The organism is Amycolatopsis nalaikhensis (assembly GCF_030264295.1).
GTDB lineage: Bacteria > Actinomycetota > Actinomycetes > Mycobacteriales > Pseudonocardiaceae > Amycolatopsis > Amycolatopsis nalaikhensis.
In genome coordinates this window covers 1,940,012-2,054,138 of the sequence record NZ_CP127173.1, presented here as the reverse complement: position 1 = coordinate 2,054,138, position 114,127 = coordinate 1,940,012, and the positions used below count along the sequence as shown (strand labels likewise).

General features: G+C 70.3%; 107 protein-coding genes, 4 tRNA genes and 5 pseudogenes (2 of these 116 cut by a window edge). 78 read left to right on the top strand and 38 right to left on the bottom strand.

From position 1 onward, the window contains the following. The 4 genes in view from QP939_RS09905 to QP939_RS09890 are tightly spaced (at most 13 nt apart) and all read left to right on the top strand, a layout consistent with a single transcriptional unit that may run on beyond the window. On the top strand, positions 1-232 hold the 3' end of the coding sequence (locus QP939_RS09905) for an Lrp/AsnC family transcriptional regulator (protein WP_199191200.1). It extends 242 nt beyond the left edge of the window; only the last 232 of its 474 coding nucleotides appear in the window; the start codon falls outside the window, past its left edge; it ends in the stop codon at positions 230-232. A gap of 11 nt (positions 233-243) precedes the next feature. Further along, on the top strand, positions 244-531 hold the full coding sequence (locus QP939_RS09900) for a DUF4229 domain-containing protein (RefSeq protein ID WP_285456331.1): 288 nt from the start codon (positions 244-246) through the stop codon (positions 529-531). Beyond that, positions 528-1,604 carry an L-cysteine desulfhydrase Cds1 gene (gene cds1 / locus QP939_RS09895; protein ID WP_285456330.1) on the top strand — a complete coding sequence of 359 codons (1,077 nt, stop codon included), beginning with the start codon at positions 528-530 and terminating at the stop codon, positions 1,602-1,604. Before QP939_RS09900 ends, cds1 begins: the two co-directional genes overlap by 4 nt. A gap of 13 nt (positions 1,605-1,617) precedes the next feature. After that, the gene (locus QP939_RS09890) at positions 1,618-1,899 is read left to right on the top strand and encodes a hypothetical protein (protein ID WP_285456328.1); all 282 of its coding nucleotides are present in this window, start codon (positions 1,618-1,620) and stop codon (positions 1,897-1,899) included. Between the two features lie 157 nt (positions 1,900-2,056). Here QP939_RS09890 and QP939_RS09885 read toward each other — a convergent pair whose 3' ends face one another. The 4 genes and pseudogenes from QP939_RS09885 to QP939_RS09870 form a co-directional block, all read right to left on the bottom strand. After that, entirely contained in the window at positions 2,057-2,926 is an 870-nt protein-coding gene (locus QP939_RS09885; protein ID WP_285456327.1) for a 1,4-dihydroxy-2-naphthoate polyprenyltransferase, read from the bottom strand. A 49-nt stretch (positions 2,927-2,975) separates the two neighbouring features. Next, a complete protein-coding gene (locus tag QP939_RS09880) occupies positions 2,976-3,110 on the bottom strand; it encodes a hypothetical protein (RefSeq protein ID WP_285460053.1) in 135 nt (44 codons plus the stop codon). Positions 3,111-3,170: 60 nt separating this feature from the next. Further along, positions 3,171-4,295, bottom strand: a complete 1,125-nt coding sequence (gene menE, locus QP939_RS09875) for an o-succinylbenzoate--CoA ligase (protein WP_285459705.1) — start codon at positions 4,293-4,295, stop codon at positions 3,171-3,173. Between the two features lies 1 nt (position 4,296). Next, a pseudogene (locus tag QP939_RS09870) lies at positions 4,297-5,221 on the bottom strand (1,4-dihydroxy-2-naphthoyl-CoA synthase). 57 nt (positions 5,222-5,278) lie between these two features. On the opposite strand from QP939_RS09870, the gene menD reads away from it, so the two are divergent. The 3 genes and pseudogenes from menD to QP939_RS09855 all read left to right on the top strand — a co-directional run bounded on the left by menD (position 5,279) and on the right by QP939_RS09855 (position 9,045). Then, the gene (gene menD, locus QP939_RS09865) at positions 5,279-6,955 is read left to right on the top strand and encodes a 2-succinyl-5-enolpyruvyl-6-hydroxy-3-cyclohexene-1-carboxylic-acid synthase (protein ID WP_285456326.1); all 1,677 of its coding nucleotides are present in this window, start codon (positions 5,279-5,281) and stop codon (positions 6,953-6,955) included. 117 nt (positions 6,956-7,072) lie between these two features. Next, positions 7,073-8,585: pseudogene (locus QP939_RS09860) on the top strand (M1 family metallopeptidase). 22 nt (positions 8,586-8,607) lie between these two features. After that, positions 8,608-9,045, top strand: coding sequence for a DUF3592 domain-containing protein (locus QP939_RS09855; RefSeq protein ID WP_285456325.1), 438 nt, complete (start codon positions 8,608-8,610; stop codon positions 9,043-9,045). Between the two features lie 74 nt (positions 9,046-9,119). Here QP939_RS09855 and QP939_RS09850 read toward each other — a convergent pair whose 3' ends face one another. After that, positions 9,120-9,956 carry an inositol monophosphatase family protein gene (locus QP939_RS09850; protein ID WP_285456324.1) on the bottom strand — a complete coding sequence of 279 codons (837 nt, stop codon included), beginning with the start codon at positions 9,954-9,956 and terminating at the stop codon, positions 9,120-9,122. A gap of 177 nt (positions 9,957-10,133) precedes the next feature. Here QP939_RS09850 and QP939_RS09845 point away from each other — a divergent pair, with 177 nt between their 5' ends. Both QP939_RS09845 and QP939_RS09840 read left to right on the top strand, forming a co-directional pair. Further along, positions 10,134-11,204: a glycosyltransferase family 4 protein gene (locus tag QP939_RS09845; RefSeq protein ID WP_285456323.1), complete on the top strand. Its 1,071-nt coding sequence runs from the start codon at positions 10,134-10,136 to the stop codon at positions 11,202-11,204. 2 nt (positions 11,205-11,206) lie between these two features. Further along, positions 11,207-12,310, top strand: coding sequence for a glycosyltransferase family 4 protein (locus QP939_RS09840; protein WP_285456322.1), 1,104 nt, complete (start codon positions 11,207-11,209; stop codon positions 12,308-12,310). Positions 12,311-12,352: 42 nt separating this feature from the next. Here the strand turns inward: QP939_RS09840 and QP939_RS09835 are convergent, their stop codons facing one another. Further along, positions 12,353-12,814, bottom strand: coding sequence for a MarR family winged helix-turn-helix transcriptional regulator (locus tag QP939_RS09835; protein ID WP_285456321.1), 462 nt, complete (start codon positions 12,812-12,814; stop codon positions 12,353-12,355). 53 nt (positions 12,815-12,867) lie between these two features. Between QP939_RS09835 and QP939_RS09830 the strand changes: the two genes are divergently transcribed. From QP939_RS09830 to nuoN, 17 genes are all read left to right on the top strand, one after another. Continuing rightward, on the top strand, positions 12,868-13,467 hold the full coding sequence (locus tag QP939_RS09830; RefSeq protein ID WP_285456320.1) for a DUF4386 domain-containing protein: 600 nt from the start codon (positions 12,868-12,870) through the stop codon (positions 13,465-13,467). Between the two features lie 9 nt (positions 13,468-13,476). Next, on the top strand, positions 13,477-14,166 hold the full coding sequence (locus QP939_RS09825; RefSeq protein WP_285456318.1) for a class I SAM-dependent methyltransferase: 690 nt from the start codon (positions 13,477-13,479) through the stop codon (positions 14,164-14,166). 10 nt (positions 14,167-14,176) lie between these two features. Further along, a complete protein-coding gene (locus tag QP939_RS09820; protein ID WP_285456316.1) occupies positions 14,177-15,463 on the top strand; it encodes a geranylgeranyl reductase family protein in 1,287 nt (428 codons plus the stop codon). Between the two features lie 411 nt (positions 15,464-15,874). Next, positions 15,875-16,294, top strand: coding sequence for an NADH-quinone oxidoreductase subunit A (locus QP939_RS09815; RefSeq protein ID WP_285456315.1), 420 nt, complete (start codon positions 15,875-15,877; stop codon positions 16,292-16,294). Between the two features lie 4 nt (positions 16,295-16,298). Then, positions 16,299-16,847 carry a NuoB/complex I 20 kDa subunit family protein gene (locus QP939_RS09810; RefSeq protein WP_086863694.1) on the top strand — a complete coding sequence of 183 codons (549 nt, stop codon included), beginning with the start codon at positions 16,299-16,301 and terminating at the stop codon, positions 16,845-16,847. A gap of 3 nt (positions 16,848-16,850) precedes the next feature. Beyond that, a complete protein-coding gene (locus QP939_RS09805; RefSeq protein ID WP_285456314.1) occupies positions 16,851-17,600 on the top strand; it encodes an NADH-quinone oxidoreductase subunit C in 750 nt (249 codons plus the stop codon). Further along, positions 17,597-18,967 (top strand): NADH-quinone oxidoreductase subunit D, encoded by a 1,371-nt coding sequence (locus QP939_RS09800; RefSeq protein WP_285456313.1) that lies wholly within the window; start codon positions 17,597-17,599, stop codon positions 18,965-18,967. The genes QP939_RS09805 and QP939_RS09800 overlap by 4 nt, the downstream gene beginning before the upstream one ends. Next, positions 18,964-19,821 (top strand): NADH-quinone oxidoreductase subunit NuoE, encoded by an 858-nt coding sequence (gene nuoE, locus QP939_RS09795; RefSeq protein WP_285456312.1) that lies wholly within the window; start codon positions 18,964-18,966, stop codon positions 19,819-19,821. Before QP939_RS09800 ends, nuoE begins: the two co-directional genes overlap by 4 nt. After that, a complete protein-coding gene (gene nuoF / locus QP939_RS09790) occupies positions 19,821-21,101 on the top strand; it encodes an NADH-quinone oxidoreductase subunit NuoF (RefSeq protein WP_285456311.1) in 1,281 nt (426 codons plus the stop codon). The genes nuoE and nuoF overlap by 1 nt, the downstream gene beginning before the upstream one ends. Further along, the gene (locus tag QP939_RS09785; RefSeq protein WP_285456310.1) at positions 21,098-23,572 is read left to right on the top strand and encodes an NADH-quinone oxidoreductase subunit G; all 2,475 of its coding nucleotides are present in this window, start codon (positions 21,098-21,100) and stop codon (positions 23,570-23,572) included. Before nuoF ends, QP939_RS09785 begins: the two co-directional genes overlap by 4 nt. Then, entirely contained in the window at positions 23,569-24,927 is a 1,359-nt protein-coding gene (gene nuoH / locus QP939_RS09780; protein WP_285456309.1) for an NADH-quinone oxidoreductase subunit NuoH, read from the top strand. Before QP939_RS09785 ends, nuoH begins: the two co-directional genes overlap by 4 nt. Continuing rightward, entirely contained in the window at positions 24,914-25,438 is a 525-nt protein-coding gene (nuoI, locus tag QP939_RS09775) for an NADH-quinone oxidoreductase subunit NuoI (RefSeq protein ID WP_285456308.1), read from the top strand. The genes nuoH and nuoI overlap by 14 nt, the downstream gene beginning before the upstream one ends. After that, the gene (locus QP939_RS09770) at positions 25,435-26,295 is read left to right on the top strand and encodes an NADH-quinone oxidoreductase subunit J (RefSeq protein WP_285456307.1); all 861 of its coding nucleotides are present in this window, start codon (positions 25,435-25,437) and stop codon (positions 26,293-26,295) included. The genes nuoI and QP939_RS09770 overlap by 4 nt, the downstream gene beginning before the upstream one ends. Continuing rightward, on the top strand, positions 26,292-26,591 hold the full coding sequence (nuoK, locus tag QP939_RS09765; protein ID WP_091303926.1) for an NADH-quinone oxidoreductase subunit NuoK: 300 nt from the start codon (positions 26,292-26,294) through the stop codon (positions 26,589-26,591). The genes QP939_RS09770 and nuoK overlap by 4 nt, the downstream gene beginning before the upstream one ends. A gap of 11 nt (positions 26,592-26,602) precedes the next feature. Then, the gene (gene nuoL / locus QP939_RS09760; protein WP_285456306.1) at positions 26,603-28,504 is read left to right on the top strand and encodes an NADH-quinone oxidoreductase subunit L; all 1,902 of its coding nucleotides are present in this window, start codon (positions 26,603-26,605) and stop codon (positions 28,502-28,504) included. Next, a complete protein-coding gene (locus QP939_RS09755) occupies positions 28,504-30,054 on the top strand; it encodes an NADH-quinone oxidoreductase subunit M (protein ID WP_285456305.1) in 1,551 nt (516 codons plus the stop codon). The genes nuoL and QP939_RS09755 overlap by 1 nt, the downstream gene beginning before the upstream one ends. A 2-nt stretch (positions 30,055-30,056) precedes the next feature. Next, positions 30,057-31,625 (top strand): NADH-quinone oxidoreductase subunit NuoN, encoded by a 1,569-nt coding sequence (gene nuoN, locus QP939_RS09750; RefSeq protein ID WP_285456304.1) that lies wholly within the window; start codon positions 30,057-30,059, stop codon positions 31,623-31,625. 47 nt (positions 31,626-31,672) lie between these two features. Here the strand turns inward: nuoN and QP939_RS09745 are convergent, their stop codons facing one another. From QP939_RS09745 to QP939_RS09725, 5 genes are all read right to left on the bottom strand, one after another. Further along, positions 31,673-32,353, bottom strand: a complete 681-nt coding sequence (locus QP939_RS09745; protein ID WP_285456303.1) for an ESX secretion-associated protein EspG — start codon at positions 32,351-32,353, stop codon at positions 31,673-31,675. Further along, positions 32,350-33,660, bottom strand: coding sequence for a PPE domain-containing protein (locus QP939_RS09740; RefSeq protein ID WP_285456302.1), 1,311 nt, complete (start codon positions 33,658-33,660; stop codon positions 32,350-32,352). Before QP939_RS09740 ends, QP939_RS09745 begins: the two co-directional genes overlap by 4 nt. Next, positions 33,660-34,286: a DUF3558 domain-containing protein gene (locus tag QP939_RS09735; protein ID WP_285456301.1), complete on the bottom strand. Its 627-nt coding sequence runs from the start codon at positions 34,284-34,286 to the stop codon at positions 33,660-33,662. Before QP939_RS09735 ends, QP939_RS09740 begins: the two co-directional genes overlap by 1 nt. Further along, positions 34,286-34,561, bottom strand: a complete 276-nt coding sequence (locus QP939_RS09730) for a hypothetical protein (protein ID WP_285456300.1) — start codon at positions 34,559-34,561, stop codon at positions 34,286-34,288. The genes QP939_RS09735 and QP939_RS09730 overlap by 1 nt, the downstream gene beginning before the upstream one ends. Positions 34,562-34,876: 315 nt before the next feature. Further along, complete coding sequence (locus tag QP939_RS09725) at positions 34,877-35,533, bottom strand: hypothetical protein (RefSeq protein ID WP_285456299.1); 657 nt, start codon at positions 35,531-35,533, stop codon at positions 34,877-34,879. Positions 35,534-35,594: 61 nt separating this feature from the next. Here QP939_RS09725 and QP939_RS09720 point away from each other — a divergent pair, with 61 nt between their 5' ends. The 3 genes from QP939_RS09720 to QP939_RS09710 are packed head-to-tail and all read left to right on the top strand — an operon-like array spanning position 35,595 to position 38,334. Beyond that, entirely contained in the window at positions 35,595-35,933 is a 339-nt protein-coding gene (locus QP939_RS09720; protein ID WP_285456298.1) for a hypothetical protein, read from the top strand. 59 nt (positions 35,934-35,992) lie between these two features. Continuing rightward, positions 35,993-37,045: a polyprenyl synthetase family protein gene (locus QP939_RS09715; protein ID WP_285459704.1), complete on the top strand. Its 1,053-nt coding sequence runs from the start codon at positions 35,993-35,995 to the stop codon at positions 37,043-37,045. 17 nt (positions 37,046-37,062) lie between these two features. Continuing rightward, the gene (locus QP939_RS09710) at positions 37,063-38,334 is read left to right on the top strand and encodes a sunset domain-containing protein (protein WP_285456297.1); all 1,272 of its coding nucleotides are present in this window, start codon (positions 37,063-37,065) and stop codon (positions 38,332-38,334) included. A 105-nt stretch (positions 38,335-38,439) separates the two neighbouring features. On the opposite strand, the gene QP939_RS09705 is transcribed toward QP939_RS09710, so the two are convergent. From QP939_RS09705 to QP939_RS09695, 3 genes are all read right to left on the bottom strand, one after another. Further along, positions 38,440-39,504, bottom strand: coding sequence for a 2-oxoacid:ferredoxin oxidoreductase subunit beta (locus tag QP939_RS09705; protein ID WP_285456296.1), 1,065 nt, complete (start codon positions 39,502-39,504; stop codon positions 38,440-38,442). After that, a complete protein-coding gene (locus QP939_RS09700) occupies positions 39,501-41,432 on the bottom strand; it encodes a 2-oxoacid:acceptor oxidoreductase subunit alpha (RefSeq protein WP_285456295.1) in 1,932 nt (643 codons plus the stop codon). The genes QP939_RS09705 and QP939_RS09700 overlap by 4 nt, the downstream gene beginning before the upstream one ends. Before the next feature lie 445 nt (positions 41,433-41,877). After that, positions 41,878-42,633: an enoyl-CoA hydratase gene (locus QP939_RS09695; RefSeq protein ID WP_285456294.1), complete on the bottom strand. Its 756-nt coding sequence runs from the start codon at positions 42,631-42,633 to the stop codon at positions 41,878-41,880. Between the two features lie 22 nt (positions 42,634-42,655). Here QP939_RS09695 and QP939_RS09690 point away from each other — a divergent pair, with 22 nt between their 5' ends. Beyond that, the gene (locus QP939_RS09690) at positions 42,656-43,024 is read left to right on the top strand and encodes a hypothetical protein (RefSeq protein ID WP_285456293.1); all 369 of its coding nucleotides are present in this window, start codon (positions 42,656-42,658) and stop codon (positions 43,022-43,024) included. A 42-nt stretch (positions 43,025-43,066) separates the two neighbouring features. On the opposite strand, the gene QP939_RS09685 is transcribed toward QP939_RS09690, so the two are convergent. After that, positions 43,067-43,513: an Lrp/AsnC family transcriptional regulator gene (locus tag QP939_RS09685; RefSeq protein WP_026468878.1), complete on the bottom strand. Its 447-nt coding sequence runs from the start codon at positions 43,511-43,513 to the stop codon at positions 43,067-43,069. A 74-nt stretch (positions 43,514-43,587) separates the two neighbouring features. Here QP939_RS09685 and ddaH point away from each other — a divergent pair, with 74 nt between their 5' ends. The 19 genes from ddaH (at position 43,588) to QP939_RS09590 (ending at position 68,495) form a co-directional block, all read left to right on the top strand. Further along, positions 43,588-44,424 carry a dimethylargininase gene (gene ddaH, locus QP939_RS09680; RefSeq protein ID WP_285456292.1) on the top strand — a complete coding sequence of 279 codons (837 nt, stop codon included), beginning with the start codon at positions 43,588-43,590 and terminating at the stop codon, positions 44,422-44,424. Positions 44,425-44,505: 81 nt separating this feature from the next. After that, the gene (locus QP939_RS09675) at positions 44,506-45,165 is read left to right on the top strand and encodes a polysaccharide deacetylase family protein (protein ID WP_285456291.1); all 660 of its coding nucleotides are present in this window, start codon (positions 44,506-44,508) and stop codon (positions 45,163-45,165) included. A gap of 158 nt (positions 45,166-45,323) precedes the next feature. Next, positions 45,324-46,016 (top strand): glycoside hydrolase family 75 protein, encoded by a 693-nt coding sequence (locus QP939_RS09670; protein ID WP_285456290.1) that lies wholly within the window; start codon positions 45,324-45,326, stop codon positions 46,014-46,016. A gap of 64 nt (positions 46,017-46,080) precedes the next feature. After that, positions 46,081-46,344 (top strand): helix-hairpin-helix domain-containing protein, encoded by a 264-nt coding sequence (locus QP939_RS09665; protein ID WP_285456289.1) that lies wholly within the window; start codon positions 46,081-46,083, stop codon positions 46,342-46,344. Positions 46,345-46,508: 164 nt separating this feature from the next. Continuing rightward, positions 46,509-47,825 (top strand): nucleotide sugar dehydrogenase, encoded by a 1,317-nt coding sequence (locus tag QP939_RS09660; RefSeq protein ID WP_285456287.1) that lies wholly within the window; start codon positions 46,509-46,511, stop codon positions 47,823-47,825. Next, positions 47,815-48,996 (top strand): glycosyltransferase family 4 protein, encoded by a 1,182-nt coding sequence (locus QP939_RS09655; protein WP_285456286.1) that lies wholly within the window; start codon positions 47,815-47,817, stop codon positions 48,994-48,996. Before QP939_RS09660 ends, QP939_RS09655 begins: the two co-directional genes overlap by 11 nt. Before the next feature lie 123 nt (positions 48,997-49,119). Next, positions 49,120-50,454 (top strand): GumC domain-containing protein, encoded by a 1,335-nt coding sequence (locus QP939_RS09650; RefSeq protein WP_285456285.1) that lies wholly within the window; start codon positions 49,120-49,122, stop codon positions 50,452-50,454. Then, entirely contained in the window at positions 50,451-52,268 is a 1,818-nt protein-coding gene (locus QP939_RS09645; RefSeq protein WP_285456284.1) for a Wzz/FepE/Etk N-terminal domain-containing protein, read from the top strand. Before QP939_RS09650 ends, QP939_RS09645 begins: the two co-directional genes overlap by 4 nt. 36 nt (positions 52,269-52,304) lie before the next feature. After that, positions 52,305-54,209, top strand: coding sequence for an asparagine synthase (glutamine-hydrolyzing) (gene asnB / locus QP939_RS09640; RefSeq protein ID WP_285456283.1), 1,905 nt, complete (start codon positions 52,305-52,307; stop codon positions 54,207-54,209). Next, complete coding sequence (locus QP939_RS09635) at positions 54,206-56,383, top strand: bi-domain-containing oxidoreductase (RefSeq protein WP_285456281.1); 2,178 nt, start codon at positions 54,206-54,208, stop codon at positions 56,381-56,383. The genes asnB and QP939_RS09635 overlap by 4 nt, the downstream gene beginning before the upstream one ends. Further along, entirely contained in the window at positions 56,380-58,329 is a 1,950-nt protein-coding gene (locus QP939_RS09630) for a heparinase II/III family protein (protein WP_285456280.1), read from the top strand. The genes QP939_RS09635 and QP939_RS09630 overlap by 4 nt, the downstream gene beginning before the upstream one ends. Then, positions 58,326-59,834, top strand: coding sequence for a right-handed parallel beta-helix repeat-containing protein (locus tag QP939_RS09625; RefSeq protein ID WP_285456279.1), 1,509 nt, complete (start codon positions 58,326-58,328; stop codon positions 59,832-59,834). Before QP939_RS09630 ends, QP939_RS09625 begins: the two co-directional genes overlap by 4 nt. Next, positions 59,831-61,069, top strand: coding sequence for an O-antigen ligase domain-containing protein (locus tag QP939_RS09620; RefSeq protein WP_285456277.1), 1,239 nt, complete (start codon positions 59,831-59,833; stop codon positions 61,067-61,069). The genes QP939_RS09625 and QP939_RS09620 overlap by 4 nt, the downstream gene beginning before the upstream one ends. A 100-nt stretch (positions 61,070-61,169) precedes the next feature. Further along, on the top strand, positions 61,170-62,369 hold the full coding sequence (locus QP939_RS09615; RefSeq protein WP_285456276.1) for an HAD-IIIA family hydrolase: 1,200 nt from the start codon (positions 61,170-61,172) through the stop codon (positions 62,367-62,369). A gap of 4 nt (positions 62,370-62,373) precedes the next feature. Continuing rightward, positions 62,374-63,519, top strand: coding sequence for a glycosyltransferase family 4 protein (locus QP939_RS09610; protein WP_285456275.1), 1,146 nt, complete (start codon positions 62,374-62,376; stop codon positions 63,517-63,519). Then, complete coding sequence (locus tag QP939_RS09605) at positions 63,516-65,324, top strand: sugar phosphate nucleotidyltransferase (RefSeq protein ID WP_285456274.1); 1,809 nt, start codon at positions 63,516-63,518, stop codon at positions 65,322-65,324. Before QP939_RS09610 ends, QP939_RS09605 begins: the two co-directional genes overlap by 4 nt. Continuing rightward, positions 65,321-66,310: a GHMP family kinase ATP-binding protein gene (locus tag QP939_RS09600; RefSeq protein ID WP_285456273.1), complete on the top strand. Its 990-nt coding sequence runs from the start codon at positions 65,321-65,323 to the stop codon at positions 66,308-66,310. Before QP939_RS09605 ends, QP939_RS09600 begins: the two co-directional genes overlap by 4 nt. A 30-nt stretch (positions 66,311-66,340) precedes the next feature. Further along, the gene (locus QP939_RS09595; protein ID WP_285456272.1) at positions 66,341-67,021 is read left to right on the top strand and encodes a phosphatase PAP2 family protein; all 681 of its coding nucleotides are present in this window, start codon (positions 66,341-66,343) and stop codon (positions 67,019-67,021) included. Positions 67,022-67,031: 10 nt separating this feature from the next. Further along, the gene (locus QP939_RS09590) at positions 67,032-68,495 is read left to right on the top strand and encodes a right-handed parallel beta-helix repeat-containing protein (protein WP_285456271.1); all 1,464 of its coding nucleotides are present in this window, start codon (positions 67,032-67,034) and stop codon (positions 68,493-68,495) included. Positions 68,496-68,782: 287 nt separating this feature from the next. On the opposite strand, the gene QP939_RS09585 is transcribed toward QP939_RS09590, so the two are convergent. From QP939_RS09585 to QP939_RS09540, 10 genes are read right to left on the bottom strand one after another with little or no spacing between them, the layout of a single operon-like run. Then, positions 68,783-70,099 carry a glutamate-1-semialdehyde 2,1-aminomutase gene (locus tag QP939_RS09585; protein ID WP_285456270.1) on the bottom strand — a complete coding sequence of 439 codons (1,317 nt, stop codon included), beginning with the start codon at positions 70,097-70,099 and terminating at the stop codon, positions 68,783-68,785. Positions 70,100-70,107: 8 nt separating this feature from the next. Then, positions 70,108-70,656, bottom strand: coding sequence for a dTDP-4-dehydrorhamnose 3,5-epimerase family protein (locus QP939_RS09580; RefSeq protein WP_285456269.1), 549 nt, complete (start codon positions 70,654-70,656; stop codon positions 70,108-70,110). Next, on the bottom strand, positions 70,653-71,843 hold the full coding sequence (locus QP939_RS09575; RefSeq protein ID WP_285456268.1) for a polysaccharide pyruvyl transferase family protein: 1,191 nt from the start codon (positions 71,841-71,843) through the stop codon (positions 70,653-70,655). The genes QP939_RS09580 and QP939_RS09575 overlap by 4 nt, the downstream gene beginning before the upstream one ends. Further along, complete coding sequence (locus tag QP939_RS09570; RefSeq protein WP_285456267.1) at positions 71,840-72,697, bottom strand: glycosyltransferase family 2 protein; 858 nt, start codon at positions 72,695-72,697, stop codon at positions 71,840-71,842. The genes QP939_RS09575 and QP939_RS09570 overlap by 4 nt, the downstream gene beginning before the upstream one ends. Then, positions 72,694-73,983, bottom strand: a complete 1,290-nt coding sequence (locus QP939_RS09565) for an MATE family efflux transporter (protein WP_285456266.1) — start codon at positions 73,981-73,983, stop codon at positions 72,694-72,696. Before QP939_RS09565 ends, QP939_RS09570 begins: the two co-directional genes overlap by 4 nt. Before the next feature lie 4 nt (positions 73,984-73,987). Continuing rightward, positions 73,988-75,268 (bottom strand): DUF4910 domain-containing protein, encoded by a 1,281-nt coding sequence (locus QP939_RS09560; protein ID WP_285456265.1) that lies wholly within the window; start codon positions 75,266-75,268, stop codon positions 73,988-73,990. Next, positions 75,268-76,287 (bottom strand): NAD-dependent epimerase/dehydratase family protein, encoded by a 1,020-nt coding sequence (locus QP939_RS09555; protein WP_285456264.1) that lies wholly within the window; start codon positions 76,285-76,287, stop codon positions 75,268-75,270. The genes QP939_RS09560 and QP939_RS09555 overlap by 1 nt, the downstream gene beginning before the upstream one ends. 4 nt (positions 76,288-76,291) lie before the next feature. Then, complete coding sequence (locus tag QP939_RS09550; protein ID WP_285456263.1) at positions 76,292-76,939, bottom strand: PIG-L deacetylase family protein; 648 nt, start codon at positions 76,937-76,939, stop codon at positions 76,292-76,294. Beyond that, entirely contained in the window at positions 76,936-77,727 is a 792-nt protein-coding gene (locus tag QP939_RS09545; RefSeq protein WP_285456262.1) for a sugar phosphate nucleotidyltransferase, read from the bottom strand. Before QP939_RS09545 ends, QP939_RS09550 begins: the two co-directional genes overlap by 4 nt. Continuing rightward, positions 77,724-78,959, bottom strand: coding sequence for a class I SAM-dependent methyltransferase (locus tag QP939_RS09540; protein ID WP_285456260.1), 1,236 nt, complete (start codon positions 78,957-78,959; stop codon positions 77,724-77,726). Before QP939_RS09540 ends, QP939_RS09545 begins: the two co-directional genes overlap by 4 nt. A gap of 199 nt (positions 78,960-79,158) precedes the next feature. Here QP939_RS09540 and QP939_RS09535 point away from each other — a divergent pair, with 199 nt between their 5' ends. After that, positions 79,159-79,515 (top strand): YrdB family protein, encoded by a 357-nt coding sequence (locus QP939_RS09535; protein ID WP_285456259.1) that lies wholly within the window; start codon positions 79,159-79,161, stop codon positions 79,513-79,515. A 38-nt stretch (positions 79,516-79,553) separates the two neighbouring features. Here QP939_RS09535 and QP939_RS09530 read toward each other — a convergent pair whose 3' ends face one another. Both QP939_RS09530 and QP939_RS09525 read right to left on the bottom strand, forming a co-directional pair. Next, positions 79,554-80,426, bottom strand: coding sequence for an LLM class F420-dependent oxidoreductase (locus tag QP939_RS09530; RefSeq protein WP_285456258.1), 873 nt, complete (start codon positions 80,424-80,426; stop codon positions 79,554-79,556). A 40-nt stretch (positions 80,427-80,466) separates the two neighbouring features. After that, on the bottom strand, positions 80,467-81,435 hold the full coding sequence (locus tag QP939_RS09525; RefSeq protein ID WP_285456257.1) for a YncE family protein: 969 nt from the start codon (positions 81,433-81,435) through the stop codon (positions 80,467-80,469). A 134-nt stretch (positions 81,436-81,569) separates the two neighbouring features. Between QP939_RS09525 and htpX the strand changes: the two genes are divergently transcribed. From htpX to QP939_RS09510, 3 genes are all read left to right on the top strand, one after another. After that, positions 81,570-82,418, top strand: a complete 849-nt coding sequence (gene htpX / locus QP939_RS09520; protein ID WP_285456256.1) for a zinc metalloprotease HtpX — start codon at positions 81,570-81,572, stop codon at positions 82,416-82,418. 589 nt (positions 82,419-83,007) lie between these two features. After that, the gene (locus tag QP939_RS09515) at positions 83,008-84,033 is read left to right on the top strand and encodes an LLM class flavin-dependent oxidoreductase (RefSeq protein ID WP_285456255.1); all 1,026 of its coding nucleotides are present in this window, start codon (positions 83,008-83,010) and stop codon (positions 84,031-84,033) included. A gap of 1 nt (position 84,034) precedes the next feature. Next, positions 84,035-85,345, top strand: a complete 1,311-nt coding sequence (locus QP939_RS09510) for an NtaA/DmoA family FMN-dependent monooxygenase (RefSeq protein ID WP_285456253.1) — start codon at positions 84,035-84,037, stop codon at positions 85,343-85,345. Here QP939_RS09510 and rfbA read toward each other — a convergent pair. Both rfbA and QP939_RS09500 read right to left on the bottom strand, forming a co-directional pair. Further along, positions 85,342-86,223, bottom strand: a complete 882-nt coding sequence (rfbA, locus tag QP939_RS09505; RefSeq protein ID WP_285456252.1) for a glucose-1-phosphate thymidylyltransferase RfbA — start codon at positions 86,221-86,223, stop codon at positions 85,342-85,344. The genes QP939_RS09510 and rfbA overlap by 4 nt on opposite strands. Positions 86,224-86,297: 74 nt before the next feature. Then, complete coding sequence (locus QP939_RS09500; RefSeq protein WP_285456251.1) at positions 86,298-87,434, bottom strand: sialidase family protein; 1,137 nt, start codon at positions 87,432-87,434, stop codon at positions 86,298-86,300. Positions 87,435-87,631: 197 nt separating this feature from the next. On the opposite strand from QP939_RS09500, the gene QP939_RS09495 reads away from it, so the two are divergent. After that, complete coding sequence (locus QP939_RS09495; RefSeq protein ID WP_285456250.1) at positions 87,632-88,294, top strand: hypothetical protein; 663 nt, start codon at positions 87,632-87,634, stop codon at positions 88,292-88,294. A 66-nt stretch (positions 88,295-88,360) separates the two neighbouring features. Here QP939_RS09495 and QP939_RS09490 read toward each other — a convergent pair whose 3' ends face one another. Next, the gene (locus QP939_RS09490) at positions 88,361-88,852 is read right to left on the bottom strand and encodes a YajQ family cyclic di-GMP-binding protein (RefSeq protein WP_285456249.1); all 492 of its coding nucleotides are present in this window, start codon (positions 88,850-88,852) and stop codon (positions 88,361-88,363) included. A gap of 128 nt (positions 88,853-88,980) precedes the next feature. Here QP939_RS09490 and QP939_RS09485 point away from each other — a divergent pair. Both QP939_RS09485 and QP939_RS09480 read left to right on the top strand, forming a co-directional pair. After that, a tRNA-Tyr gene (locus tag QP939_RS09485) sits at positions 88,981-89,063 on the top strand. Between the two features lie 165 nt (positions 89,064-89,228). Further along, the gene (locus QP939_RS09480) at positions 89,229-89,786 is read left to right on the top strand and encodes a class I SAM-dependent methyltransferase (RefSeq protein ID WP_285456247.1); all 558 of its coding nucleotides are present in this window, start codon (positions 89,229-89,231) and stop codon (positions 89,784-89,786) included. 82 nt (positions 89,787-89,868) lie between these two features. Here the strand turns inward: QP939_RS09480 and lon are convergent, their stop codons facing one another. From lon to QP939_RS09465, 3 genes are all read right to left on the bottom strand, one after another. Next, complete coding sequence (gene lon / locus QP939_RS09475; RefSeq protein ID WP_285456246.1) at positions 89,869-92,271, bottom strand: endopeptidase La; 2,403 nt, start codon at positions 92,269-92,271, stop codon at positions 89,869-89,871. A gap of 100 nt (positions 92,272-92,371) precedes the next feature. Next, a complete protein-coding gene (locus tag QP939_RS09470) occupies positions 92,372-93,226 on the bottom strand; it encodes an SAM-dependent methyltransferase (RefSeq protein WP_285456245.1) in 855 nt (284 codons plus the stop codon). Between the two features lie 70 nt (positions 93,227-93,296). Continuing rightward, positions 93,297-94,235, bottom strand: coding sequence for a GNAT family N-acetyltransferase (locus QP939_RS09465; protein ID WP_285456244.1), 939 nt, complete (start codon positions 94,233-94,235; stop codon positions 93,297-93,299). Between the two features lie 237 nt (positions 94,236-94,472). On the opposite strand from QP939_RS09465, the gene QP939_RS09460 reads away from it, so the two are divergent. The 6 genes and pseudogenes from QP939_RS09460 to QP939_RS09435 all read left to right on the top strand — a co-directional run bounded on the left by QP939_RS09460 (position 94,473) and on the right by QP939_RS09435 (position 98,542). After that, complete coding sequence (locus QP939_RS09460; RefSeq protein WP_285456242.1) at positions 94,473-97,127, top strand: putative bifunctional diguanylate cyclase/phosphodiesterase; 2,655 nt, start codon at positions 94,473-94,475, stop codon at positions 97,125-97,127. Positions 97,128-97,207: 80 nt separating this feature from the next. Then, positions 97,208-97,280, top strand: a tRNA-Thr gene (locus QP939_RS09455). A 50-nt stretch (positions 97,281-97,330) separates the two neighbouring features. After that, positions 97,331-97,403 (top strand) — tRNA-Met (locus QP939_RS09450). 50 nt (positions 97,404-97,453) lie between these two features. Then, positions 97,454-97,618 (top strand): 50S ribosomal protein L33, encoded by a 165-nt coding sequence (gene rpmG, locus QP939_RS09445; protein WP_005152047.1) that lies wholly within the window; start codon positions 97,454-97,456, stop codon positions 97,616-97,618. A gap of 78 nt (positions 97,619-97,696) precedes the next feature. After that, positions 97,697-98,147 (top strand): annotated as a pseudogene (locus QP939_RS09440) (MaoC family dehydratase N-terminal domain-containing protein). Next, complete coding sequence (locus tag QP939_RS09435; RefSeq protein ID WP_285456241.1) at positions 98,144-98,542, top strand: MaoC family dehydratase; 399 nt, start codon at positions 98,144-98,146, stop codon at positions 98,540-98,542. The pseudogene QP939_RS09440 and the gene QP939_RS09435 overlap by 4 nt, the downstream one beginning before the upstream one ends. Here QP939_RS09435 and QP939_RS09430 read toward each other — a convergent pair. From QP939_RS09430 to QP939_RS09420, 3 genes are read right to left on the bottom strand one after another with little or no spacing between them, the layout of a single operon-like run. Further along, on the bottom strand, positions 98,539-99,444 hold the full coding sequence (locus QP939_RS09430) for an SGNH/GDSL hydrolase family protein (protein ID WP_285456240.1): 906 nt from the start codon (positions 99,442-99,444) through the stop codon (positions 98,539-98,541). The genes QP939_RS09435 and QP939_RS09430 overlap by 4 nt on opposite strands. A 36-nt stretch (positions 99,445-99,480) precedes the next feature. Then, on the bottom strand, positions 99,481-100,437 hold the full coding sequence (locus tag QP939_RS09425) for a hypothetical protein (RefSeq protein ID WP_285456239.1): 957 nt from the start codon (positions 100,435-100,437) through the stop codon (positions 99,481-99,483). Next, positions 100,434-100,784 (bottom strand): GntR family transcriptional regulator, encoded by a 351-nt coding sequence (locus QP939_RS09420; protein ID WP_285456238.1) that lies wholly within the window; start codon positions 100,782-100,784, stop codon positions 100,434-100,436. Before QP939_RS09420 ends, QP939_RS09425 begins: the two co-directional genes overlap by 4 nt. A gap of 132 nt (positions 100,785-100,916) precedes the next feature. On the opposite strand from QP939_RS09420, the gene QP939_RS09415 reads away from it, so the two are divergent. Beyond that, positions 100,917-101,132, top strand: a complete 216-nt coding sequence (locus QP939_RS09415; protein ID WP_285456237.1) for a hypothetical protein — start codon at positions 100,917-100,919, stop codon at positions 101,130-101,132. 35 nt (positions 101,133-101,167) lie between these two features. On the opposite strand, the gene QP939_RS09410 is transcribed toward QP939_RS09415, so the two are convergent. After that, entirely contained in the window at positions 101,168-102,097 is a 930-nt protein-coding gene (locus tag QP939_RS09410; protein WP_285456236.1) for a TIGR03619 family F420-dependent LLM class oxidoreductase, read from the bottom strand. Between the two features lie 206 nt (positions 102,098-102,303). Here QP939_RS09410 and QP939_RS09405 point away from each other — a divergent pair. The 6 genes from QP939_RS09405 (at position 102,304) to QP939_RS09380 (ending at position 105,889) form a co-directional block, all read left to right on the top strand. Then, positions 102,304-102,376, top strand: a tRNA-Trp gene (locus tag QP939_RS09405). 26 nt (positions 102,377-102,402) lie between these two features. After that, positions 102,403-102,843: a preprotein translocase subunit SecE gene (gene secE, locus QP939_RS09400; protein WP_176173332.1), complete on the top strand. Its 441-nt coding sequence runs from the start codon at positions 102,403-102,405 to the stop codon at positions 102,841-102,843. 76 nt (positions 102,844-102,919) lie between these two features. Then, the gene (nusG, locus tag QP939_RS09395) at positions 102,920-103,738 is read left to right on the top strand and encodes a transcription termination/antitermination protein NusG (protein WP_285456235.1); all 819 of its coding nucleotides are present in this window, start codon (positions 102,920-102,922) and stop codon (positions 103,736-103,738) included. Between the two features lie 75 nt (positions 103,739-103,813). Beyond that, positions 103,814-104,248, top strand: a complete 435-nt coding sequence (gene rplK / locus QP939_RS09390; RefSeq protein WP_013222525.1) for a 50S ribosomal protein L11 — start codon at positions 103,814-103,816, stop codon at positions 104,246-104,248. A 77-nt stretch (positions 104,249-104,325) separates the two neighbouring features. Beyond that, positions 104,326-105,045 carry a 50S ribosomal protein L1 gene (gene rplA / locus QP939_RS09385; protein WP_285456234.1) on the top strand — a complete coding sequence of 240 codons (720 nt, stop codon included), beginning with the start codon at positions 104,326-104,328 and terminating at the stop codon, positions 105,043-105,045. 70 nt (positions 105,046-105,115) lie between these two features. Beyond that, entirely contained in the window at positions 105,116-105,889 is a 774-nt protein-coding gene (locus QP939_RS09380; RefSeq protein WP_285456233.1) for an alpha/beta fold hydrolase, read from the top strand. Positions 105,890-105,893: 4 nt separating this feature from the next. Here QP939_RS09380 and QP939_RS09375 read toward each other — a convergent pair whose 3' ends face one another. Continuing rightward, positions 105,894-106,757, bottom strand: a complete 864-nt coding sequence (locus tag QP939_RS09375) for a hypothetical protein (RefSeq protein ID WP_285456232.1) — start codon at positions 106,755-106,757, stop codon at positions 105,894-105,896. Positions 106,758-107,069: 312 nt separating this feature from the next. Here QP939_RS09375 and rplJ point away from each other — a divergent pair, with 312 nt between their 5' ends. From rplJ to QP939_RS09330, 9 genes and pseudogenes are all read left to right on the top strand, one after another. Further along, entirely contained in the window at positions 107,070-107,624 is a 555-nt protein-coding gene (gene rplJ, locus QP939_RS09370; protein ID WP_125310035.1) for a 50S ribosomal protein L10, read from the top strand. A gap of 49 nt (positions 107,625-107,673) precedes the next feature. Continuing rightward, entirely contained in the window at positions 107,674-108,063 is a 390-nt protein-coding gene (gene rplL, locus QP939_RS09365; RefSeq protein ID WP_285456231.1) for a 50S ribosomal protein L7/L12, read from the top strand. Positions 108,064-108,196: 133 nt separating this feature from the next. Further along, the gene (locus tag QP939_RS09360; RefSeq protein WP_285456230.1) at positions 108,197-108,331 is read left to right on the top strand and encodes a hypothetical protein; all 135 of its coding nucleotides are present in this window, start codon (positions 108,197-108,199) and stop codon (positions 108,329-108,331) included. Between the two features lie 289 nt (positions 108,332-108,620). Next, positions 108,621-109,796, top strand: a pseudogene (locus QP939_RS09355) (ABC transporter ATP-binding protein); the annotation flags it as partial. Positions 109,797-109,840: 44 nt separating this feature from the next. Next, complete coding sequence (locus QP939_RS09350; protein ID WP_285456228.1) at positions 109,841-110,593, top strand: MlaE family ABC transporter permease; 753 nt, start codon at positions 109,841-109,843, stop codon at positions 110,591-110,593. A gap of 4 nt (positions 110,594-110,597) precedes the next feature. After that, positions 110,598-111,434 (top strand): MlaE family ABC transporter permease, encoded by an 837-nt coding sequence (locus QP939_RS09345; protein WP_003060266.1) that lies wholly within the window; start codon positions 110,598-110,600, stop codon positions 111,432-111,434. Further along, a complete protein-coding gene (locus tag QP939_RS09340; protein WP_285456227.1) occupies positions 111,431-112,759 on the top strand; it encodes an MCE family protein in 1,329 nt (442 codons plus the stop codon). Before QP939_RS09345 ends, QP939_RS09340 begins: the two co-directional genes overlap by 4 nt. Next, positions 112,756-113,785: pseudogene (locus QP939_RS09335) on the top strand (MCE family protein). The gene QP939_RS09340 and the pseudogene QP939_RS09335 overlap by 4 nt, the downstream one beginning before the upstream one ends. Beyond that, positions 113,782-114,127 carry the 5' portion of an MCE family protein gene (locus QP939_RS09330; RefSeq protein ID WP_285456226.1) on the top strand. The gene runs 641 nt beyond the window's last position, so the window shows 346 of its 987 coding nt (coding positions 1-346); its start codon is at positions 113,782-113,784; its stop codon lies beyond the right edge, outside the window. The pseudogene QP939_RS09335 and the gene QP939_RS09330 overlap by 4 nt, the downstream one beginning before the upstream one ends.

The following is a 114,127-nucleotide window of genomic DNA, read 5'->3' as shown; positions in this document are numbered from 1 at the left end:
CGACGCGCTCGCCGAGCTCGACGAGGTCGAGAGCTGCTACGCGGTGGCGGGCGACGAGGCGTTCGTCGTCAAGGTGCGCGTGTCGACCGTCGACGAGCTGGAACGCACCCTCGGCAGGCTCCGGCGCATCCCCGGCGTCGGGCGGACGAACACCACCGTCGTGCTCTCGACCCGCTTCGAGGGCCGTCCGAACAACGCGGGCCTGCAGAAGGACCGCGCGGGCGGGGCGTAGCCTGCGTTGGTGTGAGCGACGAGAAGCCCCCGCAGCTGGCCCGTGACCTGACGCTGTACCTGCTGGCGCGGTTCCTGCTGGTCGCGGTGATCGCGTGGGTGCTGTCCCTGGTCGGCGTGCCGCTGCTGGTCGCCCTGCTCATCGGCCTGGTCGTCGGCCTGCCGCTGGGTCTGCTGCTGTTCCGCTCCCTCAACGCCCGCGTCACGGCCGGCCTGGCCAAGCGCAACGAAAAGCGCGCCCGTGCCCGTGCCCAGCTGCGCGCGCAGCTGCGCGGGGACACCCCGGGCACCCCCGAATGAGCACGCACGCCCGCAGCTGGGTCCGCGAGGCCGTCCGGATCATCGAGGCCGACGCCAACCGCAGCGCCGACACCCACCTGCACGTCTTCCCCCTGCCCCCGGAGTGGGGCATCGACCTGTACCTCAAGGACGAGTCCGTCCACCCGACCGGCTCCCTCAAGCACCGGCTGGCCCGGTCGCTGTTCCTGTACGGGCTGGTCAACGGCCAGATCGGGCCGGACACGGTGCTCGTCGAGGCCTCCAGCGGGTCGACGGCGGTGTCCGAGGCCTACTTCGCGCGCATGCTCGGGCTGCGGTTCATCACCGTCGTGCCGCGGAAGACGTCGAAGGAGAAGATCGCGCTCATCGAGTTCTACGGCGGTGAGTGCCACTACGTCGACGAAGCCCCGGCGATGTACCCGGAGGCGGAGCGGCTCGCGGCCGAGTGCGGCGGCCACTACCTCGACCAGTTCACCTACGCCGAGCGCGCGACGGACTGGCGCGGCAACAACAACATCGCCGAGTCGGTGTTCGCGCAGATGCGTTCGGAGCGCCACCCGGTGCCGACGTGGATCGTCGTCGGCGCGGGCACGGGCGGGACGAGCGCGACGTTCGGCCGGTACGTCCGCTACAAGCGGCACACGACGAAGATCTGCGTGGTCGACCCGGAGAACTCGTCGTTCTACGGCGCCTGGGAGACGGGCGCGCTCGACTACGCGACGGGCATGCCGTCGCGGATCGAAGGCATCGGGCGCCCGCGGTGCGAGCCGTCGTTCGTGCCGGGGGTCATCGACGAGATGTTCCGGATCCCCGACGCGGGCTCCCTGGCGGCGATCCGGCTGCTGCGCGAGCGCACGGGGCACTGGGCGGGCGGCTCGACGGGCACGAACCTCTACGGCGCGTTCCGGCTGATTTCCCGCATGGTCGAGGACGGCCAGGCGGGCAGCGTGGTGACGCTCCTGTGCGACGGCGGCGAGCGCTACGCGCACACCTACTACGACGACGAGTGGGTCGCCCAGCAGGGCCTGGACCTGGCGCCGCACACGGCGTTGTTCGAGGAGTTCCTGACGACCGGGAAGTTCCCCGAGGCCTGACTAAGCTCACCCGGTGACCGATTCGGGGTTCGTCGAAGTGCGGGGCGTCGGCCGCGAGCGCAACGTCGGCTGGCGCGTGCTCAGCGGGCTGCTCGTCGCGGTCGGCCCGGTGGTGGCGGCGCTGGCGGACGGGACGTCGCAGCTCGTGCTCGGCGGCGTGCTGGCGATCGTCCTGGTGCCGACCGGCGTCGGGCTGTGGCGCGGGACGACCCGCGCGAAACGGCGGCTGCTGCGGCTCGACGAGGTCGGCTTGCCCGCGACGGCCGCGATCCTCACGGCCGCTAACTGCGTCTAGGCCCGAGCGCCCCAAGGCGGCCTTGGTTGCTCCTCCCATGCCCCCACCACCGCCCTCAACGGAGGCGCTTCGCGCCGCAGTGCCTATTCAGCGCACCGAAGGCCGCCTGGGTGCGTCAGACGCACCGAAGGCCACATTGGGGCGCTTGGGACCCGGCCTAGACGCTCAGTGCGACCGCCGACAGGACCGCCCAGGCCAGCATCGCCAGCCCGGTGTCCCGCAGCGCCGGGATCAGCGCCCGGCCCTGCGCGCCGCCGCCGACCGCGCGGACCGACTTCAGCAGCAACGGTGCCGTCACCAGCGTGATCAGCACCCACGGCTGGAAGATCCCCAGCACCACGCTCAGCACGTACGGCACCGTCACCAGCGCCAGGTAAAGCCGCCGAGTTCCGCCGTCACCTAGGCGGGTCGCCAGGGTTCGCTTGCCCGACTCGATGTCCGTCGGGATGTCGCGCAGGTTGTTGGCCGTCAGCACCGCCGTCGAAAACGAGCCGACCGCCACCGCGCACGCCAGCCCGGCCCAGCTCACCCGGCCCGCCTGGACGTACACCGTGCCGAGCACGCCCGCCAGGCCGAAGAACACGAACACCGCGATCTCGCCGAACCCGTAGTAGCCGTACGGCCGCGTCCCGCCCGTGTAGAACCACGCGCCGAGGATGCACAGCGCGCCCATCACCAGCAGCCACCAGTGCCCGCTGGCCGCCACCAGGACCAGCCCCAGGACCCCGGCCAAGCCCAGCGCGACCAGCGCCGCCGCCAGCACGGCCTTCGGCGCCGCGACGCCCGAGCCGACCAGCCGCAGCGGGCCGACGCGGTTTTCGTCCGTGCCGCGGATTCCGTCGGAGTAGTCGTTCGCGTAGTTGACCCCGACGATCAGCGAGAGGGACACCAGCAACGCCAGCAGGGACCGCCACCACGAGAACGCGTCCAGCGCGATCGTCGCGCCGACGCCCGCCACCACCGGCGCCACCGCGTTCGGCAGCGTCCGCGGCCGGGCCCCCTCGATCCACTCGCTCAAGCTCGCCATGGCGCCATTCAACGCCATGGTGATCACCCGCGAACGCGAACCCGGGAAGTCAGTCCGACGTCGGCAGCTGCCAGGTCAGCGTGCCGCTGTTGGGCTCGCCGGCGGGCGGGTCGGCCAGCGCGGCGCCCGCGGGGAAGAGGAGCCCCAGGGTGACGGCGGTGCCGACCAGGGCGGTTCTGATCAAGCGCGTCATGGTGAGTAGCCAAGCGGGCGCACCCCGTAAATGTCAACGGCGAGCCGCCATTCAGCCGCGCGGACCCGCCGCCAACCGGGCCTTCACCGCCGCCCTGTCGATCTTGCCCGGCCCGCGAAGCGGCAGCTCAGCGCCGTATTCGATGCGCTTCGGGGTGGCCGCCGGGCCCAGCTCCGCGCGGACCGCCGCCCGCAGGTCACCGTGCTCACCCACCGGGACGACCAGTGCCACCACGGCCTCGCCCCACTCCGGGTCCGGCAGCCCGACGACGCACGCGTCGCGCACGCCCGGCTGCGCGCACAGCACGCGCTCGACCGCGTTCGCGGACACCTTCACGCCGCCGGTGTTGATCATGTCGTCGGCCCGGCCGAGCACCTCGATCCGGCCGTCGGGGTGGCGGACGCCACGGTCGGACGTGGTGAACCAGCCGCCGTCGAACGACTCCGCCGTCAGGTCCGGCCGCCGCCGGTAGCCGTGGGCGAGGACGTCTCCGGCGATGCGGATCCGGTCGCCGGAGACGTCGACGCGGACGCCGTCCAGCGGGAAGCCGTCGTAGACGCAGCCGCTCGCCGTCTCGCTCATCCCGTACGCGGGCACGATCCGCACTCCCGCGTCGGCGGCGCGCTCCCGCAACGCCGGTGACGTCGCCGCCGCGCCGACCACGATCGCGTCGAACGTCTTCGCCGCGGCCAGCCCGGCGCCGCCGTCGTCGAGCAGGCGGACCAGCTGGGTCGGCACCAGCGCGGTGTACCGCGGCCCGCCGCTCAGCCGCGCGGCCGCGGCGGCGAAGTCGTCCGGCCGGAAGCCGGTGCCGGTCAGGAACACCGGCTCGGTGCCCGCGAGCAGCGACCGGACCAGCACCTGCAGCCCGCCGATGTAGTGCGCCGGGGTGGCCAGGAGCCAGTGCCCGGGCCCGCCGAGACGGGTGTGCGTGGCCTCGGCGGACGCGGTCAGCGCGCGGGCCGACAGCAGGACGCCCTTGGGCGCGCCGGTCGAACCGGACGTGGCGATGACCACGGCCGTGCCCGGCTCGGCGGGCTCGTCCGGGGCCATCGCATCGCGCAGCGCGGGGTCGGTGAACGGCAGGACGGCCGGGCCGCCGCCCAGCGCGTCCGCGACGGCGCGCCGCAAGACCTCGAGGGCCTCAGGCGAGCCGTCGAGGGGGACCGGGAGCAGCTCAGTAGTAATAGGGGACGTCCTTGAAGTCGGGGTCGCGCTTCTGGAGGAACGCGTCGCGGCCTTCGACGGCCTCGTCCTGCATGTAGGCCAACCGGGTGGTTTCGCCGGCGAACAGCTGCTGGCCGACCAGGCCGTCGTCGGTGAGGTTGAACGCGTACTTGAGCATCCGCTGCGCCGTCGGCGACTTGCGGGTGATCTCCCACGCCCAGGTCAGCGCCTCTTTCTCGAGGTCGGCGTGTGGCACGACCGCGTTGACCGCGCCCATCTGGTGCATCTGCTCGGCGGAGTACTCCCGGCCGAGGAAGAAGATCTCGCGGGCGAACTTCTGGCCGACCATCTTCGCCAGGTAGGCCGAGCCGTAGCCGCCGTCGAACGAGCCGACGTCGGCGTCGGTCTGCTTGAACTTCGCGTGCTCGGCCGAGGCCAGCGTGAGATCGCACACCACGTGCAGGGAGTGCCCGCCGCCCGCGGCCCAGCCCGGCACGACCGCGATCACGGGTTTCGGCATGAACCGGATGAGCCGTTGGACCTCGAGGATGTGCAGCCGGCCGGCCCGCGCGGGGTCCACCGTGTCGGAGGTCTCGCCGCTCGCGTACTGATAGCCGGAGCGTCCGCGAATACGCTGGTCACCACCGGAGCAGAACGCCCACCCGCCGTCCTTGGGCGAGGGGCCGTTGCCGGTGAGCAGGACGCAGCCGACGTCCGAGCTCATCCGGGCGTGGTCCAGCGCCCGGTAGAGGCTCGTCGACGGTGTGCGGCCGGAAGGCGTTGCGGACCTCCGGACGGTCGAACGCGATGCGCACGACGCGTTTGCCGCCCCGGCTCTCGGCGGAGCGGTGGTAGGTGATGTCGGTGAAGGCGAAACCTTCGACCTCGGTCCACGCGGCGGGGTCGAACAGCTCGGAAACTCGGGCGTCATCCACGTTTGGGAGAATAGGACCTGTGGACACATCTGATCTCGATGGATGCGAGGCCTGCCGGTGAACCCTTCCACCGCGCAGGCCAGGGTCATCGTCGACGAACTCGTCCGCAACACCGTTTCGCACGTCGTCCTCTGCCCGGGCTCCCGCAACGCGCCGCTGTCGATCGCGCTGTATGACGCGGCGGCCGCGGGCAAGCTCCAGCTGCACGTCCGCATCGACGAGCGCGGCGCCGCCTTCCTCGCGCTCGGCATCGCCGCGCGCACCGGCCGCCCGGTGGCCGTGCTCTGCACGTCCGGCACCGCGGCCGCGAACTTCCACCCGGCGGTCCTCGAAGCCGACCGCGCCGGGGTCCCGCTGATCGTCATGACCGCCGACCGGCCGCCCGAGCTGCGCGCGGCCGGGGCGTCGCAGGTCATCGACCAGCACCAGCTCTACGGCGACGCCGTCCGCTACTTCGACGAGCTCGCCGTCGCCGAGCGGCGGGCCGGCCAGAACTCGTACTGGCGCAGCCAGATCTGCCGCGCCTGGAACGCCGCGTACGGCGAGTGGCGCTGCGGGCCGGTGCACCTGAACATCCCGTTCCGCGAGCCGCTCGTCCCGGACCTCGACGACGACGGCGAGTGGTACGAATCGCTCGACGGCCGTCCCGACGGCTCCCGCTGGACCGAGCTGCCGGACTTCGGCGCGCTGCCGTCGTTCGTGGTGCCTTCGGCGCGCCACGGCCTGGTCATCGCGTGCGACACCGGCGTCCAGGCGGCCAGCGAGTGGGCCGAGCAGCACGGCTGGCCGGTCGTGTCGGAGACCGGCGGCCTCGGGCTGTCGGGCGGCACGGCGATCTCGTCCGGCGCGTGGCTGCTGGGCGTCGAGGAGTTCATCTCGCGGCACAAGCCGGAGCAGGTGCTCTGCCTCGGCCGCCCGACGGTGTTCCGGCAGATCCAGAAGGTGCTTTCGGACGCCTCGGTCGAGGTCCTGCTGGTCCGGCCGGACTCGGACTGGCCCGCGCCCGCGCACAACGTCCGGCAGGTCGGGCAGTGGTTCGACGAGCCGACCAAGCCCGCCGACCCGGAGTGGCTGGCCAGCTGGCGGCGTGCCGACGAAGCGGCGTCCGGGGCGGTGTCCTCGGTGCTGGCCGACGAGCCGTGGCCGTCGGGACTGCGGCTGGCGTCGGAGCTGGTGGACGCGCTGCCGCCGGACTCGCTGCTGGTCGTGGGCTCGTCCAATCCGACTCGCGACGTCGCGCTCGCGGGCCGCCTGCGCCCGGACGTCCTCGTGCACCGCAACCGCGGCGTCGCGGGTATCGACGGCACGGTCTCGACGGCGATCGGCGCCGCGTACGTCCACCGCGGGCCGTCGTACGCGCTCCTGGGCGACCTGACGTTCCTGCACGACGCGTCCGGCCTGCTCACCGGGCCCGCCGAGCAGCGCCCCGACCTGACGATCGTGGTGCTCAACGACGACGGCGGCGGCATCTTCTCGCTGCTGGAGCAGGGCGCGCCCGAGCACGCGGCGAGCTTCGAGCGCGTCTTCGGCACCCCGCACGGCGCCGACCTGGGCGCGCTGTGCGCGGGTTACCGGGTGCCGCACGTCGTGGCCGAGACGCTGACGGAGTTCCGGGCGGCGTTGCGGCCCGCGCCGGGGCTGCGCGTCGTCGAGGTGCGCGTCGACCGGTCGCGGCACCGTGACCTGCACGCGCGGCTGCGGGCCGCCGTGTCCGCGGCGGTTTCCCCGGCCTGAGTCAACCGGTTTCCGGACCTGGTCCCAGTAGGCAAGAACCTTCCTTCGCCGGTACCTGGCACCTCCTTGGCTGGCTACGTTCGAGCGCGCTGATCCTCACCCGTTGGAGGGATTCGAATGCGTGCAAGAACTCGCACCGGCCTCGGTGTGCTCGCGGCCGGGGTCGCCTCGGTGCTGCTCGCCGGTACCGCCAGTGCGGCCCCCACGCCCGGTGCGCCCGGCGTCGGTGATTCGTACTACCCGAACGCCGGCAACGGCGGCACGGACGTGCTGCACTACGACATCCGCCTGACCTACCAGCCCGCGACGGACGTGCTCGCCGGGACGACGACGCTCCTGCTCACCGCGACGCAGGACCTCTCGCGGTTCGACCTCGACTTCGCGCTCAAGGCGTCGAGCGTGCGCGTGAACAACCGCCCGGCGGCGTTCACGAACCAGACCGGCAACGGCGAGCTCGTCGTCACCCCGGCGCAGCCGCTGCTCAAGGGCCAGACCGCGACCGTCGTCGTCGCGTACTCGGACACGCCTTCGACCGAGACGGTGGACGGCATCAACGCGTGGAAGAAGGGCTCCTTCGGCGCGCTCGGCATCGACGAGCCGCAGAAGCTCGGCGTGGTGGTTCCCGGCCAACGACCACCCGACCGACAAGGCGACCTACGACGTCTCCATCGAGGCGCCGGACGACAACGCGGCCATCTCCAACGGGACCTTGGTGCGCAAGACGAAGAGCCGCGCGGGCTGGACGCGCTGGCAGTGGCGGAGCACGCACCCGCAGGCGACGTACCTGACGTCGTTCATCGTCGGCAAGTACGAGGTCGTGGAGTCGACGACGCCCGACGGCAAGCCGTTCATCACGGCGTACGGCGCCGACCTCGGCGACTCGCTGTACGCGGCGAAGGCGAGCGTCGAGCGGACGCCGGAGATCGACGAGTTCCTGGCGTCCCAGTTCGGGCCGTACCCGTTCGAAGCCGAGGGCGGCGTCGTGACGAGCGGAATCGGCTTCTCCCTGGAGAACCAGACCCGCCCGACGTACGGGGCGCGCAACTTCCGCGCGGGCTCGAACACGACCCTGATCGCGCACGAGAACGCCCACCAGTGGTTCGGCGACGACGTGTCGCTCGGCCGCTGGAGCGACATCTGGCTGAACGAGGGCTTCGCGTCGTACGCGGAGTGGCTGTGGTCGGAGCACGAGGGCGAGGGCACGGTCGCCGAGCTGGCGCAGTACACGTACGACTCGAACCCGGCCGACGGCGACCTGTGGAAGGTCGTCCCGGCCGACCCGGGCGCGGAGAACCAGTTCGACAACGCGGTCTACGACCGGGGCGCGCTGACGCTCCAGGCGTTGCGGACCGCCGTCGGCGACGACGCGTTCTTCACCATCCTGAAGACGTGGCAGGCCCAGAAGGGCGGGTCGCACGGACGGATCCTCGAGTTCATCGCGCTGGCGGAGAAGATCTCGGGCAAGCCGCTGCACGACCTGTTCCAGACGTGGCTGTACACGGCGGGCAAGCCGTCCGTGGGCCCGAACGGGGTGGCCTCGTTCGTGGCTCGCGCGGCTTCGGTGAAGCCGCGGTCGTACGACCAGATCCAGGAGAACCACCGGATTCTCGCCGCCGGACACGCGGGCTGACCGGGACCGCTACGCTCGCGGCGTGAGCACGAGAGGTGAGCGGGCGAGGCGCGTCGGGTGGTGGACCACCCTCGGCGTCGCCTCGCTCCTCACCGTGATGTGCGTGTGCCTGCTGTTCGCGGCGATCCGCAACGACGGCGCGATCTCGGCCCAAATGGGCACGGCGACGGCGACGGTGGATTCGGTGGCGTTCGACCGCACGATCATCCACTTCGAGACCCCGGACGGAATCGTCCACAGCCCGGCGAACGGAGTCCTGTACCCGGACGGCCTGGCGGCGGGCCAGCTGGTCCGCATCGAGTACGACGCGACGGACCCGGAGCTGGCGCGGGTGGCGGGCCGCTCGGCGACGTTGACGCTGCTGCCGCTGGGGAGCTTCATCGTGTTCACGTGGCTGGTGGCCGGGCCTTTGCTGTGGTGGATCCGGCGGCAGAACAAGCGCACGAAGGTCCCGGCCTGAGCTGAAGGGGACGTTCATCGCATCTGATGCGATGAAAGCGCCCTTCAGCTCATGAGATGCCAGGAAAGTCCCCTTCAGCCCGCGTGGGCCGTCTCCTGCCACCAGCCCAGGACCTCGTCCGCCACGCCCGGGGCCGCCACCAGCAGCCCGTCCGTCGGCAACGCCGTGTCCTCCCCATGCCGGTCCAGCACCACCGCGCCCGCCTCGATGGCCATCGCCACCGACCCCGCCACGTCCCACTCGTGGTAGCTGTGCAGCACCGCCGCGGCCGCGTGGCCCAGCGCCACCTGCGCGATCGACAACGCCGCCGACCCCAGCACCCGGACCCCTGTGTGCGCCGCCGCCGCGCGCTCGATGAAGCCGCCCATTCCCGGCCACGGGCCGCGCCTCGCGAACTCCGTGCAGACCAGCGCTCCCGCCGTCACGCAGCGGTCCGCCAGCTTGACCGGCTTGCCGTTGGCCCGCGCCCCCCGGCCGCGCGCCGCCGCGTAGATCTGGGCTCGGTACGGGTCGGCGACCACCCCCACCACCGGTCCCGCGACGTCCACCAACGCCAGGCTGTACGCGCACCACGGCACCCCGGCCACGTAGTTCGCCGTGCCGTCGACCGAATCCACCACCCAGCGGTACTCCGCGACGTCCGCGCCGTGGTCCGCGCCGAACTCGTGGCCCACCACCGGGATGCCGGGGAACTCAGCGGTCAGCACGCGGCGCGTGTGCCGCTCGAGGATGCGGTCGGTGTCGGTGACCCAGTCGAACGGCGAGTCCAGCGTCGACGGGTGGGCGCCGCGGCCGGCGGTCGCGGTGATCACGTCGGTGGCGTCGTTGGCCAGCCGCCCGGCCACTTCGAGCGCCCTCGACAGCAGGCCGGGCTCGACGGGCCGCGGCGGCCGGGAGGACAAGAGGGTCATGCCTGCTTAGTCTGGGCCCCGCTGGTTTACGGGACACGACCTTGAGATGACATGTCGTAGCCGATCTGTTCCGGAAGCGTTGGCCGCCGCGTCACACGAGCGCCAGTATCGGGTGCGATCGTCCAAGACGTGCGAGTCGCCATAGTCACCGAAAGTTTCCTGCCCCAGGTGAACGGCGTGACCAACTCCGTCCTCCGGGTCGTCGAGCACCTGCGCGAACGCGCCCACGACGTGCTGATCATCGCCCCCGGTCCCGGCCCGGACTCCTACCGCGGCGCCCCCGTGGTCCGGATCCCCGCGCTCGACGTCCCCGGGGTCAGCTCCCTCCCGATCGGCCTGCCCACGCGCACGGTGCTGACCGCGCTCACCGCGTTCGGCCCGGACGTCGTGCACCTCGCGTCGCCGTTCGTCGTCGGCGCGCGCGGGCTCGCCGCCGCGCGGAGACTGCGCGTCCCGTCGATCGCCGTCTACCAGACCGACATCGCCGGGTTCGCCGCCGCGTACGGCTTCGGCATCGGCGCGCGGGCCGCGTGGCGCTGGGTGCGGCGGCTGCACTCGCGCGCCGACCGGACCCTCGCCCCCTCCAGCGACTCCGTCGAGCAGCTGGAGCTGCACGGCGTCCCGCGCGTGCACCGGTGGGCCCGCGGCGTCGACATCGACCGGTTCTCCCCGGAGCACGCCGACGCACGCCTGCGCGCCGAGCTCGCGCCGAACGGCGAGCTGCTCGTCGGGTTCGTCGGGCGGCTCGCCCCGGAGAAGGAGGTCGACCGGCTGGCCGCGCTCGCCGGACGGCCGGGCATCCGCGTGGTCGTCGTCGGCGACGGCCCCGAACTGCCCGCGCTTCGCGAGCAGCTGCCGGACGCGGCTTTCCTCGGCGCGAAGTACGGCGACGAGCTGTCGGCGGCGTACGCGAGCTTCGACCTCTTCGTCCACACGGGCCCGCACGAGACGTTTTGCCAGGCGGTGCAGGAGGCGATGGCGTCCGGCCTGCCGGTGCTCGCGCCGGACGCGGGCGGCCCGAAGGACCTCGTCCTGCCCGGCCGCACCGGCTACCTGCTGCCCGCCGACCGCGACGGCTACGCAGCGGCGCTCGTGGAGAAGGTCGACGCGCTGCGCGATCCCGCACTGCGGGCGCGACTGGGCGAGAAGGCGCGGAAGGTCGTGCTGGGCCGCACCTGGCCCGCCGTCTGCCGGGAACTGATGGGGCACTACGAAGCCGTGCGGGGCCGGGCCGCCCGCGCGGCCTGACCATGCACATCGTCCAGCTCGCCAACTTCTACGGGCCGCGCTCGGGCGGGCTGCGCACGGCACTGCACCACCTCGGCGCGGGCTACGTCGCGAGCGGGCACGAGGTGACGCTCGTCGTGCCCGGCACGCGCTACGCCGAAGAAGTCCTGTCGACCGGCGTGCGCCGATTTTCCTTACCGGCACCCAAAATCCCGGGAACCGGCGGCTACCGGGCCGTCGACCCGCACCGCGTCCGCGCGGTGCTGCGCAGACTCGAACCCGACCGGCTGGAGGTGTCGGACCGGCTGACGCTGCGCGGGATGGGCGGCTGGGCGCGGCGCCACGGCGTCCCCAGCACGGTCATCTCCCACGAGCGCCTCGACCGCCTGCTCGAGCAGTTCCTGCTGCCGGAACCGGTCGCGCGCCGCGTCGCCGACGCCGCGAACCGCCGGATGGCGGCGAACTACGACACGGTCGTCTGCACGACGGCGTTCGCCCGCGCGGAGTTCGACCGGATCGCGGCGCCGAACGTCCGCCGCGTGCCACTCGGCGTCGACCTCGCGACGTTCCGGCCCGCCATGCGCGACGACGGCTGGCGCACCGACCTCGCCGGGGGAGCCGACGCCCTGCTCGTCCACTGTGGACGTCTGTCGCCCGAGAAACACGTTGAGCGCAGTGTGGACACGGTCGCCTCGCTGACCGAGGCGGGCGCGAAGGTGCGGCTGGTCGTGGCGGGCGACGGGCCGCGACGGCGCGCTCTCGAGCGCCGGGCGCGCGGCCTGCCGGTGACGTTCCTGGGGTTCCTGTCGGGCCGCGGCGACGTCGCGCGGCTGCTGGCGAGCGCGGACGTGTCGCTCGCGCCGGGGCCGCACGAGACGTTCGGGCTCGCCGCTCTCGAAGCCCTCGCCTCGGGTACTCCCGTGGTGGTGTCGGCGTCGTCGGCGCTGCGGGAGATCGTGCGGCCGGGGTGCGGGGCGGCCGTGGACGACCACGCGCCCGCGTTCGCCTCCGCAGTGACGAACCTCCTGGAGAGTCCCGAGGACCTGCGCCGCGCGGCGGCCCGGGCGCGGGCGGAGGAGTTCACCTGGCCGCGCGCGGTCGCCGGGATGCTGGCCACCTTCCGCTGACCCGTCGTGAGTGTTTAGGGCTGTTAGAACCGCCCTAAACACTCACGACAGGCGACCACCTGCGTAGCCGGGGTGCACGCCGGGCTGGAGGCCTTGCTCGTCGGCGATCTTGGTCAGCAGTTCGCGCAGGACGCCGCGTTCGTCGTTCGACAGCGCCGCCGTCAGCGCGCGCTCGTGGGCCACCGCCTCGATGGCGATGCGGCTCATCAGCTCGCGGCCGTCGTCGGTCAGCTGCAACGCGTAAAGGCGGCGGTCCTCGGGGTTGCGGTGGCGCTCGAGCACGCCGCGCTTCTCCAGGCCGTCCACCAGCGCGACCAGGCGGGTCGGCTGGGTGCCGAGCTGGGCCGCGATCGCCTGCTGGCTCTGGCCCGGCCGCGTCGCCACCAGCCGCAGGAGGCCGACCTGCGCCGGGGTGAGGTCCAGCTCGCCGATCCGCTCGGCGAACCGCTGGGCCGCGTGGGCGCCGACCTGGGCGAGGAGGAACGCGGAGCCGAAACCGTTCATGGTCAGAACCATAGCCGTTGACAATCGATTACGCGAGTGTAATCGTTTATGGCATGAAACGAATCGCGATCACCGCCTACGGACTGCTGACCATCGCCGGGGGAGTCCTCGGCGCCACCGGGACGCGGCCGGACTCGTCCGCCGCCGAAGTCACCGCCTACTACGCCACCCACCAGGGGCTCGTCCAGCTGCTGGCGCTCGTCGTCTTCGGCGCCGGGCTGTCGCTGGCGGCGTGGACCGCCGTCGCGAGACCGCCGTCGCTCGGCTACGCGGGCGGTCTGCTCGCCTCGGGCAGCCTGCTGCTGAGCGGTCTCGCCACCTGGACGGCCGTGCAGAACACCGACCTCGCCCGTCCGTTGACCTCGCTGGCGTTCGCGGCAGGGGCCTTCGGGTTCACCGTGCCGCTCGCGTTGCTGATCGCGGCGGCAGCCCCGACGACACCCAAGTGGCTGGAGATCACCGGCTACGTGATTGCCGCGCTGGCCGGGCTTTCGGCCTTCAGCATGCTGACCGACGTGCTGTACCCGCTGATCCCGGTCGGGCGCTTCGGCGGGCTGATCTGGTTGGTCCTGGCGACCTTCGTCAAACCACGGGACTACCCGGACCCCGCCCCGCCGCCACCCTCAATGGACGGGCTTCGCCCGGCTGTTTAGATTCGAGCCATGTCACGCGCAAGCCTGGACAAGGACCCGCACGAAGTCGCCGCGATGTTCGACGGCGTCGCGTCCGGGTACGACCGGGCGAACTCGTTCATGACCTTCGGTTTCGACCGGCGCTGGCGGACCACCACCGCCCGCGTGCTCGACGCCCGCCGCGGCGAGAAGGTCCTGGACCTCGCCGCCGGCACCGGGGTGTCCACCGTCGAGTACGCCCGCGGTGGCGCCTGGTGCCTGGCCGCGGACTTCTCGTTCGGCATGCTCCGCGCCGGGCTGCACCGCAACGTCCCGATGGTCGCGGCGGACGCGCTGAACCTGCCGTTCGCCGACGAGAGCTTCGACGCCGTGACGATCTCGCTGGCGCTGCGGAACTTCGTCGACACCAAGGCCGCGCTCACCGAGATCGCCCGCGTGGTCAAGCCGGGCGGGCGGCTGGTGATCTGCGAGGTCTCGACACCGCCGTTCGCGCCCATCCGGTTCATCCACCGCCGGTTCATGCTCAAGCTGCTGACCTGGGTCGGCAGCCGCACGTCGTCGAACCCCGAGGCCTACCAGTACCTGGCCGAATCCATGCTCACCTGGCCGGACCAGCGGACGCTCGGCGAGATCATCGCGAGCGCGGGCTGGACCGACGTCGAGTGGTTGAACCTCACATTCGGCGTCGTGGCGATCCACCGAGCCCGCAAGCCTGAATAAACTCGCGCCTATGACGCGACGCACCGCAGATCAAGACGCCGAGGTCATTGTCGTCGGCGCCGGACCAGCTGGGTCCACCGTGGCCACGTACTTGGCGCGCGCGGGCGTCGACGTCCTGCTGCTGGAGAAGACCGAATTCCCCCGCGAGAAGGTCTGCGGCGACGGCCTCACGCCACGCGGCGTCAAGCAGCTGATCGACCTGGGCATCGACACCAGCGAGGACGCGGGCTGGGTGCACAGCCGCGGCCTGCGGATCCTCACCGGCGACCTGACGCTCGAGCTGGACTGGCCGGACCTCACGAGCTACCCGCCCTACGGCGTTTCCCGCACCCGCCACGACTTCGACGACCTCCTCGCGAAGCTCGCCGTGAAGGCGGGTGCGCGGCTGTACGAGCGCACCACGGTCACCGGCGCGACCACCAGCCCGGCCGGGCGCGTGGTCGGCGTCGAGGCGAAGGTCGGCCCGGAGAAGACGCCGGTGCACTACCGCGCGCCGCTCGTCCTGGCCTGCGACGGCGTCTCCGCGCGGCTCGCGCTGAGCGTCGGCATCCAGAAGAACGAGAAGCGTCCGATGGGCGTCGCCGTGCGCCAGTACTACAAGAGCCCGCGCCATGACGACCCGTTCATCGAGGGCCACCTCGAGCTGTGGGACCGCTCCGACCCGCGCGACCCGAAGCTGCTGCCGGGCTACGGCTGGGCGTTCCCGCTCGGCGACGGCACGGTGAACGTCGGCCTCGGCATGCTCTCGACGTCGGCGTCGTTCCGGAACACCGACTACCGCGCGCTGCTGCGCCAGTGGCTCGACGGGACGCCGGAGGAGTGGGGCTACCGCGAGGAGAACGCGATCGGCAAGGTCGGCGGCGCCGGTCTCCCGATGGGCTTCAACCGCACTCCGCACTACCGCGACGGCCTCCTGCTGCTCGGCGACGCGGGCGGCATGGTCAGCCCGTTCAACGGCGAGGGCATCTCGGCCGCGATGGAGTCCGCGCAGATCGCCGCGGAGGTCGTCGTGCAGGCGCTGGCGCGGCGTGAAGGGCCTTCGCGCGAGCGTGCCTTGGAGGCCTACCCGCGCGCGGTCGGCGAGCTGATGGGCGGCTACTACGCGCTCGGCAACGTCTTCGCGAAGATCATCGGCAAGCCGAAGATCATGCACGCGTGCACCAAGTACGGCCTGCGCATCAACAAGCTGTTGCCGCTGGTCTACAAGGGCCTGTCGGGCTGCTACGACGCCAAGGGTGGCGACGGCGTCGACCGCCTGATCTCGGCCCTCGCCAAGGCGACGCCGAGCCCGCGCTGACGCGCGCGCGGACACACGAGTGGCCTAGCAAGTTGGCCGTGCGGTCAGTGGGATAGCTCACACGCCGACGTCCCAAATGTCCGGCCGTCAAGCGATCTTGAACGGTCTTCGCGCAGGTCGCGCGCGGGCCGTCATCGACCTGTGACAACGATGGCGGGAAAAGTTAGGCGACCCTTATAACACGGGGCCCTAGGGACAAGAGTGTGAGTCGCGTCCTAGACTCCCCCCATGCTTTGTGAATCCCTTCACATCCACGACGAGTGGCTTGTGAACTATTTCACAAGCAGCCACGGGCCGTAAGGAGACCCTGACCCTCGGCGGTGTGACCCAGGTCCCTTAGGGTGCCGACGAGGCCAAGCGGTTCCCACCACAAGCACAACCGCATCGGCGCGGAAAGGATGGCGAAGACCCGTGCTGACGTTGCTGACCCGAACCGACACGGTGCAGCTGGCGCAAGAAGCCCCCAGCCTGAAGCCCTACCTGCCCATCGTGATCTTGTTCGTCCTGGCGCTCGCTTTCGCCACGCTGTCGGTCCTGCTGGGCCCGCTCGTCGGCCCGAGCCGGTACAACAAGGCCAAGCTCGCCGCCTACGAGTGCGGCATCGAACCGTCCCCGCAGCCGCTCGTCGGCGCCGGGCGGATGCCGGTGGCCTACTACATCACCGCGATGCTGTTCATCCTGTTCGACATCGAGATGGTCTTCCTCTACCCGTTCGCCGTGCAGGCGAACGCGCTGGGCACGTTCGGCCTGGTGGAGATCCTGCTGTTCATCGCGACGGTCGGCTTCGCGTACGCCTACGTGTGGCGGCGCGGCGGCCTGGATTGGAACTAGACCCATGGGCCTCGAAGAGAAACTCCCCAACGGCATCCTGCTGGCCAGCCTCGAAGGTCTCGTCAACTGGGCGCGGAAGAACTCGATGTGGCCGGCCACCTTCGGGCTCGCCTGCTGCGCGATCGAGATGATGACCGTCGGCGGTTCCCGCTACGACATCGCCCGCTTCGGCATGGAGCGCTTCAGCGCGACGCCGCGGCAGGCCGACCTGATGATCGTCGCCGGGCGCGTCACGCAGAAGATGGCCCCGGTCCTGCGCCAGATCTACGACCAGATGGCCGAGCCCAAGTGGGTGCTCGCCATGGGCGTCTGCGCCTCCTCCGGCGGCATGTTCAACAACTACGCCGTGGTCCAGGGCGTCGACCACATCGTGCCGGTCGACATGTACCTGCCCGGCTGCCCGCCGCGGCCGGAGATGCTGCTGGACGCGATCCTCAAGCTGCACGCCAAGATCCAGGACGAGCCGATCAACGCCCGCCGCGCCGCCATCCGCGCCGCCAGCGGGGCCCGCACCGAGCTCGTCGCGTCGTCGATCAAGTACGCGAAGAAGTAAACGATGACTGAAACTCCTGAGACCGGCGGCGAGCAGTCCAGCGCCGACCGTCCCGAAGGCGGCCTCGAGCCCCAGGGCACCCGCCCCGCCGAACCGGTCGTCACGGGCCGCGAACGCCAGGGCATGTTCGGCGTCCACGGCACCGGCGACACCTCCGGCTACGGCGGCGTCCGGCTCCCGGCCTACAGCCCCGCGCCCGCCGAGCGCCCGTACGGTGGCTGGTTCGACCAGTTCGCCGACGAGTTCTACGCGGCGCTGGCGGAGAACAAGATCCCCGCCGAGTCGATCCTGCAGACGACGGTCGACCGCGGCGAGATCACCTTCTACGTCGCCCGCGAGCAGCTGCCCGCGATCGCGAAGGTGCTGCGCGACGACGGCGGGCTCCGCTTCGAGCTGCTGTCCTCGGTGTCCGGTGTGGACTACGGCGTCGACGTCCCGCAGCGGCTGCACGCGGTCTACCACTTCACGTCGCTGACCTACCGGCGCCGGATCCGCCTCGAGGTCACCCTCGACGTCGAGGACGCGCACGTGCCCTCGCTGGTCGGGATCTACCCGACCGCGGACTGGCAGGAGCGCGAGGCCTGGGACATGTTCGGCATCGTCTTCGACGGCCACCCGGCTCTGACCCGCATCCTCATGCCGGACGACTGGGACGGCCACCCCCAGCGCAAGGACTACCCGCTCGGCGGGATCCCGGTCGAATACAAGGGCGCGGAGATCCCGCCGCCGGACCAGCGGAGGTCGTACTCGTGAGCACCGAGAACCTTTCCGACGTCACCACCGGGACGGACACGAGCGCCGAAGGCTCCGACAGCGTCGAATACGCCGATTCCCGCGACACCACCGAAGGCCGCGTCTACACGGTCTCCGGCGGCGACTGGGACGACGTCATCGCCGACGCCCAGCACGACGAGCGCATGGTCATCAACATGGGCCCGCAGCACCCGTCGACGCACGGCGTGCTCCGGCTCGTGCTGGAGATGGAGGGCGAGACCGTCACGCAGCTGCGGTCGGTCATCGGCTACCTGCACACCGGCATCGAGAAGAACTGCGAGTACCGGACCTGGACCCAGGGCGTCACGTTCGTGACGCGCATGGACTACCTGGCCCCGCTCTCGACGGAGATGGCGTACTGCCTCGGCGTCGAGAAGCTGCTGCAGATCGAGGCCCCACGCCGCGCTCAGCTGCTGCGCGTGATGCTGCTGGAGATCAACCGCATCGGCTCGCACCTGGTCTACATCGCCACCGGCGGCATGGAGCTCGGCGCCACCACGGCGATGACGCTCGGCTTCCGCGAGCGCGAAGAGGTGCTGCACCTGCTGGAGCACCTGACCGGCCTGCGGATGAACCACGCGTTCATCCGCCCCGGCGGCCTCGCGCAGGACATGCCGGCGGACTACCACGAGAAGGTCACCGAATTCATCAAGACGATGAAGAAGCGCCTTCCGTTGTACGACAAGCTCTTCACCGGTCAGCCGATCTGGCGCAACCGGCTCAAGGGCGTGGGCTACCTGCCGGTCGACGCGTGCCTCGCGCTCGGCGTCACCGGCCCGGTGCTGCGGTCCGCCGGCCTGCCGTGGGACCTGCGCAAGACCGAGCCGTACTCCTGCTACGACGAGTTCGACTTCGACGTGCCCGTGGACAACGGCGCCGACTGCTGGTCGCGCTACCTGATCCGGGTGCACGAGATGCACGAGAGCCTCAAGATCATCGAGCAGTGCCTCGAGAAGCTCGAGCCGGGCCCGGTCATGGTCGAGGACAAGAAGATCGCCTGGCCGGCGCAGCTGTCCATCGGCAGCGACGGCATGGGCAACTCCCTCGAGCACGTCAAGAAGATCATGGGCCAGTCGATGGAGTCCCTGATCCACCACTTCAAGCTGGTCACCGAGGGCTTCAAGGTGCCGGCCGGGCAGGTCTACACCTCGGTCGAGTCGCCGCGCGGCGAGCTGGGCGCGCACCTGGTCTCCGACGGCGGCACCCGGCCGTTGCGGGTCCACGTGCGCGAACCGAGCTTCGTGAACCTGCAGTCGATGCCCGCAATGGCCGAAGGCGGCCTGGTCGCGGACGTGATCGCCGCGATCGCCTCGATCGACCCCGTCATGGGGGGAGTGGACCGATGACCACAGCAGTTCCCGAGCCGGGACCCCACGACGCCGCGACGACGTACGCCGCGGCCGGGCCCGACACCGACGTCGTCGCCATCGCGCCGGACCCCGAGGTCGCAGCCGGCATCATCACGGAGACGCCCCTCGAGGACATCTTCGACGCCGACATCCACGCCAAGGCGCAGGAGCTGATCGCGCGCTACCCGATGTCGCGTTCGGCGCTGCTGCCGATGCTGCACCTCGTGCAGTCCGTGCAGGGCTACGTCAGCCAGGAAGGCATCGCGTTCTGCGCGAAGCAGCTCGACCTGTCCGACGCCGAGGTCAGCGCGGTCGCGACGTTCTACACCATGTACAAGCGCAAGCCGTGCGGCGAGCACCTCGTGAGCGTCTGCACCAACACGCTGTGCGCGGCCATGGGCGGCGACGCGATCTACAAGCGGCTCCAGACGCACCTCGGCTCCGAAGCGGAACCGCTGGGGCACAACGAAACCGCGGGCACGCCGAACGAGCCGGGCTCGATCACCCTCGAGCACGCCGAGTGCCTCGCGGCCTGCGACCTCGCGCCGGTCATCCAGGTCAACTACGAGTACTTCGACAACCAGACCGAGGACAAGGCCGTCGCGCTGGTCGACGCGTTGCAGGCGGGCAAGAAGCCGGCCCCGACGCGCGGTGCCCCGCTGACGAACTTCAAGGGCGCCGAGCTGCAGCTCGCCGGGTTCTTCCCGGAGGACGAAGCGGCCTACCGCCGGGACGTCGACGGCCCGTCGCAGGCCGTCGAGACGCTGCGGGGCGCGCAGCTCGCGCAGGAGCGCGGCTGGGTCGCCCCGGTCGCCCAGGATGTCCCGCTTCCTGAAGTGGAGAAGAAGTAATGGCCGATCCCATTACCCCGGTCCTCACGAAGCGCTGGCTGTCGCCGAACTCCTGGACGATCGGCCAGTACGAGGCCCTCGAGGGCTACACCGCGATCCGCAAGGCACTCGCCGGGACGCCGGAGCAGCTCGTCCAGCTGATCAAGGACTCCGGACTGCGCGGCCGCGGCGGCGCGGGCTTCCCGGCGGGCATCAAGTGGTCGTTCATGCCGCCGAACTTCGACAAGCCGCACTACCTGGTCATCAACGCCGACGAGGGCGAGCCGGGGACCTGCAAGGACATCCCGCTGATGATGGCGGACCCGCACTCGCTCATCGAGGGCTGCATCATCGCCTCGTACGCGATGCGGTCCAACCACTGCTTCATCTACGTCCGCGGCGAGGCGCTGCACTGCATCCGCCGCCTCAACGCGGCCGTGCGCGAAGCCGAAGCGGCGGGCTACCTGGGCGAGAACATCCTCGGCTCCGGCTTCGACCTCAAGATCACCGTCCACGCGGGCGCGGGCGCGTACATCTGCGGCGAGGAGACGGCGTTGCTCGACTCCCTCGAGGGACGTCGTGGCCAGCCGAGGCTCAAGCCGCCGTTCCCGGCCGCCGCGGGTCTTTACGCCGCGCCGACCACGGTCAACAACGTCGAGACCATCGCGAGCGCGCCGTTCATCGTCAACGGCGGGTCGAGCTGGTTCCGCGAGATGGGCCGCGAGAAGTCGCCCGGCCCGAAGATCTACTCGATCTCCGGCCACGTCGAGAAGCCCGGTCAGTACGAGTGCCCGCTCGGCACCACGCTGCGCGAGCTGCTGGACATGGCGGGCGGCATGAAGGACGGCATCCCGCTCAAGTTCTGGACCCCGGGCGGCTCGTCCACCCCGATGTTCACCGCCGAGCACCTCGACGTTCCCCTGGACTTCGAAGGCGCGGCGGAAGCCGGGTCGATGCTGGGCACCACCGCCGTCCAGGTCTTCAACGAGACCGTGTCGGTGCCGTGGGCCGTGATGAAGTGGACCCAGTTCTACGAGCACGAGTCCTGCGGCAAGTGCACGCCGTGCCGCGAAGGCACGTACTGGCTGGCGCAGATCCTCGAGCGCATGGTCGAGGGACACGGCACCGAGGAGGACATCGACACCCTCCTCGACGTCTGCGACAACATCCTCGGCCGGTCGTTCTGCGCCCTCGGCGACGGCGCGGTGTCGCCGATCCAGAGCGGTATCAAGTACTTCCGCGAGGAATTCCTCGCTCTCTGTGAGAGCAACAAGCGCGAACTGGTGGGAGCGCAGGCATGACGATCGCCCCCGACAAGCCCGAGACCACCGAGACGCCGGTCCCCGAGGGCCACGTCAAGCTGGTCATCGACGGCGAAGAGGTCATCGCCCCCAAGGGCGAGCTCCTCATCCGCACGGCCGAACGCCTCGGCACGGTCATCCCGCGGTTCTGCGACCACCCGCTCCTCGACCCGGCCGGCGCCTGCCGCCAGTGCCTCGTCGAGGTCGAGATGGGCGGCCGGCCGATGCCGAAGCCGCAGGCGTCCTGCACGATGACCGTCGCCGACGGCATGGTCGTCAAGACGCAGCTGACGTCGCCGGTCGCGGACAAGGCCCAGCAGGGTGTGATGGAGCTGCTGCTCATCAACCACCCCCTGGACTGCCCGATCTGCGACAAGGGCGGCGAGTGCCCGCTGCAGAACCAGGCGATGGCGCACGGGCGTCCGGAGTCGCGGTTCGTCGACACCAAGCGGACGTTCCCGAAGCCGCTGCCGATCTCGACGCAGGTGCTGCTGGACCGCGAACGCTGCGTGCTCTGCCAGCGCTGCACCCGGTTCTCCCGCGAGATCGCCGGCGACCCGTTCATCGAGCTCCTCGAACGCGGCGCCCACCAGCAGATCGGCACCGCGGAGACGGCGGACGTCCTGGACCTGGCGTCCCGGACGACGTCCGGCCAGCCGTTCCAGTCCTACTTCTCCGGCAACGTGATCCAGATCTGCCCGGTCGGGGCCCTGACGAGCGCGGCCTACCGTTTCCGGTCGCGGCCGTTCGACCTGGTGTCCTCGCCGAGCGTCTGCGAGCACTGCTCGTCCGGCTGCGCCGAGCGCACCGACTTCCGGCGCGGCAAGGTCCAGCGCAAGCTGGCCGGCGACGACCCGGAAGTCAACGAGGAGTGGCTCTGCGACAAGGGCCGGTTCGCCTTCCGCTACACGACGGCCGAGGACCGCATCCGCCGTCCGCTGGTCCGGAACAAGACGACCGGTGAGCTGGAAGAGGCCTCCTGGACCGACGCGTTGCGCGTCGCCGCGGCCGGGCTGGCCGAGGCCCGCTCGAACGGCGGCGTCGGGGTTCTGCCGGGTGGCCGGCTGACCGTCGAGGACGCCTACGCGTACTCGAAGTTCGCCCGCGTCGCTTTGCAGACCAACGACGTCGACTTCCGCGCCCGGCCGCACTCGGCCGAGGAGCTGGCGTTCCTGACCTCGCACGTCGTGGGCGTGACGCCGGAGTCGGGCGTGACCTTCCGCGAGATCGAGAAGGCCCGCACGGTCCTGTGCGTCGCCTTCGAGCCCGAGGACGAAGCCCCGATCGTGTTCCTGCGGCTGCGCAAGGCGGCCCGCAAGAACCGCACCCGGGTCGTCCACTTGGGACAGTGGACGACGTCGTCGGTGCGCAAGACGTTCGGCGAGCTGCTCGCCTGCGTCCCCGGCCAGGAGGCCGCGGCCGTCGAAGGCATCGCCAAGCACGCGCCGGACCTCGACGAGGCCCTGAGCGGCGAAGGCGCCGTCGTCCTGGTCGGCGAGCGCGCCGCCCAGGTGCCCGGCCTCTTCTCGGCGCTGCACGACCTGGTCGAGCGCACCGGCGTCCGGCTCGCGTGGATCCCGCGCCGCGCCGGTGACCGGGGCGCGCTGGAGACCGGCTGCGTGCCGACGCTCCTGCCGGGTGGCCGCCGCGTGGGCGACGACGCCGCGCGCGTCGCCGTCGAAAACGCCTGGGGCGTCCCGGTTCCGGCCACGCCCGGCCGCGACGTGACGGAGATCCTGCAGGCCGCGTCCAGCCAGGAGCTGGGCGGTCTGGTCGTCGGCGGCGTCGACCCGTTCGACCTGCCGGACCCGGACCTCGCGCTGCGCGCGCTGGACAACGCCGGGTTCGTCGTCAGCCTCGAACTCCGCCACAGCGCGGTGACCGAGCGCGCGGACGTCGTGCTCCCGGTGGCCGCGTCCGACGAGAAGGCGGGCAGCTACCTCAACTGGGAGGGCCGCACCCGCCCGTTCGACGTCACCCTCGAAGGCACCGGCGCCCTGCCGGACTGCCGGGTGCTCGACACCCTCGCCGTCGAGATGGACGCCGACCTGTTCACGCAGACGCCCGCGGCTTCGCGCGGCGACTTCGAGAAGCTCGGCCCGGCCTCGGCGCTGCGCTGGGGTCCCGTCGAAGCGGCGACCGGCGGCGCCACCAAGGCCCCGGGTGACGGCCAGGCGGTCCTCTCGACCTGGCGCCAGCTCATCGACAACGGGTCCCTGCAGGACGGCGAGCCGCACCTGAAGGGCACTCAGCGCACGCCGGTCGCGCGGCTGTCCGCGAAGACCGCGGAAGGGCTGGGCGTCACCGTCAAGGTGAGCACCGAACGCGGCGCGATCACGCTGCCGGTGGAGATCGCGGACCTGCCCGACGGCGTCGTGTGGCTGCCGGGCAACTCCGACGGCTCCGCCGTGTTCAAGACGCTCGGCGCCGGGCACGGCGCCGTCGTGAACCTCGCTGGGGGTGAGCAATGATCCCGCTGCTGACGCAGGTGACCGACGTTCCGGTGGGCAGTGTGCCGGACGCGGCGACGCGGGCGGCGCTGCTGGCGGACGACCCGTTGTGGCTGATCCTGATCAAGTGCGTGGTCATCCTGCTGATCGGGCCCATCCTGACGATCTTCCTGATCGTCTGGGAGCGCAAGGCGGTCGGCCGGATGCAGAACCGGCCCGGCCCCAACCGGGTCGGCCCGGGCGGCTACCTGCAGTCCCTGGCGGACGCGCTCAAGCTGCCGTTCAAGGAACAGATCATCCCGGACACCGCCGACCGCAAGGTGTACTTCCTCGCGCCGGTGCTGTCCGCGGTCCCCGCGCTGATCGCGCTGTCGGCCATCCCGTTCGGCCCGGTGGTCTCGATCTTCGGCGAGCGGACCGTGCTGCAGCTGCTCGACCTGCCGGTCAGCGCGCTGGTGATCCTGGCCTGCTCCTCGATCGGCGTGTACGGCATCGTGCTCGCCGGCTGGTCGTCGGGCTCGCCGTACCCGCTGCTCGGCGGCATGCGCAGCGCGGCGCAGGTGATCTCCTACGAGATCGCGATGGGCCTGTCGATCGTCGCGGTGATCCTGCAGGCCGGGTCGCTGAACCTGGCCGACATCGTCGGCGCGCAGCACAAGGTGTGGTTCCTCTACCTGGTGCCGAGCTTCGTGATCTACCTGATCTCGATGGTCGGCGAGACCAACCGCGCCCCGTTCGACCTCCCGGAGGCCGAGTCGGAGCTGGTCGGCGGCTTCCACACCGAGTACAGCTCGATGAAGTTCGCGATGTTCTTCCTCGCCGAGTACGTCAACATGGTGATCGTCTCGGCGTTCGCGACCACGCTGTTCCTCGGCGGCTGGATGGCGCCGTGGCCGCTGTCGCTCATCGGGAACAACGTCCTCAACACCGGCTGGTGGCCGCTGCTGTGGTTCTTCGCGAAGATGTTCATCCTGCTCTTCGGGTTCATCTGGCTGCGCGGCACGCTGCCCCGCCTGCGCTACGACCAGTTCATGCGCCTGGGCTGGAAGGTCCTGGTCCCGCTGAACCTGGTGTGGATCGTCATGGTGACCTTCGCGAAGGTCATCGCCTGGAACACCGCGTCGATCATCATCGCCGCCGTCGCCATCTTCATCGTCGTCGCGCTCTTCTTCTACGTCCGCGCCGCGGGCCGCGAGGAAGAGAGCGAGTCGATCCCGGTGACCGGTGGCGGTTTCCCGGTCCCGCCGCTGGACCTCAAGGTCCCGCAGACCACCCCGCGTCAGAAGGCCCTGGCCAAGGCCGAGGCGAAGGCGGCCCGCCGCAAGCCGGCGGCCGTCGGTACCGCAAAGGAAGGAGCGCAAGATGGGGTTTCTTGATCCCGTCAAGGGCTTCGGCGTCACCTTCGGGATGATGTTCAAGAAGGTCGCCACCGAGGAGTACCCGGAGGCCGGCGCGCCCGCCGCCCCGCGTTACCACGGCCGGCACCAGCTGAACCGCCACCCGGACGGCCTCGAGAAGTGCGTCGGCTGCGAGCTGTGCGCGTGGGCGTGCCCGGCGGACGCGATCTTCGTCGAGGGCGGTGACAACACCGAGGAGGCCCGGTACTCGCCGGGCGAGCGGTACGGCGCGGACTACCAGATCAACTACCTGCGCTGCATCGGCTGCGGCCTCTGCATCGAGGCGTGCCCGACCCGGTCGCTGACGATGATCAACTTCTACGAGCTGGCCGACGACGACCGCCAGCGGCTGATCTACACGAAGGAGGACCTGCTCGCCCCGCTGCTGCCCGGCATGGAGCAGCCGCCGCACCCGATGCGGCTCGGCGACAACGAGCAGGACTACTACGTGAACGGCCCCGAACTGGCTCGTGGGGAGGCTCCGAAGTGATCACCGCACTTCTGGCCCAGGCCCCGACCGGCGCGGCCGCGGGCGTCACCACTGGCGAGGCGATCGCGTTCTGGATCCTCGGCCCGCTCTCGCTGCTCGGCGCGCTCGGCATGATCTTCTCCCGCAACGCCGTCCACTCGGCGCTGTGGCTGGTCCTGACGATGCTGAGCCTGGGCGCGCTGTACATGATCCAGTCGGCGCCGTTCCTGGGCTTCACGCAGATCATCGTCTACACCGGCGCGATCATGATGCTGTTCCTGTTCGTGCTGATGCTGGTCGGCCGGGAAAGCTCGGACTCGGTCGTCGAAGTCCTCCGTGGACAGCGGCTCGCCGCCACCGTCCTCGGCATCGGGATGGCCGCGCTGCTGGCCACCGGCATCTACCGGGCGCTGGAGAACGTCACCCCGGCGACCCCGCTCGACTCGACGACGTCGGCGGGCGGCGGCCCCAAGGGCCTCGGCAAGCTGATCTTCACCGACTACCTGTTCCCGTTCGAGCTGACGTCGGCGCTGCTCATCACCGCCGCGATCGGCGCGATGGTGCTGGCCTTCACCGACCGGCACGCCAAGGGCGGGAAGCTGTCGCAGCGGGAGCTCGTGCTGCTGCGCTTCCGCGGCGAGCACGACCGGCCGTCGCCGCTGCCCGGCCCGGGTGTGTTCGCCACCGCCAACTCGGTGGCCACCCCGGCGCTGCTGCCGGACGGTTCGGTCGCCCCCGAGTCGCTGTCGGCGATCATCGAGTCGACCTCGGCGATCGAGCTGGCGAAGGAACGCAAGCTCGTCGCCGACGACGTCGAGCACCCGGACGCGCACGCGCTGGTCGGTTCCGAAGGCGCTTCGGAAGGGGAGAAGGAATGACCCCGACGTACTACCTGCTGCTGTCGGCGCTGCTGTTCGCGCTCGGCGCGGTCGGCGTGCTGGTGCGGCGCAACGCGATCGTCGTGTTCATGTGCATCGAGCTGATGCTCAACGCGGTGAACCTGTCGCTGGTCACCTTCGCCCGGATCAACGGCGGGCTCGACGGCCAGGTCATGGCGTTCTTCGTCATGGTCGTCGCGGCCGCCGAGGTCGTGGTCGGCCTGGCGATCATCATGGCCATCTTCCGCACCCGGCGCTCGGCCTCGGTCGACGACACCAACCTGCTGAAGTACTAGGAGACCCCCGAGTGACCGCATCATCGTGGCTGCTGGTGGCCCTCCCCGGTCTCGGCGCCCTGATCCTCCTGCTGGCAGGGAAGCGCGCGAAGGCCTGGGGGCATCTGCTCGGCTGTGCCACCGTCACCCTGGCATTCATCTACGGCGTCATCCTGTTCTTCACCGCCGACACGTCGTCCACTGTGGACACCAAGGTGTACTCGTGGATCCCGGTCGGCGCGCTGCAGATCGACTTCGGGCTCCGGATCGACGCGCTGTCGCTGACGTTCGTGCTGCTCATCACCGGCGTCGGCATGCTGATCCACTACTACTCGATCGGCTACATGGCCGACGACGAGGGCCGGTACCGCTTCTTCGCGTACCTCAACCTCTTCGTCGCCTCGATGCTGGTCCTGGTGCTGGGCAACAGCTTCGTGACGCTGTACCTCGGCTGGGAAGGCGTGGGTCTCGCCTCGTACCTGCTCATCGGCTGGTACCAGGGCCGCCCGTCCGCCGCGACCGCGGCGAAGAAGGCGTTCCTGATGAACCGCGTCGGCGACGTCGGGCTGGCGCTGGCGATCTTCATCATGTTCAAGTACGCGGGCTCGACCGGCTACGCCGAGGTCTTCAAGGCGGTCGGCGACGGCAAGTTCTCGACGGGCGCGATCACCGCGATGGCGATCCTGCTCCTGCTGGGTGCCTGCGGTAAGTCCGGCCAGTTCCCGCTGCAGGCCTGGCTGCCGGACGCGATGGAGGGCCCGACCCCGGTGTCGGCCCTGATCCACGCGGCGACGATGGTGACCGCGGGCGTCTACCTGGTGGCCCGCTCCAAGGACATCTTCAACGCCACCGAAGACGGCCGCCTGATCGTCACGCTGGTCGGCACGGTGACGCTCCTGCTCGGGTGCATCATTGGCTGCGCGTACGACGACATCAAGAAGGTCCTCGCGTACTCCACGGTCAGCCAGATCGGCTACATGATGCTGGCGGTCGGCCTCGGGCCCATCGCGTACGCGCTGGGCATCATGCACCTGGTCGCGCACGGCTTCTTCAAGGCCGGGCTGTTCCTCGGGGCCGGGTCGGTCATGCACGCCATGAACGACGAGGTCGACATGCGGAAGTTCGGCGGCCTGCGCAAGCACATGCCGATCACCTTCGTCACCTTCGGCCTCGGCTACCTGGCTCTGATCGGCATCCCGCCGCTGTCGGGCTTCTTCACGAAGGACGCGATCATCGAAGCGGCGTTCGGCCAGGGCGGCTGGCGCGGCTGGGTGATGGGCGGCGCGGCGCTGCTCGGCGCCGGGCTCACCGCGTTCTACATGACCCGCCTGATGGTGATGACGTTCTTCGGCAAGGAGCGCTGGAAGGACCTCAAGAGCGCCGACGGCCGCGACTTCCACCCGCACGAGTCGAAGTCGGTCATGTGGATCCCGATGGCGGTCCTGGCGGTCGGCTCGGTCGGCGCCGGTGCGTTCTTCGCGCTGGGCCACCGCTTCAGCGACTGGCTGACCCCGTCGGTCGGCGAGCTGGAGGAAGCGCACCACTCGCCGTTGAGCGCCGGGGTGATCTCCGCCGCGGCGATCGTGTTCTCCGTGCTGGGCGTGCTGATCGCGTACCTGATCTTCCGGCGTGACGTGCCGGTCGAGCAGCCGCAGCGGGTCTCGTTCGTCACCCGCGCCGCGCGCAAGGACCTCTACGGCAACGCCCTCAACGAGACGCTGGTCGCCCGCCCGGGCACCTGGCTCTCGCGGGCGCTGGTGTACGTCGACAACCGCGGCGTCGACGGCGCGGTCAACGGCCTCGCCGCCGGGCTCGGCGGCGGCTCCGGCCGGCTGAGGCGGCTGCAGACCGGGTTCGTCCGGTCCTACGCGCTGTCGATGCTGGGCGGCACGTTCCTGCTTCTGGCGGCTCTCCTGCTGGTGAGGTTCTCCTGATGACCTGGTTGCTCATCCTCATCCTGGTGCCGCTCGCCGGCTCCCTGGTGCTGGCGTTCCTCAAGGGGAACGACCGCGCCGCGGTGCTGGCCGCCCTGGGCTTCTCGATCCTCGAGTTCCTGCTCGTGATCCCGTTCTGGATCGGCTACGACGCATCCGGGCCGCGCCTGCAGATGACGTCGAGCTTCGACTGGATCCCCAGCTTCGGCGTGCACATCGCGTTCGGCACCGACGGCATCTCGCTGATCATGATCGCGGTGATCGCGCTGCTGGTGCCGATCGTCGTCGGCGGGCTCGGCACGCTGGACAAGCTGCCGCCGGGCCGCAGCGCGGGCGGGTTCCTGTCGCTGATCCTGCTGCAGGAGGCGCTCACGATCGGCGTGTTCGCCGCGACCGACGTCTTCCTGTTCTACGTGCTGTTCGAGATCATGCTGATCCCGATGTACTTCCTGATCGGCGGCTACGGCGGCGCGAACCGGCAGTACGCGGCGGTGAAGTTCTTCCTCTACTCGTTCCTCGGCGGCCTGATCATGCTGGCGTCGGCGATCGGGGCGTACTCGCTGGCGTCGGACAAGCTCGGCAAGGGCACGTTCGACTGGGCCACGCTGGTGACGGTGGTGCGGGATGCGCCGCTGTCCACGCAGATCTGGCTGTTCCTCGGGTTCTTCCTGGCCTTCGCGATCAAGGCGCCGCTGGTGCCGTTCCACACCTGGCTGCCGGACGCGGCGGGGGAGGCGCCGATCGGCGTCGCCGTCCTGCTGGTCGGCGTGCTGGACAAGGTCGGCACGTTCGGGTTCCTGCGCTACTGCCTGCCGATGTTCCCGGAGGCGAGCAAGACCCTGGCGCCGCTGGTGCTGGTGCTCTCGGTGGTCGGTGTCCTTTACGGCTCGATCCTCGCGGCCGGTCAGCGGGACATGAAGCGGTTCATCGCCTACGTGTCCATCGCGCACTTCGGCTTCATCTCGCTCGGCATCTTCGCGTTCAACGAGCAGGCGATGGTCGGCTCGGCGACGTACATGCTCAACCACAGCCTGGCGACCGGCATGCTGATCGTGGTGATCGGCCTGGTCGTCGCGCGCGGCGGGTCGACGCGGATCTCCGACTACGGCGGCATGGCGAAGGTGACGCCGTTGCTGGCGGGCATGTTCCTCCTCGCCGGCCTGTCGACGCTTTCGCTGCCGGGCACCAACTCGTTCGTCTCCGAGTTCCTGGTGCTGCTGGGGTCCTTTGTGGACCAGCCGGTCTACACGATCCTCGCCACGGTGGGCATGGTCCTGGCCGCGGCGTACGTCCTGTGGCTCTACCAGCGCGTGATGCAGGGCCCGGTCCGCGGTGACGCTCTCGTGGGCGTCGGCGGGGGCCCGGGCACGGCGATCGCGCCGGAACTGGGCGCGAAGAAGGCGATCCGCGACCTCAACGGCCGGGAGATCGCGATCCTGGCGCCGCTGGTCGTGCTGATCCTCGTCCTCGGCTTCTACCCGAAGCCGGTGCTCGACACAGTCACCCCGACGGTGCAGCAGACGCTGTCCGCGGTTCAGGGAGGCAAGTAACCGTGCTCGACATCCTCCTGACGCAGGCGGAGCCGCCGATCGCGACGCCGTCGGTGGACTACCCGGCGGTGCTGCCGGTGCTGATCGTCTTCGGCGCGGCGTGCGTGAGCGTGCTGGTCGAGGCGTTCTTCCCGAAGGGGTCGCGGTTCCGCTCGCAGGTCGTGCTGAGCCTGCTGGCGATCGTCGGCGCGGGCGTCGCCCTGATCGTGTACGCGACCGGCTCGGCGCCGGCGGGCGGCGTGACGACGTTCAGCCGCTCGATCTCGATCGACCGCCCGGCGCTGTTCCTCTGGGGCACGCTGCTGGCGCTGGCGCTCGGCGCGGTGTTGCTGATCTCGGACCGCGTGGTCGAGCCGGGCGGCGCGCTGGTGGCGCAGGCGGGCATCCGCCCGGGCACGGTCCAGGACCGCGCCCAGACGGCGACGGTGATGCAGACCGAGGTGTTCCCGCTGACGCTGTTCGCGCTCGGCGGCATGATGGCGTTCTGCGCGGCGAACGACCTGCTGACGATGTTCATCGCGCTGGAAGTGCTGTCGTTGCCGCTGTACCTGATGTGCGGCCTCGCGCGTCGCCGTCGCCTGCTCTCACAGGAAGCGGCGGTCAAGTACTTCCTGCTGGGCGCGTTCTCCTCGGCGTTCTTCCTGTACGGGCTGGCGCTGCTGTACGGCTACGCGAACTCGGTGAAGCTGGGCGACATCGCGGCCGCGGCGGCGGGGTCGGACCGGTCCGACACGCTGCTGTTCGCCGGGCTCGGTCTGCTGGTGGTCGGCCTGCTGTTCAAGGGTTCGGTGGGCCCGTTCCACACGTGGACCCCGGACGTGTACCAGGGAGCCCCGACACCCGTGACGGCGTTCATGGCGGCGTGCACGAAGGTGGCGGCGTTCGGCGGCATCCTGCGGGTGCTGTCGGTGGCGTTCGAGTCGACGTCGTGGCAGTGGCGCGGCGTCCTGTGGGGCGTGGCGATCATTTCGATGGTGGTCGGCGCGGTGCTGGGCCTGACCCAGACGGACGTCAAGCGCATGATCGCGTACTCGTCGATCGCGCACGCGGGCTTCCTGCTGATCGGCGCGATCGCGATGACCAAGGACGGGTTGTCGAGCACGCTGTTCTACCTGCTGGCGTACGGGTTCACGACGCTGGCGGCGTTCGGCGTGATCAGCCTGGTCCGCGACTCGTCGGGCGAGGCGACGCACTTGTCGGCGTGGGCGGGTCTGGCGAAACGCTCGCCGTTGCTCGCGGGTGTCTTCACGTTCCTGCTGCTGGCGCTGGCCGGTATCCCGTTGACGTCGGGCTTCGTCGGCAAGTTCGTCGTGTTCTCGGCGGCGCTGTCGGACGGAATGGCCCCGCTGGTGGTGGTCGCGCTGGTGTTCAGCGCGGTGGCGGCGTTCTTCTACCTGCGCGTGATCGTCCTGATGTACTTCTCGGAGCCGGCGGCGGACGGGCCGTCGGTCTCGGTCCCGGGCTTCGGCACGGGAACGGCGATCTTCCTGGGCACGGCGGTGACGCTGGTGCTGGGCCTGGTCCCGGCGTTCGCGCTGAGCTGGGCCGGTGCGGGCGGGTTCGCCTTCTGAGGTAGTGCTTCCGGGCCGCCACCCCTGTTCGGGGGTGGCGGCCGTTCTTATTTGAGTTTCCCGCTCAGCTGCCGCGGTTCGCCGGGCAGGATGGAGATGTAGCCGTCGGCGAGGGCGAAGCCGACGCGCCCGGCGTCGAGATCGAGGTAGTTGAGGGTCTTGTCATCGGCGTAGAGCTGGCCGACGCCGTAGTAGGGCTGCTGGAAGAGGGCGTCCAGCTCCTGGGCCTCGCGGCTGCGGGCGGGGGCGTCGTCGAAGATGTCGCTGGTTTCCTGGGTGTCTTTGAAGTCTTCTTGGGGGAGCGAGAAGGGTTTGATGCTCGCCGGGGCGCAGGCCGGGAGCTTCGCGACGAGGGCGTCGGCGGGGTGGACGTCGGGGGAGACGCCCTCGAGTTCGACCCGATCCCCGCGGCAGACGAGACTGACGGTCGTTCGGCCTTTGCTCGCTACGAGCACGCCGATCTGCCCGGTCGTGTCGCGGGCGTAGGCGAAGAGCTCCCGGGCCGGGTTGTCGATGAGCCGCAGGATTTCTTCGAATTCGGGGGTGAAGCCGTCGCCTTGGGTGAAGCCGTAGGGGCTGAGTTCCTCGAAGGCTTCCCGGTTGACGGCGGCCTTGGCGGACGGCGGGATGTAGCGGAGGCCGCCCGCCAGGACGGGGTGCGGGTCGCCGCAGCCGGTGGTGCGCATGGCGGTGAGCAGGGTGTTCAGTGAGAATTCGGCGTTGATCACTTCTTGGTCCGGGTTTCGCCGATCACCGGGGGCATGGGCTTTTCGGGGAAGCCGCCGAAGGTTTCGTCCGGGTCGGGGTTCTGGAGGTAGGGGGACTTCTTCTTTTCCCGGTCTTCTTCCTTGCCGCGGCCGCCCATCGGGCCACCGGCCATGGGCATGCCGTTGGCGCCTCGGGGGCCCGTTGTGGTGCCTCGGGGGCCGGTGGGGAGGCGTTCCTCCGGGAGGCGGGCTCCCGTCGCTCCGCCGGGGCCGCGCGTGCCTTGGCCGGTTCCTGGCCCGTACCCGCCTGTTCCTGCGCCTGTTCCTGCGCCTGCGCCGGGCCGGTATCCGGTTCCCGTTCCTGTGCCGCCGCCGGGTCGGTACCCGCCACCTGCGCCTGGTCCGAAGTCGCCTCCGCCGGGGCCGGGGCCGGGGCCGAAGGGGAGGTAAGCGTTGTTGCCACCGAGGTTGCTGATCGGTTGCCCGGTGGGCCCGAACTGGTAGCCCCCTTGGGCGGCGGGCGGCATCACGGGCTGGGGGACGTAGCTGTTGGCGTGGGTGGTGTCGGAGCCCGTGTTGCCGGGTTGCTGGAACTGGTTCTGGAACTGGTTCTGGGTTTGGTTCTGCGTCTGGTTTTGGGTTTGATTTTGGTGTTGGCCGGGGACCTGGCTCGGGACCTGGTTCTGTCCGGGTTGGACGGTCTGCCGGTTCTGCTGGGCGGGAACCTCGGGCTGCCGCGGGTTCCGGGCCCATTCGCCGGTGTCGGTGGTCCCGCTGGTCTTGGTGTCGGCCATGGAGATGGGTGAACCGGAGTCGGCGAGCTGCGCGTATTGGGCAGGCATCTGCCCGCCATTGGTGCTGCTGGCGGAATGGTAGGCGGTGAAGGCGTCGATGTTGGCCTGGCTGTCGGTTTGCCAGCTGGTGACTTTGGTGTTGTAGGAACCCCAGCCATCACCGGAGAGAACATGAGCGACATCGGCAGCGGTCAGTTCGGGAGGCTGAGGAGCAACGGGCTTGACGGAGTTCTTGGCGGTACCAAAGGCATCCATCTGGGAGGAAACGGCAGCCCGAGCGGTCTCAAGATGAACAGCATCATCAGCGGCCGCTTGCACCAGGGGGAGAGTGGCGTCGGAGGCCGCCTCCCCGGCGCGGCCCTGCCAGCCGGACATGGTCTTGGCCCGGAGAGCGTTGATGCGTTGAGCCCGCTCGATCATCCGAGTGGTCAACTGCCCGGCAGCCTCTTGGGCGGTACTGAGCGATTGAGTACCTTTTCCGCCAGTGATCTGCTCGTAGATCTCAGCGGCGGTAAGCGGTCCTTCGGTAACCACTACTTCACCTCACGAAGATTGCCCAGCACGGACGCCGCGACACCACGTGCTGCCTCGCAGGGGTCCGTCTTGCCGACGTTCTGTTCAGACTGCGTGACACCGATATCCACAGTCTGCTGATCGCTTGTGCCGACAGCGATCTGGCAGGTACCCCGCGAAGCTCGGTCATCAGCCAAGCCATAGGCCACGACCGGATAGCCATCCACGGGACTCAGCGGCATGAAGAATGGATACTTGACGTCCTTGGCCGCGTAGAGACTGGTCAATCCACGGTCATCCACATCGGTGAAGATCACGAGCACGCCGGCCTGGGTGACCTCGGGTGGATGAATGCTGCAACTCGGGCCTGCCGGCGCGTTCAAATCCGTCTTGGGCGTCACGCCGGGCCCCAGGAGACCGGTGATCTGATCAGCCGTCAGCGCATCGCAGGGCGCCGACTTGAAGTGGGTGACGTCGATCGGCGATTCGACCTTCGGGACGCCAGGGCCCGGCAGGCCGGTTGCCGAACCCGATGTCGTGGGCTGGTCGCTGGTGGGACTCGACGGCGACGGGGTTCCGCCGTTGGTGGTCGTGCATGCGCTGAGGAGGAGCACAGCCGCGCCGATCGGAATGAGGGTGCGCCGCATCAGAGACTGCCTCCGGTCCGCTTCATTTCAGTTGTGTGGACGTCCTCGGCGTTGGCGTACTTGCCCAATGCGGTCTTGAACTTCTCCGCCATCGCCCGGCAGTACTGTTCGCGCGCCAGCAACGTTTCGTGCAAGGCATCCGCCGAAGCCTTGATCTGTTCGGCGTTGCCCGCACTGGCGTATTCGAGGCCAGGCCCCTCGACGCGTTGCATGGCGGTGGCGCTGATCAGGTCGTCTTGGAACTCGTTCGCCAGGTCGTTCCACTCGTGCATCAAGGCACGAAGCGTCGCCTCGTCGTACTCGAAGCCCGCTCCAGCCCCGCTCTCGCCCCCATAGGACCCTGTCCTCGGTGTCACCGGCTGTTGCGGTGCCCGGTGTGTCCCCGGGTCGTACACCGGTGGCTGCCCGTCAGGCATCGCTCATCGCCGTGGTCGTCATCAGCTCTCCCCTAGCCTCGCAGTGTGCTCCAACCCGGGCACCCTGCGTATCCGACGGCTCGCAGACTACCAGGGTTCCCACCTGCCCGGACCAGGGAGAACGAGGGCCGCGGCCGTCCTCTCGACGGGTCCCCGGCCGCGGCCCTCCACCCCCTACGGCGTCGGGCTACACGACGTGTGGCCCAGGACCACCTTGCCCGTGATGCCCGATGCCGGGAGGAAGTCGATGCGCAGCATCGTCAGGCCGATGCTGCCGTCGCCCGGGAGGTTCTGGATGTTGAACACCGCGTTCGCCAGCACCGTTCCGTTGGACTTCTTGATCGGCGACACGTAACCCACCGGGACCGGGCTCGGCGGGTTCGGGATGCCCGACATCCCTCCGTAGCTCCAGTTCGCGTTCGTCTGCGTCTGCGTCGCCGTGCACTTCACCGTGAACGTCGACAGCTTCACCCGCGGCCCACCGACGCTCACCAGTGCCGACAGCTCGAAGTTCTTGCCCGTCGCCGTGGAGGTCGTCGACGTCGCGTCCGTGTTCGGGTCCGTCACCGTCGTCGTGCAGGACGATGTCCCGCCGCCGAACGTGATGCCCGTCTTCGTCACCACCTGGGCCGTCGCGCTCGTCGGGCCCTCCACCGAACAGTGGCCCTGCGTCGGGACCTTGATCGTCGTGCCGTTCTTCGTGAACTCGGCCGAACCGATGTTCGCCACGCCCGGCTGCGGCTCGGCCTGGGCCGGCGCCGCGGCCGCGGTGAGTCCGGCAACCAGCAGTGCTCCGGCGAGCGCGGCCCGCCTCGCGATCGTGTTGCGCATTTCGCGTCCTCCTTGCCGAACGGTCTTCCTCAGCTGAATATCCGCTCGCCGGAGACGCCCGTTGCGCCCGAAACCGCTGATCACCCCTTCGTGGATCATGAACCACCCGTTGGATAATCCGTTCGGTATCCGGATTCGAGTCGGTATGTCGACTCGTATGCAGGCCACGCGCGAAAAGCTGCTCGACGCCGCCGCCGGGGGCACCCTCACCTACAGTCACCACCTCGGCGGCTTCAGCTTCCGCGTGTCCGCCGAGGTCACCGCTCGTGACGCGGCCAAGCGGCAGGCACCCGACCAGGCCGAGCCGATGGCCATGGAACCGCTGGAGCGCGCGGCGCCGGTGAGTGTCATGTTCGTCACCGTTTCCGCTGGACAGCGGGTAAACGACAGCGCGGGGTAGCCACTACGCTCAAGGGACAACCCGACCGGTGCACGAGTAGAAGCGGAGCCGACGTGTCTGTGCCTTCCCCAGCCCCCGGGGCGGGATCCCTCCCCGCTGCGCCGGGCGGCGCCCTCGAGGACCTGCGCGCCTCCGTCGGCCTGCGGATCGCCGACGAGACCCTGCTGCGCGCCATCGCCGGCGGGCTGGCCGACGTCGAAAAGCTGCTGCGCGAGGTCGTCCGCAGCGACGTCCAAGCCGTCAACGACGCCGCGTTGCACCTGGTCGAAGCCGGTGGCAAACGCTTCCGTCCGCTGTTCACCCTGCTCGCCGCGCAGTTCGGGCCGAAGCAGGACGACCACGTCGTCATCGCCGCCGCCGCGGTCGAGCTGGTGCACCTCGCCACGCTCTACCACGACGACGTCATGGACGAGGCGGACATGCGGCGCGGCGCCGAGAGCGTCAACGCGCGCTGGGACAACACCATCGCCATCCTCACCGGCGACTTCCTCTTCGCCCACGCCTCGCGCCTGGTCGCCGACCTCGGCACGGACGCCGCGCGGATCATCGCCGAGACCTTCGGCGAGCTCGTCACCGGCCAGATGCGGGAGACCGTCGGCCCCGGACCGGGTGACGACGCCGTCGCGCACTACCTCACCGTGATCGCGCAGAAGACCGGCTCGCTGATCGCCACCTCCGGCCGCTTCGGCGGGATGATGTCCGGCGCCGCCGAGGAGCACATCGACGCGCTGCGCCGCTTCGGCGACATCATCGGCACCGCGTTCCAGATCTCCGACGACATCATCGACATCGCCTCGCCGTCCGCCGAGCTCGGCAAGGCGCAGGGCACCGACCTGCGCGAAGGCGTCCGGACGCTGCCCATGCTCTACGCGCTGGCCGACCCCGCGACGGACCCGCGGCTGGTCGAGCTGCTCTCCGGCCCGATCGCCGACGACGCCCTCGTCCAGGAGGCGCTGGAGCTGCTGCGCGCGAGTAGTGGACTCGAACGCGCGCGCGTCACCCTTTCCGACTACGCTCAGCGCGCGCGAGCCGAGCTCACCGCGCTGCCCGCGTCACCCGCCCGGGACGCGTGCGAGTCGGTCGCCGACTACCTGGTCGCGCGCACGCACTAAACAGGGGCAGGAAAGAGATGTCCATATTCGGACAGGTTTGGCTGTGGAGCCTGGCGGCGTTCTTCGTCGGGGCTCTCCTCACCTGGCTGGTCCTGGTGCTGCCGCTCCGCAAGAGCGTCCGCAAGCTGGAGAGCGCGCTGGCGCAGGCCCACGCCGACGCCGCGCGCACCCCGGCCAACGCCGCCGGACTGGGCACGCCGGGCACCGAGGTGTTCGCGCGGCCCGAGCCGGAGCCCGCGTTCAGCCGGCCCGAGCCGGAGCCCAGCCGTCAGGAGACGTCCTACCCGGGCACGCTGGTCGCCGCGCCGCCGATGAGCCGCGACGGCGTCCACGACGACATCGACGCGGACTTCGCCGAGCTCGACTCGCAGGTCCCGTCGTCGCTGCGGCCGGACCCGGACGAGGCCTTCCGGCCGGAGCCCGAGCCCGAGGCCGACGACCCGTACCGGTCCGCGGCGACGCAGTACCTGACGCCGGTCGCCGAGCCGGAGCCCGAGCCCGAGGACCCGTACCGCTCGGCGGCGACGGAGTACCTCACCGCGGACGGCGAAGCCGAGCCCGAGCCCGCCACCCCGGCGCTTTCGCGGCTCGAGCAGCAGCTCGACCCGGAACCCGCGGGTTCGGGTTCGCTGTTCCAGCCGCCCGCCGAGCCGCACGCGCCCGCGCCGGATTGGTTCGACCACGAGCCGCGGCCGGAGCGGTCGCCGTTCGAGGAGCCGGTGGAGCGCACGCGCTACCTCGGCGAGCACGCCGGTTCGGCGCGCGACGAGGAGCCCGAAGAGGCCGAGGCGCCCCAGTACGCGTTCGGTGGCGACGAAGCGGCCGACGGCGAGCTGGACGTGCCGCCGGAGACCCCGGCCGAGGCGACGCAGGTGCTGCCGAAGCGGCAGCCGCGCGAGTCGACGGTGCGCGGCGGGTTCGACGCGCCGCAGCCGATCCAGCCGTCGATGCGCACGGTCGAGCGGCGCGAGCCCGAGCTGTCCGGCGCGCACAGCGGTTCGCTGTTCGAGCCGTCGGTGCAGCCGAACCAGACGGCCGTCTCGGCCCCCGAGCCGCCCCCCGCGCGGCAGACGACCGGGGACGCCGTCCCGCCGGGCCCGTTCGGCCCCGGCTCGGCGATGCCGCGCCCCGGCGGCGGGGCGCCGAGCGACGGCTTCGCGGTGAAGGCCAGCGTCACGGCGTTGCGGTACTGCACCGAGGATTCCGCGCAGTTCCCGAAGATGGTGGCCGAGGTGTGGTTCCGGACCGCCGAGGACGCCGAGCGGGTCGGGTTCCGCCCGCTCACCTGAGTTCGCCCGCGCGCGGCGTCCACATCGGACACGGGCGCGCCGGGCCCGGAATGCGCTGAAGGCCACCATCAAGTGCTTGATGGTGGCCTTCAGCGGCTTCAGAACCTAGGCGACGGTCCAGGTGTCCTTGCCGCGCAGGAGGCCCTGCAGGTCCGGCTTGCGGGCTTCGCGGGCCTGCGCGACCTGGGCGCGCGCGCCGTCGTCGTACGTCGGGCGCTCGACCTGGCGGAGGATGCCCGTCGGGACGTGGTTGAGGTTCTGGTCGCCCAAGCGGGACAACGCGAACGCGTACGACGTGTCGGCGATCGACGGGTCGTGCACCACCACGTTGTCCTCGCCGATGTCGGCGACCTTCGCGACGTCCAGACCACCCCAGTCGCCGCGCTTGACGCCGAACTCCTGGTTCGGGCCGAAGCGGATCGGCTCGCCCGCGCGCAGCGGGATCAGGCGCGTCGCGGCTTCGTCGGCGTCCTTGAGGACGTCGAACGCGCCGTCGTTGAAGATCGGACAGTTCTGGTAGATCTCCACCAGCGCCGACCCGCGGTGCTGCGCCGCCGCCTGCAGGACCTCGGTGAGACCCTTGCGGTCGGAGTCGAGCGCACGGCCCACGAAGGACGCTTCGGCGCCGATCGCCAGCGACAGCGGGTTGAACGGCGTGTCCACCGACCCCATCGGCGTCGACTTGGTGACCATGCCCTGGCCGGACGTCGGCGAGTACTGGCCCTTGGTCAGCCCGTAGATCCGGTTGTTGAACAGCAGGATCTTGATGTTCACGTTGCGGCGCAACGCGTGGATCAGGTGGTTGCCGCCGATGGACAGCGCGTCGCCGTCACCGGTGACGACCCACACCGACAGGTCCTCGCGCGTGGTGGCCAGGCCGGTCGCGATCGACGGCGCGCGGCCGTGGATCGAGTGCATGCCGTAGGTGTTCAGGTAGTACGGGAACCGCGACGAGCAGCCGATGCCCGAGATGAACACGATGTTCTCGCGCTTGAGGCCGAGCGTCGGCAGGAACGACTGGACCGCGTTGAGCACGACGTAGTCGCCGCAGCCGGGGCACCAGCGGACTTCCTGGTCGGACTTGTAGTCCTTGGCCTTCTGCGGCTCTTCGGTCGTCGGCACGAGGTCCAGGCCGCCGATGGTGGGAAGCCCGATGTCGATCGCGGTCATTTCGCCGCCTCCGTCGTAACGCCGGTGATGATCTCCGAGAACAGGTTCTGCAGCTCTTCGGCCTTGAACGCCATCCCGGCGACCTTGGTGTGCGAGTGGACGTCCACCAGGTACTTCGCCCGCAGCAGCAGGGAAAGCTGGCCCAGGTTCATCTCCGGCACCACGACCTTGTCGTAGCTGCGCAGGATGTCGCCGAGGTTGGCCGGGAACGGGTTGAGGTGCCGCAGGTGCGCCTGCGCGATCGGCATGCCGAGCTTGCGCACCCGGCGGCAGGCCGCGCCGATCGGGCCGAACGAGCTGCCCCAGCCGAGCGCGAGCACGCGGGCCTTGCCGCCGCTCGGGTCGTCGACCACGAGGTCGGGGACGTCGATGCCGTCGATCTTCGCCTGCCGCAGCCGGACCATCTTGTCGTGGTTGGCCGGGTCGTAGGAGATGTGGCCGGTCTTGTCGGCCTTCTCCAGCCCGCCGATGCGGTGCTGCAGGCCGGGCGTGCCGGGGATCGCCCAGGCGCGGGCGAGGGTCTCGGGGTCGCGGACGTACGGCCAGAACTCGCCGCTGTCGTTGTCCGAGTTGGGCTCGGCCGCGAACTCGACGCTCAGGTCGGGCAGCGTCTCGACGTCCGGGATCAGCCACGGCTCGGAGCCGTTGGCGATCGCGCCGTCCGAGAGCAGCAGCACCGGCGTGCGGTACTTCAGCGCGATGCGGGTCGCCTCGATCGCCGCGTCGAAGCAGTCGGCGGGCGACAGCGGCGCGATCACCGGCACCGGCGACTCGCCGTTGCGGCCGAACATCGCCTGCAGCAGGTCGGCCTGCTCGGTCTTGGTCGGCAGGCCGGTCGACGGGCCGCCGCGCTGGACGTCGATGACGACCAGCGGCAGCTCCACCATCACGCCGAGGCCGACGGCTTCGGACTTCAGCGCGACACCGGGGCCGGAGGTCGAGGTGACGCCGAGCGCGCCGCCGTAGGACGCGCCGAGCGCGGCGCCGATACCCGCGATCTCGTCCTCGGCCTGGAAGGTGATGATGCCGAAGTTCTTGTGCTTCGACAGCTCGTGGAGGATGTCCGACGCCGGGGTGATCGGGTACGTACCGAGCAGGATCTGCAGGCCCGAGCGCTGCCCGGCGGCGACGATCCCGTACGCCAGCGCGGTGTTGCCGGTGATCTGCCGGTAGGTGCCCTGCGCCAGCTTGGCCGGGGCGACCTCGAACGTCGTCGCGAACGACTCGGTCGTCTCGCCGTAGTTCCAGCCTGCGCGGAAGGCGAGGATGTTCGCCTCGGCGATGTCGGGCTTCTTCGCGAACTTCTCGCGCAGGAACCGCTCGGTGCCTTCGGTCGGCCGGTGGTACATCCAGGACAGCAGCCCGAGCGCGAACATGTTCTTGCAGCGCTCGGCGTCCTTCTTGCCGAGGCCGGTGTCGGCCAGCGCGCCCTGGGTCAGCGTCGACATGGCGACGCGGTGCACCTGGTACGCCTCGAGCGTGTCGTCCTCGAGGGGGTCGGTGGCGTAGCCGACCTTGGTCAGGTTCCGCTTGATGAACTCGTCGGTGTTGAGGATGATCGTCCCGCCGTGCGGGACGTCGCTCAGGTTCGCCTTGAGGGCGGCCGGGTTCATCGCGACCAGGACGTCCGGCCGGTCGCCCGGCGTGAGGATGTCGTAGTCGGCGAAGTGCACCTGGAAGCTCGAGACGCCGGGGATGGTGCCCTGCGGCGCGCGGATCTCGGCGGGGAAGTTCGGCATCGTCGACAAGTCGTTGCCGAACGCGGCGGCTTCGGAGGTGAAGCGGTCGCCGGTCAGCTGCATGCCGTCACCCGAGTCGCCGGCGAACCGGATGACGACCCGGTCCAGCTTGCTGACCTCGGTCGGCCTGGTCGCGGCGAGCGAGCCGTGACCAGCGCCGTTGCCGTTCGCACTCGTGCTCGTGCTCATGGGTCAGGGATTCCCTCTCTCCCGACGTTGCGGCCTGATCGCCCGCCCGGTTTTTCGTGACAGGCGGATCACCAGGCCCTACCACGAGGTTAGCTCGCGCTCGGGGACCATGTTCCCGCGCGTCCCGGCAGCGAGACGACCTCATAACTGCGCTGCGGGCCTCTGTGCTGGTCCGGCAAATACCTGTAACCGATGGTAACGGGTATCTCGGCTGTTCCGCTGTGACGCGCATCTCGTGGACGCCGAAGTCCAGCTGGTGGGATCCCTGGTGGGACCGGGTTCGGGTGCGCGGCTCGGCTGGATCCGGCGGGTGCGGGGGAAGGCCGGGACGTGGTGGTTCCGGCTGCTCGGAGTGGCTGGCTGGCGCCTTGCGCGGTGCGGGTCGCGGCCGCGGCGCCCGGCCGCGGTGCCCGGCTGGTGGGATCGGTGCGACCCGAGACTCCGGTCAGCCGCGGGACCGGATCCGCGCCTGCATCGCGGCCAGCCGCTCGGCGAACTCGGGCGAGGCCAGCGACGCCAGCTGCGGCTCGATCTCGACGTCGACGGCGTCCGCGTGCTTACCCAGGGCGGCGGTAGTCCGGAGGCTGCGCTTGGTGGCGAGCAGGGCTTCCCGCGGGGCGGCGACGGCCGGAGCCGCGAGCTCGCGGGCCGCGGCGAGGAGGTCGCCCTCCACCACCCGCAGCGCCAGTCCGGCGCGGACCGCCGCTTCGGCGTCGAGCGGCTGCCCGAACAACGTCATCGCGGCGGCCTGCTGCGGCCCGGCCAGCCGTTGCGTCATCCACGTCATGCCGCCGCCCGGGTGGAGGCCCAGCTCGAGGAAGCGGGCGACGAACTTCGCGCGCGGCCCGGCCAGCCGGACGTCGGCGGCGAGGGCCAGGTTCAGGCCCGCGCCGACCGCCGCGCCGCCGACCGCCGCGATCGTCGGCAGCGTGCAGCGGGCCACCGCCAGGAAGCCTTCGTAGATCGCGCGTAAGCCGCGCTCGTCGGCCTGGCCCAGCGCGGAGAGGTCGGCACCCGCGCAGAACGCGGGCGGCGTGCCGGTGACGACGACCGCGTGCACCGACTCGTCGCGCTCCGCGGCTTCGACGGCGGCGGCGAGCTGGGCGGAGAGGTCGAGGGTGAGCGCGTTGCGGCTGCCGGGCGCGTCGACGGTCAGGACGGCGATGCCGCCGGAGTGCTCGCTGACGATGCTGTCGGTCATCGGGTCAGGGTATTAGTGAGGTATGGGGGAACTGCTGGTGGTGCTCGTCGGCAACCTGCTCACGATGATCGACATGACCGAGCTGTTCGGCGCCCGCCGTCGCCGGGCCAGGGCCGCCGCTGCCGCGCGCGGCGAGCGGGTTTCGGTGCCGTGCGTGCTGCGCTCCGAAGAGCTGACCGACGGCCGTGAGCGCCGCGGCTGGATCGCCGTCGGCGAAGGCCCGGCCACCTGGCGGACTCCCGGCGGGGAGCCGGTGGCGTTCGACCCGGGCGAGCTGACCATGCAGGCGGTCGACCGGCAGGCGGTGACCTTTCACGCGGCGGGCGGCCGGACCGAGTTGCGGCTGCACCCGGACGAGGCGTCGCTGGTGCTGCGCGCGTGCGGGTCGTGAGTGTTTAGGGCGGTTCTAACCGCCCTAAACACTCACGACGGGTCACTCCTCTGGCGTCGGGGGGCGTTCCAGCAGGCGGGAGAGGACCACTGTCGACACCGTCCGGTCCACGATCTCCAGTCCGCGCAGCCGCTCCAACGCCGTCTCCAGGTGGTGGATGTCGGCCGCCCGCAGGTGCACGATCGCGTCCGCCGCCCCCGACACCGTGTACGCCGCCACCACCTCCGGCAGGGGCTCCAAGCGCGCGCGGATGCGGGCCGGGGTGATGTTTCCCTGGCACGTGACCTCGACGAACGCCTCCGTGCCCCAGCCCAGCGCCTCCGGGTCGACCACCGCCGTGAAGCCGCGCAGGATGCCCGTTTCCAGCAGCCGGTCCACCCTCCGCTTCACCGCCGGGGCGGACAGGCCGACCACCTTGCCGATCTCCGCGTAGCTGCTGCGCGCGTTCGCCACGAGACACGAAACGATTCGCTGGTCGATGGTGTTCACACGCAACATTTAGCACAGATATGCGCAGCGAACAGCGATTGATTGCGATATTAGGCGCCCCTTACCCTGCAGTCATGCAGGCGATGCGCGTACCGACCACCCGTCGATACCTGATGTGTCCCCCGCGTCACTTCGCGGTGGACTACGTGATCAACCCCTGGATGGACCCGACCCAGCCGGTCAGCGCCGACGTCGCGATGGCGCAGTGGACCGAGCTGCGCGACACCTACCGCCGCCTCGGCCACACCGTCGAGGAGATCGAGCCCCAGCCCGGCCTGCCCGACATGGTCTTCGCCGCCAACTCCGGCACCGTCGTCGACGGCCGCGTCCTCGGCTCGCGGTTCCGCGCGCCGCAGCGGGCCGCCGAGGCCGAGCACTTCCGCCGCTGGTTCGTCGAGCACGGCTACCGCGACATCACCATGCCGGAGAAGATCAACGAGGCCGAGGGCGACTTCGCCTGGACCGGCACCGTGCTGCTGGCCGGCACCGGCTTCCGCACCGACCCCGCCGCGCACGCCGAGGCGCAGGAAGTCCTCGGCGTCCCGGTCGTCTCGCTGAACCTCGTCGACCCGCGCTACTACCACCTCGACACGGCGCTGTTCGTGCTCGCCGAGGCGACGGACACGACCCGCGCGCAGATCGTCTACTACCCGGAGGCCTTCTCCGCGGGCTCGCGGCGCGTGCTGCAGCGGCTGTTCCCGGACGCCGTGCAAGCGACGCGCGAGGACGCCGAGTGCTTCGGCCTCAACGGCGTGTCCGACGGCCGCAACGTCGTGCTGCCCGTCGAGGCCACCCGACTGGGTGATGTGCTCGCCGCGCGGGGTTACGAGCCCGTCTACGTCGACATCTCCGAGCTGCGGAAAGCCGGCGGCGGACCCAAGTGCTGCACGCTGGAGATCCGCAAAGGATAAAAGTCGGCAAAAACCTGTAACTCACCCGTTTGCCAGTGCGATTAATCGAAGTAACAAATCGACTACTCGCGGTGGCAGGCGGTGGGAGTGGTGGCGGTCAACTTCGCCGTGCACGGCATCGGCCGTCCGGCTCGCCAGCTCGACCCCGGCGAGGACGAGCGCTGGGTGACCGTCGAGCAGTTCGAGCGCGTGCTCGACGCCGTCGGTGAACGGGACGACGTCCACCTCACCTTCGACGACGGCAACGAGTCCGACGTCGAGATCGCGCTGCCGAGGCTGGTCGACCGCGGGCTGACGGCCGAGTTCTTCCCGCTGGCCGGCCGCCTCGGGCAGCGCGGCTACCTCGACCGCGACGGCCTGCGCGAGCTCGTCCGCGCCGGGATGGAAATCGGTTCGCACGGCTGGGAACCCCGCGACTGGCGGCGGCTCGACGACCGCCACGCGCGCCGCGAGCTCAAGGACGCGCCCAAGCTGCTCGGCGACTTGTGCGGGCGCCCGGTGCGGCGGTTCTCGCTGCCGTTCGGCGCGTACGACCGGCGCGTGCTCGCGCGGCTGCGGCAGGCCGGCGCCACCCGCGTCTACACGAGCGACGGCGGCGGCGCCCAGCGCGACGGCTGGCTGCAGGCGCGCACCGAGCTCCGGCACGATCTCGACGACGAGTGGCTCGACGACGTCTTCGCGGCCGGGCCGCGGCGGGCCGCGCACTGGGTGAACCGCGTGTTCCGGCGCGCCGTCCGCTGACCGGGACACGGTTCCGCTCACCGGGCCGCGTTTTCGTCAACTCCGGGCGGTTACTGGGAAATTCCCCCACTTCCGGTCTTGTCCCCGCTCCCCGCGGGGTGCATCCTGGTGCCCCGCCGCCGTAAGGAAAGTTTCCTAACCAAAGGGAGCAACCAGGAATGCGGAAACTGATCCTGCTCGCGACGCTGGCGCTGGCCGCGGCCGCCCTGCCGTCCGCCGTCGCCTCGGCCGCCCCGAACCCGGCCGCACCCGCCACCGTCGAAGCCGGCCCGACCGCGGCCCAGCTGCTGGCGAAAACGAACAGCTGCAAGCAGATCTCGAACGGTAAGTACAAGACCGACGAAGACGTCTCGGGCAAGACGGTCGCCGTCTGCGACGCCAACGGGGCCGTGTTCTGGAAAGCCGACATGGACATCGACTGCGACGGCCAGCGCACCACCCAGTGCAACGAAAACACCGACTGCTGCTTCCAGGACGACACGGCCTTCCACCAGTCCGACGGCAAACCGCTCAACGCCGCGAAGCTGCCCTACATCGTCGTGCCGAGCTCCAGCAGCATCTGGAAGTACACCTCGTCCGGCCTGAAGGGCGGCGGCTCCTGCGCGGTGATCTACAACGGCAAGGTCGAGTACGCGGTCATCGGCGACACCGGCCCGTCGCAGATCATCGGTGAAGCCTCCTACGCGACAGCGAAGGACCTCGGCATCAACCCGGACCCGTCCAACGGCGGCACCGACTCGGGCGTGACCTACATCTGCTTCAAGAACTCGACCGTCTCGCCCATCGAGAACCACGGCAACGCCATCAGCAAGGGCGAAAGCCTGGCGACCACCTTCGTGAACAACAACTGACGTCCCGCGCGAGGGGGCCGATCCGTTCAAGACGGGCCGGCCCCTCACTGCTGTCCTGGAGAACATGAGCGAAGAACTGCGGAAACTGGCGAACATCGGCCCGGCGATGGCCCGCGACCTCGCCCGGCTCGGCATCACCGAACCCGCCCAGCTCGCCGGGCGCGACCCCGTCGAGCTCTACGAACGCCTCTGCGCGCTCGACGGGCACCGGCACGACCCCTGCGTGCTCGACACGTTCATGTCGGCCGTCGACCAGGCCGGCGGGGCGCCGCCGCGGCCGTGGTGGACCTACACCGCCGAACGGAAACGGCTTTCCGGGACCCGCTGACCGGAACCGCGCCGACCGCGTTGCTCACTCACTCCGCAAGATGCATTTGCGCTGGATCGAGACACAATTCTTACCCGGAAACGCTTGCGCCGACCTCGCGGTAACGATCCAGGGGCGCCCGCCGACCAAGGGATGGGTCGCGTGGGAAAAGCGGAGGTTTTGGCGTGAAGATCAGTGTCTTCGGACTCGGTTACGTCGGCTGTGTCTCCGCCGCGTGCCTGGCGGGGCAGGGACACCGGGTCGTCGGCGTGGACGTCAACCCGGTCAAGATCGACCTCATCGCGGCGGGCAAGGCCCCGGTGGTCGAGGAGCGGATCGGCGAGCTGACCGCCGAAGTCGTCGCGAGCGGCGCGCTGAGAGCCACGACCGACGTCGCGGAAGCGGTTGCGGACAGCGAGATTTCGCTCGTCTGCGTCGGCACGCCGTCGGCGCCGAACGGCAGCCTCTCCACCGCCTACCTCGAGCGCGTGGCGGAAGAAATCGGGGAAGCGCTCGCGAACAAGAGCGAGCGGCACACCGTCGTCTTCCGCAGCACCATGCTGCCCGGCACCTGCCTCGACCTGCTGGTCCCGATCCTGGAGAAGTCGTCGGGCCGCACGGCCGGGGTCGACTTCGGCGTCGCGGTGAACCCCGAGTTCCTGCGCGAAGGCACCAGCGTGCGCGACTTCTTCGACCCGCCGAAGACCGTGATCGGCGAGATCGACGAAGCGAGCGGGGACGCCGTGGCCGGGCTGTACGAGGGGCTGCCCGGCCCGGTCTTCCGCGTCCCGATCCCGGTCGCCGAGATGACGAAGTACGCCGACAACTCCTTCCACGGCCTCAAAATCGGCTTCGCGAACGAGCTCGGCGCGATCTGCCGCGCGCTCGGGCTCGACTCGCACCAGGTGATCGACGTCTTCCTCGCCGACACCAAGCTCAACATCAGCCCCGCCTACCTCAAACCCGGCTTCGCGTTCGGCGGCTCGTGCCTGCCGAAGGACCTGCGCGGGCTGGTCTACGCCGCGCACCGCGCCGACGTCAGCGTGCCGATCCTGTCGCACGTGCTCCCGTCCAACGCCGAGCACCTGCAGCGCGCGTTCGACCTGGTCGCGCGCACCGGCAAGCGCAAGGTCGGGCTGTTCGGGCTGTCGTTCAAGCCGGGCACCGACGACCTGCGCGAGTCGCCGCTGGTCGAGCTGGCCGAGAAGCTGCTCGGCAAGGGCTACGACCTCAAGATCCACGACGCCAACGTCAGCCTCTCCCGGCTGATGGGCGCCAACCGCGAGTACATCGAGGCGCGCCTGCCGCACCTCGGCCAGCTGCTCGCCGGGTCCATCGAAGAGGTGCTGGAGCACGCCGACGTCGTGCTCGTCGGCACCAAGGACCCGGACGTGCTGGCGGCCCTGCCGCACGGCGGCGACCGGGTGCTCGTCGACCTCGTCCGCCTGCCCGACGCCGCCGAGCGTCGCCTTGAAGAGGGATACGCCGGTCTTGCCTGGTAAAGCGCTCATCCTCGTCGAAAACCTGTCCGTCCCCTTCGACCGGCGGGTCTGGCAGGAGTCCACGACCCTGCGCGACGCCGGGTGGGAAGTCCACGTGATCTGCCCGCAGGGCACGAAACGCGACACCGAAGCCGAAGCCGTCGTCGACGGCGTGCACATCCACCGCTACCCGCTCAAGGCCGCGACCGGCGGGCCCGCGGGCTACCTGCAGGAGTACGGCAGCGCGCTGTGGCACACGCTGCGGCTGGCCCGCAAGGTCGGCCCGGTCGACGTCGTGCACGCCTGCAACCCGCCGGACCTGCTGTTCCTCGTCGCGAAGGTGCTCAAGCGCCAGGGCGCGAAGTTCATCTTCGACCAGCACGACCTGTGCCCCGAGCTGTACCTGTCGCGGTTCGACCGCGGGCAGGACCTGCTCTACCGCGGGGTCTGCGCGCTCGAGCGCGCCACCTACCGCGCCGCCGACGTCGTGATCTCGACCAACGAGAGCTACAAGGAGGTCGCCCGGATCCGCGGCGGCAAGAACCCGGACGACGTCTTCGTGGTGCGCAGCGCCCCGGTCGTCGAGCGCTTCCACGAGGTGCCCGCCGAGCCGGAGCTGAAGCGGGGCAAGCCGCACCTGCTGGCCTACCTCGGCGTGATGGGCCCGCAGGACGGCGTCGACTACGCCCTGCGCGCGCTCGCGAAGCTGCGGGACGAAGTCGGCCGCACCGACTGGCACGCGGTGTTCGTCGGCTCCGGCGACGCCTTCGACGACATGGTCGCCCTTTCGGCGAAGCTCGGGCTGGCCAACCAGGTCGAGTTCACCGGCCGCATCCCGGACGAGGACCTCGTCCGCTACCTGTCCACCGCCGACGTCTGCCTGTCGCCGGACCCGCTGAACCCGCTCAACGACGTCTCCACGATGAACAAGGTCATGGAGTACATGGCGATGAGCAAGCCGATCGTCTCGTTCGAGCTGCGGGAGGCGCGGGTGTCCGCGGGCGACGCCGCCGTCTACGCCCCGGCGAACGACGAGTCCGCGTTCGCCGAGCTGGTCTCCCAGCTGCTCGACGACCCGGAGGAACGCGTCCGGATGGGCAAGCTCGGGCAGGCGCGGGTCGCCGGGGCGCTCTCGTGGGAGAACTCGGCGAAGAACCTTGTCGCCGCGTATGAGCATGCTGTGAAGTGCTGATCGCCGTTCGGTCAAGAAGTCACCGGACGTGTAACCAATGCCCCCGTCCCGACGACGGATCGGATAACCGGCCGATCCGAGAAAGCCGTTCGGCGTACCTGTCTCAGGAATGGAGATCCGCCGTTGACTGACGACACGGTGCGCCTGGCCCTGATCGGGCAGGTCCTCCGCCGGCGCTGGCGGTTGCTGACCGTCCTCGCGGTCCTGGGCGCGCTTACCGGGTTCGGCGCTTCGGTGCTCTTCTCGCCCGGCTACCAGACGACGTCGAGCGTGCTGCTGCAAGGACCGCGCCAGGCCGACGAACTGCTCACCCAGGCCGAGGTCGCGACCAGCTCGGTCGTGCTCGACCGGGCCGCCGCGCAGCTGCCGTGGCACCCCACCGGCGCCGACCTGAAGAAGCAGGTCAGCACGTCCGCCGCGGACGGCAACGTCGTGACGATCACCGTCTCCGCCGACACCGCCGAGCACGCCCAGCAGCTGGCCGACCAGGTCGCGCAGCAGTACGTCAAGTACTCCGGGCAGCTGGCCACCAACTCGGGCGACGCCTCGGCGCAGCTCGCCGACGAACAACGCGAAGCCCTGCGCCAGCAGGTGCGGCAGGCCACCGAGAAGATCGCCGAACTGGCCAAGAACGTCGGCGGCGACCTCACCGTCGAAAGCGTCCAGGCCCGCACCCAGCTCGAAGGGCTGCGGACGGCGCTGGACCAGGCGATCAAGGCGCTCGGCGACGCCGACACCACCGCCAGCAGCCACAACGCGGTCGCCATGGGCAACGCGCCGCTGCCCACCGGCCGGGCCGCGCCGACGCCGGTGCACTTCGTCGCCGGCGGCGCCGTCCTGTTCCTGATCGCCGGGATCTTCGGCCACCTCGTGGCCTTCCGGCGGGACCGGCGGCTGCGGCACCAGGACGAAATCGGCTCGGCGCTCGGCACCCCGGTGCTCGCCCTCGTCGACGTCGAGCTGGCCGAGCCGGACCGGCAGGACGCGAAGGGCGTGCTCGCGCGCGTCCGGTGGCTGCTCGGGGCCGACCGGCCGTGGCTGCTGCCGCCGGTCGCGGCGCCGACCGGCGACGCCCAGCGCGACATCCGGTTCCGCCGCGTGCTCGACCACCTCGGCGCGGGCCCCCGCGGCGTGCTCCTGCTCGTGCCGGAAGACGACGCGAGCGCCGGGAAAGCCGCCGAGCGGCTCGCCGAAGTCGCGAAGCGCGCGGCCGTGCCGTCCCGGGTCTGCCGCGTTTCGCCCGAGCGGCCGCTCGTGCCCGACGGCCACGACGACGCCGTGGTCGTGGCCGGCCTCGGCACCCGGACCGCCTGGGAGCTCGTCGACCTCGCCGCGGCGTGCGGCGAGGCCGGGCGCGAGCTCGCCGGCGTGGTCGTGACCGCGCCCGTCCGGCCGTCCGGCCGCGAGCCTTCATCCACGGCCGGTGCGCCCGGCGAAGCCCTGGCAGGTCGACCGTGACGAATCCGAACAGCTCGTCCGCGCCCCTCATCGACCTGCACCGGCTGGTCGTCGCGATCCGCCGCCGGAAGCGCTTCTGGCTGGCCACCGCGCTGCTGGGTGTCGTCGGCGGCGCGCTGATCACGATGTTCCTGCCGCCGCCGCCCACCGCGGTGGTGACGGTGATGGTCACGCACGCGCAGGACTCACCGACCGACAGCGGGTCGCTGATCCGCACCGACGTCACCGTGCTCCAGACGACCCAGATCGCCGGTGAGGCGCTGAAGGCGATCGGCAGCGCGGAACGGCCCGAAGAGTTCACCAAGGAGTACTCGGGACTCGGGCTGAGCAACAACATCATGCAGATCACGGTCAAGGCGAAGACCGCCGAGGACGCCGTCGCGAAGGCGAAGGCTTTGGGCGACACCTTCATCGCCGACCACGTGAAGCGGGACAAGGCGGTGGCCGACGCGCAGGCCAAGGCCCTGCTCGACCAGCGCAAGAACGCCCAGGACGAGCTGAACACGGTCGACCAGCAGATCAGCGACGAGACGAAGAAGGGCCGCCAGGCCAACCCGAGCACCCTCGAGGGGCTCTACAGCCGCCGCGCCGCGTTGCAGTCGCAGGTCTCCGACTTCACCAACCGGGCCCAGCAGGCCGGGATCGGCGACCCGAAGGTGACCGCGGGCACGCAGGTCGTCGACGCGGCCCGGCTGCTCCCGAGCGGCAAGCTGAAGTCCGGCGCGCTGAACAGCGGCATCGGGCTCGGGCTCGGCCTGGCCCTCGGGCTGGCCTTCGTCGCGGTGGGCGCGATCTCGAAGGACAAGCCGGTGCTGCGCGGCGAGATCTCCGCCGAGCTCGGCGCCTCGGTGATCGCCCAGCTGCGGAGCCGGTTGCCGCTCCCGGCCCGGCTGTTCAAGAAGTCCCGCGCGACCGAGGAACGCAAGCGCGTCGCCACGACGCTGGTCCGCGCGATCAAGAAGGACCGCGCCCCGGTGTCGCTGCTGGAGCTCGGCGCCCCCGGGGTCGCGGCCGCGCTCGCCCTCGACATCGCCGGGGAACTGGCCGCCGACGGCAAGGCGAGCGTCGTCGACGACCTGCCGGGCGAGGACGTCCGGAAGCTGGCGGCCGCCACGCACAGCGACGTCGTCGTGCTCGGCGCCGGCGACCCCGGACCCGAGCCGGGCGAGCACCGCATCGGCGTGGGCACGGTCGCACCGGGCACGGCGTGGACCGACCTGGTGCACCTCGGCGCCGAGACCGTACTGGTCGTCAAGGCCGGGCACGCGAACACGCTGTGGCTGCACACCGTCGCCCGGCAGCTGGCCGACCAGGAGATCCCGGTCGTCGGCGTGGTGCTGGTCGACCCGGACCCGCGCGACAAGTCCGACGGCACGCTGTGGGACGGCCTGCACACGGCCCTGCGCGGCCGCGCCAAGCTGACGCCCGCGGTGCACCGCGTTCCGGTCGAGCACGAGGACCGCATCGACGAGCTGGTGGCCCGCGTCGCCGAGCGCGTCGGCGCGGCCGAGCACGTGACGCGCCGGTTCACGCCCGTCCGGCCGGTCGTCCCGCCAGCGCTGGCCAAGCCGAAGCCGCCCGAGCCCGGCACGGTGAGCATCCCCGGGCACCTCGACGCGCCGACGAAGAAGTTCGCCCCGGTCAAGCCGCAGAAGCGGCCCTCGCCGTTCAAGCGCGACCAGGGCGAACCCGCGCACAAGGGCGAGCTGGAAGCCGACTTGGAGCCCGAAAAGAGTGCTGTAACAACCGGGACTTCGTCCCGGGCCGGGGGCTCCGCCACCCGGACCCCCGAACAGAGCGCGGAAGTCTCCTGACCCGCGCCCAGACCTGAAGAGGGGACCCCACCCGAGATGTGCGGCATCGCAGGCACCTACCTCTGGCCGGACGGCGGGCCGCTCACCGACCGGCTGACCAAGACGCTGGCCCACCGCGGGCCGGACGGCTCCGGCCGCTACGAACACCGCGCCGGAGCGGGCGAAGTCCACTTGGGACACCGGCGCCTGTCGATCATCGACCTGTCCGAGACCGGCGCCCAGCCGATGGTGCTCGACGGCCTCGCGCTGAGCTACAACGGCGAGCTGTACAACGCGCCGGAACTACGGGCCGAACTCGAAGCCGCGGGCGTGCGCTTCCGCGGCACGTCCGACACCGAAGTGCTGCTGCAGGCGTGGCGGCGCTGGGGCACCGACTGCCTGCCGAAACTGCGCGGGATGTTCGCCTTCGCGATGTTCGAGGAAGGCACCGGCGAGCTGTTCCTGGTGCGCGACCAGCTGGGCATCAAGCCGCTGTTCTTCGTGCGCCGCAACGGCGGGGTCGCGTTCGCCTCCGAGCTGAAGGCGCTCGCCGGGGAGCTGGGCGGGTCGCTGCAGGTCGACAACGCCGCGTTGATCGCGTCGCTGCTCTACTACTGGGTGCCGGACAGCCGCTGCGCCTACCAGGGCGCGGAGAAGCTGCAGCCGGGCACCTGGCTGCGCTGCCGCCCGGACGGCCAGGTCGACCGCGGCCGGTTCTGGTCGCTGCGGGAAGTCGCCGAAGAAGGCGCGGCCTTCGACGGCGAGGTCGACCTGCACGAGGTGATCGCCGAGTCGACGGCCAAGCACCTGCTCTCCGACGTCCCGGTCGCGACGTTCCTTTCGGGCGGCCTGGACTCCAGCTACCTGACGGCGCTGGCCGCACGGTCGCAGCCCGGGATTTCGGCTTACACCATCGGGTTCCGCGCCGAGGACGCCAAGTTCGAGGCCATGCCCGACGACCTGAAGTACGCCCGGATCGTCGCCGAGCGGTTCGGCGTCGACCTGCACGAGATCGAGATCGCGCCGCAGGTGCTCGATCTGCTGCCGAAGATGACCTACCACCTCGACGAGCCGATCGGCGACCCGGCGGCGATCAACTCGTTCCTCATCTGCTCGGCCGCGCGCGAAGCCGGGGTCAAGGTGATGCTGTCGGGGATGGGGGCCGACGAGCTGTTCGCCGGGTACCGCAAGCACCTCGCGAACCTCATCGCCTTGCGCTACCACAAGGTGCCGGGCGCGGTGCGCAAGCCGGTCGAGTCCCTTGTGGACAGACTGCCGGTCGCGTCGGCCAAGCGCGGCTACCGGTCGGTGCGGTTCGCCAAGCGGTTCCTGTCGTTCGCGGGCCTGCCCGAGGAGACGGCGTTCCGGCGCAGCTACACGATGTACGACCGCGCGGAGCTGCTCGATCTGGTCAACCCGGACCTCGCGGCTTCCGTGGACGACGTCCTGACCGAGCACGCCGATACGTACAACGACCAGGCGCTCGACGACTTCGTCAACCGGATGTGCCTGGCCGACTCGCGGATGTTCCTGCCCGGGCTGAACCTGACCTACACCGACCGGTCGACGATGGCGGCGTCCACCGAGGTGCGGACGCCGTTCGTCGACGTCGAGGTCGTGCGCGCGGCGTTCAAGATCCCCGGGAACAAGAAGATCGTCGGCCGCGCCGGGAAGGTCGCGCTGAAGAACGCGGCGCTGAACATCCTGCCGAGCGAGATCGTGCACCGGCCGAAGGGCCTGTTCAGCGCGCCGCTGCGGGCCTGGATGAGCCGCGACCTGGCGCCGCTGGTGCGGGAAGTCGTCAACGACGGCGTGCTCGTTTCTTCCGGCTTCCTGCAGCGGGAAGCGTTGCAGCGCATGGTCGCCGAGGACGCCGCCGGTCAGGAAGACCGCGGCAAGCACCTCTGGCACGTCTTGACCCTTGAGTACTGGTACCGGAACGCGATGGCGGGAGCGAAGTGAAGCAGGTAGTCCAGAACTACAAGAGCGGTGAACTGGCACTGCTGGATGTCCCGGAGCCCGCCTGCAAGCCGGGTGGCGTGCTCGTGCGGACGGTGTACTCGCTGATCTCCACCGGCACCGAGATGATGAAGGTGTCCGAGGCGAGCATGTCCCTGGTGGGCAAGGCGAAGGCCCGGCCGGACCAGGTCGCGAAGGTGATGCAGAGCGTCGCCACGAACGGCCTGTCGGCGACCTACCGCAAGGTGACGTCCAAACTGGACTCCTACACCCCGCTCGGCTACTCGCTCTGCGGCATCGTCGAGCAGGTCGGCGCCGGAATCACCGACGTCGCGGTCGGCGACCTCGTCGCCTGCGCGGGCAACGAGCACGCCCTTCACTCCGAGCTGAACTGGGTGCCCAAGAACCTCTACACGCCGGTCCCGGCGGGCGTCGACCCGCGGCACGCGGCGTTCGGCACCGTCGGGTCCATCGCCATGCAGGGCGTCCGCCGCGGCGAGCCCCAGATCGGCGACGTCGCCTTGGTCATCGGGCTCGGCCTGATCGGGCAGCTCGTCGTGCAGCTGCTGACGTCGTCCGGCGTGCGCGTCGTCGGCGTCGACCCCGACCCGGACCGCTGCAAGCTCGCCGAAAGCCTCGGCGCGCTGACCTGCGCGCACCCGGCGTCCGGCATCGTCGACACCGCCGTGGCCGAGCTGACCCACGGCGCGGGTGTCGACCAGACCTACCTCGCCGCCGGCGGCAACACGAACGACCCGGTGGAGCTGGCCGCGAAGCTCTCGCGCGACCGCGGCCGCGTGATCGACATCGGCAAGTGCAAGCTCGACCTGCCGTGGAACGCCTACTACGAGAAGGAACTGGACGTCCGGTTCTCGCGCTCGTACGGGCCGGGCCGCTACGACCCGTCGTACGAACTGGAAGGCCGCGACTACCCGATCGGCCAGGTCCGCTGGACCGAGCGCCGCAACCTCGAGTGCGTCCTCGACCTCATCGCGCGCGACCGCCTCGACGTCGAGCCGCTGATCACGCACGTCTCGGACTTCGCCGACGCCGTTTCGACGTACAAGGCGCTCAACGAAGGCGAACTGAAGGCCGTCGCGGTGCTGTTCCGCTATCCGGAGGCGGTCGCGAAGACCGAACCGGTCGTGACGTCCGCGCGCGTGGCGCCGGTGACCCGCGCGGTCAAGGCGCTCCCGGCCGGGCAGCCGGTGCGCCTGGGCTTCATCGGCGCCGGGAACTACGCGTCGTCGATGCTGCTGCCGCACCTCGTCGAGCGTGACGACGTCCAGCTGAAGCACGTCGCCACGACGTCGGCGCTGTCCGGCGCCAACGCCCGGCGCAAGTTCGGCTTCACCGAGGCCTCGACCGACATCGACAACGTCCTCGGCGACGACTCGATCGACGCCGTGTTCGTCGTGACCCGGCACAGCTCGCACGCCGAGCTGACCCGCCGGGCCCTGCTCGCGGGCAAGACGGTGTTCGTCGAGAAGCCCCTCGCGCTGTCGCCCGAGGAACTGCAGAAGGTGCTCGACGCGATCGAGGAGTCCGGCAACGACCGCCTCCAGGTCGGCTTCAACCGCCGGTTCGCGCCGCTGCTGCACGAGGCCCGCGGCCAGTTCGGCCCGCGCGTCGGCCCGGCGACCGTCCGGTACCTGGTCAACGCGGGTCGCCTCGACCACGGCAGCTGGTACAACCAGACCGACACCGAGGGCTCCCGCTTCGCCGGGGAGGGCGGGCACTTCATCGACACGGTGAGCTGGCTGCTCGACGCCGACCCCGTCTCGGTCTACGCGACCGGCGACCTCCAGGTCACCCTCGGCTACCCGGACGGCTCGACCGCGGTCATCACCTACGCCGAGACCGGTTCCTCGGGCTTCCCGAAGGAAACCCTCGACCTCACCGCCGACGGCAAGGTCCTCAAGTTCGACGACTTCGTCCGCGCGTCGGTCTACTCGCGCAAGAAGTGGGCGAGCTCGCGGATCCCGAAGGGCCGCGACAAGGGCCAGGCCGCCGAGGTCGGCGCGTTCCTCGACGCCGTCCGCACGGGTGGGCCGATGCCGATCCCGATCGCATCGCTGGCCGCGACGACGCTGGCCACGCTCGCCGCGCAGACGAGCGTCGCGAACGCGGCGCCGGTGCGGATCGAGCTGCCCGTGAAGGCGGGTGCCCCCGCATGATGGGTCCCGGCTGGTACCTGCGCCGGCTCTCCCGGATGGGGCCGGTGGAGGTCGCCGGCCGCGTGCGGCACGCAGTCATCCAACAGCGGTGGCGATCGTCGCTCCCCGAGCCTCCCCTCTGGCCCCCACACCCGCACTTTCACGTGAAAGCTCCGCTTTGCGCCGCAAAGCGGCACTTTCCCTACGAAAGTGGCGCCTCGCCGGAGGCCGTCAAGCGGCTGCTGGGCACGGCCGACGAGCTGATGGCGGGCCGCGCCGAGTACTTCGGGGTGGTCCGCGAGGACCTCGTCGAGCCCGACTGGTTCCTCGACCCGAAGACCGGCCGCCGCGCGCCTGACGACGTCTACGCCTTCGACGTCCCGTACCGGTCGGAGGACACGGTCGGCGACATCAAGCAGATCTGGGAGCCGTCGCGTCACCAGCACCTCACCGTGCTCGCCGCGGCGTACGCCCTGACCGGCACCGACGCCTACGCCGAGCGCGTCGCCGCGCACCTGCGGTCGTGGTGGGCGGCGAACCCGCCGCTGCGCGGGCCGCACTGGGTGAGCGGCATCGAGCTGGGGATCCGGCTGCTGTCGTGGGTCTGGACCCGTCGCCTGCTCGACGGCTGGTCCGGCGTCGACGCGCTGTTCGAGGACAACCCGGACTTCCAGCTGCAGCTGTGGCACCACCAGAACTGGCTGTCGACGCTGCGCAGCCACGGCTCGTCGGCGAACAACCACGTCATCGCCGAGGACGCCGGGCTGCTGGCTTCGGCGTGCGCGTTCGGCTGGTTCCCGCAGTCGGAGCGCTGGCGGGCCGAGGCCATGCGGTCGCTCGACGTCCAGCTGGCCCGCAACACCTTCGAATCCGGGCTGAACGCCGAACTGGCGTCCGAGTACCACGGACTGGTGCTGGAGCTGGGCCTCGCCGCGGCGCTCGAAGCCGACGCGGCGGGCAAGCCGGTGCCCGAGCGCACGTGGGGCGTCCTGCTCCGGATGACCGACGCGTTGGCGTCCATTGTGGACAACCGGCTGCGGCCGCCGCGGCAGGGCGACGCCGACGACGGCTTCGGTCTCATCCTCGACGGCGGGGAAACCGACCGCTGGGCGTCGCTGCTGGCCACCGGCGAGGCGCTCTTCGGCCGCCGGGACTGGTGGCCGCCGGTCCCCGGCGAGGACGTCCGGACGCCGTTGTTCGCCGCGCTCGCGGTGCGGCTTCCGCGCGCGACCGGCGTCCGGCCCGACCGGCGTCCGGCGGAGCTGCGGGACGCGGGCATGACGATCCTGCGGTCCGGCAAGGTGTGGGCCCGCTGCGACGGCGGGCCGCACGGCTTCCTGTCGATCGCGGCGCACGCCCACGCCGACGCGCTGTCGGTCGAGGTGCGCCACGACGGCGTCGACATCCTCGCCGACCCCGGAACCTTCTGCTACCACGGTGAACCGAAGTGGCGGGCGTACTTCCGGTCCACGCTCGGCCACAACACCCTCCAACTGGGCGGCCGCGACCAGTCGGTGTCCGGCGGGCCGTTCCTCTGGACGCGGCACGCGGAGACGAAGGTCCTGGACGTCCAGCCGTCCCGCTGGGTCGCGGCCCACGACGGCTACGCGCCCGCGGTGCACCGCCGCACGGTGGACCTCGACGGCGACGAGCTGACGATCACCGACGAGGTGCTCCGCGCCGCGGGCACGGACGTCCGGCTCGCGTTCCACTTCGGACCGGCGGTGCACGTCGACCTCGACGGCGCCCAGGCCCGGCTCTCGTGGGACCGCGACGGCGAGCGCCGGACGGCCACGGTCGTCCTCCCGGGTTCGCTGACGTGGACCGCGCACCACGGCGAGACCGACCCCCCGCTCGGCTGGTACTCACCGGGGTTCGGCAGGCGCGAGCCCGCGACGTCGCTCATCGGCACGGGCACCTCGACGCCCACCGAGCCGTTGACCACGACCCTCACCTTCGAGTCATGACCACCCGGGCGACCACCAAGCGGCACTTTCACGTGAAAGCTGTGCTCGGGGTGCTGCTGCTCGTCGTCGGGGGGTGCTCGGCCGAGTCCGCGCCCGAGCCTGCTCCGACCGTTGCCGCCGTTTGCGGGCATGTGCCCGCCGGGCCGGCGACCGCGCCCGCCGGGGCCGTTGTCGTCGATCCCGCCGTGCGTGGCGACCTGCTCGTCAAGACCGAGGCCAGCCCGCCGGGCACCACCTTCTGGCTCGCGCCCGGCACGCACACCCTGGGCGACGGCGAATACGACCAGGTGGCCCCGAAGGACGGCGACCACTACATCGGCGCGCCCGGCGCGGTCGTCGACGGCAAGAAGGTCAACCGCTACGCCTTCACCGGCAAAGCGGGGAAGGTGACCGTCGAGCACCTTACGGTCACCGGGTTCGTCCCGCCCGACAACGAAGGCGCGGTCAACCACGACTCCGGTCCGGATTGGACGATCCAGGCCAACGACCTCAGCGGCAACTCGGGCGCGGCCGTCATGGCCGGGACCCGCCAAGTGCTCAAGGGCAACTGCCTGCGCGGCAACGGCCAGTACGGCCTCAACGGCTGCTGCGGCGACCTCGCCGGGCTCCTCGTCGAGGGCAACGAGTTCGTCGGCAACAACGCCGAGGACGTCGAGAAGAAGTACCCCGAAGGCTGCGGCTGCAGCGGCGCGATGAAGCTCTGGGCGGTCAACGGCGCCGACATCCGCGGGAACTGGATCCACGACAACCGCGGCCCCGGCATCTGGGCCGACACGAACAACAACGACTTCTTGATCGAGCACAACGTCATCGAAAACAACGACGACAACGCGATCTTCTACGAAACCAGCTACAACGCCGTCATCCGCGACAACGTGATCAAGGGCAACAACGTCGTCGCCGGGCGGAAGTACGTCGCCGAGGACGACAGTTTCCCGGTGGCCGCGATCTACATTTCCGAATCCGGCGGCGAACCCCGCGTCAAAGCCCGCACCGCGAAGATCGAAATCACCGGCAACACGCTGGAGAACAACTGGTCGGGCATCACGCTCTGGGAGAACGCGGACCGCTTCTGCAACAGCCCGGCCAACTCCTCGACCGGCGTCTGCACGCTGCTGCAGCCCGACGTCGCGAAGTGCGCGGCACCGGCCATCGCGACCGAGCCGCTGCGCACTGATTGCCGGTGGAAGACCCAGAACGTCGACATCCACGACAACCGGTTCGCCGTCGACCCCTCGGTGCTCGACTGCCGCGAGATGTGCGCCCGGATGGGGCTGCTGTCCAACTACGGGACGGTGCCGGAGTGGTCGCCGTACCAGGCCGAGGCCGTCGAGCGGGCCATCACCTTCCACCAGGGCAACCGCTGGCACGACAACCGCTACGCCGGGCCCTGGACGTTCGTGACCGAGGAAGCCAGCCGGGTCGTCGAGCAGGGCCGCTGGCAGGGCGTGCCCTACCAGCAGGACCAGGGCAGCACGTTCGAAGCCGGAGGCGGGTTCCGATGACCTACGGCAGGATCGCGACGGACGTGGCGCGCACCCCGCAGACCCTCCGGGTCATCCGGTTCGTGTGGGCCCTGCTGGTCTTCAACACGCTGGGCTCGCTCGGCGCGTCCGTGCTGCCGATCCCGCGCTCGGTGCTGCAGATGCTCACCATGTCCTCGGTCGGGTTCGCCTTCGTGCTCGCGCTGGCGGTCAACCCGCGGTTCAAGTTCCGGCCGAGCGCCTACCTGCTGCTGCTGACCCTGCTGCTCGTCGGCAGCCTGGCCAGCAGCGTGCGGCTGCAGTCCGGCTGGGGCGCGCTGTTCCGGTGCGCCCGGTTCGGCCTCTTCATCGGCACGCTCTGGCTGATCAGCCCGTGGATGGACAACGTGCTGCACTTCGTCAAGCACCACGTGCGGGTGCTGTGCGCGCTGCTGGCGTCCGTCGCGATCGGACTCGTCGTCGCACCCGGGATGGCGCTGGCCGAGATCAACGACGGACGCCTCTTCGGCGTGCTGTGGCCGCTCACGGCCACCCAGGTCGGGCAGTACGCGGCGATCGCGATCGGGCTCACCATCCTGCTGTGGCTGAACAAGCTCACCACCGGCCGGAGCGTCGCGCTCATCTGCGGCCCGGCGACGGTACTGCTCGTGCTGACCCACACGCGCACCGCGACCGCGGGCCTGGTGGCCGGCCTGGCGGTGGCCGGCCTGTCGATGCTGCTCACCAACGCGCGGGCCAGGAAGGTGCTGGCCTGGGCGATCGCGGTGGCGGTGGCCGGGGTGGTGCTGCTCGGCGCGTTCCTGCAGGCCTGGCTGCTGCGCGGGCAGGACAAGGAGAACTTCACCAACCTCACCGGCCGGGCGAAGGTGTGGGACCGCCTGCTGGACCTGCCGCGCACCTGGTACGAGCAGGCGTTCGGCACGGGGTTGTCCAACAAGTCCTTCGACGGCCTGCCGATCGACAACAGCTGGCTCGCCGTCTACCACGAACAGGGCTACATGGGCGTCGTGATCGTGGTGCTCTTCCTGCTGACGCTCGTGGTCGCCGCGATTTCCCGGCCGCCGTCACCGGCGCGGGCGTGCGCATTGTTCCTCATCAGTTACTGCCTGCTCGCGTCCTACACGGAAGCCGGACTCGGCGACGCTTCGCCGTATCTGCTCCACTTGGCGCTCGCTTCCTGGCTGCTCGCGGCGCCTTCGCCCGACCGCGACGCGTTGGTTTCCGTGCGCGCCGAGCACCCGAGCGGCGTGACGTAACGATGCCCCCGGCCAGGACGACCTCATTGTCGCGACACCCATTCTTCGAGCACCGGGCTGCCCCGGTTCCATCCTGCCGAAACGGAAAGGCGGTCGAACCGTGAGCCGACCAGGAGTGCTGCTCGATCGCGACGGCACGATCATCGTCGACACCGGGTACGTCGGCTCAGTCGACCGGGTCGAGTTCATCGACGGCGCGATCGAAGCCATCGCCGCGCTCAACCGCGCCGGGCTGCCCGTGGCCGTGGTGACCAACCAGGCCGGCGTCGCCCGCGGCTACTACGGCATCGAAGACGTCGAGCAGGTCCACAAGCACATGATCACCGAGCTCGCCCGGCACGGCGCGCACGTCGACCTGTGGCTGTTCTGCCCGTACCACACCGACGGGATCATCCCGGCGTTCGCGCGCCCCAGCGCCGACCGCAAGCCGGGCCCCGGCATGGCGCTGGCCGCCGCGCAGGCCCTCGACCTCGACCTGACCGCGTCGTGGGTGGTCGGCGACAGCCCGTCGGACGTCGGGCTCGCCGAAGCCGTCGGCGCCCGCGCCCTGCACGTCGGCCCGCCCAGCTCGGCCGTGCACGGCGTCGACACCTACCCTGACCTCGCGGCCGCCGTCCGCGTCATCCTCGGCAGCGAGGACCTCACCGCACCGCCCGGGCACACCACCGAAGCCGGGGTGCCGAAGTTCCCCTCGGCGCGGTTCCACCGGGCGGACTCCTACGGCGGCGCGTACGTCAACGAGATCACCCGCGCGTTCGGCACGGTCGACCTCGAGCAGATCAGCCGCGCGGCCAAGGTCCTGACCGCGGCCCACGACCGGGACGCGACGATCTTCGCCTGCGGCAACGGCGGCTCGGCCTCGATCGCCAACCACCTCCAGTGCGACCACCTCAAGGGCGTCCGCAACGGGACCGGGCTCACCACGCGGGTGCACAGCCTGTCCACCAACGTCGAGCTGTTCAGCGCCATCGCCAACGACCTCGGGTACGAGCAGGTCTTCGAGTACCAGCTGCAGTCCCAGGCCCGGCCCGGCGACGTCCTCATCGTCATCTCGTCGTCCGGCCGGTCGCCGAACATCGTGCGCGCGCTCGACTGGGCCGCCGCGCACGAGGTGCCGACGATCGCGTTCACCGGCTTCGAAGGCGGCCCGGCCCGCACCAAGGCGACGGTTTCGGTGCACGTCGACTCCGTCAACTACGGCGTGATCGAAGACGTCCACCAAGGCTGCATGCACCTGCTGGCCCAGTACGTCCGACAAGCGAGGATGACCCCCGATGCCGTTGTCACCCAGACGTTCTGACCGCATGCGCGTCGCGATCAACCTGCTGACGGACGACCCGTTCAACCCGTCGGGCGCGCACTGGTTCTGGACGCGGGTCATCCCGGAGATGGCCAAGCGGCTCGACGACGACGAGTCGTTCCACCTGCTGGTGAGCCCGAAGTCGAAGCCGACGCACCAGGGCTACGGCGACCGCGTCGAGTACATCACTTTCCCGTGGTCCAACGAAAAGCGGAACCTGCGGACGCTGTCGGAGCACCTCTTCTCGCCCGTGCGGCTGCCGCTCGGGCGCATCGACGTGCTGAACACGCTGATGGCCCCGATCGTGAAGTCGGCGCCCGGGCTGGTCGCGCACATCAAGACGTTGCACGCCTACACGACGCCCGACGCGATCTCGCGCGGCGCCCGGCTGTACCGGCAGTTCAGCTACCCGCGCACCGTGGAGAAGGCCGACGCCGTCATCCTCAACTCCGACAGCCTCGTCGAAGAAGCCAAGCGCTACCTGGACATCGACCCGGCGAAGATCCGGCTGATCCCGGAGGCCGTGGACCACGACCTGTTCAACCCGGGTGACCGGGACGAGGCGTTCAAGCACGTGGCGGACCGCTACGGCGTGCGCAAGCAGTTCGTGCTGTTCGTGTCTTCGCTGTGGCCGTACAAGAACTGCGAAGGCCTGATCCGCGCGTTCGCCGCGGCGAAGGCCGAACTCGGTGACCGCCAGCTGGTCGTGGTCGGGCCGGGCCGCGACACCGAATACGTCGGCAGCCTCAAGGCACTCGCCGACAGCCTCGGGATCGGGAACGACGTGCTGTGGGTCGGCGGGGTGCCGCTGGCCGAGACCGTGCACTTCTACCGGGCCGCGGACGTCTTCGTGTACCCGTCGCACAACGAGACGTTCGGCCTGCCGATCCTCGAAGCGATGGCCGCGGCCTGCCCGGTGGTGACGTCGAACGTCACCGCCATGCCGGAGACCGCGGGCGGCGCCGCGCTGCTGGCCGACCCGGCCGACGCCGACTCGATCGCCGACGCCATCGTCAAGGCCTGCGGGCCCGAGAACGAGCGCCTGCGCAAGGCCGGCCCCGAGCGGGCGGGCGAGTTCACCTGGGCGGCCACCGCGGAGAAAACCCTGGCCGTCTACCGCGAAGTACACGCACTCCGGAGTGGACGTTGAGAATCCTGGTCACCGGCGGCGCCGGGTTCATCGGCTCGCACACGTGCGACCGGCTCGTCGCGCTCGGGCACGAGGTCACCGTGCTGGACGCGCTCGTCTCGCCGGTCCACCGCGACGGCAAGCCGAACCACCTCACGCCCGGCGTCGACTTCTTCGAGGGCGACGTCCGCGACCGCGACCTCGTGCGCAACCTGCTGCGCCGCACCGACGCCGTCTACCACTTCGCTGCCTACCAGGACTACCTGCCGGACTTCGCGAAGTTCACCGACGTCAACGTGACGTCCACGGCGATGATCTACGAAATCATCGTCGCCGAGCAGCTCGACATCTCGCGCGTGGTCGTCGCCTCATCGCAGGCCGCGATGGGGGAGGGGCTCTACTGGTGTCCCGAGCACGGTGAGCAGACGCCCGGCATGCGCCCGGAGAGCCGCCTGAAGGTCGCCGACTGGGACGTCCGGTGCCCGGAATGCGACGGCGAGCTCACGATGCTGCCGACGCCGGAGCGCGTGTCGAACCCGCAGAACGCGTACGGGATGTCCAAGCACGGCGAGGAAGTCGTCGCGGTGAACCTCGGGCGCCGGTACGGGATCCCGACGGTGGCGTTGCGCTACAGCATCGTCCAGGGCCCGCGGCAGTCGGTGTACAACGCCTACTCCGGCGCCTGCCGGATCTTCAACCTGCACTACCTGCTCGGCAGCGCGCCGACGCTGTACGAAGACGGCCAGGCTATCCGCGACTACGTCAACATCCACGACGTCGTCGACGCGAATGTCCTGGTGCTGACCCACCCGCGCGCGGCGGGCCGCGTGTTCAACGTCGGCGGCGGCGAGGCCTACACCACCCAGCAGTTCTCCGCCGTCGTCCAGCGGCAGTACGGCTCTTCGGAGCCCGGCGTGGTCAGCGGCGAGTACCGCTTCGGCGACACGCGGCACATCCTCTCCGACATCGACGCGCTCAAGGAGGCTCGGCTGGAAGCCGCAGCGCTCGCCCGCCGAGTCCGTCGCCGAGTACGCCGAGTGGCTGCGGGACATGCCGGGCCTCGACGAGATCCTCAGCCAGGCCAACGCGAAGATGCGCTCGCTCGGCGTCGTCCGGAAGGCCGGCGGATGAAGGCGTTCCTGCTCGCCGCCGGGCTCGGCACGCGGCTGCGGCCGCTGACCGACCGGCTGCCGAAGTGCCTCGTGCCGGTCGGCGGCCGTCCGATGCTCGACATCTGGCTCGACGCGCTCGCCGAGGCGGGCGTCGACGAGGTGCTCGTCAACCTGCACCACCTGGCCCCGCTGGTCCGCGAGCACCTGGCGGACCGCCACGGTGGGCCCGTGGTGCACCTGGTCGAAGAGCGCGAGCTGCTGGGCAGCGCGGGCACGCTGGCCGCCAACCGCGAGTTCGTCGAGAACGAGGAGAGCTTCCTCGCCCTCAACGCGGACAACCTCACCGACTTCGACCTCCGGACGCTCATCGACGCGCACGCCGCCGGTGGCGCGGCGGCGACGCTCTCGGTGTTCCACGCGGACGAGCCGTCGCGGTGCGGGATCGTGACGGTCGACGGCGACGGCGTCGTCACCGCCTTCCTCGAGAAGCCCGAAAACCCGCCGAGCGACCTGGCGAACGCCGGGATGTACGCGTTCACCCCGGAAGTGCTCGACCTGATCGGCCCGCCGCCGCGGGACATCGGCTACCACCTGCTGCCCCGGCTGGTCGGCCGGGCGCGGACGGTCTCGATCGGCGACGCGTACTTCCTCGACATCGGCACGCCCGCGGCGCTCGCCAGCGCGCGGGACCACTGGGAGAGGCGAGCAGGATGATCATCACGCGCACCCCGCTGCGGATCGGCCTCGTCGGCGGCGGCACGGACCTGCCGGTGTACTACCGCGAACACGGCGGCCGCGTCCTCAACGCCGCGATCGACAAGTACATCTACGTCGTCGTGAAGCAGCGGTTCGACGACGAGATCTACGTGAACTACTCGAAGAAGGAGATCGTCTCGCGGGTCGAGGACCTCGAGCACGAGCTCGTCCGCGAGGCCATGCACATGACCGGCGTGCGCGGCGGCGTCGAGATCACCACGCTCGCGGACATCCCGTCGGCGGGCTCCGGCCTTGGTTCGTCCTCTTCGGTCACGGTCGGGCTGCTGCACGCGCTGTTCGCCTACCAGGGCCGCCAGGTGACGGCGAAGGAGCTGGCCGACCGGGCGTGCGCGATCGAGATCGACCGCTGCCGCAAGCCCATCGGCAAGCAGGACCAGTACGCGGCGGCCTACGGCGGCCTGTGCGACCTGCGCTTCGGGCCGGGCGACGACACCGAGGTCGAGCGGATCGAGCTGCCGCGCCGCCAGTGGCGTGAGCTGCAGGACGAGCTGATGCTCTTCTACACCGGCATCACCCGCAGCGCGAACACGATCCTCGGCGAGCAGACCGCCAACGTCGGCGACCGCCTGCCCCAGCTCAAACAGCTCGTCGACCTCGCGGGCGAAGCGGCCGACGGGCTGCGCGCGCTGGACGTGAGCGCGCTGGGCACGGCGTTGCGCAAGAGCTGGGACGCCAAGCGCGCGCTGGCGTCCGGGGTGTCGAACGCGCAGATCGACGAGGCCGTGGAAGCGGCGCTCGCGGCCGGGGCGTCCGGGGCCAAGGTGACCGGGGCCGGCGGTGGCGGCTTCCTGCTCGTGACGTGCCCGCTGGAGCACCAGCACGCGGTCCGCGAGCGGCTGTCCGGGATGAAGGAGCTGCCGATCCAGCTCGAACGGCAGGGGTCGCGCGTGATCTTCAACGTGCACCAGGACATTTGGAGCTGACCGGCGGCCGTGCGCCCGTATGATCGAACCGTGACGCGCACGGGTGACGCCCTCCCGGTCGTGCCCCGTGCGGCGCGGGTGCCGCTGTTCGTCCTCGCGGTGGCCGCCGCGGTGACGGCGGTGGTGCTGGGGATCCTGTTCCACGGGCACACCCTCGGCACGCCGCTGGACGAATCGGCCTACTCGGCTTTGAAGGGCAGCATCGAGCCGCCGGTCGCCTACGCCGTGGCGTGGGTGATCGGGTCGGTCGGCGACCCCGGCCCGGCCGCGGTGCTCGTTCTGCTGGTCGCGTTCTTGTTCCGCCGGGCCGGGCAGACCCGGTTCCTGGTCCTGGTCGTCGCGGGCCCGGTCGGCACCGGTGTGCTGACGACGGTGGCGAAGCCGATCGCGGGCCGGTTCATCAACGGCGACAACCTGTCCTACCCCAGCGGGCACACGGCGTTCGTGACGTCGATCGGCGTCGTCCTCGGGCTGTTCCTGGCCGCGCGGTGGCAGCTCGGCCGGTTCGCCGGGACCGCCGTGGTGCTGGCGCCCGCGTTGCTCTTCGCCGTGGCGATGGCGTGGTCGCAGGTTTCCGACCGGGTGCACTACCTCTCCGACACCTTCGGCGGCTTCTGCGTCGCGCTCGCCGTCGTCACCGCCACCGGGGCCATTGTGGACACTGTGCTCGAAAGGGTGAAACCCGGCCGCCGGCCATTTCCGCGGCCGTAGAGTTTTCCGCGTGACGGGGAAAAAGCTGTGGTCGCTGGTGGTGCTCGTGCTCGCCGCCGGGGTCGCCGCGGCGCCGTCCGCGTGGGCGGACACGGCCCGGATCTGCGGCAGTGACGCTCTGCTGGGGCCGTCGACGCCGCCGTCGGGCGCGGTCGTCGTCCCGGCCGGGTCCGCGACGGGCGTCGACTTCGCCGTCCCGGGAGCGACGTACTGGTTCGCGCCCGGCACGCACACGCTGACGCCGGGTGAGTACTCGCAGATCTCCCCGGCCGACGGCACGACGTTCGTCGGCGCGCCCGGCGCGGTCCTCGACGGCAAGCACGACAACCGGTACGCGTTCACCGGCCGCGCGAAGGACGTCACCATCCGGTACCTGACGGTCACCGGCTTCGCCGCCCCGCGTGACGAAGGTGTGGTCAACCACGACTCGGGGAACGGCTGGCTCGTCGAGCACAACACCCTGGCGGGCAACGACGGCGCGGCCCTGATGGCGGGCGCGGAGAACCGGATCACCGGGAACTGCCTGCGCGACAACGGCCAGTACGGCCTCAACGCGTACCAGGCGGGCAACGGCATCCGGGGGCTCGTGGTCGAGGGCAACGAGTTCACCGGCAACAACACGGCCGACTGGGAGACCAAGGTGCCGGGCTGCGGCTGCACGGGAGCGATGAAGTTCTGGGCGGTCGACGGCGCCGACGTGCGCGGCAACTGGGTCCACCACAACCACGGCCCGGGCATCTGGGCCGACACGAACGACAACGACTTCCTCATCGAGGACAACGTCATCGAGGCCAACGACGACGTCGGCATCTTCTACGAGATCTCGTACAACGCGACGATCCGCGGCAACGACCTGCGCGGCAACGGCTGGGTGGCGGGCCGCCGGGCGGTGGAGGCGGGCGACCCGTTCCCGGTGGGGGCGATCTACCTGTCCGAAGCGGGCGGCGAAGGGCGCATCCCGGCCCGGACGGCGAAGCTCGAAGTGACCGGCAACCGGCTGGAGAACAACTGGGACGGCATCGTGGCGTGGGCCAACGCGGACCGCTTCTGCAACTCCCCGGCGTCGACGACGTCCGACTGCACGCGGATCGTGGGTCCGTCGAACACGGCGTCTTGTGCACCGCCGGGGATCTCATCGGAGCCGTTGTACCGCGACTGTCGCTGGTGGACGTCCGAACTGGACATCCACGACAACGAGTTCACGTTCGACCCGGCGGCGGTCGGTGGCTGCCCGGTGCGGCGGTGCGGGCGGATGGGGCTGTTCGCGAACGTCGGCACGGTGCCGGAGTGGTCACCGTACAAAGGGGACGTGATCCAGCGCGACATCGTCCACACGGCGGGGAACCACTGGCACGCCAACCGGTACGCGGGGCCGTGGTGGTTCACGGTGGTCGACATGGCAACGGTGGTCCCGGCCGCGGAGTGGACCGGGCCGACGTACGGTCAGGACGCGGGGAGCACGTTCGCGCCCTGACCGCGGCGGTCGGGCGGGCCTGAAGCGCCCCAAGGCGGCCTTGGTTGCGTCTGACGCACCGAAGGCCGCCTTGGGTGCGTGTGACGCACCGAAGGCCACATTGGGGCGCTTGGGTCGGTCAGGCGAGGCGGCCGGATGACCGGCTTCACTGGTCGCCTGCCGCGCCCGACCGCGGCGGTCGGGTGGACCTCAAGCGCCCCAAGGCGGCCTTGGTTGCGTCTGGCGCACCGAAGGCCGCCTTGGGTGCGTGTGACGCACCGAAGGCCACATTGGGGCGCTTGGGGCGGTCAGGCGAAGCGGCGGAACACCGGCTTCACCGGCCGCCCGCCCATCCACGGTGTCGGATCCCCGGCGTCGAGGGCCTTCCGATACACGACACACGCCTGGGCCACCACGTCGACCGTCTTGTCGATGTCGGCCTCCGTCAGCGCCGCGCTCACCACGAACGATGGCCCCAGTACGCCGCCCGCGATCAGCTCGCGCAGGAACAGCGTGCGGTACTGCTGGGATGGCTCGCCGTGCTCGTCCAGCGTTGCGAACACCAGGTTGCTCGCCCGGCCGCGGACCACCACATGGTCGGCCACGCCGATGTCGGCAGCCACTTCGCGGACGCCGGCCGCCAGGCGGTCGCCGAGTGCGTGCAGGCGGCCGATCACGTCCTCGTCGCGGTAGACGTCCATCACCGCCATCGCCGCGGCCAGCGAATGCGTCTCCGCGCCGTGCGTCGTCGACAGCAGGAACACCCGCTCGCCGTCGCCGTGCAGGCCACCCAGCTCCATCAGCTCGCGCTTGCCCGCGAGCGCCGACACCGCGAAGCCGTTGCCGAGGGCCTTGCCGAACGTCGAGAGGTCCGGCGTGACGCCGTAGAGCCCCTGCGCGCCGTTGGCCGACCAGCGGAACCCCGTGATCATCTCGTCGAAGATCAGCACGACGCCGTGGCGGGTGGCCAGCGAGCGCAGGCCCGCCAGGTACCCCGGCGGCGGCTCCACCGCGGCGGCCGCCTCCAGGATCATGCACGCGATCTCGCCGTCGTGCCGCCGCAGCAGCTCTTCCGCGGCCGTCAGGTCGCCGTACGGGAACGACACCGTCGCTTCGGTCGTCTCGTCCGGGATGCCCGCGTTCATCGGGGTGGTGCCGATGAACCAGTCGTCCGTCGAGAAGAACGCGTGGTCGGCGCACTTGGCGACGAGCTTGCGGCCGGTCGCCGCGCGCGCGAGGCGGACCGCGGCCGTCGTCGCGTCCGAGCCGTTCTTGGTGAACTTCACCATGTCGGCGGTCGGCACGTTCTCCAGGAACCGCTCGGCCGCTTCGGCCTCGATGATCGACGGGCGGATGAAGTTGCTGCCCTTCTCCAGCTCGCCGCGGACCGCGTCCAGGACCCGCGGGTGCGCGTGGCCGAGGCTCACCGCTCTCAGCCCGGAGCCGTACTCGATGTAGTCGTTGCCGTCGACGTCCCAGACGTGGCCGCCGCGGCCGTGGGAGATGACCGGAGCCATCCCGGCGGGATACTGGTCCGAGCCCTTGGCGTAAGTGTGCGCACCACCCGGGATGACCCGGTGCAGCCGCTCGTTCGCCGTCGTGGAGCGGGGCAGGTTCGTTCCCATGTCCTGGCTCACCTCGTTGGTTTCAACGCCTCTCCGAGAGACGGCGCACGTTCGTCTCGGTCACTCACCATTGTGACGGAAATCGGCCAGGAAATGTCCAGTTCGGGGTCTTTGTACGAAATCGTGATGTCCTCGGAAGGATCATGTGCCCGGTCGATGCGGTAGGAAACGTCGGACGGATCCGTGAGCGACTGGAATCCGTGCGCGCAGCCCGCCGGGATGTACACCGAAACCTGCGCTTCCCCGGAAAGTTCGAACGTTTTGACGTTCCGGAACGTCGGCGAACCCGGCCGCAGGTCCACCACGACGTCGAAGATCGCGCCGTGCGAGCACCGCACCAGCTTCGCCTCGCCGTCCCCGCCGCGCAGGTGCATCCCGCGCACGACTCCCTTGCGGGACCGGGAAAGGCTGTCCTGCACGAAGCCGTCCGGGTCGATCCCGACCGACGCGACGACGTCGCGGTCGAAGGTCCGGCTGAAGAACCCGCGCTCGTCGGCGTGCGGCGTCGGTTCGAACAGGTACGCGCCCTCGATCTCGGGCACCGGAATGGCCTTCACGACGCGCCTCCGTCGATGACGAGCTTCGACAGCTCGGTGAACTGGTCGTCGACCCGGGCCGCCATCTCCTCGGCCCGCTTCCGCAGATTTCCGGTCACTTCTTCGCGGTTTTCCTCCAGGGTGCGGAAAAGCGCCACCAGCCGCTCGAAGTCGGGCTCGCGGGCCGACAGGCAGAACTCGCCGACGCCCATCGACGCCATCAGCACGTCGCTTTTGCGCGCGTACCCGAACGAAACCGTCGGTTTCGCGGACTTCAGCGCGCAGAGCACGTTGTGGTAGCGCGTGGCGACGACGGTGTCGACCGCCGCCATCTGGTGCATGAGGTCGCCCAGCGACGTCAGCGGCTCGGCGGTGACGTCGGCGTCCGGCCGGTGGGCGCGGGCGTCCGCGATGACTTCGCCGGGTACGTCGAGGTCGGCGACGTCGCCGATGAACAGCCGGACCGGTCGGCCCTCGTCCACCATCATCCGCACGAAGCGCTTGACCGTGGCGAGGTACTCCGCGTTGATCCGGTCCGCGCGGGCGCGGTCGTCGTTGTTGCCGTGGAACTCCATCAACCCGACGCCGACCGCGCCGGACGACGGCCGCTCCTCCGGCCCGGGCAGGGCGAAGGCGAGGTCCGGGAAGACGTGGTCGCCGCGGACGTCGACGCCCATCCGGCCCAGCGCTTCGCGGGAGTGTTCGTCGCGGAACGACCGGTAGTGCGCCAGCCGGGCCGCGCGGGAGACGACCCACCGGGTCCCGCGCTTCTTGACGTAGTCGGCCCCGACGCTGACGAGCGCGACCTTGGCGCCGGTCAGCCGGGCGGTGATGCCCAGCCAGAGCAGCGAGTACGGAAGTGCCCACGGCCGGATCGGCAGGGTCGCTTCGAGCACGCCCATGCCGGGCACGATGACGACGTCCTGCCGCCGCACCCACCGCCACGTGCGGACCGGATCCAGCAGCTTGCCGAGCACCTTGAGCGCCGCGGCCCGCACGCCGGTGGCGTCGCCGGCGTGCGGCTCGTACCACTGCAGGTGCGTCGCCGGCGCGTGGTAGCGCTCGGTCAGCTGCTCGGGGCCCATCGCGAGGAAGTCGAGCCGGACGTCGGGGTAGCGGCGGCGCACGTAGGCGACCACCGCCTCGAGCGAACCGTCGTTGCCGAGGTTGCCCGAGCCGAGGATGCCGAAGAACCCGATCCGCGTCACGCCAGCAGCCCGATCTTCCGCAGCGGCTTGCCGCCGAGCCACTCGGCCATGACGCCGTAGCAGTCCCGGCGCTCGGTCGCGGTGAGCGGCGCGTTCCGGATCGCGTTGAGGTATCCCGCCGCGAACTCGGCGTAGAGCCGGACCTTCGACTGGCCCGCGCGGCGCGGGTCGAGGTTGGTGCACACCTTCTGCACGGTGCCGAGGTTGTCCCCGCGGCCGGGGTGCTCCCGGCGGAAGAACATCACCTCGGGCACCTGGACGAACGTGCCGTGCAGCGAGAGTTCGCCGACGAGCTTGCGGCCGGCGTTGTGGTAGCTGTCGTGCGGCGCGATGCGGCGGAGCACGGACAGCCGGATCACGCCGTAGTAGTCGTCGCCGCCCTCGCCGAACATCAGGCTGCGGAACCGGCGCGCGGGGTCCGGCGAGTCCGTCTCGAGCCGGTAGTCGTAGTTCTCGAGGATCTCGCCCCGCTCGTCCACGATCGCCATGTAGGAGTGGGCGAGCACGGCTTCGGGGTGCTCGTCGAGCGCCTTGACGCAGGCCGCCAGCAGCCCGGGGGCGAACAGGTCGTCGTGGGCGGCCCACTTGAAGAGCTCGCCGCCCGCCGCGCGGACGAGGAAGTCGTGGTTGGGGGCGGCCCCGATGTTCTTCGGCTGGCGCACGTACCGGATCCGGTCGTCCTTCGCCGCGTACTTCTCGCAGATCTCCCGGGTGCCGTCGGTCGAGGCGTTGTCCGAGATGATCAGCTCGTAGTCGGTGTAGGTCTGCGCGAGCAGGTTGTCCAGGGCCTCGGCGAGGTAGTTCTCGCCGTTGTAGACCGGCAGCCCGATGCTCAGCCGTGGTGCGCTGGTCATGGTGTCCTCGTTTCCTGAGGGGTGCGGGTGTGGGCGCGGACGGCGAGGTGGAGCTGGCTCCACCAGACGAAGGCGGCGGTGAACGTGGCGGTGGCGACGCCCCAGCCCGAGCCGACCGCCCCGCCCAGCGCGGCACCGATCAGCCCGCCCGCGACGTAGAGCGCGGACGCGATCAGCTGGCAGCGCATGCTCCGCCGGGCCGCGCCGAGCGCGCGGAGGCCGGTCGCCGCGCCGCCGATGAAGCTGGCGTTGAACACCGAAAGCGTCGCCGGGATGATCATCGCCTTGGCGGTGTGCCAGACGTCGCCGAGGACGAACTCGCCGAGCCGGTCGTTCAGCACCAGCAGCAGCGCGGTGCCCCACAGCAACGCGGCGAAGGCCTGCGCGCCGCCGAGGTAGAGACCGAACCGCGGCAGCTTGCGCACGTCGCGCTTCACCACCCGCGCGGCCTCCGGCACGGCCACGAACGCGAGTCCCATGAGGACGGCGACGAACGGGCCGAGCAGCAGTTCGCCGCCGCGGACCGTGCCGACGGCGGCGACCCCGGCGATCGCGCCGAGGCCGTACATCCGGATCTGGGAGCCGCTGCTGTTGCTCACGTTCTCGACGAGGTACCGCGTCCCGAGGTCGCGGTGGTCCCGCAGCCACGCCTTGACGCCGATGAGGCTCGGCCGCAGCCGGGTCTGCGCGTAGCCGTAGACGGCGGCCACCGCGGCACCGCCGCCCCACGCCAGCAGGAACGTGACGACGGTGGGGTGCAGCTTCGCCAGCAGCATCGTGGGGATCATCGCGACGCCCCAGACGACGTCGTTCAGGAACGCCTTGCGGGGTTCCCCGGCGGCGAAGAACCCGAACCGCCAGCTGTCCTGCAGCAGCAGCGCGGGCAGGATGACGCCGAGGCCGATGAACGCGGAGCCGAAGGTGCCGCCGGTGGCGATCCCGAACACGACGCTGACGGCACCGGCGAGGAGGCCGACGACGAGCGCGGTCGCCGACGCCCGGGCGACGGCCGGGCGCCAGACGTCGACGTCGACGTGGCTGAACCGGACCATCAGCGGGTCGGTCGCCAGGCCGCGGGAGATGTTGATCAGCACGCCGTAGGTCACCCAGGCCAGGCTGAACAGGCCGAACGCGGTGACGCCCAGCTCGCGGGCGACGAAGACACCGATGGCGAAGTTGGTCAGGCTGGACACCGCCTGGTCGCCGAGGCCCCAGGAGAGCCGTCCGGCCATCGCCTTGAGGCCGGCGTGCTTGCGGCGGACCGCGCGGTGCTGCCCGGTGGTCATCGCGTCACTCCTTGACCAGGCCGGCGTCGCGCAGGGCGCGGGCGGCGACGTCGACGATGTCGAACGGCAGCCCGGCCCGCTCGGCGATGTCCAGCAGCGAGTGCTCGCCGTCGGACAGGTTGAGCACCCACAACATCGCCATCTGGGCCTGCTTGGCGTCGCTGCGGCCGCCGAGCGAGTCGTACAGCCCGCGCTTGCCGAGCTGCGGCTCGCCGTACGGGCTGAGGTTGACGTAGCGGCGGTTGCGGTCCAGGACGCCGAACGCGTCCTTCAGTGCGCCGAGCGTGTCCTCCATCGCCTGCGGGGAAACGAAACCCGGGTTGTCGGCGGAGGTGTGGTACTCGGGGTAGCCCGCGTACGGCGTGCGAGTCAGCGAGCCGACGCCGAGGTTGAAGCCCGGCGAGCAGTACTGGCGCTCGTCATAGCCATACGGCGAGAAGTCGACAACGCGGTGTTCGCGCGCCTTCAGCACGTGCTGCACCACGCGGTCGATCTCGGCGTCACCGCGGCGGGACTTCTTGTACGTCAACGGGCCCGGGTCGCCCGCGCACGCCAGGACCAGGCCGTGCTTGACCTTGCCGATGCGGTCGGAGTTGCGGGCGAGCCAGGTGATCGAGCCGATCGTGCCCGGCATGAACAGGAACCGGTAGGTGTAGTGCGGCTGCGTCTCGGCCAGTTGCTGGGCCAGGGAGATCGCGACCGCGATGCCCGCGAGGTTGTCGTTGGCCAGCGAGGGGTGGCAGACGTGGCAGGAGACGATGACCTCGTCGGTGACCCGGCCCGGCACGACGTGCTCGGCGTACGTCAGCGACCCGTCCGCCAGCGTCGAGTCGATGACGACGTCGTAGTCGCCGTCCGGCAGCGCGTCGAGCTTCTCCTGCGCGAGGCAGAACCCCCAGGCCGGGGCGTAGTAGCTGGTCCGGTAGGGCACCCACGACGGCTGCTCCGGCAGCGTGTGCAGGTGCTCCCGCAGCTCGCTCAGCGGCATCCGCCGCGACACCGGCACGCTGTACCCGACGACGTGCAGGTTCAGCTCCTGGAAGTCGATCACCCGCTCGCCGCCGGGCGTGGCGACGTAGGCGTCGCGGATGTTCCACTCCTGCGGGATGGTCCAGTCGAGCACCTGGGTGCCGGTCGGGACCTCGTGCCGCCGCAGGGAAACGTGCTCGCCGATGACGTCCAGGGTCTGCCGCACGCCGTCGCCGGTGATGCTGCGGCAGATCGGGTACAGCCGCTCGACCAGGGCGTGCAGCTCCGCCCCGGTCCGCAGCGGCGCGGGCGCCACTAACGCCGCCGCAGGGTGTCGTCGACGCGGCCGGCTTCGCCCTCGCTCTTCAGCCACGCCAGCCGGGTGAACAGCTGCTGGAACGACTCCCGCGTCAGCCCGAACTTGCGGTAGGCCTCGATGAGCTCGACGGCACCGTCCTTGACCGACCACTCGCAGGCGAAGCCCGGAACGGCGGTGCGGAAGCGCGAGAAGTCGACGCGGTAGGAGCGCGGGTCCGCGCCCGCCTCGCCGGTGATGTTCAGCGTCGAGCCCGGCACGGCCTCGACGACCTCCTGGGCGATCTCGGCGACGGTGACGTTGTTGTCCTCGGTGCCGATGTTGAACGCCTGGTTGTGCACGGCCTCCTTCGGCGCGGTCAGGGCGGCGGTGAACGCGCGCGCGATGTCCTGGGCGTGCACCAGCGGCCGCCACGGCGTGCCGTCCGACAGCACCAGCACCTCGCCGGACAGGTGCGCGTGCGCGGTCAGGTTGTTCAGCACGATGTCGCCGCGCAACCGGGGCGAGTAGCCGAACGCCGTCGCGTTGCGCATGTAGACCGGGGTGAAGTCGTCGTCGGCCAGCTCGTGGACGTCGGCCTCGACGCGCACCTTCGACTCCGCGTACGGCGTCACCGGCCGCAGCGGGGCGTCCTCGTCGACGAGGTTGTCGCCGCCGGCGCCGTACACCGAGCAGGTCGACGCGTAGATGTACCGCTTCACCCCCGCGTCCTTCGCCAGCTTCGCGAGCTTCACCGACGCGTGGTGGTTGATGTCGTAGGTCAGCTCCGGCGCGAGCGAGCCCAGCGGGTCGTTCGACAGCGCGGCCAGGTGGATCACGGCGTCGAAGCCCTCGACGTGCTTGGCTTCGACGTCACGCAGGTCGACGACGTGCCCGGCCGGGTCGGCCGGGGCGGGGCCGAGCAGGCAGTCCTCGAACAGCCCGGAGTCGAGGCCGACGACCTCGTGGCCGGCGGCGGCGAGCACCGGGGCCATCACCGTCCCCAGGTAGCCCTTGTGCCCCGTCAGCAACACCCGCATCGGATCAGCCCTTCAGGTCGAGAGTGAGTTTCTTGGCGAAGAACGCCTCGGCGTACTTCGTGGCCGCTTCGATCCCGCGGATGCGGGCCAGCCCGAGGAAGGCTTCGCGGTCGTACCAGGGCCGGTGCCGCTGCGACGCGTAGTGCGCCTGCAGCAGCCGGACCTTCTCCTCGGCGACGTCGTCGTCGAGCGGCTGGTAGACCGACGGGCTGCCGAGGTCGCCGTCCCACTTGACGATCTCGTAGCCCAGCGCGAGGTGGTCGCGGAACGCCGTCGGCACCAGCTTGGCGAGGCCGCGGTGGTCCTGGTGGGCGTCGTCGGTGCGCGGCGCCAGGATGAGGTCCGGGTCGGTCCGCCGCCGCAGTTCTTCGAGGGCGTTCTTGGCCTCTTCCCAGTGCGCCGGGAACCGCCCGTCCGGCAGCTTCAGCACGGTGACGTCGAGTTCGGCGCCCGGGCAGAACGCATTGAGGGCTGCCCGCTCCTCGTCCTCGCGCGGGGTGCCGCCGCCGGAGAGGACCAGCACGTCGACCTTCAGCCCCGGCCGGGAACCGCAGAGGGTGAGCAGGGTGCCGCCGGCGCCGATCGCGATGTCGTCGCAGTGCGCGCCGAGGGCGACGACCCCGCCGAGCCGTCCCGGCCGCAGCCCGATCACGCGATGCTCGCCGCGGCGCGCTCCCAGAGCGCCCAGGGCCGGTCGCCGTGGGTGTAGGCGTTGTCGAGCGCCGCGCGTTCCTTGACCGTGTCGGTCGGCTTCCAGAACCCGCGGTACGGGTAGGCCAGCAGGCGGCCGCGCTTGGCCAGCTCCGCACAGCCGTCGGCGACCAGGTCGCCGTTTTCCGGGATGTGGTCGAAGACTTCCTGCCGCAGCACGAAGTAGCCGCCGTTCTCCCACAGCGGCATTTCGCTCACCGCGGTGATCGACCCGACCATGCCGCCTTCGTCCATTTCGACGCAGTGGAACGACGACTGCGGCGGCACGACCATCATCGACGCGCCCGCGTCCGACTTCTCGAAGCGGTCGATCATCTCGGGCAGCGGCACGTCGGAAAGGACGTCGGCGTAGTTCGCGAGGAACATCTCGTCGCCGTCGAGGTGGTCGCGGACCCGGCGGAGGCGTTCCCCGATCGGCGACTCGATCCCGGTCTGCACGAACGTGATCGTCCAGTCCGCGATGTCGGTCGAGAGCAGCTCGGCCTTGCCGTTGCGGAGGACGAAGTCGTTCGAAATCGTTTCTTCGTAGGAGAGGAAGAAGTTCTTGATGTGCGCCGCGCCGTAGCCGAGGCACAGGATGAACTCGGTGTGGCCGAAATGCGCGTAGTAGCGCATGACGTGCCAGATCAACGGTCTCGGTCCGACCATCGCCATCGGCTTCGGGACGTCGTCGGCCGCGCCGTTGCGCATCCGCATCCCGTAGCCACCGCAGAAGAGCACGACCTTCACTGCGTCACCTCGACGATTTCCAGGCGCGGAATCGGGAAGACGAGCTTGCCGCCCCACGCACCCACGTAAGAAAGCTGTTCGGTCAGTTCCTCCCGGAGGTTCCACGGGAGGACGAGCACGTAGTCGGGCCGGTCGGCTTCGATGCGTTCCGGGGGCAGCACCGGGATCCGGGTGCCCGGGGTGAACCGGCCGTGCTTGTAGGGGTTGCGATCGACGGTGTAGCTCAGCAGGTCCGTCCGGATCCCGCAGTGGTTGAGCAGGGTGTTGCCCTTGCCCGGCGCGCCATAGCCGACGACGGTCTTGCCGTCACCCCGCGCCTCGATGAGGAACTTCAGCAGGTCCAGCCGCACGCGGGTGACGCGCTCGGCGAACTCGGTGTACCCGGACAGCTCGTGCAGCCCGGCGGCCTTTTCGCGCTCCAGCACGTCGGTCATCCGCTCGCTGGGCTCGCCCGCGACCTCGTCGGGACGCGCCCACAGCCGGATGGACCCACCGTGCGTCGGAAGGAGTTCGACGTCGACGACGGTCAGGCCGCCGGTGGCGAGGGCCCGGCGCGCGGATTCGACGGTGTAGTACTGGAAGTGCTCGTGGTAGATCGTGTCGTACTGGTTCTTCTCGATCAGCGTGAGCAGGTGCTGGACCTCGATGGAGACCCAGCCGTCGTCCGCGACGAGCGCCCGCAGGCCCTTGGTGAAGCCGAGGACGTCGGGGATGTGCGCGTAGACGTTGTTGGCGGCGACGAGATCGGCGGGGCCGTGCTCCTCGCGCACCTGGTTGCCGGTCTCCTCGGACAGGAAGGCGGTCAGGGTGGGGACGCCGGCGTCGCGCGCGGCCTGCCCGACGTTCACCGAAGGTTCCACGCCGAGACACCGGATGCCGCGGGAGACGACGTGCTTGAGCAGGTAACCGTCGTTGCTGGCGACCTCGACGACGAAGGACTTCTCACCGAGCCCGAGCCGGTCGACGGCGCCGTCGACGAAGCGCTTCGCGTGCTCGACCCAGGAGGTGGAAAAAGACGAGAAGTACGCGTACTCGGTGAAGGTGTCGTCGGGATCGATCAACGGCGGGATCTGGGCCAGCCAGCACTCGGTGCAGACCTTGAGGTGGAGCGGGAAGGTGGCCTCGGGCTCGTCGAGCTGCCCGGCGGTCAGGAACCGCTCACACGGCGGAGTCGCGCCGAGGTCCACGACGCTGGCCGTGTTTGTCGAACCGCAGAGTCGACATGTGGTCATCTACCAGGCTCCTTGGCTCGCCGTCGCGATATGCGTTAGACACGTCGAGCAGGGGCGGATCGCCGTTACAGAGACCCCGGGAGCCCGGGTTGACCGATTCGGAACCGCAACCTGGATCGTGAGATTGTGGCGAAGATCACGCTCGGTGCTCGTCCGGACCCGTAACGTCCACAGTGGACCAGGGCCCTAGGCTGGCCGGATGACTTCGGAGCCGAGACCCGGCGTGGGCGTGCTGCTGACGATCCGCTTCCTCACCGAGCTGGCGTTGCTGGGCGGCCTGGCCCTGGCGGGAACCCAGCTCGGCGCGGGAGTGGCGTTGTCGATCATCGACGCGGTCCTGCTCCCGGTGGCGGCGGCAGCGATCTGGGGGTTGTTCATCGCCCCGCGCGCCCGTCGGCGGCTGCCGGAACCGGGGCGGTTCCTGGTCGAGTTCGCGTTGTTCGCGGGCACCGGGGTGGTGCTGGCGCTGGTGGGCTGGGTCGTGGCCGGAGTGGCACTGGCGGTGATCGGCATCGGCGTCGCGGCCTTGACCAGGCGGTTCGCCAAGGACAGCTGACCGGCGCCAGCCAGGAGGCCGGCACCGGTCAGTGCCGGTCAGAACTTCGCGGCGGCCGGGATGACGTCCGTGCCGAACTTCTCCAGGATCTCCGGCTTGTGGACGTGCGGCACCATGCCCAGCGCGACCTGGATGCCCAGCCCGCTCAACCGCTCCAGCTCACCGAGCAGCTCGCCGGTCTTCTCGCCTTCCGAGCCGATGTCGAGGATGTGGTAGACGGTCTTGGTGATCGAGTCGTAGTCGCGCCCCTCGTTCTCGCAGTGCTGCTTCAGCACGTCGAGCTTGCGCTCCAGCTCCGGCCCGTTGAACAGGTTGCACTGATCGGCGTACTTGGCGACCAGCCGCAGGGTCTTCTTCTCCCCGCCGCCACCGATCAGGATCGGCGGCCGCGGCTTGGACAGGGCCTGGGGCACGTTGAGCAAGCGCGAAGCGTCGAAGTGCTTGCTCTTGAACGGCTCGTCGCCGTCCGCCCACATCTGCAGCACGTACTGGAGGTTCTCCTCCAGCAGCTCGAAGCGCTCGGCGACCGGCGGGAACGGGAAGCCGAGGCCACGGGACTCCTCCTCGTTCCAGCCCGCGCCGATGCCGAGGATCGCGCGGCCGCCCGACAGGACGTCCAGCGTCGTCACCGCCTTGGCCAGCAGGCCCGGGTGGCGGTAGAGCACGCCCGTCACCACCGTCAGGAGCTTCGCGCGCTCGGTGTGCGCCGCGATGAAACCGAGCGTCGTGTACGCCTCGAGCATGTCGTTTTCGACGGGGCCGACCCCGCCGATCTGGAAGAAGTGGTCCATCACCGCGATGGAGCCGAAGCCGGCCTGGTCGCCCGCGCGGACGACGGCGGCCAGGTCCGCGCCCAGCCGGGACGCGCCGTTCGGCCAGGTGAAGTCGGGGATCTGCAGTCCGAGTTCCATACCTTCCGACCGTATACCTGGAGTTACCCCAGCCGCGCCGTCAGAAATCGCGGACGATGGAAACCCTGCCGTGCAGCGGATCCGTGACGAACACCGTGCGGGTGCGCTGGTCGATCGCCACGTCGCCGGGGTTGACGCCCAGCGGCAGGTCGCCCGTCAGCGTCCCGGTCGCGCCGTCGACCCGGCTCAGCCCGTTCTGGCCGCCGTTCGTGTACACCGTGTTCGTGCCCTGGTGCACCGTCAGCGCCGAGGATTCGCTGCGCAGCAACACCGTCTTGCTCTCGGTGCGGGTCGCCGCGTCCACAATGGACATGTGGTGGATGCCGGAGTTCGCGACGTACACCGAGCCGCTCGCGGCGTGCACGGCGACCGCCGTCGGCCGCGCCCCCACCTTCACGCTCGCGACGAACCGGCCGCTGTCGATCGAGAACACCTCGACGGAGTCGGTGCCGGTGCTCGCGCAGTAGGCCAGCTTGCGCCCGGGGTCGACCGCGATGCCGGCGAGGCTCGGCTTCGGACCCGGCACCAGCGACGCCAGCGTGCAGCTGACGCCGTCGAGCACGGCGAGCGTGCCCGTGCCGCCGCTGGCCGCGTACACCCGGTTGGCCTCCTCGTCCACCGCCAGCGCCGAGGCGCCCGCCCCGGCGCCGATCACGCTCACCAGGTCGTGCGTGCGGCCGTCCAGCACCACGACGGTGCCCGCCGGCGGGTTGGCGACGTAGACCCGGTTGGCCTTCCCGTCGACCGCGACGTCACCCGGCTTGCCGCCGACGTCGACCACGGCCACGACGGCCGCGGTGCGCGGGTCCACGACCGAGACCGTGCCGGACTCCGGGTCCGCGACGTACGCGAAGCCGGTGACGGGATTCACCGCGACCCCGGCCGGGGCGCCGCCGACCTCGACCGACCGGACGTCCTCCGCGCGCGCGACCCCGGGCAGGGCCAGTGCCCCGGCACCCGCCGTCACCAGGGCGAACAGGGTCCGTCGGCGTATCGGGCGACCTCGCATCGGCGCCTCCGCTCGTGATCAACTCGCCACCCGAGCGTAACCCGCGCGAGGATCACGTGAAGGAACTTCGCGTCCCCCGATCGCGTTGTTTCCACTGGGTAACCCACCTGGAGAGCGGACGGAGGCGAGCGCGCGTGCACGGGCACCAGAACGGACTCAAGACGGCGATGCTGCTCGGTCTGCTGTCGGCGATCATCATCGCGATCAGCGGGCTCTTCGGCCGCGGCGCCCTGGTCATCGGCCTGGTCATCGCCCTCGGGATGAACGCGTTCGCCTACTTCAATTCGGACAAGCTGGCGCTGCGCGCGATGCGGGCCCGCCCGGTGTCGGAGGTCGAGCAGCCCGCGATGTACCGGATAGTGCGCGAGCTCGCCCAGGTCGCCCGCCAGCCGATGCCGCAGCTGTACATCAGCCCGACGGTCGCGCCGAACGCGTTCGCCACGGGCCGCAACCCGCGCCACGCCGCGGTCTGCTGCACCACGGGCATCCTCGACCTGCTCGACGAGCGCGAGCTGCGGGCGGTGCTAGGCCACGAGCTGTCCCACGTCTACAACCGCGACATCCTGATCTCCTGCGTGGCCGGCGCGCTGGCGAGCGTGATCAGCGTGCTGGCGAACATCGCACTGTTCTTCGGCGGCAACCGAGACAGCAATCCGCTGGTCAGCCTGCTGCTGGTGTTCGTCGGCCCGATAGCGGCGGCGGTCATCCGGATGGGCGTGAGCCGCTCACGGGAGTACCAGGCCGACGCGTCCGGAGCGGAGCTGACCGGCGACCCACTGGGCCTGGCCTCGGCATTGCGGAAGCTGGAGGCAGGGACAAGGGCGCGGCCGCTGGTCGCCGAGCCACAGCTGGTGTCGCAGTCGCACTTGATGATCGCGAACCCGTTCCGCCCGGGCGAGGGCCTCAGCAAGCTGTTCTCGACGCACCCCCCGATCGCCGACCGCATCGCGCGGCTTGAAGAGATGGCCCGCCGCCCGTTCTGACCCGTCCGGGTGACCCCGGATAAAGGAGCGGGGTGGTCATCCCGTCGCCTGAGGCCGTGTAAATCACTTTGAGCCAGGCCCGCAACTACCTGCTCACCGGCGCCGAAGTACGAAAGCTTGCGGGCCTGGCTCAAAGTGATAGGCCTCAATCAGGCGACGGGATGACCACCTCGCGGCCCCCTCGAGAACGCGAGTGAACTACGAGGCCCCGGCCATCCCGGAGCCTGCCCGTCCGGCGAGGACATTCTTTTGATCTTTGAACGTCCCGAAGAGGAGAACCGGGCCCGACATCCCCCACCCCTCCTCGCGGAGTGTTCAGCCGCCGGTTGACCTTGTCAAGGCGGGAAAGCGTGCCTTGACAAGCTCAACCGTCGACTGAAGTGCGGCGAGGACGAGGGGCGGGGGAGGTCTGGTGATCTCGTGCCTGGTTTGCGTTGCCGGCCGCCGGACTCCCGCCCTGGATTCGGGCCGCCTCCGGCGTCCCCCGACGTCTCCTCGGTGACCCGGAGCCCGAGCTTTCACGTGAAAGCTCGGGCTTCCCAGAACGTGGGAGGGGAAATCCGGCGTGGGGGCTGCGCGTTTCGATGGCATGGTCTCCGCACAGCTGCACCTGAGCGCCGCCATCGACGGGGCCGGGCATCACCCCGCCGCTTGGCGTGTCTCCGCGGTCGAGCCCGCCGCGCTGTTCACCTCCGGCCACTACCTCAGGCACGCGAAGCTCGCCGAAGCCGCGTCGCTGGACTTCGTCACCCTCGACGACTCCTTCGCGCTGCAGCCCGGTGGCGCCGATGTCGTCCGCGGACGCCTCGACGCCCTGCTCACGCTGGCCGCGATCGCACCCGTTACCCGCGGGATCGGCCTGGTCCCGACAGTCACCACCACGCACACCGAGCCGTTCCACGTCTCGACGTCGGTCGCCACGCTCGACTACGCCAGCCGCGGCCGTGCGGGCGTCCTGGTGAAGCCGTCCCTGTCCGATGCCGAGGCCGCCCACTTCGGCCGCCGCCCGGCGCCGTCGCCCGAGGACGCCGCGGCCGAGAACGCCGATGTCCTCGACGTCATCACCCGGCTGTGGGACAGCTGGGAGGACGACGCGATCATCCGCGATGCCGCCACCGGCCGGTTCATCGACCGTGACAAGCTGCACTACGTCGACTTCGAGGGCCGCTTCTTCAGCGTGAAAGGCCCTTCGATCACCCCGCGCCCGCCGCAGGGCCACCCCGTGACCTTCGCCTACGACGGCCCCGCCGACGTCCTGCTGACCGGCGAGCGCGTGCCCGGCGCCAAGGCGATCGAACCGATCACAGTCCTGCTGGCCCCGACCGAAGAGGCCGCCCACGAGCGCAAACGCGTCCTCGACGACCTGCACCCGTGGCAGCCGGAGGGTCGCAGCTTCGTCGGCACGCCGTCGCGGCTGGCCGAGGAGCTGCTCGGCGGTGACGTCGACGGCTACCTGATCCGGCCCGCCGTCTTGCCCGACGACCTGGCGCTCTTCACCGCGGAGACCGTCCCGGCCCTGCGCGCCGCGGGCGCGTTCCGGAGCGAGTACGCGGGGACCACGCTGCGCGAGCACCTCGGCCTCGGCGTCGCCGCCAACCAGTACCAGGGGGCCTGAGATGACCAAGCAGATCAAGCTCGCCGCGCACTTCCCGGGCGTCAACAACACGACCGTGTGGAGCGACCCGGCGTCCGGCAGCCAGATCGACTTCGCCTCGTTCGAGCACCTCGCCCGCACCGCCGAGCGCGGCAAGTTCGACTTCCTCTTCCTCGCCGAAGGCCTGCGGCTGCGCGAGCACGCCGGCAAGATCCTCGACTCCGACGTCGTCGGCCGCCCCAACACGACCACCGTGCTGGCCGCGCTGTCCGCCGTCACCACCCACCTCGGCCTGGCCGGGACGCTGTCGTCGACGTTCAACGAGCCCTATGAGGTGGCGCGGCAGGTGGCGAGCATCGACCACCTCTCCGGCGGGCGTGCGGCGTGGAACGTCGTGACGTCGCCGGACGCCTTCACCGGGCAGAACTTCCGGCGCGGCGGCTTCCTCAAACGCGAGGACCGCTACGCGCGCGCCGAGGAGTTCCTGGCGACCGTGCGGGAGCTGTGGGACAGCTGGCCGCCGGGAACCCTGGTGGGGGACAAGGAGAACGGCGTCTTCGCGCGCGACCCCGGTCACTTCGTCCACAATGGACCGCAGTTCGGCATCCACGGCGAATTCACGCTGCCGCGCACGCCGCAGGGCCAGCCGGTCGTCATCCAGGCCGGGGACTCCGACGAAGGCCGCGAGTTCGCTGCCAAGGCCGCCGACGTCATCTTCAGCAGGCACGGCACGCTCGAAGACGGCCAGGCGTTCTTCCACGACGTCAAGCGCCGCCTGGCCACCTACGGCCGCGAGTACGGCGAGCTGCTGATCATGCCGGCGGCGACGTTCGTCCTCGGCGACACCGACGCCGAAGCCGAGGAGCACGCGCGCGAAATCCGGCTCCAGCAGGTCCGCCCGGCCACCGCGATCCAGTTCCTCGAGCAGGTCTGGAGTCGCGACCTGTCGGACTACGACGTCGACGGGCCGCTGCCGGAGGTCGACCCCGACCCGGACGCCGAGCCGCTGACCTGGGGCCGCGTCCGCCACGAGAAGGACCTGCTGGAAACGGCGCGCAAGTGGCGGGCGATCGCGGAGGAGAAGAAGCTCTCCATCCGCGAGTTGGTGATCGAGGTCACCGCGCGCCAGCAGTTCGTCGGCACGCCGTCGACGGTCGCGGCGACGATCAACGAGTACGTCCAGTCCGACGCGGCCGACGGCTTCGTGCTGGTACCGCACCTGACCCCGACCGGGCTCGACGAGTTCGTCGAGAAAGTCGTGCCCCACCTGCAGGAACGCGGCGTCTTCCGGACCGAGTACGCGGGGCCGACGCTGCGCGACCAGCTGTTCTAGGCCGACGCTCCCGCCGCTACGGCGACTGCCTTCACGTAGTCGCCGTAGCCGGACTTCGCGAGCTTCGCGCCCAGCGCGTAGCACTCGTCGGCGTCGATGAAGCCCATGCGCAGCGCGATCTCCTCGAGGCAGGCGATGCGCACACCGGTGCGGTGCTCCAGCACCTGCACGAACTGCCCGGCCTCGAGCAGCGAGTCGTGCGTGCCGGTGTCGAGCCAGGCGAACCCGCGGCTGAGCTCGACCAGCGTCGCCCGGTCCTGCCGCAGGTAGGTGAGGTTGACATCGGTGATCTCGAGCTCGCCGCGCGCCGACGGCGTCAGCGTGCGGGCGATGTCGACGACCTGGTTGTCGTAGAAGTAGAGGCCGGTGATCGCCTTGTTCGAGCGCGGCTTCGCGGGCTTCTCCTCGATGGAGACGAGCTTGCCGTCCGCACCGACCTCGCCGACGCCGTAGCGCTCGGGGTCCTTGACCGGGTAGCCGAACAGGACGCAGCCGTCGAGCTCGCGCACGGCCTGCTGCAGGCGGCTGGAGAAGCCCTGGCCGTAGAAGATGTTGTCGCCGAGGACCAGGGCCACGTCGTCGTCGCCGATGAAGTCCGCGCCGATCACGAACGCTTCGGCGAGGCCGTTCGGGCTGGGCTGCTCGGCGTAGGAGAACGAGACGCCGAACTGGTCGCCGTTGCCCAGCAGCTTGCGGAAGTTCGGCAGGTCGGCCGGGGTGGAGATGATCAGGATCTCCCGGATCCCGGCCAGCATCAGCACCGAGATCGGGTAGTAGACCATCGGCTTGTCGTAGACGGGGAGCAGCTGCTTCGACACCGCCTGGGTGATCGGGTGCAGGCGCGTCCCGCTGCCTCCGGCCAGCACGATGCCCTTCATGGACTGCCTCCCTCTCCTCGGCCACGGCTGCGCCCCACCCTACGGGCTGGGCCGGCGGGCCCGATCGAGAAGCGCTAGAAGGCCGGGCCCTTGCCGAAGTAGGCCTTGCAGCCGTCGTTGTACTCGGTGGCGATCTCCAGCACGTTCTTGCCGTCGTCGACCGGCAGCAGCGTCGAGGAGTAGTTGGGGCAGAAGTTGTTGTGGATGCCGCTGATGTGCACGGGAGCCGGTAATTCGTACCAGTGGCCGCTGCCGAAGTTGTCGTTCGCGAGCAGCACCTGGCCGTTCTTCGGTTGCGGCTTGCCCTTCGCGTCGGTGTAGATCTGCCCGACCATGACGATCCGCACGCCGTTCGGGCCGCCGGGGAAGAGCGTGATCGTCTGGGCGTGCTGGAAGTAGTTGCCGTTGGCCGTGGTGACGCGGGTGCCGGGGTCGCCGGGGCTGCCCCAGTTGGCGCCGTCGGGGGAGATCTTGAAGTAGGGGTCGCAGTACCGGTCGCGGAAGTTGCAGATCTCGTAGGCGAAGTAGTAGCGGCCGTCGGGCAGCCGCCGGATGATCGGCATGCCGGGCCGCACGCGGTCGGGCGGGATGGCCATGGTGAGCTGCTTGGTGCCCCAGTTGACGCCGTCGGTCGAGGCGACCCGGTTGAGGACCTGCGCGTACTTGGGTGCCTGCGTCTCGTCGGCGTAGTGGAGCCAGAGGGTGCCCCCGGCGTCGACGGTGAACTCGGGCTCCCAGATGCCGTCGATGTTGTGCGACTTCGCGGCCTCGGCCAGGAAGGTCCACGCGCGACCGCCGTCCTTGCTGGCCCAGATCCGGATGCCGACGCGGCGTTGCGCACCGGCGTCCTGCCGGTAGGAGGCGGCCCAGAGCAGGGTGCCGGCCCGCAGCTTCCCGACCCGCTGGGGGAGTTCGTAGACGGTGCCGCAGCACATGCCGTAGCGGCCGTCGGGGTCGTGGATGGCGCCGATCTTGTGGAAGGTCTCGCCCTCGTCGGTGCTTTCCATCACGGGCGTGAACTTGCCACCGGAGTCTTCGCTGGTCAGGGTGGCGATGATCCGCCCGCGCCCGAAGATGGAGTGTTCGAGCCGGATGAGCCGGGCGTAGGAGCCGTAGCCGGGAACGAGCTGCTTGCGCTCAGCGGCGACGGCGGGCGTCAGGGTCGAACCGACCACGGTGAGCGACAGCACGAAGGCGAGCAAACGGCGCATCCTGACCCTCTCCACGCGGTGACGGCGCGATCACAACACGCGCCCGCGCCCGCGAGCGGCAGGCACGCGGCACCATCGCGCGTTCGAGGGGTTTCAAGAGCACGAAAGGGTGAGCCCTCACGCTCGGCAACGGTAACGCGCGGGCAAAGTGCGTCGAAAGATCACCAGAGGGCTCGTGGTGGCCCCGAGGGGGAGAGATGAAGATCCGGCTGGCGGGCGTGCTGGTCTTGGCGCTGGCGGCGGGCTGCGCACCGAGCACGGGGTACGGAACGATCGTGGGAGAGGCGCCACCCGCGCCGATGGCACCCACACCGTCGCCCGCCCCACCGGCGCCCCACGAGGTGCCGACGGAGACGCACACGGGCAAGGGCCCGGGCGGCTTCGAGGTGACGTGGCCGAAGGACCAGCTGGGGTTCTTCACGTTCGACTGCCCGAAGTGCGAGTCGAACGTGATCATCAGCACGGACGGAGGCGAGTTCGGCCTGGTCAACGCGATCGGCTCGTACAAGGGGACAACGTGGCTGAACACGTACCCGGACCAGCCGACGAAGAGGATCACGGTGGTGGCGGACGGCGCGTGGACGGCGACGATCGCGGACTACCGGAGCGTGCCGACGGCAGAGCCGGGTCAGGAGACGAAGGGCAAGGGAGACGCGGTGCTGCGCGTCCCGGCGGGGACGGCGTCGGTCAAGTTCACGGCGCGGAGCAAGGGGAACGTGGCGCTGTGGGTGATGACGGACGAGATGCGGGACCTGCTGGTGAACGAGATCGGCGACCAGGACCGGACGGTGCCGGTCGACGGCCCGGCGTACTTGAAGGTCGACGACTGGGAAGGGACGTGGACGGTGACGCCGTCCTGACCCTTGAGGTGATCGGGCCGGGTCCAGGGGGTGCGACCCTCGACCCGGCGCGATCGCCTCAAACCGTCACCGGTAGTTGGTGAACTGGAGAGCGATCTCGAAGTCCTTGCCCTTCAGCAGCGCGATGACTTCCTGAAGCTGGTCCTTCTTCTTCCCGGACACCCGCAGCTGATCGCCCTGGATCTGAGCCTGAACCCCCTTGGGTCCCTCGTCCCGGATGAACTTGGCGATCTGCTTGGCCTTGTCCGAGGCGATGCCCTGCAGGATCTTGCCCGAGATCTTGTAGCTCTTGCCCGACAGCGCGGGCTCACCGGCCTCGAAGGCCTTCAACGAGATGCTGCGCTTGATCAGCTTCTCCTTGAACACCTCGACGGCGGCCAGGGCGCGCTCCTCGGTCTCGGACTCGATCGTGATCGCCTCCTCGCCCGCCCAGCTGATCGTCGTGCCGGTGCCGCGGAAGTCGAACCGCGTGCCGAGCTCCTTGCCTGCCTGGTTGAGCGCGTTGTCCACCTCCTGGCGGTCGACCTTGCTCACGACGTCGAAAGAGGGATCCGCCACGTGTCCTCACACCTCGTACTCGCTTGTCAGGGGCACCCAGCCTAGCCCCCACCGGGGGACGGGTATCCCGGTTGACCCCCGTCAAGAGGCGCCGGGTAAGCTTCTCCCCGGCCGGTGAGACCGGCCTGGGCGGGTTACCCGAGTGGCCAAAGGGGACTGGCTGTAAACCAGTTGGCTTACGCCTACGGGGGTTCGAATCCCTCACCCGCCACCCCAGCGAAACGCCTCTCCGGCTCGCCCGGAGGGGCGTTTCGCGTTCCACGGCAGCTACTCGGAACGGCGCAAGGCGCGTTCGGCCCTTCGACGGCATTTCCCGGAATCGGTAACGACTCGCCGCCCCGGCCCGACCCACGCGGTGACCCCTGGGGAGGAACTCATGCCGGTTTCCGGGACGCTCGAACGCGACCCGCTCGCGCGGCACCAGCGTTCGCGCGTGGACGCCGTCGGCCAAGTGCTCCGGGACTGCCCTGGTGGCGCCCTGCTCGATGTCGGCTGCGGGCCCGGGACCATGGTGCGGCACCTGCTCGAGCACCGGCCCGGGGACTTCGCCCTCACCGGCTGCGACCGGTCCGCCGCGATGGTCGACGCCGCCCGGCTGCGGGCCGGGGACGCCTCCTTCTTCGTCGGAGACATCGAGGAACTGCCCTTCGCCGACGCCACTTTCGACGTCGCGCTCGCGATGGGCGTGCTCGACCACGTCGACGTCGTGCCCGCGCTGCGGGAGATCGTGCGGGTCGTGCGGCCCGGCGGGCGCACCGTCGTCACCATGCGGAACCCGCGCTGGCCCGCCCGGCGCGCCGGGGACTTCAGCCCGCGGTGGCTGCGCCACGAACTGTGGCGCGCCGGGCTGCAGCCCGAGGTCACCGCCTTCTACGACGCCGGGCCGCTCGGCCTGCGGCGAGCCGGGTACCTCGTCGGCGCGCGACGACTCTGACCATAACGGACCCGACCACAAAGGAACGGCCGGTTTCCCTTGGGGGAGAGGGAAACCGGCCGTCGGGTGGCGGCGTTCGGGGTTACGCCGCCTGGGAAACCGGCGTCGAAGCCGGGGTCAGGGCGAGGTCCAGGACCTCGCGGACGTTGGCCACCGCGTGCACGTCCAGCTCGGCCAGCACCTCGGCCGGGACGTCGTCGAGGTCCGGCTCGTTGCGCTGCGGGATGATCACCGTCTTCATCCCCGCGCGGTGCGCCGCCAGCAGCTTCTGCTTCACGCCGCCGATCGGCAGGACCCGCCCGGTCAGCGAGACCTCGCCGGTCATCGCGACGTCCGCGCGGACCACGCGGCCCGAGAGCAGCGACGCCAGCGCCGTCGTCATCGTGATGCCCGCCGACGGCCCGTCCTTCGGGACCGCGCCCGCCGGCACGTGCACGTGGATGCCGCGCTTGCGCAGGTCACCCACCGGCAGCTCCAGCTCCGCGCCGTGCGACCGCAGGTAGGACAGCGCGATCTGCACCGACTCCTTCATCACGTCGCCGAGCTGGCCGGTCAGCTGCAGCCCGGACGCGCCGGACTCCTCGTCGGCCAGGGACGCCTCGATGTAGAGGACGTCACCACCCGCGCCGGTCACCGCCAGGCCCGTCGCCACGCCCGGGGTCGCCGTGCGCTGCGTCGACGCCGGGAGCGACGACTCCGGGATGTGCCGCGGGCGGCCCAGGTAGTCCTGCAGGTCCGGGGCGTCCACCGTCACCGGCAGCGAAACCTCGTCCAGCGCCACCTTGGTCGCGATCTTGCGCAGCACCTTGGCGATCGTCCGGTTCGCGTCGCGCACGCCCGCCTCGCGGGTGTACTCGGCGGCGATCCGGCTGAAGGCCGTGTCGGTCAGCGTGACGTCACCGGCCGCCAGCCCGGCGCGCTCCAGCTCGCGGGGGAGCAGGTGGTCGCGGGCGATGGTGACCTTCTCGTGCTCGGTGTAGCCGTCCAGCGTGACGAGCTCCATGCGGTCCAGCAGCGGGCCGGGGATGGTCTCCAGCGCGTTGGCCGTCGCCAGGAACACGACGTCGGACAGGTCCAGCTCGACCTCGAGGTAGTGGTCGCGGAACGTGTGGTTCTGCTCCGGGTCCAGCACTTCGAGCAGCGCCGCGGTCGGGTCGCCGCGGTAGTCGGCGCCCACCTTGTCGATCTCGTCGAGCAGCACGACCGGGTTCATCGAGCCGGCTTCCTTGATGGCGCGGACGATCCGGCCGGGCAGCGCGCCGACGTAGGTGCGGCGGTGACCGCGGATCTCCGCCTCGTCGCGGATGCCGCCGAGGGCGACCCGGACGAACTTGCGGCCCATGGCCTTCGCGACGGACTCACCGAGCGACGTCTTGCCGACCCCGGGAGGACCGGCGAGGGCGAGCACGGCGCCGGAGCGGCGGCCGCCGACCGGGCCCAAGCCCGACTCGGCACGGCGCTTGCGCACGGCCAAGTACTCGATGATGCGTTCCTTGACGTCGTCGAGGCCCGCGTGGTCGGCGTCCAGAATGGCCCGCGCGGCCGCGATGTCGTAGACGTCCTCGGTGCGCTCGTTCCAGGGCAGCTCCAGGACGGTGTCCAGCCAGGTGCGGATCCAGCCGCCCTCGGGGGACTGCTCGGACGTGCGGTCCAGCTTGTCCACCTCGGCCAGCGCGGCCTTCTTCACGGCGTCGGGCAGTTCGGCGGCCTCGACGCGGGCGCGGTAGTCGTCGTCCTGCGCGGTGCCGTCGAGCTCGCCGAGCTCCTTGCGGATGGCCTCGAGCTGGCGGCGCAGCAGGAACTCCTTCTGCTGCTTCTCCATGCCCTCGGCGACGTCCTTGCGGATCGTGTCGGTGACCTCGAGCTCGGCGAGGTACTCCTTGCTCCACTCGAGCGACTTCTCCAGCCGCGCGGTGACGTCCAAAGTGGACAGCAGCTCGAGCTTCTGGTCGGTGCTCAGGTAGGGCGCGTTGCCGGACAGGTCGGCGATCGCGGAGGCGTCCTCGACCTGCTGGACGGCGTCGATCAGCTGCCAGCCGCCGCGCTGCTGGAGGATCGAGATGACGACGGCCTTGTACTCGGCCGCGAGCTTCGCGGTCTGGTCGTCGGTGGTTTCGGGGGCGTCCTCGGCGTGCACCCAGCGGGCGGCGCCGGGGCCGTCGGCGATCCGGCCGACGAGCGCGCGGCCGGTGCCGCGCAGCAGCACGGCGGCCTTCCCGCCGGGGACGCGGCCGATGCGCTCGACCGTGGCGACGGTGCCGTACTCGGCGTACTCGCCGTGGACGCGCGGGACGATCAGGACCTCGGCCTTGCTGGCGCCGGTCGAGCGGATGCCGGGGAAGGACGCCTGGCTCGGCGTCTTGGCCTGGGCGGACTCCACCGCTGCCCGAGTCTCGGTGTCGGTCAGGTCGAGCGGGACGACCATGCCCGGCAGCACGACGTCGTCATCGAGCGGGAGCACGGGCAGGAGGCGGGTGTCGGACATGTGCACTCCTCGTGTAGTTGAGTCTGCCTAGCTCAACTCTCCGATGGGTGCGTTTGTTTCCGATGGTGCGTTCGCCCACAGCGATCGGGAAAACCGCAGGTCAGCGGCCGGGTTTCTCCGCGATGCCGCACCAGGCGAACGGCCGGGCCTCGGCTTCCAGCGCGTTCAGCTTCCGGTCGGGCCGCCAGTCGGGCAGGTGCACGATGCCCGGTTCGAGCAGGTTCCAGTCGCCGAACAGCGGCAGGATCTCCTCGCGGTCGCGCAGCCACACCGGGTTGCTCGTCTTCCGGTACTGCTCGACGAACCAGCGCAGCCCCTCGAGCGCCTCGCCGTCGCCGTCGCCTTCGCTCATCTGGGAGATCGCCAGCCAGCTCCCCGGCGCGAGCGCGTCCCGGTACGTCTGCAGCAGGCCCTCGGGGTCGTCGTCCGGGCCGACGAAGTGCAGCACCGCCATCATCATCAGGCAGACCGGCTTCGAGAAGTCGATGAGCCGCTTCGTCTCTTCCGCGCGCAGCACGGCCTTCGCGTCGCGCATGTCCGCCTGGACGATGCCCGCCCAGTCCGTCGCCGCGCCCTCTTCGAGGATCAGCGTCGCGTGGGCGACCGCCACCGGCTCGTAGTCGACGTACACGACCGTCGCGTCGTGGTCGTCCGGGAGCTCGGCCTCGACGACCTCGTGCACGTTGCCCGCCGTCGGGACGCCGGAGCCGAGGTCGATGAACTGCCGGATGCCCGCCCGCAGCGCCGCCCGGACCGCGCGGTTCATAAACTCGCGGTTCTGCTTCGAGCCGGGCCGCACCAGCGGCCACTGCTGTTCCATGCGCCTGCCGAACTCGCGGTCCACGGCCCAGTTCTGGGTGCCGCCCAGGTACCAGTCGTAGATCCGGGCGGCGGACGGCTTTTCGGTGTCGACGCCCTCGGGCGCGCGCGGCGCGGAATCCCGCTGATCGGTCACTTCCCGGCTCCCCTCGCTCTGGCGAGGTCAGCCTATAAGGACAGCGCACCCGCGGTAATCCGCCAGTCGTTCAGCGGACGGCCGGGCGACGCTGCCAGTACGTCCACAGCGGGCGGTAGCCCTGGGCGTACCAGAACGGCGTCGACAGCGGGTTCGCCGCGGCGTGGTGCAGGAGGACGACGTCGGCGCCGTCTTCGTCCAGCACGTGGTGGGCGTGCGCGGCCAGCGCCGTGCCGACACCGGACGAGCGCGCCGCCGCCGCGACGGCCAGGGACGAGAGGTAGCCGACCCGCTCGGCCGCCACGCGGTCGCTGATCCAGCCGGTCTCGCCGGGGTGCTGGACGTTCACCATGCCGAGCGGACGGCCGTACAGCTCGGCGATCCACAACGGCGGCTCCGGCCGGTTCAGCTGCTCGGCCAGGTCCTTGGCCATGATGTCTTCGACGCCCTTGCGCAGGTTGACCGTGCCGTACTGGGCGTCGTAGGAGTGCAGCTCCAGGCCCAGCGCGACGGCGGTTTCGAGGTCGCCGGGCTCGGCGCGGCGGATCTTGACGCCGGGGGTGCCCCGCGGGCCGGCCGGGATCAGCCGCTCGGCGGGCCGCACCGCGATCACGCGCAGCGGCGCGAAGCCGTGGTGCAGCATTTCGCGCGCGCCGGCCGCGTCCCGGCTCGCCCGCGGCACGATCGCCGCGGTCTCGGTGTCGCCGCGCTCGGCGACCGCGCGCAGATGTTCATCCCATCGGGTGAGGAGGGCGTCGAGGGCGGCCGCCGGCTGGGGCCCGGCCAGCTGGAGGTCGAGCCGGTGCTCGGTCAGCGCGCGCCACGGCGCGTTCGGAGCGCCCTGGTCGACCTGGATGCGCGAGGCGAGGGCGGACGCGGCGGAGTCACCCGTCGCCACCTCCAGCACCACGGCGTTTTCGGCCGCCTCGAAGGGAGCTGAACCGGGGAGCAGGGAATCCACCGCCGCGAGCCGGGCCGCGTGTTCGGTGGCTATCACGTCGCTGTGCATGCGCACATTGAAGCGCTATCCGCGCCTCCGTGTGCGGCGGACCGCCATAGGTTCGGCCACCCGATGTTTCACCCCTTGGTCCACGCAGGTCAGCGCGTTCGAGGCATTGTTAACCCTGGGGTGATCTCCTACTGTCTCGAAAGGGACACGGGTACGCCCTACGGGGTACGGTATGGCCCTTGTCCACACCCGAAGTCACGGATCAGCACCGGTGGACAAGCCGGGAGGGAAGGTCGGATGCCGGACACCAACGCCCACGGCGACGCCGTCGCGCAGGCGCAGCCCGGGCCGCGAGCCGCTTCCGGGACACCTCCCCAGCCCGCCGCGTCCGCCGAGGCCCGCACCGACGAACGCCGGTTCCGCGCGTACACCTTCGCCGTTCTGAGCCTCGGCCTCGTCGCCGCCTTCGCGGTCGGCTCGTGGCTGCCGTTCCACTGGGACAGCAGGCTGCTGTGGATCGGGCCGGTGCTCGCGATCGCGTTCCTGCTCGCCGAGCAGCTCGGCATCAACGTCGACGTCCGCAGCGGCATCTCGTGGACCATCTCCTTCACCGAGATCCCGCTCGTCATCGGGTTCTTCATCGCGCCGTTCGAGGTCGTGCTGGCCGCGCACCTGGTCGCCGGTATCGGCACGCTGCTCGCGCGGAAGGTCGCCGGACGCGTCCTCTACAACGCGGGCGCGTTCCTGCTCGAGATCACCGGCGCCTTCGCGGTCGCCGGGCTGGTCAAGTACGCCGTCGGCGCCGGGGTCGGCGACAAGATCCCGTGGGTCGCCGCGCTGGCGGGCACCCTGACCGCGCCGCTGGTGAGCACGCTGCTCGCGCTGGCCGCGGTCCGCGTGCTGCGGCGCCGGATGCGGGTCAGCACCGCCGTCCGGCTCACCGCGCGGATCCTGGTCGTCGGGTTCGTCAACGCTTCGGTCGGCCTGTCCGGCTACCTCGTCATTTCGAACACGCCCAAGGCGTGGCCGCTGGTGCTCGCCGTGTTCCTCGGCCTGACCGCCCTCTACTGGGCCTACTCCGACCTGCTGCGCGAGCAGCGGGACATGGAGGCCCTCTCGGACGTCAGCCTGATGGTCGCGCGGTCGGGCCAGCAGGCCGCGGCGCGCCCGGCCAGCCGTGCGGACGAGCTCGTCGGCGGCGTCGACGTCCGCGAGTGGGCCACGATCGCCGAGCGCATCAAGGACCAGCTCGCCGCGGGCCGGGTCGTGCTGAGGCTGCGGCTGGAACCGAAGGACACCATGCGGGTCGTCGTCGCGGGCGAGGACCTGCCGCCCGCCGACCCCACCGCCGACGACCCGCTGCTGCGCCTGCCCGGCGCACACGTCCGGCACTTCCGGATCACCGAGGCCAACCCCGACGTCCGCGCGGCGCTGCTCGACCGCGGCGCGCAGGAGGCGCTCGTCGTGCCGCTGCGCAGCGCGAACCAGCTGCTCGGCGTCGTCGAGGCGCACGACCGGCTCTCGCGCTGGCGCGGGTTCGGCAAGTACGACGTCCAGCTGCTCGGCACGATGGCCAGCCACCTCGCGACGTCGCTGGACAACCGGCGGCTGCTCGCGACCCTGCGCCACGACGCCTACCACGACCCGCTCACCGGGCACCTCAACCGGCCGGGCTTCCGGCAGGTGGCGAAGGAACCGTTGCGGGACTTCCCGAACGCCGTGGTGCTGCGGATCGACCTCGACGTCTTCTCGACGGTCAGCGACGCGCTCGGCTACGCGTGGGCCGACCGGATGGTGATCGCCGCCGGCCGCCGCATCCGCGACGCGCTCGGCCCCGACGTCCCGCTCGCCCGGCTCGAAGGCGCGTCCTTCGCGGCGCTGCTCGTCGGCTGCCCGCCCGAGGACGCCCACCACGCCGCGGAACGGCTGCGCGAGGAGCTTTCCGCGCCGTACCCGGTGGACCGGCTCTCGGTCGAGGCGAACGCGATGATCGGCTACGCGACGACGTCCGCGGACGAACCCGGCGACGTCGTCGACATCGAAGGCCTGCTGCAGCGCGCGGACGTCGCCGTGCGCGCGACCAAGGGCGGCGAAGAGGTCCGCGGCTACGTGCCGAGCATGGGCCAGATCTTCCTGCGCCGCTTCCAGATGGTCACGCAGTTCCGGCAGTCGCTGGAGGACGGCCAGGTCAGCGTCCACTACCAGCCGAAGATCACCCTGCCGAACCGCCAGGTGCAGGGCGTCGAGGCGCTGGTCCGCTGGGTGCACCCGGAGTTCGGGCGCCTCGGCCCGGACGAGTTCGTCCCGGCCATCGAGGCGGCCGGCCTGATCGGCGTCCTGACGTCGTTCGTGCTCGGCGAAGCGCTCAAGCGCTGCCGCAAGTGGCTCGACGAGGGCCTGCGGATCTCGGTGGCGGTCAACCTGTCGGTGCGCAACCTGGCCGACGAGGACTTCCCGAACAAGGTGGCGCGCGAGCTGGAGCGCTTCGGCATCCCGCCGGAGCTGCTGACGTTCGAGCTGACCGAGTCCGGCGTGATGTCCGACCCGCAGAAGGCGCTGCCGATCCTGCGCGAGCTGCACTCGCTGGGCATCGTGCTCGCGGTCGACGACTTCGGCACGGGCTACTCGTCGCTGGCCTACCTGCGGCAGCTGCCGGTCGACCAGGTCAAGATCGACAAGAGCTTCGTCCTCGGCATGGGCACCGACCTCGGCGACCTCGCGGTGGTCCGGTCGATCGTCGAGCTGGGCCACTCGCTCGGGCTGACGGTCGTGGCCGAGGGCGTCGAGGAAGACGTCGCGCGCGACCAGCTCGAGGCGATGGGCTGTGACGTCGCCCAGGGCTACCTGATCTCGCGGCCGCTGCCCGAGGACCGCCTGGAGGCGTGGCTGCAGGCCCGCACGGCGCGCTCCCCGGGACGGCACTCCGAGACCGTCTTGACCCTGCTGACCTGAGGTTTTGCTCTTACGGGACCCCGGTTGCACGGGCGGGTGACAGGCCTTGCTAATCTTTCCCAGTCCTCGCGAGAGGCCAGGCCCCTTTAGCTCAGTCGGCAGAGCGTCTCCATGGTAAGGAGAAGGTCTACGGTTCGATTCCGTAAAGGGGCTCTCGACCTCAGCCGCGTCACGCCTGCGTGTCGCGGCTTGGGTCATGTAAGGGCGGTGTAGCTCAGTTGGCAGAGCAAGCGGCTCATAATCGCTGTGTCGCCGGTTCAAGTCCGGCCACCGCTACGCGGTAACGACGGGGCTGGCCCCCGGGACCTGAGAGAGAAGGAAACGCTGTGGCTGCCACCGACGTGCGACCCAAGATCACGCTGGCGTGCGAAGAGTGCAAGCACCGCAACTACATCACCAAGAAGAACCGGCGCAACAACCCGGATCGCCTGGAGATGAAGAAGTTCTGCCCGAACTGCGGTACGCACCGGACGCACAAGGAAACCCGCTGACGTAGCGCGTTCACCCCAGCTTTCGAAGCCCCGCCCCGGACCTCCGGGGCGGGGCTTCGCTGTTGATAGCCTCTGCGGGTGCCCTTGGACGAGTCGTTCACCGGGCGGGTGTACCCGCCGCAGACCAGCTACGAAGTGAGCCGGGAGAAGATCCGGGAGTTCGCCGACGCGATCGGCGACGACAACCCGGTCTACCGCGACCCCGAGGCCGCGAAAGCCGCCGGGCACCCGGACGTCATCGCGCCGCCGACGTTCATCACGATCGTCAACCTCGCCGCCATCAACGCGATCGTCACCGACCCGGAAGCTCGGGCTCGACTACTCGCGGATGGTCCACGGCGACCAGCAGTTCAGCTACAGCCGCCCGGTGCACGTCGGCGACAAGCTGCTGCTCACCACGCACATCGACAAGATCATGGCCCGGGCGGGCAACGACTTCATCAACCTGCGCGCGGAGATCGCCGACGGCGACGGCGCGCACATCGCGACCACGCGGGCGCAGCTCGTGGTCCGGGGGGAGGGCGCGTGAACGTCGGCGACGAACTGCCCACCATCGAGGTCCGGGTGACGCGTGACCAGCTCGTCCGCTACGCCGGGGCGTCGCTGGACTTCAACCCCATCCACTGGAACGAGGCGTTCGCGAAGGACGTCGGCCTCCCCGACGTCATCGCCCACGGCATGCTCACCATGGCGCTTGCCGGGCGGCTCGTCACCGACTGGCTCGGCGACCCCGGCCGCCTCGTCGACCTGAGCGCCCGCTTCACCCGGCCCGTGGTCGTGCCGAACACGCCGGAGGGCGCGCTGGTGGAGTTCAGCGGCAAGGTCGGCGCGGTCAACGACGACGGCACCGCGCGCATCGACCTGGTCGCCAAGTTCGACGGCAAGACCGTGCTAGGCAAGCCGCAGGCGCTCGTCCGGGTCTAAGGGAGCTTCAGCAGGGCCAGGACGGCGTCCGCCATGCCCCGCTCGCCGCGCGCGTTGGGGTGCAGCGGGGCGGCGGGCGACGACGGCAGCAGGCCCTCCACCCAGCGTTCCCCCGACGCCGCGCAGACGTCGTGGCCCTTGCCGGGCGTCGCGGTGTCGGCGTACCCGGCGCGGTGGGCCTCGGCCTGGTCTTCGAGCATCTTGTTCAGCTTGCCCAGCGCGTCGCGGAAGTAGGCGATGTCGCCGGCCCCGAACGGCAGGGTGGGCCAGCAGCCGTCGCCGTCGGGCAGCACCGTCGGGTAGCCGACGACGATGATCTTCGCCTTCGGCGCCTTCGCGTGGATGCGTTCCAGGACGTCGCCGACTTTCGGTGCGGTGGCGTCGATCCGCTCGGCGAGCTGGTCGCGTCCGTTCGCCGTCAGCCGGTCCTTGCACGGCGAAGCGGCGGGCTGGCTGGACGCGCAGGACGACGCCAGCGAGAGGAAGCCGACGTCGTTGCCGCCGATGCCGAGCGTCACCAGCGTCGTCTGCTCGGTCACCGCGTTGAGCTGGGGCGGGTTCGTGCCGTTCCCGGTCTTCTGCGCGGCGGTGAGGTGCCCGGTGGTCGCGCCGCCGCAGCTGACGTCGGCGAACTCCGCGGGCCTCAGCCGCGCCGAGACGAGGTGCGGGTAGTTGTCGTCCGAGCGCTCACACCCGGCCGGGGTCCCGGCCTGCTTCCCGGTGCGCGGCGACGACGTGTACGAGTCGCCGAGGGCGACGTAGCGGCCGGTGCCGCCGCCGGTGTCCGCGCCGTCCGGCGGCGCCGACGACGAGCCGTGCTGCCACTTGTAGTACCCGAAGGCCAAGAGCCCGAGCACGAGCACGACGACGACGCAGCCGGCCCCGCCGCTCTTCTTCGCCACACCTTCCGTTTCTACCGAAGGGCGGGCGCCGCCGACCTAGTCAATCCGGGTGACGTGCCGCGCGAGCAGGTCGTTGACCAGGCCCGCGGCGGTTTCCGGGTCGTCGACGCTCACCAGCACCGTCCGGCCGCTCTCCAGTGCCAGCGCCAGCGCGGGCCCGCCGCGCACCTTGTACGCGGTCGTGCCGGTCACCGGGTTGAAGCGCAGGCCGAGGCCGCCGTCGCGGAAGGTCGCCAGCTCGCGCGTGGTCGCCTCGCGGATGCGGCTCAGCGGGAGGTGCCGCCACGGGAAGCCGAAGAGGCCGAAGCGGATCGTCACGCCCTTGGCGTCGACGGTGGCCTTGAGGCGGTACGTCAGAGCCGTGACGACCACGCCGACCAGCGCGAACCAGATGACCGTCGGCCACGGGAGCCCGGCGGGCTGCAACGCGATCGCGAGGGGGACCAGCAGCAGCGCCCAGAGCATCGCCGGGTTCTCCGCCCGGCCCGACCAGAACGCGCGCTGCCCGGGCCGGAGCCCGACGCTCGGCCGGTCGCCGCGGGTTTCCGGGACCGGGGACGGCAGGCCGCCGAGGAACGCCGCCGCGGCGCCGAGGACGGCCGCACCCAGCAGGAAGAGCACGATGACGGCGCCGCCGCGCGCCGCGTGCCAGTCCGGGACGTCGAGGTTCGCCACGAGCACCGAAAGCAGCACGGCGGACGGCATCGCGGCGAACCCGGCACCGATCCCGATTGTCACGCGCGGCAGCGGCCGCCCGCGGCGCAGGGCGGTCAGCGCCGTCGTCGCGAGGAGCGCGATCACGGCCGCGCCGAGGGCCAGGCAGACGGAGACGAAGACGCCGAGCGCCGTCGAGCCGTTGGCGTCGCCGTTCCAGTGCGTGGCGAGCGGGTCGGGCAGGCGGTCCGCCCAGGTGTTCGCGAGGAGCGCGGCGACGGCGAGGGCGGCCCCCGGCAGCACGGCGGTCGCGGCCAGGACGCGGATGAGCTTGGTCATGAGTACTTCTCCTTGATCACCCCGGTGAGCTCGTCCAGGCCGACCCCCGCGCGCTTGGCCTCGTCGACGAGGTCGGCGACCAGCTCGGTGAGCCGCGCCCGCGACGGAGCCCCGCCGAGCACGACGGCACCACGACGTCGCCGCAGGTCGATGAGGCCTTCGTCGCGCAGCAGGGCGTAGGCCCGCAGGACGGTGTGGACGTTGATCTCGAGCGACGCCGCCAGCTCCCGGGCCGGCGGCAGCTGTTCCCCGCGCGCCGGGCTGCCCGCCGCGAGCGCGCGGCGGATCGAAGCCGCCACCTGCTCGAAGAGCGGGACGGTCGAGCCCGGGTCGATCCGCACCAACATAGTTCTAACTGTACTAGAACTAATTGGGTTTTGGGTGGGTGACCCCGGCCGAGGGAACGACGGTTGCGGGAGGCCGGGATCACGGCGAGGGTGGGCCCGTCCGGAGTCGTCTCGAGAAAGGCAGGAAGCGCCGTGGGCCTGAACCTGAACAAGCTCGTCGACAAGGCTTACGAGGACAAGACGATCAAGGAGCTGCTCGACGCCCCGCCGTCCGCGCTGGAGGGGCTCACGCCGAAGCACGACGAACTGCTCGCGGAACTGAAGATCAAGACCATCCGCGACCTGGCGAAGTGGAAGTACGCCGTGAAGGCGCAGGCGCTCGCTGCCCTCGCCGACGGCGAGAGCTGATCCGGAGCCCGGGGGCCGCGGGCGCGGTCCCCGGGTCAGCTCTCCGTGACCAGCCGCCCGGCCAGCTCGAGCGCGTGATCGACGTCCTTCGCGACGTAGTGCAGGTCGACGAGGACCTCGGAAATGCCCAGCTCACGAGCCACGTCCAGGCACGGCGGCACGTCGTGGACGGTCTCCACGGCCGTACCCGCGCGCGGGTTGATCCGCAGCACCCGCCGCAACGCGCCGGAGTCGCGCCCGGCCCGCTCGGCCGTCTCGAGCGCGACCGACCACAGACCGGTCAGGTACTCCTTCGGCATCCAGCCCGCGAGCCAGCCGTCGGCCCGCCGCCCGATCCGGGCCAGCGCCGGCGGCGAGAACCCGCCCAGCAACACCGGCGGCCTCGGGGTCTGCGCCGGGCGGAGGCCGACCGTCGAGGGAGCGATCCGCCACTGCGGGCCTTCGTGTGCCACCGGATCGCCGGTCCAGATCTCCTCGAGCGCGTCGAGCACCGCGTCGAGCCGCTTGCCCCGGCCGGCCCAGGGGACGCCGGTCGCGACGTACTCCTCGCGCAGCCAGCCCAGCCCCAGCCCGACGTCGAGACGGCCGCCGCTGGCGAGGTCGAGCGAGGTCAGCGCCCGTGCGAGCAGGACCGGGGAATAGACCGGGCCGGTCAGGGCGCTCATCCCCAGGCGGGCCGTGCGCGTCACGGCGGCGGCGGTCGCGAGCGTCGTGAACGGGTCCGCGAAGGTCTCGAACTCCTTGGGGTACGGGTGCTCCGGCGTCCCGCCGCCCGGGTAGAGGTCCGACGGCGCCAGCGGCGTCAGGACCCGGTCGCCGACCCAGAGCGACTCGTAGCCGAGGTCTTCCGCTGCCGTCGCGAAGCGCGCGACGGCGGCGGGGTCGGCGAGGGGACCGTACTGGGGGAGCGCCAGCCCGAGCCGGGTCCCGCGCACCGGTGAGCGGGACTCCGGGGTGGGCGTCATGGCGGACATCCTGGCATGATCAGGAGGTCGGCGGGGAGTTTTCCGCAGGCAGGCCGGGGTGCGGTGGCCGATCGGGGGGCGCGGTTGCGAGCTCTCGCGAGGCTTGCCGTAGACTTCGGGACTTGGAACGCACTACGGTCATCCCCGCCTGGATGGTGGGGATGATGGAATGCGTCCTCCGGGGCTCCGAGAGATCGGGGCTCCACAGGGGTGTAGCTCAATTGGCAGAGCAGCGGTCTCCAAAACCGCAGGTTGCAGGTTCAAGTCCTGTCACCCCTGCGTAACGGAACTGGTGGAGCGGAGGAGTGGTCGTGAGCGACAGCGACGCCAGCGGCGGCGAGCAGGAGCAGGACGGCGCCGGGCAGAAGCCCGAGAGCCCGTCCCGTCCCGTCACAGCCGCTGCCCGGCGTGAGCGCCGTGCGACCGCTCGTCCGGCGGGGAAGTCCGCGGCACGTGCGGACGACAAGACCCGCCCGGCCGGGAAGTCGGGGGAGAAGACCGCCCCCGACGCGAAGGGCGCCCCGACCCCGAAGCGGGACCAGAAGCCGAAGAAGGCCTCCGTGTTCGCGCGGCTGGTGCGTTTCATCCGCGAGGTCTGGGCGGAGCTGCGCAAGGTCATCTGGCCCAACCGGAAGCAGATGGTCACCTACACCGCGGTCGTGCTGGTCTTCGTGGTGTTCATGGTGGCTTTGGTGAGTGGCCTGGATCTCCTGTTCAAGTGGGGCATCGGCCACATCTTCGGCTGACGCGCCCCCGGCGCGCGCCGATGAGGGGCTCAGGTCCCGGCCTGGCCCCGGCAATGATCAACTGAGAGGACGGAACGTGACCTCCGACAACGGCACAACAGCCGGTCACGACCTGACCGAGCTTTCCGACGAGCAGGTGCACTCGGCACTCGGTGACGAGGAGTCCGAGCACCTGGAGCCCGTCGAGGTGCCCGACGAGGTCGACGAAGCCGCTTCCGCTGACGACGAAAGCACCGAAGAGGCCGCCTCCGCCGCGGCGGAGCCCGCCGCGGCGGACGACGACCCGGTCGCGGCGCTGCGCGCCGAGCTGCTCGCCGCGCCCGGCGAGTGGTACGTCGTGCACTCGTACGCGGGTTACGAGAACAAGGTGAAGACCAACCTCGAGACCCGGACCCAGACCCTGGACGTCGAGGACTACATCTTCCAGATCGAGGTCCCGACCGAAGAGGTCACCGAGATCAAGAACGGCCAGCGCAAGCAGGTGCAGCGCAAGGTGCTGCCCGGCTACATCCTGGTCCGGATGGACCTGAACGACGCCTCGTGGAGCGCGGTGCGCAACACGCCGGGCGTCACCGGGTTCGTCGGCGCCACCTCGCGGCCGTCGCCGCTGACCGTGGACGAGGTGCTCAAGTTCCTCGCCCCGAAGGTCGAGAGCGAAGCCCCGGCCAAGGCCAGCAAGGGCGAAGCCGCCGCCTCGGCGCCGCTCGGCGGCCCGGCCGTCGAGGTCGACTTCGAGGTCGGCGAGTCGGTCACGGTCATGGACGGCCCGTTCGCGACGCTGCCGGCGACGATCTCCGAGGTCAACGTCGACGGGCAGAAGCTGAAGGTCCTGGTGTCGATCTTCGGCCGGGAGACCCCGGTCGAGCTGTCGTTCAACCAGGTCTCCAAGATCTGACGGCCGGCCTCCCCGGCCGCAGTTCCCGCGTCCACGGCAGGTACGCGGGGAACGTAGTACAGGACAGGAAAAGAAATGCCACCCAAGAAGAAGAAGCTTGCGGCGATCATCAAGCTGCAGATCAAGGCGGGTGCGGCCAACCCCGCGCCGCCGGTCGGCCCGGCGCTGGGTCAGCACGGCGTCAACATCATGGAGTTCTGCAAGGCCTACAACGCCGCGACCGAGTCGCAGCGCGGGGACGTCGTCCCGGTCGAGATCTCCGTGTACGAAGACCGGTCGTTCGACTTCAAGCTGAAGACGCCGCCGGCCGCCAAGCTGCTGCTGAAGGCCGCGGGCGTGGAGAAGGGCTCCGGCGAGCCGCACAAGACCAAGGTCGCCAAGGTCACCTGGGACCAGGTCCGCGAGATCGCCAAGACCAAGGAGACCGACCTCAACGCGCACGACATCGACCAGGCCGCGAAGATCATCGCCGGTACTGCTCGCTCGATGGGCATCACGGTCGTCGACTGACGTTTTCGAAGCACCACGTGGGAGAGCCCGGGCGGCTCGTCACCACACTGATCCACAGAAGTAGTTAGGACAGAAGAATGCCCAAGCACAGCAAGGCTTACCGCCAGGCTGCGGAGCTCATCGACAAGGCGCGCCTGTACGCGCCGCTCGAGGCCGCGAAGCTGGCGAAGGAGACGTCCAAGACCAAGATGGACGCGACCGTCGAGGTCGCGATGCGTCTCGGTGTGGACCCCCGCAAGGCCGACCAGATGGTCCGCGGCACCGTGAACCTGCCGCACGGCACCGGTAAGACCGCCCGCGTCATCGTCTTCGCCGTCGGCGACAAGGCCGCCGAGGCCGAGGCCGCCGGCGCGGACGCGGTCGGCACCGACGAACTGATCGAGCGCATCCAGGGTGGCTGGCTCGACTTCGACGCCGCGATCGCGACGCCGGACCAGATGGCCAAGGTGGGCCGCATCGCCCGCATCCTCGGCCCGCGTGGCCTGATGCCGAACCCGAAGACCGGCACGGTGACCCCCGCGGTCGAGAAGGCCGTGAAGGACATCAAGGGCGGCAAGATCAACTTCCGCGTGGACAAGCAGGCCAACCTGCACCTGGTGATCGGCAAGGCTTCCTTCGACACGGAGAAGCTGGTCGAGAACTACGCGGCCGCGCTGGACGAGATCCTCCGCGCCAAGCCGTCGTCGGCGAAGGGCCGCTACCTGAAGAAGGTCACCTTCACCACGACGATGGGCCCGGGCATCCCGGTCGACCCGCTGCGGACCCGCAACCTCCTCGCCGAAGACGCGGCGGTCTGAGTCTGAGATCACCAGAAAGGGCGTCCCCGCTTGCTGCGGGGGCGCCCTTTCTTCGTGTCTCATGGACAGCATGCCGACTTTCGCGTCGTTCGACGGGCTCCGGTTGAACTACACGGTGTGGGAGGGCGACGGCGCCCACCGCCCGGTGCTGCTGCAGCACGGCTTCGCGGCGGACACGAACGCGAACTGGATCTCGACGGGCGTGGTGGCGGCCCTGCGGTCGGCCGGCTTCACGGTGATCTCGTTGGACGCGCGCGGCCACGGAAGGTCCGAGAAGCCGCACGACGAGTCCCGCTACACCGAGGACAACATGGCCCGAGACATCTCAGCCCTGCTCGACGAGCTGCGGCTGGACGAGGTGTCGTTGGTGGGCTACTCGATGGGAGCGATCATCGCCCTGGCCGCGACAGCGGTGGACAAGCGGATCCGCTGCCTGGCTACCGGCGGGGTCGGCTCGGGGATCGTCGACTTCGGCGGGGTCGACCTGCGGGTGGTGAAGCCCGCGGACATCGCTTCGGCGCTGTTGGCTGAGGATCCTTCGACGGTGCCGCCGTCAGGGGTGCCGTTCCGTCTGCTGGCCGACGCGGTCGGTGGTGATCGTCAGGCCTTGGCGGCGGTGGCGTTGGCGTCGCGCGAGGGTCACCTGGAGCTGTCGGCGATCGGGGTGCCGACGCTGGTGCTGGCGGGAGACCAGGACCTGCTGGCGGCGGAGCCGGAGAGGCTGGCGGCGGCGATCGCGGGGGCGCGGTTGGTGCGGATCCCGGGCGACCACATGACGGCGGTGATGTCACCGGCATTCTCGGAGGCGCTGGTCGCTTTCCTCAGCGCACCCCACCCGCGCTGACGGATCAGCGCGTCGTCGGCTGGGGTGGGCAGGCCGTCGGCTCGGGGGTGTGGCCGGTGATCAACCACTGACCCATCTCCACCTTCGTCAGGGCGAAGCTCCCCAACCGAGGGCCGCCCTGGATGTCGAACCAGCACGAATGGATCGTCACGGTGTCGCCGTACGGCATGCCGGAGATGTTGTGCACCGCGTAGATGTAGGTGTTCATGTCTTTGACCTGGGCGGACAGGGCTGGCACGGCCGTGGCGCAGTCGGCGTACCCGAGGTCCCGCGCGAATTGGGCCTGAGCTTGCTCGCTCATCGACAGGCAGACGCGGTCGATCTTGCTCTTCTCCGCGTCGGGTTTGCCGATCGAGTCGTAGATCGCGCGCACGGCCTGGAACGGGTCGGTCGGCAACGTCTGGTTCGTGTGGTACTTGCCCCCGCCGTGCTCCACGAAGGTCGACGTGTCTTCCCCCTTGTCGCTCGGGAAGAAGTGGTTGTACAGCCACGTCCCCGCCACGCCGAGGATGACGATCGCCAGCACCCAGGCGATGACCTTCCTGCCCAGCCACTTCGCCCACCGGGGCAGTCCCCGTCGGCCGCGTTCGGCCGGGACGAGCTGGTAGCCCGGTGGGATCACCGGCGGCTGGCCGCCCTGCTGGGCCACCGGCTGGACCGGCGGTGCCTGGACCATGCCCGCGTTCGGCGGCGGGGCCGGTTGGTTGCCCTGCTGGGACTGGGTGAACCTCAGGTAGTCCTGGAACTGCTGGAACTGCCTGAACTGCTCCAGCTCCGCCGGGTCGACCGGCGGCTGCGGGGCGGGCGTGTTCGAGCCCGCCGGTTCGATGTCCGAGCCCGGCTTTCCGTCATCGCGCTGCTCCGCCACGTGACCATGATGCCCTCCGGGCCGCGCGAAGGAACCCCCAGCCGCCCTAAACGCAGGTCAGGGCGGCCCCCGGGAGAAGCCCCGCCGGACCACCCGGTATAGTTCAGCACGGTTCTACCGAAGACCGCTGGTTTTCCCCGCCTCAACGGGGAACGAAGGTCCCGCATCACGCCGGGCGGCCCGCGCAGGAGGAACGAGGCAGGGCACCCACACGTGCCCATCAACGCCCCGCGCCGCTTGCGCGAGGGCGTTTCGTCGTTTCGGGGGCTCCTTCGAAGCCAGTGGAAACACTAGCCAAGAGAGGAGGCGACCATGGCGAAGCCCGACAAGGTGGCGGCCGTCGCCGAGATCGCGGAGAGCTTCCGCAACAGCTCGGCCACCGTCGTTACCCAGTACACCGGCCTCTCCGTGTCCCAGCTGTCCCAGCTGCGCCGCGCTCTCGGCACCAGTGCCAAGTACCGGGTCGCGAAGAACACCCTCGTCAAGCGTGCCGCCGAGGACGCTGGCGTCACCGGGCTCGAGGACCTGTTCGTCGGTGCCACCGCCATCGCCTTCGTCGAGGGTGAAGCGGTCGACGCCGCCAAGGCGCTTCGCGACTTCGCGAAGGACAACAACGCGCTTGTGATCAAGGGCGGCTACATGGACGGCAAAGCGCTGTCCGTGGACGAGATCAACCGGATCGCCGATCTCGACAGCCGTGAGGTCCTGCTCGCCAAGGCGGCGGGCGCGTTCAAGGCGAAGCTGTCCCAGGCCGCCGCGCTGTTCCAGGCGCCGGCGTCCCAGGTCGCCCGCCTGGCTGCCGCGCTGGAGGAGAAGCAGCGCAACGCCGCCGGTACCGAAGCAGCCGAAGCACCCGCCGAGAGCTGAACCACCCCCACCCCGAACGTCTAGTTCGTTTTTCTGAGAGGAAGCCATCATGGCGAAGCTGAGCACCGCCGAGCTGATCGACGCCTTCAAGGAGCTGACCCTCCTCGAGCTGTCCGAGTTCGTGAAGGAGTTCGAGGAGACCTTCGACGTCACCGCCGCCGCGCCGGTCGCCGTCGCCGCCGCTGCCGGCCCCGCGGGTGCCGCCCCGGCCGCCGCCGAGGAGCAGGACGAGTTCGACGTCGTCCTCGAGTCCGCCGGTGACAAGAAGATCCAGGTCATCAAGGTCGTCCGCGAGGTCGTCTCCGGTCTGGGCCTGAAGGAGGCCAAGGAGCTGGTCGAGGCCGCTCCCAAGGCCCTCCTGGAGAAGGTCGACAAGGAGGCCGCCGACGCCGCCAAGGAGAAGCTCGAGGCCGCCGGCGCCAAGATCACCATCAAGTGATCCCGGGCGCGTAAGCGCCTGTGCACCACCTCGTAAAGGGGCGGGCATCCACCCGGATGCCCGCCCCTTTCGTGTTGCACGACGGCCCGCCGCGGCGACTCCGGAAGGAGTAACCGGCTACGGAGGTCGTCGCATGAGGCAGGAGCACCTCGAACTGCTCGCCCAGGAACTGTCCGCCCGCAAGCCCCTGCTGACGCTCTCCGCGGCCGCCGTCGTCGCACCGGTCCTGTTCCTGCTGGTCGTCGCCGCTTTGACGCTGATCCCCTAGGACCGGTGTCCGATTGGCCCCGGGTCCCTAAATCGTGGGATCGGGGTTCCGGAGATCTGCGTCGATGCCCCGAATGGACTACCGTGCCTCCCGTTGCCGATCACGGCGGGGTGACGAAGGAACCAGGGCTGGCCAGAAAAGAAAACTGGTGAGTAACCTGTTCGCACTCAGCTCGTTGCACCTGGTTGACGCGGGTTCTTGGGCGCCACAGGCCCGCACCCGCCGCCGGCGTGGGGTGGCCTGGGTGTGGCAGCGGGCGCAATGACGCGGAACAGCTCCTGGAGGTGCGATGGGTGCCGAGGTGGTCATCGAAGGTCTGACCAAGTCCTTCGGTAAGCAGGCCATCTGGCGGGACGTCACGCTGACGCTGCCCCCGGGCGAAGTGTCGGCGATGCTCGGACCGTCCGGAACCGGCAAGTCCGTGTTCCTCAAGTCGATGATCGGGCTGCTCAAGCCCGACCGCGGCCGCTGCGTGATCAACGGGGTCGACATCGTCACCTGCTCCGAGCACAAGCTCTACGAGATCCGGAAGCTGTTCGGCGTCCTCTTCCAGGACGGCGCGCTGTTCGGGTCGATGAACCTTTACGACAACGTCGCCTTCCCGCTGCGCGAGCACACGAAGAAGTCCGAGACGGAAATCCGCCGGATCGTCCTCGAAAAGCTCGACATGACCGGTCTGAACGGCGCCGACAAGAAGCTCCCCGGCGAGATCTCCGGCGGTATGCGCAAGCGCGCCGGCCTCGCCCGCGCACTGGTGCTCGACCCGGAGATCATCCTGGTCGACGAGCCGGACTCCGGTCTCGACCCGGTTCGCACCACCTACATCTCGCAGCTGTTCCTGGACGTCAACGCGCAGATCGACGCGACGTTCCTGATCGTCACCCACAACATCAACCTGGCCCGCACGGTCCCGGACAACCTGGGCATGCTCTTCCGCAAGGAACTGGTCATGTTCGGCCCGCGCGAGGTGCTGCTGACCAGCGAGGAGCCGGTCGTCAAGCAGTTCCTCAACGGCAAGATGCAGGGCCCGATCGGCATGTCCGAGGAGAAGGACAGCGCCCAGATGGCCGCGGAGCAGGCGATGTTCGACGCCGGCCACCACGCGGGCGGGGTCGAGGACGTCTCCGGCGTGCCGCCGCAGATGCAGCCGACGCCGGGCGTGCCGACCCGGATGGGCGCGGTCCGCCGCAAGGACCGGGTCATGGAGATCATGCACCGGCTGCCGCCCGCCGCGCAGGAGAGCATCATCGCCTCGCTGTCGCCCGAGGAGCAGCGCCACTACGGCGTCCACCCGCGGCGCGTCGCCCAGGCCCAGCAGCAACAGCAGGTGCCGGCCGGCGCGCGTGACGGCGTCCCGAACCAGCACCACGGCCAGCTGCCCGCCGACCAGGTCGCGCGGATCCCCGGCGGCCAGCCGCCGAGACCCGGCACGCACCGCTTGCCACCGAACAACGGGCCAGGTGGCCGGTGCGCTCTCCCGCTTCACAGGCGAAGATCCCCGGGATCGGCATGCTCCGCGAAACCGGGAACCTGTTCGCCCTCGGCCTCGACATCGTTCGTGGCATCTTCCAGCGCCCGTTCCAGCTGCGGGAGTTCATCCAGCAGTCGTGGTTCATCGCGAGCGTGACCATCCTGCCGACGGCCCTGGTGGCCATCCCGTTCGGCGCGGTCATCTCGCTGCAGTTCGGTTCGCTCGCCCGCCAGCTGGGTGCGCAGTCCTACACCGGCGCGGGCTCCGTGCTCGCCACCGTGCAGCAGGCCAGCCCGCTGGTCACCGCGCTGCTGGTGGCGGGCGCGGGCGGCTCGGCCGTCTGCGCCGACATCGGCGCGCGGACCATCCGCGAAGAGATCGCCGCGATGGAGGTGCTCGGCGTCTCCGCGGTGCAGCGGCTGATCGTGCCGCGCACCCTCGCGATGATGCTGGTCGCGCTCCTGCTCAACGGCATGGTCAGCGTCATCGGCGTGCTCGGCGGCTACTTCTTCAACGTCGTGCTCCAGGGCGGGACGCCGGGTGCGTACCTGGCGAGCTTCTCGGCCCTCGCGCAGCTTCCCGACCTGTGGGTCGGTGAGATCAAGGCGCTGATCTTCGGGTTCATCGCCGCCGTCGTCGCGTCCTACCGGGGCCTGAACCCCTCCGGCGGCCCGAAGGGCGTCGGGGACGCGGTGAACCAGTCGGTGGTCATCACGTTCCTGCTGCTGTTCGTCGTGAACTTCGTGATCACCCTGATCTACCTGCAGATCGTGCCCGGAAAGCTGGACTAGCGCCATGACGTTCCTCCAGGGCGCCAAGCGCGTCGCCAACCGTCCTCTGCAGACGCTGGACACCCTCGGTGACCAGATGTCGTTCTACGGCCGGGCGCTGCTGTGGACGCCGCGGACGCTGCGCCGCTACACCAAAGAGGTCCTCCGGCTGCTCGCCGAGGTGAGCTTCGGGTCCGGTTCGCTCGCGGTCATCGGCGGCACGGTCGGCGTGATGGTCGGCCTGACGCTGTTCACCGGTGTCCTGGTCGGCCTGCAGGGCTATTCGGCGCTGAACTCGATCGGGACGTCGGCCTTCACGGGCTTCCTGACGGCGTTCTTCAACACCCGCGAGATCGCGCCGCTGGTCGCCGGGCTCGCGCTGTCCGCGACGGTCGGCGCCGGGTTCACCGCCCAGCTGGGCGCCATGCGGATCTCCGAGGAGATCGACGCGCTCGAGGTCATGGGCGTGCCGAGCCTGCCGTACCTGGTGACGACGCGGATCATCGCCGGGTTCGTCGCGGTCATCCCGCTCTACATCATCGGCCTGCTCAGCTCGTACCTCGCGTCCCGACTGGTCGTCATCTACATCTACAACCAGTCGGCCGGTACCTACGACCACTACTTCGACCTGTTCTTACCTCCGCAGGACGTGCTGTATTCGTTCATCAAGGTGCTGCTGTTCAGCGTCTTGATCATCCTGTCGCACTGCTACTTCGGTTACCGCGCGACCGGCGGCCCGGCCGGCGTCGGCGTCGCGGTCGGCAAGGCCGTGCGCCTGTCCATCGTCACGGTGTCGATCATGAACTTCTTCATCGGGTTCGCCATCTGGGGAACCGACGTCACGGTAAGGATCGCGGGATGAGGGTGCTCCGACGCAGGCTGCTCGGCCTGCTGCTCATCGCCGTGATGGTCGGCGGGGTGGCGCTGTCCATCGCGCTCTACGACAAGGCGTTCACGCCGGTCGTCACGGTGAAGCTGGAGGCCGACAAGATCGGCAACCAGCTGATCAAGCAGTCCGACGTGAAGGTGCGCGGGCTGATCGTCGGCTCGGTGCAGGACATCACGGCCACCGCGGACGGCGCCGAGCTGACGCTCGCCCTGAAGCCGGAGTCGGCGAAGCTGATCCCGGCGAACGTCTCGGCGCGGTTCCTGCCGAAGACGCTCTTCGGCGAGCGGTTCGTCTCACTGGAGATCCCGAAGGACCCGTCGTCGAAGACCCTGGCCAGCGGCGACGTCATCCCGCAGGACCGCACGTCCAGCGCGGTCGAGCTGGAACAGGCCTTCGCCCACCTGATGCCGGTGCTGCAGGCGGTGCAGCCGCAGAAGCTGTCGGCGACGCTCACCGCGATCTCCACCGCGCTCTCGGGCCGCGGCGACCAGCTCGGCGACACGCTGGCGCAGCTGGGCACCTACATCGGCGAGCTGAACCCGCACGAGCCGGAGCTGCAGCACAACCTCAAGGCGCTCGCGGAGTTCTCCGACCACCTCAAGGACGCCGCACCGGACCTGGTGCAGAGCCTCGACAACCTGAGTACGACGACCCGGACCGTGGTCGACGAGCGGCAGAACCTGGCCAACCTCTACGGCAGCCTGACCCAGGCCTCGGTGGACCTGCAGACGTTCCTGCAGAACAACAAGGACAACATCATCTCCCTCGCCGACACCGCCCGGCCGACGGCCGAGCTGCTGGCGAAGTACGCCCCGGAGTACCCCTGCGTGATCCGGCAGATGGCGAAGAACGTGCCGCTGATCGACCAGGCGCTGGGCAAGGGCACCAACCAGCCCGGCCTGCACGCGACGATCGAGATCATCGTGCCGCGCGGGCCCTACCAGGCCGGCAAGGAAGAGCCGCGGTTCGAGGACAAGCGCGGCCCGCGCTGCTACGACATGGAGAACCCGCCGGACCCGTTCCCGTCGCAGCCGCCGGACGGCCCGTTCAAGGACGGCACGCTGCACCAGGCCGCGCCGAAGACGGTCGGCGAGGGGCTCAACCCGGCGAAGTTCAAGGCCGACGCGGCCGGCGGCAACGGCTCCGGTGGCGGTGACCTCGCCTACTCGACGGCGGAACAGGGCTTCCTGGCCGACCTGCTGGGCCCGCAGCTCGGCATGAACTCGGCGGACGTCCCCAGCTGGAGCGCGCTGCTCGTCGGCCCGCTGTACCGGGGCGCGGAGGTGACGGTCAAGTGAGGGGCCTGCTCGCGCCGCTGATCAAGCTCGGCATCTTCGTGGTCGTCACCGTGCTGTTCACGACGATCCTCGGGATCAGCATCGCCAACATCAACACCACCAGCACCAAGGCCTACAAGGCGCGCTTCACCGACGCGACGCTGCTGCTGCCCAACGACGACGTCCGCATCGCCGGCGTCCGGGTCGGGCAGGTCAAGGACGTGCACATCGTCGACAAGCGCCAGGCCGAGGTCGAGTTCGAGGTCGACGCCGGCCGCGCGCTGCCGGCCGGGGTGACCGCGCAGATCAAGTTCCGCAACCTGGTCGGCCAGCGCTACGTCTCCCTCGGCGAGGGGGAGAACAGCGGTGGCAAGACGCTCGAGCCCGGCGGCACCATCCCGCTGGACCGGACGACGCCGGCGCTGGACCTGACCGAGCTGTTCAACGGCTTCAAGCCGCTGTTCACCGCGCTCAACCCGGACGACGTCAACAAGCTGTCCTACGAGGTCATCCAGGTCCTGCAGGGCGAGGGCGGCACCGTGGAGAGCCTGCTGTCGCACACCGCGTCGCTGGCCACCACGATCGCCGACAAGGACAAGGTGATCGGCGAGGTCATCGACAACCTCAACTCGGTGCTCGACACGGTCAACGCGCACACCCCGCAGCTCAACGACCTGATCGTGAAGCTGCAGCAGCTGGTGTCCGGGCTGGCCGCGGACCGCAAGCCGATCGGCGACGCCATCGAGAGCCTGGGCAACCTGGCCGAGACGACGTCCGGCCTGCTGGGCGAGGTCCGGGAGCCGCTGAAGAACGACATCAGCGCGCTCGGCACGCTCACCGAGCGGCTCAACCAGCACGAGCCGGAAGCTCGAGCACTTCATCCAGTTCCTGCCGACCAAGGTGAGCACGCTGACCCGCACCGCGGACTACGGCTCCTGGTTCAACTTCTACGCCTGCGAGTTCTCGGGGAGCGTCAGCTTGCCGCCACTGATCAACGACGTCGCGCTGCCCCTGCTGCCCGCGAACCGGGAGAGGTGCACGGGATGAAGTCCTTCCAGAAGCGCAACCCCGTCCCGATCGCGCTGGTCGGCATCGCCGTGCTGGCGCTGGGCTTCATCGCCGCGCTCAACTCCGACGACCTGCCGGTGATCGGCGGCGGCACCACCTACAGCGCCGAGTTCAGCGAGGCGTCCGGCCTGCAGAAGGACAACGACGTCCGGATCGCCGGCGTCAAGGTCGGCAAGGTCAGCGACATCGAGCTCGACGGCGCGTCGGTGAAGGTGTCGTTCAAGGTCAAGGACGCCTGGCTGGGTGACCGCACGAGCGCCGCGATCAAGATCAAGACGCTGCTCGGGCAGAAGTACCTGTCGCTGGACCCGCAGGGGGAGG

Bases quoted from the DNA above. Each gene is read 5' to 3' on its own strand.
- cds1 (WP_285456330.1), top strand. From the start codon at position 528: ATGAGCACGCACGCCCGCAGCTGGGTCCGCGAGGCCGTCCGGATCATC.
- QP939_RS09885 (WP_285456327.1), bottom strand. From the start codon at position 2,926: ATGGCGAGCTTGAGCGAGTGGATCGAGGGGGCCCGGCCGCGGACGCTG.
- QP939_RS09850 (WP_285456324.1), bottom strand. From the start codon at position 9,956: ATGACCCTCTTGTCCTCCCGGCCGCCGCGGCCCGTCGAGCCCGGCCTG.
- QP939_RS09840 (WP_285456322.1), top strand. From the start codon at position 11,207: ATGCACATCGTCCAGCTCGCCAACTTCTACGGGCCGCGCTCGGGCGGG.
- QP939_RS09835 (WP_285456321.1), bottom strand. From the start codon at position 12,814: ATGAACGGTTTCGGCTCCGCGTTCCTCCTCGCCCAGGTCGGCGCCCAC.
- QP939_RS09830 (WP_285456320.1), top strand. From the start codon at position 12,868: ATGAAACGAATCGCGATCACCGCCTACGGACTGCTGACCATCGCCGGG.
- QP939_RS09825 (WP_285456318.1), top strand. From the start codon at position 13,477: ATGTCACGCGCAAGCCTGGACAAGGACCCGCACGAAGTCGCCGCGATG.
- QP939_RS09820 (WP_285456316.1), top strand. From the start codon at position 14,177: ATGACGCGACGCACCGCAGATCAAGACGCCGAGGTCATTGTCGTCGGC.
- QP939_RS09810 (WP_086863694.1), top strand. From the start codon at position 16,299: ATGGGCCTCGAAGAGAAACTCCCCAACGGCATCCTGCTGGCCAGCCTC.
- QP939_RS09805 (WP_285456314.1), top strand. From the start codon at position 16,851: ATGACTGAAACTCCTGAGACCGGCGGCGAGCAGTCCAGCGCCGACCGT.
- nuoE (WP_285456312.1), top strand. From the start codon at position 18,964: ATGACCACAGCAGTTCCCGAGCCGGGACCCCACGACGCCGCGACGACG.
- nuoF (WP_285456311.1), top strand. From the start codon at position 19,821: ATGGCCGATCCCATTACCCCGGTCCTCACGAAGCGCTGGCTGTCGCCG.
- QP939_RS09785 (WP_285456310.1), top strand. From the start codon at position 21,098: ATGACGATCGCCCCCGACAAGCCCGAGACCACCGAGACGCCGGTCCCC.
- nuoH (WP_285456309.1), top strand. From the start codon at position 23,569: ATGATCCCGCTGCTGACGCAGGTGACCGACGTTCCGGTGGGCAGTGTG.
- nuoI (WP_285456308.1), top strand. From the start codon at position 24,914: ATGGGGTTTCTTGATCCCGTCAAGGGCTTCGGCGTCACCTTCGGGATG.
- nuoK (WP_091303926.1), top strand. From the start codon at position 26,292: ATGACCCCGACGTACTACCTGCTGCTGTCGGCGCTGCTGTTCGCGCTC.
- QP939_RS09755 (WP_285456305.1), top strand. From the start codon at position 28,504: ATGACCTGGTTGCTCATCCTCATCCTGGTGCCGCTCGCCGGCTCCCTG.
- QP939_RS09735 (WP_285456301.1), bottom strand. From the start codon at position 34,286: ATGCGGCGCACCCTCATTCCGATCGGCGCGGCTGTGCTCCTCCTCAGC.
- QP939_RS09725 (WP_285456299.1), bottom strand. From the start codon at position 35,533: ATGCGCAACACGATCGCGAGGCGGGCCGCGCTCGCCGGAGCACTGCTG.
- QP939_RS09710 (WP_285456297.1), top strand. From the start codon at position 37,063: ATGTCCATATTCGGACAGGTTTGGCTGTGGAGCCTGGCGGCGTTCTTC.
- QP939_RS09705 (WP_285456296.1), bottom strand. From the start codon at position 39,504: ATGACCGCGATCGACATCGGGCTTCCCACCATCGGCGGCCTGGACCTC.
- QP939_RS09700 (WP_285456295.1), bottom strand. From the start codon at position 41,432: ATGAGCACGAGCACGAGTGCGAACGGCAACGGCGCTGGTCACGGCTCG.
- QP939_RS09695 (WP_285456294.1), bottom strand. From the start codon at position 42,633: ATGACCGACAGCATCGTCAGCGAGCACTCCGGCGGCATCGCCGTCCTG.
- QP939_RS09690 (WP_285456293.1), top strand. From the start codon at position 42,656: ATGGGGGAACTGCTGGTGGTGCTCGTCGGCAACCTGCTCACGATGATC.
- ddaH (WP_285456292.1), top strand. From the start codon at position 43,588: ATGCAGGCGATGCGCGTACCGACCACCCGTCGATACCTGATGTGTCCC.
- QP939_RS09670 (WP_285456290.1), top strand. From the start codon at position 45,324: ATGCGGAAACTGATCCTGCTCGCGACGCTGGCGCTGGCCGCGGCCGCC.
- QP939_RS09665 (WP_285456289.1), top strand. From the start codon at position 46,081: ATGAGCGAAGAACTGCGGAAACTGGCGAACATCGGCCCGGCGATGGCC.
- asnB (WP_285456283.1), top strand. From the start codon at position 52,305: ATGTGCGGCATCGCAGGCACCTACCTCTGGCCGGACGGCGGGCCGCTC.
- QP939_RS09630 (WP_285456280.1), top strand. From the start codon at position 56,380: ATGATGGGTCCCGGCTGGTACCTGCGCCGGCTCTCCCGGATGGGGCCG.
- QP939_RS09625 (WP_285456279.1), top strand. From the start codon at position 58,326: ATGACCACCCGGGCGACCACCAAGCGGCACTTTCACGTGAAAGCTGTG.
- QP939_RS09620 (WP_285456277.1), top strand. From the start codon at position 59,831: ATGACCTACGGCAGGATCGCGACGGACGTGGCGCGCACCCCGCAGACC.
- QP939_RS09610 (WP_285456275.1), top strand. From the start codon at position 62,374: ATGCGCGTCGCGATCAACCTGCTGACGGACGACCCGTTCAACCCGTCG.
- QP939_RS09600 (WP_285456273.1), top strand. From the start codon at position 65,321: ATGATCATCACGCGCACCCCGCTGCGGATCGGCCTCGTCGGCGGCGGC.
- QP939_RS09585 (WP_285456270.1), bottom strand. From the start codon at position 70,099: ATGGGAACGAACCTGCCCCGCTCCACGACGGCGAACGAGCGGCTGCAC.
- QP939_RS09570 (WP_285456267.1), bottom strand. From the start codon at position 72,697: ATGACCAGCGCACCACGGCTGAGCATCGGGCTGCCGGTCTACAACGGC.
- QP939_RS09565 (WP_285456266.1), bottom strand. From the start codon at position 73,983: ATGACCACCGGGCAGCACCGCGCGGTCCGCCGCAAGCACGCCGGCCTC.
- QP939_RS09555 (WP_285456264.1), bottom strand. From the start codon at position 76,287: ATGCGGGTGTTGCTGACGGGGCACAAGGGCTACCTGGGGACGGTGATG.
- QP939_RS09540 (WP_285456260.1), bottom strand. From the start codon at position 78,959: ATGACCACATGTCGACTCTGCGGTTCGACAAACACGGCCAGCGTCGTG.
- QP939_RS09535 (WP_285456259.1), top strand. From the start codon at position 79,159: ATGACTTCGGAGCCGAGACCCGGCGTGGGCGTGCTGCTGACGATCCGC.
- QP939_RS09530 (WP_285456258.1), bottom strand. From the start codon at position 80,426: ATGGAACTCGGACTGCAGATCCCCGACTTCACCTGGCCGAACGGCGCG.
- QP939_RS09525 (WP_285456257.1), bottom strand. From the start codon at position 81,435: ATGCGAGGTCGCCCGATACGCCGACGGACCCTGTTCGCCCTGGTGACG.
- QP939_RS09515 (WP_285456255.1), top strand. From the start codon at position 83,008: ATGGTCTCCGCACAGCTGCACCTGAGCGCCGCCATCGACGGGGCCGGG.
- QP939_RS09510 (WP_285456253.1), top strand. From the start codon at position 84,035: ATGACCAAGCAGATCAAGCTCGCCGCGCACTTCCCGGGCGTCAACAAC.
- rfbA (WP_285456252.1), bottom strand. From the start codon at position 86,223: ATGAAGGGCATCGTGCTGGCCGGAGGCAGCGGGACGCGCCTGCACCCG.
- QP939_RS09500 (WP_285456251.1), bottom strand. From the start codon at position 87,434: ATGCGCCGTTTGCTCGCCTTCGTGCTGTCGCTCACCGTGGTCGGTTCG.
- QP939_RS09495 (WP_285456250.1), top strand. From the start codon at position 87,632: ATGAAGATCCGGCTGGCGGGCGTGCTGGTCTTGGCGCTGGCGGCGGGC.
- QP939_RS09480 (WP_285456247.1), top strand. From the start codon at position 89,229: ATGCCGGTTTCCGGGACGCTCGAACGCGACCCGCTCGCGCGGCACCAG.
- lon (WP_285456246.1), bottom strand. From the start codon at position 92,271: ATGTCCGACACCCGCCTCCTGCCCGTGCTCCCGCTCGATGACGACGTC.
- QP939_RS09465 (WP_285456244.1), bottom strand. From the start codon at position 94,235: ATGCACAGCGACGTGATAGCCACCGAACACGCGGCCCGGCTCGCGGCG.
- QP939_RS09460 (WP_285456242.1), top strand. From the start codon at position 94,473: ATGCCGGACACCAACGCCCACGGCGACGCCGTCGCGCAGGCGCAGCCC.
- QP939_RS09425 (WP_285456239.1), bottom strand. From the start codon at position 100,437: ATGACCAAGCTCATCCGCGTCCTGGCCGCGACCGCCGTGCTGCCGGGG.
- QP939_RS09420 (WP_285456238.1), bottom strand. From the start codon at position 100,784: ATGTTGGTGCGGATCGACCCGGGCTCGACCGTCCCGCTCTTCGAGCAG.
- QP939_RS09410 (WP_285456236.1), bottom strand. From the start codon at position 102,097: ATGACGCCCACCCCGGAGTCCCGCTCACCGGTGCGCGGGACCCGGCTC.
- rplK (WP_013222525.1), top strand. From the start codon at position 103,814: ATGCCACCCAAGAAGAAGAAGCTTGCGGCGATCATCAAGCTGCAGATC.
- rplA (WP_285456234.1), top strand. From the start codon at position 104,326: ATGCCCAAGCACAGCAAGGCTTACCGCCAGGCTGCGGAGCTCATCGAC.
- QP939_RS09380 (WP_285456233.1), top strand. From the start codon at position 105,116: ATGCCGACTTTCGCGTCGTTCGACGGGCTCCGGTTGAACTACACGGTG.
- rplJ (WP_125310035.1), top strand. From the start codon at position 107,070: ATGGCGAAGCCCGACAAGGTGGCGGCCGTCGCCGAGATCGCGGAGAGC.
- rplL (WP_285456231.1), top strand. From the start codon at position 107,674: ATGGCGAAGCTGAGCACCGCCGAGCTGATCGACGCCTTCAAGGAGCTG.
- QP939_RS09360 (WP_285456230.1), top strand. From the start codon at position 108,197: ATGAGGCAGGAGCACCTCGAACTGCTCGCCCAGGAACTGTCCGCCCGC.
- QP939_RS09350 (WP_285456228.1), top strand. From the start codon at position 109,841: ATGCTCCGCGAAACCGGGAACCTGTTCGCCCTCGGCCTCGACATCGTT.
- QP939_RS09345 (WP_003060266.1), top strand. From the start codon at position 110,598: ATGACGTTCCTCCAGGGCGCCAAGCGCGTCGCCAACCGTCCTCTGCAG.
- QP939_RS09340 (WP_285456227.1), top strand. From the start codon at position 111,431: ATGAGGGTGCTCCGACGCAGGCTGCTCGGCCTGCTGCTCATCGCCGTG.